General features: G+C 74.9%; 98 protein-coding genes, 1 tRNA gene and 1 pseudogene (2 of these 100 cut by a window edge). 62 read left to right on the plus strand and 38 right to left on the minus strand.

The window, feature by feature from the left end; all coding sequences use genetic code 11:
• Positions 1-767, plus strand: the final stretch of a protein-coding gene (locus tag JD79_RS16320) for a DEAD/DEAH box helicase (RefSeq protein ID WP_110007782.1). Its footprint begins 1,390 nt before the window's first position; the window shows 767 of its 2,157 coding nt (coding positions 1,391-2,157); its start codon lies off the left edge, out of view; its stop codon occupies positions 765-767.
• 29 nt (positions 768-796) lie between these two features.
• The gene (locus tag JD79_RS16325) at positions 797-1,840 is read left to right on the plus strand and encodes a heparan-alpha-glucosaminide N-acetyltransferase domain-containing protein (RefSeq protein ID WP_170149241.1); all 1,044 of its coding nucleotides are present in this window, start codon (positions 797-799) and stop codon (positions 1,838-1,840) included.
• A 7-nt stretch (positions 1,841-1,847) separates the two neighbouring features.
• Here JD79_RS16325 and JD79_RS16330 read toward each other — a convergent pair whose 3' ends face one another.
• Positions 1,848-2,744 (minus strand): polysaccharide deacetylase family protein, encoded by an 897-nt coding sequence (locus JD79_RS16330; protein ID WP_110006378.1) that lies wholly within the window; start codon positions 2,742-2,744, stop codon positions 1,848-1,850.
• A 214-nt stretch (positions 2,745-2,958) separates the two neighbouring features.
• Between JD79_RS16330 and JD79_RS16335 the strand changes: the two genes are divergently transcribed.
• The 7 genes and pseudogenes from JD79_RS16335 (at position 2,959) to JD79_RS16365 (ending at position 9,093) form a co-directional block, all read left to right on the plus strand.
• Positions 2,959-4,017: an ABC transporter substrate-binding protein gene (locus JD79_RS16335; RefSeq protein ID WP_110006379.1), complete on the plus strand. Its 1,059-nt coding sequence runs from the start codon at positions 2,959-2,961 to the stop codon at positions 4,015-4,017.
• Positions 4,018-4,046: 29 nt separating this feature from the next.
• Positions 4,047-4,880 (plus strand): ABC transporter ATP-binding protein, encoded by an 834-nt coding sequence (locus JD79_RS16340; RefSeq protein ID WP_110006380.1) that lies wholly within the window; start codon positions 4,047-4,049, stop codon positions 4,878-4,880.
• A 183-nt stretch (positions 4,881-5,063) separates the two neighbouring features.
• A pseudogene (locus JD79_RS24555) lies at positions 5,064-5,588 on the plus strand (ABC transporter permease); the annotation flags it as partial.
• A 76-nt stretch (positions 5,589-5,664) separates the two neighbouring features.
• Positions 5,665-6,516, plus strand: coding sequence for an ABC transporter permease (locus JD79_RS16350; protein ID WP_110006381.1), 852 nt, complete (start codon positions 5,665-5,667; stop codon positions 6,514-6,516).
• On the plus strand, positions 6,513-7,604 hold the full coding sequence (gene add, locus JD79_RS16355; RefSeq protein ID WP_245900158.1) for an adenosine deaminase: 1,092 nt from the start codon (positions 6,513-6,515) through the stop codon (positions 7,602-7,604). The genes JD79_RS16350 and add overlap by 4 nt, the downstream gene beginning before the upstream one ends.
• Positions 7,601-8,647 carry an isopenicillin N synthase family dioxygenase gene (locus tag JD79_RS16360; protein WP_110006382.1) on the plus strand — a complete coding sequence of 349 codons (1,047 nt, stop codon included), beginning with the start codon at positions 7,601-7,603 and terminating at the stop codon, positions 8,645-8,647. The genes add and JD79_RS16360 overlap by 4 nt, the downstream gene beginning before the upstream one ends.
• Positions 8,648-8,688: 41 nt before the next feature.
• On the plus strand, positions 8,689-9,093 hold the full coding sequence (locus JD79_RS16365; protein WP_110006383.1) for a hypothetical protein: 405 nt from the start codon (positions 8,689-8,691) through the stop codon (positions 9,091-9,093).
• Between the two features lie 17 nt (positions 9,094-9,110).
• Here JD79_RS16365 and JD79_RS16370 read toward each other — a convergent pair whose 3' ends face one another.
• Complete coding sequence (locus JD79_RS16370; RefSeq protein ID WP_110006384.1) at positions 9,111-10,091, minus strand: hypothetical protein; 981 nt, start codon at positions 10,089-10,091, stop codon at positions 9,111-9,113.
• A 219-nt stretch (positions 10,092-10,310) separates the two neighbouring features.
• On the opposite strand from JD79_RS16370, the gene JD79_RS16375 reads away from it, so the two are divergent.
• From JD79_RS16375 to JD79_RS16395, 5 genes are all read left to right on the plus strand, one after another.
• The gene (locus tag JD79_RS16375) at positions 10,311-10,550 is read left to right on the plus strand and encodes a hypothetical protein (protein ID WP_110006385.1); all 240 of its coding nucleotides are present in this window, start codon (positions 10,311-10,313) and stop codon (positions 10,548-10,550) included.
• Between the two features lie 199 nt (positions 10,551-10,749).
• The gene (glpX, locus tag JD79_RS16380; RefSeq protein WP_281270322.1) at positions 10,750-11,739 is read left to right on the plus strand and encodes a class II fructose-bisphosphatase; all 990 of its coding nucleotides are present in this window, start codon (positions 10,750-10,752) and stop codon (positions 11,737-11,739) included.
• Positions 11,740-11,779: 40 nt separating this feature from the next.
• Positions 11,780-13,492 carry a glycerol-3-phosphate dehydrogenase/oxidase gene (locus JD79_RS16385; RefSeq protein WP_110006386.1) on the plus strand — a complete coding sequence of 571 codons (1,713 nt, stop codon included), beginning with the start codon at positions 11,780-11,782 and terminating at the stop codon, positions 13,490-13,492.
• A gap of 26 nt (positions 13,493-13,518) precedes the next feature.
• Entirely contained in the window at positions 13,519-14,238 is a 720-nt protein-coding gene (locus JD79_RS22285) for a Crp/Fnr family transcriptional regulator (protein ID WP_170149242.1), read from the plus strand.
• Between the two features lie 15 nt (positions 14,239-14,253).
• On the plus strand, positions 14,254-15,678 hold the full coding sequence (locus tag JD79_RS16395) for an FAD-binding oxidoreductase (protein WP_110006387.1): 1,425 nt from the start codon (positions 14,254-14,256) through the stop codon (positions 15,676-15,678).
• Here JD79_RS16395 and JD79_RS16400 read toward each other — a convergent pair.
• Positions 15,653-16,114, minus strand: a complete 462-nt coding sequence (locus JD79_RS16400; protein ID WP_110006388.1) for a VOC family protein — start codon at positions 16,112-16,114, stop codon at positions 15,653-15,655. The genes JD79_RS16395 and JD79_RS16400 overlap by 26 nt on opposite strands.
• Before the next feature lie 217 nt (positions 16,115-16,331).
• Here JD79_RS16400 and JD79_RS16405 point away from each other — a divergent pair, with 217 nt between their 5' ends.
• Positions 16,332-17,330 (plus strand): ATP-binding cassette domain-containing protein, encoded by a 999-nt coding sequence (locus JD79_RS16405; protein ID WP_110006389.1) that lies wholly within the window; start codon positions 16,332-16,334, stop codon positions 17,328-17,330.
• Complete coding sequence (locus JD79_RS16410) at positions 17,327-18,163, plus strand: ABC transporter permease (protein ID WP_110006390.1); 837 nt, start codon at positions 17,327-17,329, stop codon at positions 18,161-18,163. Before JD79_RS16405 ends, JD79_RS16410 begins: the two co-directional genes overlap by 4 nt.
• A gap of 77 nt (positions 18,164-18,240) precedes the next feature.
• Here the strand turns inward: JD79_RS16410 and JD79_RS16415 are convergent, their stop codons facing one another.
• The gene (locus tag JD79_RS16415; RefSeq protein WP_110006391.1) at positions 18,241-18,741 is read right to left on the minus strand and encodes a single-stranded DNA-binding protein; all 501 of its coding nucleotides are present in this window, start codon (positions 18,739-18,741) and stop codon (positions 18,241-18,243) included.
• A 180-nt stretch (positions 18,742-18,921) separates the two neighbouring features.
• Here JD79_RS16415 and recD2 point away from each other — a divergent pair, with 180 nt between their 5' ends.
• The 7 genes from recD2 to ppsA all read left to right on the plus strand — a co-directional run bounded on the left by recD2 (position 18,922) and on the right by ppsA (position 29,875).
• Entirely contained in the window at positions 18,922-21,159 is a 2,238-nt protein-coding gene (gene recD2, locus JD79_RS16420; protein WP_110006392.1) for an SF1B family DNA helicase RecD2, read from the plus strand.
• 137 nt (positions 21,160-21,296) lie between these two features.
• Positions 21,297-22,778, plus strand: coding sequence for a hypothetical protein (locus tag JD79_RS16425; protein WP_110006393.1), 1,482 nt, complete (start codon positions 21,297-21,299; stop codon positions 22,776-22,778).
• A gap of 64 nt (positions 22,779-22,842) precedes the next feature.
• Positions 22,843-23,907 carry a PD-(D/E)XK nuclease family protein gene (locus tag JD79_RS16430; RefSeq protein WP_110006394.1) on the plus strand — a complete coding sequence of 355 codons (1,065 nt, stop codon included), beginning with the start codon at positions 22,843-22,845 and terminating at the stop codon, positions 23,905-23,907.
• Entirely contained in the window at positions 23,904-24,188 is a 285-nt protein-coding gene (locus JD79_RS16435) for a hypothetical protein (protein ID WP_110006395.1), read from the plus strand. The genes JD79_RS16430 and JD79_RS16435 overlap by 4 nt, the downstream gene beginning before the upstream one ends.
• Before the next feature lie 118 nt (positions 24,189-24,306).
• Positions 24,307-26,247, plus strand: a complete 1,941-nt coding sequence (locus JD79_RS16440) for an acyl-CoA dehydrogenase family protein (protein ID WP_110006396.1) — start codon at positions 24,307-24,309, stop codon at positions 26,245-26,247.
• Between the two features lie 296 nt (positions 26,248-26,543).
• Positions 26,544-27,446, plus strand: a complete 903-nt coding sequence (locus tag JD79_RS16445; RefSeq protein WP_110006397.1) for a pyruvate, water dikinase regulatory protein — start codon at positions 26,544-26,546, stop codon at positions 27,444-27,446.
• Positions 27,443-29,875, plus strand: a complete 2,433-nt coding sequence (ppsA, locus tag JD79_RS16450; protein ID WP_110006398.1) for a phosphoenolpyruvate synthase — start codon at positions 27,443-27,445, stop codon at positions 29,873-29,875. The genes JD79_RS16445 and ppsA overlap by 4 nt, the downstream gene beginning before the upstream one ends.
• Positions 29,876-29,893: 18 nt before the next feature.
• Here the strand turns inward: ppsA and JD79_RS16455 are convergent, their stop codons facing one another.
• From JD79_RS16455 to JD79_RS16475, 4 genes are all read right to left on the minus strand, one after another.
• A complete protein-coding gene (locus JD79_RS16455; RefSeq protein WP_245900159.1) occupies positions 29,894-30,835 on the minus strand; it encodes a transglycosylase domain-containing protein in 942 nt (313 codons plus the stop codon).
• Positions 30,836-31,076: 241 nt separating this feature from the next.
• Positions 31,077-31,673: a dihydrofolate reductase family protein gene (locus JD79_RS16465; RefSeq protein ID WP_110006399.1), complete on the minus strand. Its 597-nt coding sequence runs from the start codon at positions 31,671-31,673 to the stop codon at positions 31,077-31,079.
• 111 nt (positions 31,674-31,784) lie between these two features.
• Positions 31,785-33,143, minus strand: a complete 1,359-nt coding sequence (locus tag JD79_RS16470) for a circularly permuted type 2 ATP-grasp protein (RefSeq protein WP_146220470.1) — start codon at positions 33,141-33,143, stop codon at positions 31,785-31,787.
• The gene (locus JD79_RS16475; protein WP_146220471.1) at positions 33,140-34,027 is read right to left on the minus strand and encodes an ATP-grasp domain-containing protein; all 888 of its coding nucleotides are present in this window, start codon (positions 34,025-34,027) and stop codon (positions 33,140-33,142) included. Before JD79_RS16475 ends, JD79_RS16470 begins: the two co-directional genes overlap by 4 nt.
• Before the next feature lie 103 nt (positions 34,028-34,130).
• Between JD79_RS16475 and JD79_RS16480 the strand changes: the two genes are divergently transcribed.
• Both JD79_RS16480 and JD79_RS16485 read left to right on the plus strand, forming a co-directional pair.
• Positions 34,131-36,131, plus strand: a complete 2,001-nt coding sequence (locus JD79_RS16480; protein WP_146220472.1) for a glucuronyl esterase domain-containing protein — start codon at positions 34,131-34,133, stop codon at positions 36,129-36,131.
• Positions 36,128-37,273 carry an iron-containing alcohol dehydrogenase gene (locus JD79_RS16485; RefSeq protein ID WP_110006403.1) on the plus strand — a complete coding sequence of 382 codons (1,146 nt, stop codon included), beginning with the start codon at positions 36,128-36,130 and terminating at the stop codon, positions 37,271-37,273. The genes JD79_RS16480 and JD79_RS16485 overlap by 4 nt, the downstream gene beginning before the upstream one ends.
• A gap of 120 nt (positions 37,274-37,393) precedes the next feature.
• On the opposite strand, the gene JD79_RS16490 is transcribed toward JD79_RS16485, so the two are convergent.
• Positions 37,394-38,113 (minus strand): DUF2652 domain-containing protein, encoded by a 720-nt coding sequence (locus tag JD79_RS16490; protein ID WP_110006404.1) that lies wholly within the window; start codon positions 38,111-38,113, stop codon positions 37,394-37,396.
• A 65-nt stretch (positions 38,114-38,178) separates the two neighbouring features.
• A complete protein-coding gene (locus JD79_RS16495) occupies positions 38,179-39,285 on the minus strand; it encodes a PIG-L family deacetylase (RefSeq protein WP_170149243.1) in 1,107 nt (368 codons plus the stop codon).
• A gap of 237 nt (positions 39,286-39,522) precedes the next feature.
• On the opposite strand from JD79_RS16495, the gene JD79_RS16500 reads away from it, so the two are divergent.
• The 3 genes from JD79_RS16500 (at position 39,523) to JD79_RS16510 (ending at position 43,764) form a co-directional block, all read left to right on the plus strand.
• Positions 39,523-41,211 carry an MFS transporter gene (locus tag JD79_RS16500; RefSeq protein WP_110006406.1) on the plus strand — a complete coding sequence of 563 codons (1,689 nt, stop codon included), beginning with the start codon at positions 39,523-39,525 and terminating at the stop codon, positions 41,209-41,211.
• A 71-nt stretch (positions 41,212-41,282) separates the two neighbouring features.
• Positions 41,283-42,191 (plus strand): NAD-dependent epimerase/dehydratase family protein, encoded by a 909-nt coding sequence (locus JD79_RS16505; protein WP_110007787.1) that lies wholly within the window; start codon positions 41,283-41,285, stop codon positions 42,189-42,191.
• 130 nt (positions 42,192-42,321) lie between these two features.
• Entirely contained in the window at positions 42,322-43,764 is a 1,443-nt protein-coding gene (locus tag JD79_RS16510; protein ID WP_110006407.1) for an aldehyde dehydrogenase family protein, read from the plus strand.
• Positions 43,765-43,854: 90 nt separating this feature from the next.
• Here JD79_RS16510 and JD79_RS16515 read toward each other — a convergent pair whose 3' ends face one another.
• The 4 genes from JD79_RS16515 to JD79_RS16530 are packed head-to-tail and all read right to left on the minus strand — an operon-like array spanning position 43,855 to position 48,790.
• Positions 43,855-45,300 carry a gamma-aminobutyraldehyde dehydrogenase gene (locus JD79_RS16515; RefSeq protein WP_110006408.1) on the minus strand — a complete coding sequence of 482 codons (1,446 nt, stop codon included), beginning with the start codon at positions 45,298-45,300 and terminating at the stop codon, positions 43,855-43,857.
• A 40-nt stretch (positions 45,301-45,340) separates the two neighbouring features.
• Positions 45,341-45,739: a hypothetical protein gene (locus JD79_RS23140; RefSeq protein ID WP_211308015.1), complete on the minus strand. Its 399-nt coding sequence runs from the start codon at positions 45,737-45,739 to the stop codon at positions 45,341-45,343.
• The gene (locus JD79_RS16525) at positions 45,726-47,291 is read right to left on the minus strand and encodes an FAD-binding oxidoreductase (protein WP_110007788.1); all 1,566 of its coding nucleotides are present in this window, start codon (positions 47,289-47,291) and stop codon (positions 45,726-45,728) included. The genes JD79_RS23140 and JD79_RS16525 overlap by 14 nt, the downstream gene beginning before the upstream one ends.
• 8 nt (positions 47,292-47,299) lie before the next feature.
• Positions 47,300-48,790: a (Fe-S)-binding protein gene (locus JD79_RS16530; protein ID WP_211308016.1), complete on the minus strand. Its 1,491-nt coding sequence runs from the start codon at positions 48,788-48,790 to the stop codon at positions 47,300-47,302.
• Between the two features lie 128 nt (positions 48,791-48,918).
• On the opposite strand from JD79_RS16530, the gene JD79_RS16535 reads away from it, so the two are divergent.
• The 7 genes from JD79_RS16535 to JD79_RS16565 all read left to right on the plus strand — a co-directional run bounded on the left by JD79_RS16535 (position 48,919) and on the right by JD79_RS16565 (position 57,404).
• Complete coding sequence (locus tag JD79_RS16535; protein WP_211308017.1) at positions 48,919-49,701, plus strand: FadR/GntR family transcriptional regulator; 783 nt, start codon at positions 48,919-48,921, stop codon at positions 49,699-49,701.
• Positions 49,698-50,414, plus strand: a complete 717-nt coding sequence (locus tag JD79_RS16540; RefSeq protein ID WP_110006409.1) for a cache domain-containing protein — start codon at positions 49,698-49,700, stop codon at positions 50,412-50,414. The genes JD79_RS16535 and JD79_RS16540 overlap by 4 nt, the downstream gene beginning before the upstream one ends.
• Positions 50,415-50,557: 143 nt before the next feature.
• Positions 50,558-52,099: an APC family permease gene (locus JD79_RS16545; RefSeq protein WP_211308018.1), complete on the plus strand. Its 1,542-nt coding sequence runs from the start codon at positions 50,558-50,560 to the stop codon at positions 52,097-52,099.
• A complete protein-coding gene (locus tag JD79_RS16550) occupies positions 52,096-53,142 on the plus strand; it encodes an LLM class flavin-dependent oxidoreductase (RefSeq protein WP_110006410.1) in 1,047 nt (348 codons plus the stop codon). Before JD79_RS16545 ends, JD79_RS16550 begins: the two co-directional genes overlap by 4 nt.
• A 97-nt stretch (positions 53,143-53,239) precedes the next feature.
• Positions 53,240-54,493, plus strand: a complete 1,254-nt coding sequence (locus JD79_RS16555) for a PucR family transcriptional regulator (protein WP_110006411.1) — start codon at positions 53,240-53,242, stop codon at positions 54,491-54,493.
• 201 nt (positions 54,494-54,694) lie between these two features.
• Positions 54,695-55,093, plus strand: coding sequence for a N,N-dimethylformamidase alpha subunit family protein (locus JD79_RS16560; protein WP_110006412.1), 399 nt, complete (start codon positions 54,695-54,697; stop codon positions 55,091-55,093).
• Entirely contained in the window at positions 55,086-57,404 is a 2,319-nt protein-coding gene (locus JD79_RS16565; protein ID WP_110006413.1) for a N,N-dimethylformamidase beta subunit family domain-containing protein, read from the plus strand. Before JD79_RS16560 ends, JD79_RS16565 begins: the two co-directional genes overlap by 8 nt.
• A 40-nt stretch (positions 57,405-57,444) precedes the next feature.
• Here JD79_RS16565 and JD79_RS16570 read toward each other — a convergent pair whose 3' ends face one another.
• A complete protein-coding gene (locus tag JD79_RS16570; protein ID WP_211308019.1) occupies positions 57,445-58,947 on the minus strand; it encodes a helix-turn-helix domain-containing protein in 1,503 nt (500 codons plus the stop codon).
• Positions 58,948-59,095: 148 nt separating this feature from the next.
• Between JD79_RS16570 and gabT the strand changes: the two genes are divergently transcribed.
• Together gabT and JD79_RS16580 are read left to right on the plus strand one after the other, a co-directional pair.
• Positions 59,096-60,451 carry a 4-aminobutyrate--2-oxoglutarate transaminase gene (gene gabT / locus JD79_RS16575; protein WP_110006415.1) on the plus strand — a complete coding sequence of 452 codons (1,356 nt, stop codon included), beginning with the start codon at positions 59,096-59,098 and terminating at the stop codon, positions 60,449-60,451.
• 179 nt (positions 60,452-60,630) lie between these two features.
• Complete coding sequence (locus JD79_RS16580) at positions 60,631-61,122, plus strand: Lrp/AsnC family transcriptional regulator (protein ID WP_110006416.1); 492 nt, start codon at positions 60,631-60,633, stop codon at positions 61,120-61,122.
• A gap of 172 nt (positions 61,123-61,294) precedes the next feature.
• Here the strand turns inward: JD79_RS16580 and JD79_RS16590 are convergent, their stop codons facing one another.
• Genes JD79_RS16590 through speB form a run of 3 tightly spaced genes read right to left on the minus strand, consistent with a single transcriptional unit; the run spans position 61,295 to position 64,523 of the window.
• Complete coding sequence (locus JD79_RS16590; RefSeq protein WP_110006418.1) at positions 61,295-61,534, minus strand: hypothetical protein; 240 nt, start codon at positions 61,532-61,534, stop codon at positions 61,295-61,297.
• The gene (locus JD79_RS16595) at positions 61,534-63,486 is read right to left on the minus strand and encodes a primary-amine oxidase (RefSeq protein ID WP_110006419.1); all 1,953 of its coding nucleotides are present in this window, start codon (positions 63,484-63,486) and stop codon (positions 61,534-61,536) included. The genes JD79_RS16590 and JD79_RS16595 overlap by 1 nt, the downstream gene beginning before the upstream one ends.
• Positions 63,483-64,523, minus strand: coding sequence for an agmatinase (gene speB / locus JD79_RS16600; RefSeq protein ID WP_110006420.1), 1,041 nt, complete (start codon positions 64,521-64,523; stop codon positions 63,483-63,485). The genes JD79_RS16595 and speB overlap by 4 nt, the downstream gene beginning before the upstream one ends.
• A 438-nt stretch (positions 64,524-64,961) precedes the next feature.
• Between speB and JD79_RS16610 the strand changes: the two genes are divergently transcribed.
• Complete coding sequence (locus tag JD79_RS16610; protein ID WP_110006422.1) at positions 64,962-66,491, plus strand: APC family permease; 1,530 nt, start codon at positions 64,962-64,964, stop codon at positions 66,489-66,491.
• A gap of 71 nt (positions 66,492-66,562) precedes the next feature.
• Here JD79_RS16610 and JD79_RS16615 read toward each other — a convergent pair whose 3' ends face one another.
• Entirely contained in the window at positions 66,563-67,771 is a 1,209-nt protein-coding gene (locus tag JD79_RS16615; protein WP_110007792.1) for a saccharopine dehydrogenase family protein, read from the minus strand.
• Positions 67,772-67,880: 109 nt separating this feature from the next.
• Here JD79_RS16615 and JD79_RS16620 point away from each other — a divergent pair, with 109 nt between their 5' ends.
• A complete protein-coding gene (locus tag JD79_RS16620) occupies positions 67,881-69,389 on the plus strand; it encodes an APC family permease (RefSeq protein ID WP_110006423.1) in 1,509 nt (502 codons plus the stop codon).
• Positions 69,386-69,829, plus strand: coding sequence for a universal stress protein (locus JD79_RS16625; RefSeq protein ID WP_110006424.1), 444 nt, complete (start codon positions 69,386-69,388; stop codon positions 69,827-69,829). The genes JD79_RS16620 and JD79_RS16625 overlap by 4 nt, the downstream gene beginning before the upstream one ends.
• Here the strand turns inward: JD79_RS16625 and JD79_RS16630 are convergent.
• Positions 69,826-70,392 carry a TetR/AcrR family transcriptional regulator gene (locus JD79_RS16630; protein ID WP_170149244.1) on the minus strand — a complete coding sequence of 189 codons (567 nt, stop codon included), beginning with the start codon at positions 70,390-70,392 and terminating at the stop codon, positions 69,826-69,828. The genes JD79_RS16625 and JD79_RS16630 overlap by 4 nt on opposite strands.
• A 72-nt stretch (positions 70,393-70,464) precedes the next feature.
• Here JD79_RS16630 and JD79_RS16635 point away from each other — a divergent pair, with 72 nt between their 5' ends.
• Positions 70,465-72,126, plus strand: a complete 1,662-nt coding sequence (locus tag JD79_RS16635; RefSeq protein ID WP_110006426.1) for an MFS transporter — start codon at positions 70,465-70,467, stop codon at positions 72,124-72,126.
• Between the two features lie 157 nt (positions 72,127-72,283).
• Here JD79_RS16635 and JD79_RS23145 read toward each other — a convergent pair whose 3' ends face one another.
• Positions 72,284-73,174: a response regulator transcription factor gene (locus tag JD79_RS23145; protein WP_110006427.1), complete on the minus strand. Its 891-nt coding sequence runs from the start codon at positions 73,172-73,174 to the stop codon at positions 72,284-72,286.
• A gap of 603 nt (positions 73,175-73,777) precedes the next feature.
• Here JD79_RS23145 and JD79_RS16645 point away from each other — a divergent pair.
• The 3 genes from JD79_RS16645 to JD79_RS16655 all read left to right on the plus strand — a co-directional run bounded on the left by JD79_RS16645 (position 73,778) and on the right by JD79_RS16655 (position 76,102).
• Positions 73,778-74,608 (plus strand): AfsR/SARP family transcriptional regulator, encoded by an 831-nt coding sequence (locus JD79_RS16645; protein WP_110006428.1) that lies wholly within the window; start codon positions 73,778-73,780, stop codon positions 74,606-74,608.
• A gap of 274 nt (positions 74,609-74,882) precedes the next feature.
• Positions 74,883-75,116: a hypothetical protein gene (locus tag JD79_RS16650; protein WP_110006429.1), complete on the plus strand. Its 234-nt coding sequence runs from the start codon at positions 74,883-74,885 to the stop codon at positions 75,114-75,116.
• Between the two features lie 230 nt (positions 75,117-75,346).
• On the plus strand, positions 75,347-76,102 hold the full coding sequence (locus tag JD79_RS16655; RefSeq protein WP_110006430.1) for an AfsR/SARP family transcriptional regulator: 756 nt from the start codon (positions 75,347-75,349) through the stop codon (positions 76,100-76,102).
• A gap of 476 nt (positions 76,103-76,578) precedes the next feature.
• Here JD79_RS16655 and JD79_RS16665 read toward each other — a convergent pair whose 3' ends face one another.
• The 10 genes from JD79_RS16665 to JD79_RS16710 all read right to left on the minus strand — a co-directional run bounded on the left by JD79_RS16665 (position 76,579) and on the right by JD79_RS16710 (position 87,589).
• Complete coding sequence (locus JD79_RS16665; RefSeq protein WP_110006432.1) at positions 76,579-76,785, minus strand: hypothetical protein; 207 nt, start codon at positions 76,783-76,785, stop codon at positions 76,579-76,581.
• Between the two features lie 319 nt (positions 76,786-77,104).
• On the minus strand, positions 77,105-78,949 hold the full coding sequence (locus tag JD79_RS16670; RefSeq protein ID WP_110006433.1) for a peroxidase family protein: 1,845 nt from the start codon (positions 78,947-78,949) through the stop codon (positions 77,105-77,107).
• 46 nt (positions 78,950-78,995) lie between these two features.
• Positions 78,996-79,388: a hypothetical protein gene (locus tag JD79_RS16675; protein WP_110006434.1), complete on the minus strand. Its 393-nt coding sequence runs from the start codon at positions 79,386-79,388 to the stop codon at positions 78,996-78,998.
• Positions 79,385-80,749: a patatin-like phospholipase family protein gene (locus JD79_RS16680; RefSeq protein WP_146220474.1), complete on the minus strand. Its 1,365-nt coding sequence runs from the start codon at positions 80,747-80,749 to the stop codon at positions 79,385-79,387. The genes JD79_RS16675 and JD79_RS16680 overlap by 4 nt, the downstream gene beginning before the upstream one ends.
• Before the next feature lie 230 nt (positions 80,750-80,979).
• On the minus strand, positions 80,980-81,405 hold the full coding sequence (locus JD79_RS16685; protein WP_110006436.1) for a hypothetical protein: 426 nt from the start codon (positions 81,403-81,405) through the stop codon (positions 80,980-80,982).
• 54 nt (positions 81,406-81,459) lie between these two features.
• Entirely contained in the window at positions 81,460-82,917 is a 1,458-nt protein-coding gene (locus JD79_RS16690; RefSeq protein WP_211308020.1) for a Dyp-type peroxidase, read from the minus strand.
• Positions 82,918-83,000: 83 nt separating this feature from the next.
• The gene (locus tag JD79_RS16695) at positions 83,001-84,266 is read right to left on the minus strand and encodes a hypothetical protein (RefSeq protein WP_110006437.1); all 1,266 of its coding nucleotides are present in this window, start codon (positions 84,264-84,266) and stop codon (positions 83,001-83,003) included.
• Positions 84,267-84,278: 12 nt separating this feature from the next.
• On the minus strand, positions 84,279-85,547 hold the full coding sequence (locus JD79_RS16700) for a catalase family protein (RefSeq protein ID WP_211308021.1): 1,269 nt from the start codon (positions 85,545-85,547) through the stop codon (positions 84,279-84,281).
• A 45-nt stretch (positions 85,548-85,592) separates the two neighbouring features.
• Positions 85,593-86,129, minus strand: coding sequence for a hypothetical protein (locus JD79_RS16705; protein WP_245900160.1), 537 nt, complete (start codon positions 86,127-86,129; stop codon positions 85,593-85,595).
• Positions 86,130-86,458: 329 nt separating this feature from the next.
• Positions 86,459-87,589: a hypothetical protein gene (locus JD79_RS16710; protein WP_170149245.1), complete on the minus strand. Its 1,131-nt coding sequence runs from the start codon at positions 87,587-87,589 to the stop codon at positions 86,459-86,461.
• A gap of 726 nt (positions 87,590-88,315) precedes the next feature.
• On the opposite strand from JD79_RS16710, the gene JD79_RS16715 reads away from it, so the two are divergent.
• Positions 88,316-89,605 (plus strand): acyl-CoA dehydrogenase family protein, encoded by a 1,290-nt coding sequence (locus JD79_RS16715; protein WP_110006439.1) that lies wholly within the window; start codon positions 88,316-88,318, stop codon positions 89,603-89,605.
• Positions 89,606-89,784: 179 nt separating this feature from the next.
• Here the strand turns inward: JD79_RS16715 and JD79_RS16720 are convergent, their stop codons facing one another.
• The 3 genes from JD79_RS16720 to JD79_RS16730 all read right to left on the minus strand — a co-directional run bounded on the left by JD79_RS16720 (position 89,785) and on the right by JD79_RS16730 (position 93,196).
• On the minus strand, positions 89,785-90,609 hold the full coding sequence (locus JD79_RS16720) for an enoyl-CoA hydratase-related protein (protein WP_110006440.1): 825 nt from the start codon (positions 90,607-90,609) through the stop codon (positions 89,785-89,787).
• Positions 90,606-91,322 (minus strand): VOC family protein, encoded by a 717-nt coding sequence (locus JD79_RS16725; RefSeq protein WP_110006441.1) that lies wholly within the window; start codon positions 91,320-91,322, stop codon positions 90,606-90,608. Before JD79_RS16725 ends, JD79_RS16720 begins: the two co-directional genes overlap by 4 nt.
• A gap of 173 nt (positions 91,323-91,495) precedes the next feature.
• Positions 91,496-93,196 (minus strand): FAD-dependent monooxygenase, encoded by a 1,701-nt coding sequence (locus JD79_RS16730; protein ID WP_110006442.1) that lies wholly within the window; start codon positions 93,194-93,196, stop codon positions 91,496-91,498.
• Positions 93,197-93,435: 239 nt separating this feature from the next.
• On the opposite strand from JD79_RS16730, the gene JD79_RS16735 reads away from it, so the two are divergent.
• Positions 93,436-93,867, plus strand: coding sequence for a GNAT family N-acetyltransferase (locus JD79_RS16735; protein ID WP_110006443.1), 432 nt, complete (start codon positions 93,436-93,438; stop codon positions 93,865-93,867).
• Here the strand turns inward: JD79_RS16735 and JD79_RS16740 are convergent.
• Positions 93,828-97,145 carry an ATP-binding protein gene (locus tag JD79_RS16740; RefSeq protein WP_170149246.1) on the minus strand — a complete coding sequence of 1,106 codons (3,318 nt, stop codon included), beginning with the start codon at positions 97,143-97,145 and terminating at the stop codon, positions 93,828-93,830. The two genes, JD79_RS16735 and JD79_RS16740, sit on opposite strands and share 40 nt — an antisense overlap.
• 205 nt (positions 97,146-97,350) lie before the next feature.
• Between JD79_RS16740 and JD79_RS16745 the strand changes: the two genes are divergently transcribed.
• The 9 genes from JD79_RS16745 (at position 97,351) to JD79_RS16785 (ending at position 108,688) form a co-directional block, all read left to right on the plus strand.
• The gene (locus JD79_RS16745; RefSeq protein WP_110006445.1) at positions 97,351-97,809 is read left to right on the plus strand and encodes a hypothetical protein; all 459 of its coding nucleotides are present in this window, start codon (positions 97,351-97,353) and stop codon (positions 97,807-97,809) included.
• A gap of 9 nt (positions 97,810-97,818) precedes the next feature.
• Positions 97,819-98,376, plus strand: coding sequence for a hypothetical protein (locus tag JD79_RS16750; protein WP_110006446.1), 558 nt, complete (start codon positions 97,819-97,821; stop codon positions 98,374-98,376).
• Positions 98,377-98,528: 152 nt separating this feature from the next.
• Positions 98,529-99,023 carry an SRPBCC domain-containing protein gene (locus JD79_RS16755; RefSeq protein WP_245900161.1) on the plus strand — a complete coding sequence of 165 codons (495 nt, stop codon included), beginning with the start codon at positions 98,529-98,531 and terminating at the stop codon, positions 99,021-99,023.
• Positions 99,020-99,499, plus strand: coding sequence for a tryptophan-rich sensory protein (locus JD79_RS16760; RefSeq protein ID WP_110006448.1), 480 nt, complete (start codon positions 99,020-99,022; stop codon positions 99,497-99,499). The genes JD79_RS16755 and JD79_RS16760 overlap by 4 nt, the downstream gene beginning before the upstream one ends.
• A 289-nt stretch (positions 99,500-99,788) precedes the next feature.
• Positions 99,789-100,829: an alcohol dehydrogenase catalytic domain-containing protein gene (locus JD79_RS16765; RefSeq protein WP_110007794.1), complete on the plus strand. Its 1,041-nt coding sequence runs from the start codon at positions 99,789-99,791 to the stop codon at positions 100,827-100,829.
• Positions 100,830-101,499: 670 nt separating this feature from the next.
• A complete protein-coding gene (locus JD79_RS16770) occupies positions 101,500-104,928 on the plus strand; it encodes a CHAT domain-containing tetratricopeptide repeat protein (RefSeq protein ID WP_170149248.1) in 3,429 nt (1,142 codons plus the stop codon).
• A gap of 141 nt (positions 104,929-105,069) precedes the next feature.
• Entirely contained in the window at positions 105,070-105,411 is a 342-nt protein-coding gene (locus JD79_RS16775) for a CATRA system-associated protein (RefSeq protein WP_110006450.1), read from the plus strand.
• Between the two features lie 7 nt (positions 105,412-105,418).
• A complete protein-coding gene (locus JD79_RS16780) occupies positions 105,419-106,942 on the plus strand; it encodes a CATRA conflict system CASPASE/TPR repeat-associated protein (RefSeq protein WP_146220475.1) in 1,524 nt (507 codons plus the stop codon).
• Between the two features lie 990 nt (positions 106,943-107,932).
• Positions 107,933-108,688, plus strand: a complete 756-nt coding sequence (locus JD79_RS16785; protein WP_110006452.1) for a hypothetical protein — start codon at positions 107,933-107,935, stop codon at positions 108,686-108,688.
• A gap of 404 nt (positions 108,689-109,092) precedes the next feature.
• Here the strand turns inward: JD79_RS16785 and JD79_RS16790 are convergent.
• Positions 109,093-109,177, minus strand: a tRNA-Leu gene (locus JD79_RS16790).
• Between the two features lie 93 nt (positions 109,178-109,270).
• On the opposite strand from JD79_RS16790, the gene JD79_RS16795 reads away from it, so the two are divergent.
• The 3 genes from JD79_RS16795 (at position 109,271) to JD79_RS16805 (ending at position 112,438) form a co-directional block, all read left to right on the plus strand.
• Positions 109,271-110,590, plus strand: coding sequence for a M20/M25/M40 family metallo-hydrolase (locus tag JD79_RS16795; RefSeq protein ID WP_110006453.1), 1,320 nt, complete (start codon positions 109,271-109,273; stop codon positions 110,588-110,590).
• Between the two features lie 22 nt (positions 110,591-110,612).
• A complete protein-coding gene (locus tag JD79_RS16800) occupies positions 110,613-111,419 on the plus strand; it encodes an SDR family oxidoreductase (RefSeq protein WP_110006454.1) in 807 nt (268 codons plus the stop codon).
• A 65-nt stretch (positions 111,420-111,484) separates the two neighbouring features.
• On the plus strand, positions 111,485-112,438 hold the full coding sequence (locus tag JD79_RS16805) for an NADPH:quinone oxidoreductase family protein (RefSeq protein ID WP_110006455.1): 954 nt from the start codon (positions 111,485-111,487) through the stop codon (positions 112,436-112,438).
• On the opposite strand, the gene JD79_RS16810 is transcribed toward JD79_RS16805, so the two are convergent.
• The gene (locus tag JD79_RS16810) at positions 112,435-112,638 is read right to left on the minus strand and encodes a DUF5703 family protein (RefSeq protein ID WP_093578803.1); all 204 of its coding nucleotides are present in this window, start codon (positions 112,636-112,638) and stop codon (positions 112,435-112,437) included. The two genes, JD79_RS16805 and JD79_RS16810, sit on opposite strands and share 4 nt — an antisense overlap.
• Before the next feature lie 120 nt (positions 112,639-112,758).
• On the opposite strand from JD79_RS16810, the gene JD79_RS16815 reads away from it, so the two are divergent.
• From JD79_RS16815 to JD79_RS16825, 4 genes are all read left to right on the plus strand, one after another.
• Positions 112,759-113,019, plus strand: coding sequence for a hypothetical protein (locus tag JD79_RS16815; RefSeq protein ID WP_110006456.1), 261 nt, complete (start codon positions 112,759-112,761; stop codon positions 113,017-113,019).
• Positions 113,020-113,083: 64 nt separating this feature from the next.
• Positions 113,084-113,566, plus strand: coding sequence for a hypothetical protein (locus tag JD79_RS16820; RefSeq protein ID WP_110006457.1), 483 nt, complete (start codon positions 113,084-113,086; stop codon positions 113,564-113,566).
• Between the two features lie 543 nt (positions 113,567-114,109).
• Positions 114,110-114,241: a hypothetical protein gene (locus JD79_RS24310; protein ID WP_281270323.1), complete on the plus strand. Its 132-nt coding sequence runs from the start codon at positions 114,110-114,112 to the stop codon at positions 114,239-114,241.
• A gap of 59 nt (positions 114,242-114,300) precedes the next feature.
• Positions 114,301-115,071, plus strand: a complete 771-nt coding sequence (locus JD79_RS16825; protein WP_110006458.1) for a DUF2470 domain-containing protein — start codon at positions 114,301-114,303, stop codon at positions 115,069-115,071.
• Between the two features lie 51 nt (positions 115,072-115,122).
• Here JD79_RS16825 and JD79_RS16830 read toward each other — a convergent pair whose 3' ends face one another.
• Positions 115,123-115,343, minus strand: the 3' end of a protein-coding gene (locus JD79_RS16830) for an AAA family ATPase (protein WP_110006459.1). Its footprint extends 1,759 nt past the window's final position; 221 of the gene's 1,980 nt are visible here — the last part of the coding sequence; its start codon lies off the right edge, out of view; its stop codon occupies positions 115,123-115,125.

A 115,343-nucleotide genomic window follows, 5' to 3' on the forward strand; every position in this document is an offset into this window, starting at 1 on the left:
GGGCCGCCGAGCACGACCTCGCCCGCCGGATGGTGGCGCAGTACCGGCGCGCGCTGGCCAACCGCGGGTCCGGTCCCGACGAGGGCATCGACGCCGATCTCGTCCGCCGGGTGGCCCGGTCGGAGCAGAAGGAGGCCGCCACCGCGGCGTCCGGCGAGAACGTGTTCACGATGATGCGGCGCATCGGCCAGGCCAAGGCCGGGCTGGCCGCCGACTACGCCGCGCAGCTGGCCCGCAGCGCCGGCAAGGTCGTCTTCTTCGCCAAGCACGTCGACGTGATGGACGCCGCCGAGGACCTCTTCACCCGGCAGGGCGTCCGGTTCTCCTCGATCCGCGGCGACCAGACGTCACGCTCGCGGCAGGAGAACATCGACGCGTTCGTCAACGACCCCGGCGTCGCGGTCGCCGTCTGCTCGCTGACCGCGGCCGGCGTGGGGCTCAACCTGCAGGTCGCCTCGGACATCGTGCTCGCCGAGCTGTCCTGGACCGACGCCGAGCAGACCCAGGCCATCGACCGCAGCCACCGCATCGGCCAGACCGCGCCGGTCACCGCGTGGCGGATCATCGCCGCGCAGACCATCGACGCCCGGATCGCCGAGCTCATCGACAGCAAGGCGGGGCTGGCCGCCCGGGCACTCGACGGGTCCGACGAGGAGGTCGCGTCGTCGGCCGACGTGCAGCTCGAGGCGCTGGTCGCGCTGCTGACCGACGCGCTGGCCGACGACGCGCCCGCGGACCTGCCGAGCGCGGCGCAGACGGGCGCCTGACCCGCGCCATGCGGTCCTGGCGTGGGGGCGTGACCCGCCGTCCGGGCCCCCGCGGGGCCGCCGCGGCGTCCGCGCCGCCGGCACCGGCCCGGCCCCGGCTGCGGTCGGTCGACGTGCTGCGCGGCCTCGCCGTCGTCGGCATGCTGCTCGTCGACAACCGCGGCAACGGCGCGATCCCCGACCAGCTGGAGCACGTGCCGTGGAACGGGCTGCACGTCGCCGACGTCGTGTTCCCCGTGTTCCTGCTGGTCGTGGGCGTGTCGATGCCCTTCTCCCGGCGGGCGGACCGGCCGCGGGCGGCGCTGCGGCGGACGGTGCTGCTCGCCCTCCTCGGCTGGCTGGTCGTCACGGCGAAGTACCGGTCGCCGACCGCCGGGGCGGGCGTGCTCGGCCACGTCGCCGGGGCCTACCTGCTGTGCTGGCTGCTGCTGCGGCTGCCCCGCCGCGCCCAGGTGCCCACCGCTGCCGTGGTCCTGGTCCTGCTGGGTGTGGCCACCGTCGTCGGCGGCGCCGGACCCGACCGGTCCTGGGGGCACGCGCTCGACGCCGCACTCGGCGTGCGCTTCTCCGCCGAGGCGCCGCACGGCTTCCCGGGCAGCGCGGTCACGGTCTTCCTCGGCGTGCTCGCCGGGCGGGCGCTGCGGTCCGGCCCGGGGCGGGCCGCGCTCGGCCGGCTGACCGCGGGAGGTGCCGCGCTGCTGGCCACCGGACTGGCGCTCGCACCGCTGGTGCCGCTGAACAAGCGGCTGTGGTCGCCGTCGTTCGTGCTGGTCACCGGCGGGATCGCGCTCCTCGCGCTGGCGCTGCTGCACCTGGTCGTCGACGAGCGCGGGAGAGCCCGCCCGTTCCGGCCGTTCGAGGTGCTGGGGACCGAGGCGATCGTCGCGTTCGTGCTCTCCGAGGTCGTGTTCCGCGCCGTCCTGTCGCACACCGTCCAGCCGGCGGTCGACGGCTGGGTCACCTCGGTCGCCGGGGCGGCCGTCTCCGCCTGGCTCTACCCGCTGCTGTCGATCGGGGTGATCTGGGCGGTCTGCGCCGCGCTGCTGCGCCGCGGGGTGGTCGTCCGGGTCTGAGGGGCGCTCAGTTCCCGTCCGGCGACGGCGGCGTGCTGCCCCCGACCGGCTCGGGCACGCTGCGCTCGAGCAGCCGGTTGGCGCTGAGCAGGGTGATCCCGCGGTCGGCGATCTGCTGCAGTGCCGAGGGCAGTGCCCGCACCTCCAGCTCGCGCCGGTCGGCCAGCGCGACGGCGAAGGCCGCGTCGGGGTCGAACGTGCCCCGGCCGATGCCGTCGTGCAGGCCCAGGACGTCGCCCGCCTCGACCGTCTGCCCCATGTAGTCCTCGATCTCGCCCACCTCCTTCTTGTCCCCGGGCCCGCGGGTGACCGACCAGATGAAGGTGTCGTAGCCGAGCTCGGCGGCGATGCGCAGCGCGTAGCCGGTCAGCTCGCCGCGCGGCGGGCGGAAGCTGGTGAACGGCCGGCCGAGCAGGGCCTCGACCTCCTCCTTGCAGCGCACCAGCTCCTCGCGCGTCTCCCGCTGGGTCAGCGTCGTCAGGTCGCGGTGGTCCCAGGTGTGGTTGCCGATCTCGTGGCCGGCGGCGACCACGTCGCGCAGCACGTCGGGGTGGTGGACGCCGTTCCAGCCCATGACGTTGAACGTCGCGGTGAGTCCCGCCCGGTCCAGCGCGTCGAGGATGCGCGGGGTGTACTCCGGCGTCGGCCCGTCGTCGAAGGTGATCGCCGCGACCGGCTCGGTGACCGTGGTGTTCCACACCACCCGGTGGGTGCCGAGCCGGGCCACCCCCTCGCCCTCGTCCGCCGCGCCCCCGGCCTCCAGGAAGCGCTGCTCCGCCCGCGCGGTCGCCCGGCGCCGCGCCTCGTCGTCCCCACCCGCGACGAGCACGCCGCCGGCGGCGCCCGCCGCCACCCCGGCCGCACCCGCGCCGGCGCCCAGCAGGAACCCGCGTCTCGTCGTCATGGAGCCGTCCTAGACCCAGGGGCGGGGCGGGCGGAAGACCCGGCGGCGGTCCCGGGCTCCGGTGGCCGGCGTTCCGGGGACGCGCATTAACCGACCCGAAACGCCGGAGGGCTGAGCGTGAAACGACCCGCTCCTAGGTTTCCGCCGAGCCGCACGCCGGGACGGCGGACCCCACCGCGCTGGGCCGAGGGCGCAGCCGAGATACGGAGACCCGATGACCTTCCGCTTCCGCGCCGTGCGCGCCGGAGCCCTGCTGACCGCCGCCGCCCTGCTGACGACCGCGTGCGGGTCCGGCGACGACGAGTCCGCGGCCGCCTCCGGAGGGGACGCCGGCCTCGGCGACCTCACGCTGCAGCTGTCGTGGATCAAGAACGCCGAGTTCGCGGGCGAGTTCTTCGCCGACACCAACGGCCACTACACCGACGCCGGCTTCGCCTCGGTGACGATGGACCCCGGTCCGGGCGCCATCGAGACCCTCGTGGCCACCGAGGACGCCGACTTCGGCCTGAGCAACGCCGTCTCCACCGCGCAGGTCATCGCGGAGGAGGACGCGCCGCTGCGGATCGTCGGCACCAAGTTCCAGAAGAACCCCTTCACCATCCTGTCCCTCGCCGACGGCGGGGACATCGCGACGCCGCAGGATCTGGTCGGCAAGCGGATCGGCGTGCAGGCCGGCGGCAACGAGACCCTGTTCGACGCGCTGCTCGAGGTGAACGGCATCGACCCGGCCAGCGTGGAGAAGGTCCCGGTCGAGTACGACCCCGCGCCGCTCATCGACGGCGAGGTCGACGGCTTCCTGGCCTACCTGACCAACGAGTCGATCACCGTGCAGTCGCAGGGCCTCGCGGTCACCAACCTGCCCTTCGCCGACAACGGGCTGCCGTTCGTCGCCGAGTCGGTCATCACGACCGAGCGCATGATCGCCGAGGAGCCGGAGCGGGTGCAGGCCTTCCTGGAGGCCGAGATCCGCGGCTGGCAGGACGCGCTGGCCGACCCCGCCGAGGGCGCCCGGCTCGCCGTCGAGGAGTACGGCGCGGACCTGCAGCTCGACATGGCCAAGGAGCTCGAGCAGTCCGAGGTGCAGGCCGGGCTGATCGTCACGCCCGACGTCGAGGCCAACGGCCTGTTCACCATCTCCGACGAGCTGATCGAGCAGAACATGACCACGCTCGCCGCCGCCGGCATCGACATCCGGGCCGAGGACCTGTTCGACCTGTCCCTGCTCGAGCAGCTGCTCGAGGAGAAGCCCGAGCTCACCGAGCTCCCGTCCTGACCGGATCGACCCCGCCGGAGAGGCACGCCATGACCGACGTCGTCACGACGTCGCCGGGCGCCGGTGCCGGGGGAGCGACCTCCCTCGGCACCGGCGTGCGGATCGACTCCCTGACCAAGACCTACCGGGTCGGCCGCCGGACGGTGCGGGCCCTCGAGGACGCCACGCTGTGGACCGACGAGGGCAGCTTCCTGTCCCTGCTCGGCCCCTCGGGCTGCGGCAAGTCCACGATCCTGCGGATCCTCGCCGGCCTGGAGGAGCCGACGTCCGGCTCGGCGCTGGTCGAGGGCCGCACCCCGCTGCAGCTGCGCCGCGGCCACGAGCTCGGGATCGCCTTCCAGGACTCCGCGCTGCTGCCGTGGCGGTCGGTGCTGTCCAACGTCCGGCTGCCGTTCGAGGTGTCGGGGCGCAGGCCCGACGACGCGCTCGTGACCGAGATGATCAAGCTGGTCGGCCTGGAGGGGTTCGAGAAGGCCAAGCCGGCGCAGCTGTCGGGGGGCATGCGCCAGCGGGTCTCGATCGCGCGGGCGCTGGTGGTCCGGCCGTCGGTGCTCCTGCTCGACGAGCCCTTCGGGGCGCTGGACGACATGACGCGGCAGCGGCTGAACGTCGAGCTGCTGCGGATCTGGACCGAGAAGCCGGCGACGACGCTCATGGTCACCCACGGCATCGCCGAGGCGGTCTTCCTCTCCGACCGGGTCGCGGTGATGAGCGCGCGCCCGGGCCGGGTCCAGGAGGTCATCGAGGTCGACCTGCCGCGGCCGCGCACGCCGGACCTCATGCGCACGCCGGAGTTCCACGCCCTGCACGACCGGGCCTCGGAGCTGCTCTTCGACGGCGCGTCCGCCGCCCGGGAGGACTGAGTGCGCCTCTCCCGCGCGTCGGTCCGCTCGCTGCGCACCGGCGTCCTCGGCGTCGTCGTGCTCGTCGCCCTGTGGTGGGTCGCCGCCCGCACCGTGCTGTCCGGCGCCCGCATCCCGACGCCGGACGGCGTGCTCGCGACCGCGGTCGACGACGGCTGGGGCTTCTACGCGCTGCACTTCGGGATGACGCTGCAGGAGGCCGCGGTCGGCTTCGGCTACGGCACCGGGGCCGGCCTCGTCGTCGCCTCGCTCGTCCTGCTCGTGCCCGTGGCCGAGCGGGTGCTCCTGCAGGTCGCGGTCCTGAGCTACTGCGTGCCGCTGGTCGCCATCGCGCCGGTGCTGTTCATCGTCATCGGCAACCCCGACGAGGGGCAGCGGTCGGGCACCGCCACCGCGCTGGCCGCGCTGTCGGTCTTCTTCACCACCGTCGTCGGCACGGTGCTCGGCCTGCGCTCGGCCGACCGGGCGAGCCTCGACGTGGTGAGCGTGTTCGGTGGCGGGCGGGTCCGGCGGCTGCTCACGGTGCAGCTGGTGTCGGCCCTGCCCTCGATCCTCGCCGCCCTGCGGATCGGCGCGCCGGCGGCGTTCCTCGGCGCGATCCTCGGCGAGTACGTCGGGGGCGTGCAGCGGGGCGTCGCCCTGGTCCTCAAGATCGCCCAGCAGAACGTCGACGTCGAGCAGGCCTGGGCGGTCGGGATCGGCTGCGCCCTGGTGGCCGGCGTGTTCTACGCGCTGTTCGGCCTGGTCGGCCGGCTGGTCACGCCCTGGTCGCGGGGGCGTCGGCGTGACCGCGTTGCTGCCCGGCGCCGACGAGGCGACCGCCCCGGTCCCCGGCCGGACCGGCTCGCTGCTGTGGACCGCGCTGCGCCAGGTCGCCACCACGCTCCTGGTCGTCGGCATCGTGGTGCTGCTGTGGATCGCGGCGCTGCGCATCTGGGACGTCTCGCCCTACGTCGGCAAGACGCCGGCGGAGGTGTGGACGACGCTGTTCGCCGACGACGACTCCGCCGAGCTGCGCGCGGAGATCGGGGCGCTGCTGCAGCAGACCCTCACCGACGCCGCGGTGGGGTTCGCCGCCGGGATGCTGACGGCGATCGTGCTGGCGGCGCTCGTCGTCCGCTCGACGGTGTTCGAGGCCGCGGTGATGCCGGTCGCGCTGGTGCTGCAGACCGTGCCGCTCATCGCGCTGGCGCCGATCCTGATCCTGCTCGTCGGCCGCGGCTACGGCGTCGTCGCGATCATGAGCGCGATCGTCGTGCTCTTCCCGGCGCTGGTGAACACCGTGCAGGGCCTGCGCTCGGTCACGCCGCAGCTGCGCGACCTGGTGCTCGTCTACGGCGGGTCGCCGTCGACCGTGCTGCTGCGGGTCGGCTTCCCCTCCGCGCTGCCCGCGCTGTTCGCCTCGGTGCGCATCGCGGTGCCCGGGGCGCTCACCGGCGCGCTGCTGGCCGAGTGGCTCGCGACGGGCAAGGGGATCGGCTACGCCGTCGTCTCCGCCGCCGGCCGCTCGCAGAACGCGCGCGTCTGGGCGCTGGTCGTCGTCGTCAGCCTGACCGCGCTGGTGCTGTACCTGCTCGCCCAGCTGGTCGAGACCGCCGTGCTCAGCCGGTTCGGCCGGCCGGGGAGCGCCCGGTGAGCCTCGCGGCCGGCGTGCACTCCACGCCCGTGCCGGCCGACCCGGCGATCGACGCGATGGTCGCCGCCCTGCCCAAGGTCAGCCTGCACTGCCACCTGATCGGCAGCGTGGCGCCGCAGACCGTGGTCGACCTCGCCCGCAGGCACGGGGTGCCGCTCGGCCGGTCCGCCGAGGAGCTCTACGACCACGCGAGCTACGAGGACCTCGGCGAGTTCCTCCGCGTCCTCGACGTGGTCGGCTCGCTGGTCCGCGACGCCGACGACCTGCACCGCGTGACGTACGAGTCGCTGACCGCCGGCGGCGCCGCCCACGGCGTGCTGTACCGCGAGGTGCACCTGAGCCCGCCCGGCCACCCCGGCGTGCCCTACCCCCGGCTCCTGGAAGGCGTGCTCGCCGGTGCGCGCGACGCGGAGGCCGACACCGGGATCCGGGCCGGCTTCGTCGTCGGCATCTGCCGGGAGCGCAGCGGCGCGGCCGCCGTCGAGCTGGTCGAGCAGGTGGTCGAGCACCGGGTCGACGAGGTGCTCGGCATCGGTCTGGACTACGCCGAGGTCAACGGCCCGCCGGGCCGCTTCGTCGAGGCCTACCGGCTGGCCGCCCGCGCCGGGCTGCGGCGGACGGCGCACTCCGAGTCCGGCCCACCGCGGCACGTCGAGGTCCTCCTCGACGAGCTCGGCTGCAGCCGGGTCGACCACGGCTACCACGTGGTCGACGACGCGGCGATCACCGCCCGGTGCGTCGAGGAGCGGGTGCCCTTCACCTGCACCCCGGTCAGCTCCGACATCGGCCGCTACTCCGGCAGCGGCGACGGCACCCACCGCCGGATCGCGGAGATGGTCGACGCCGGGCTGTGCGTGACGATCGACAGCGACGACCCGCCGATGTTCGGCACCGACCCCACCCACGACCACCGCGTCCTCGCGCACGCACTCGGCTGGCGCCGCGACCGGCTGGCCGACCTCACCCGCAACGCCGTCGAGGCCTGCTGGCTCGACCGCACCGACAAGGCCGCCCTGCTCGCGCGGGTCGAGGCGATGGTGGCCGCCACCCCCGACGCACCACCGGCCCCCGAGGAGTCCCCCGCATGAGCACGCCGTTCTCCGTCCCCACCGTGGACATCGCGCCCTACGTCGGGACCGGCACCGCCGACGAGCGCGCGGCGACCGCCGCGGCCTTCGACGAGGCGGCCCGCACGGTGGGCTTCGTGCAGGTCGTCGGCCACGGCGTCCCGACCGCGGTCACCGACGCCTTCGCCGCCGCCCTCGACGAGTTCTTCCTCCTCCCGCTGGAGGTCAAGAAGCGCTACCGGACGCCGCCGGAGGTCAACCGTGGGTACGCCCCGCCCAAGACGGAGTCGCTGAGCCTCAGCCTCGGGCTGGCGCCGTCCAACCGGATGCACGACTTCTTCGAGGCGTTCAACGTGGGCGCCGCCGTCTCGGACTTCCCCGGGCTCGGCCTCCCCGAGGCCGACTACCCCGAGAACGTCTGGCCGGCCGAGGCGGCGTCGTTCCGCGCGGCGGTCTCGGCCTACTCCGCCGAGGCCTCGCGGGTGGCGCGCACGCTGACCACGGTGTTCGCCGACGCGCTCGGCCTGCCGGAGGGCTTCTTCGAGCGCTACACCGACCACAGCCTCGACGTGCTCCGGATGAACAACTACGCCCTCGAGCCCGGTGCCCTCGACCTCGACGGCGACCTCACCGGCATGGGGGAGCACACCGACTACGGCATCGTCACCGTGCTGTGGGCCGACCGGGTCGCCGGCCTGCAGGTGCTCGGCCGCGACGGCGGCTGGCACGACGTCCAGCCGGCCGACGGCGCGCTGCTGGTCAACCTCGGGGACCTCATGGCGCGGTGGACCAACGACCGGTGGATGTCGACCCTGCACCGGGTCAAGCCGCCGATCGTCGACGGCACCATCCGGCGCCGGCGCAGCGCGGCGTTCTTCCACGACGGCAACGTCGACGCCCTCGTCGAGACCCTGCCGACCTGCGGAGGCGACGGCTCGCCGTACCCGCCGATCACCGTCGGCGAGCACATCCGCGCCAAGCTCGCCGGCTCGCGGGCCGGCGTCGCCAACCCCGACGCCGACCGCGAGGCCGCCCGGGTGCTCGCGGCACAGAACCGGACCTGAGGAGCCCGTCCGAGGGGCAGGAGGCCCTACCGTCGCGCGGCATGGGTCAGCGGACGGCGCTCGTGGCGGTCACGTCGGTCCAGCTGGCCGCCCAGGTCGTCGGCCACGTCGTCGCGCTGCGGCGGCGCCGGCACTTCGACGTCCCCTTCCTCACGGGCAGCCCCGAGCACCTGGTCCGGGACTGGTTGTGGTTCGGCACGGCCTACAGCGCGCCGCCGTACCTGCTCGCGCTCGAGGTGTGGGCCCTCGGCCGGCTGCTGCGCGGGCCCGACGAGCGTGCGCGCCGGGTGCTGCGGTGGCTGGGCACCGGGCTGACGTCCGGCTACCTGAGCGAGCGGTGCAGCCGGGTCCGGGTGCGCCCGGGCGGTCTCGACCCGGTGGAGACGCCGGTCGTCGTGGCCGGGTGGGGTGGTGCCGCGGCGCTGGCGGTCCTGGCCGGCCGCTGAGCGTCGGCCGACGCTGCTCAGGGCACCCGCCAGGACCACGGCCGCCGGTCGAGGCGGTGGAGCAGGCCGCGGAGGGAGCGCCGGCCGCCGGCCGGGACGGCGACCGCGGCGGCCGGCCGGCCGACCTCGGCCCGGAGCGCGGACCGCCGCTCCTCGAGTGCCGCGACCTCGGCCAGGAGGGCCTCCCGGCGCGCCGCGGCGTCGCGGTCCAGGCGCTCGCGCGCCGCGGCCGCCGCGTCGTCGGCCCGCCGCCGCTCGTCCCGGCCGGTGCCGAGCACCCGGAGGACCTCGTCGCGGGCCTGCTGCCGGGCGAGGTCCGCCTCGTCCCGGGCCCGCCGGCGGATCCGGCCGGCGTCCTCGGCGGCCCGCAGCCCGGCGAGGCGGACCTCCTCGAGCCGCGCGTCGGCCTGGGTCCGGGCGCCGGCGAGGACCCCCTCCGCCTCGGCCGTCGTCGCGGCGGCGCGGGCGGCCGCGGCCGCGAGCAGGTGCCCGGCGCGGGCCTCGGCGTCGGCGAGGACCCGGTCGGCGCGGGCGACCGTCCGAGCCGCCTCCGACGCGGCGGCGGCGCGGTCGGCCTCCGCCTCGGCCCGCAGGCCCTCGGCCTCGTCGGCCGCCGCGGCGAGCACCGACCCGATCCGGGAGGACAGCCGCAGGGACGCAGCGCCTCCGCACGAGTGGGCGAGGAGCCGCCGGGCCTCCTCGAGGTCGGCGCGCGTCCGCAGGTGCCGCGTCAGGAGGTGCTCGCGCTCCCGGTCCGCGGTGGCGAGCTCGTCCTCGGCCCACCGGACGTAGGTGTCGACCTGGAAGCGGTCGTAGCCGGCCACGACCCGGCGGAACGCGGGTGCGGCCCCGAGGACGGTGGGCAGGTCGCCGGAGACGTTCGGGCGCCGGCGGTCGGCCTCCCGGTCGGGCTCCTGGCCGGCCTCCCGGGCGGCCTCCTGGGCGGCCTCCTGGTCGGCCTCGGCCTCGTGGTCGCTGTGCAGCTCGGTGGTCGTCATGCCTGCCTCCCTCCGCGGGACCCGTCCCGGGAGCGGGGACGCTAGGGCGGTCGGCGGGGGGTGCGGCCGGCTGCCGGAGCCGGATCACCGGGGAGGGCGCGCCGGCCCGCCTGATCGGGTCGGGGAGCCGGCGCCGCTCGCGGAGCGTGACGTCGCCCTGCGGGGTGAGACGTCGGGCCGGGGGGTCCCGGGACCCGCGGCGTGGCCCACCCTCGGGGCATGGCACCCGACCCCGCCCCCGCGCGTCCCGGCAGCATGACCGTCCCACCGTGGGCCGGCTGGGAGGACCTCCTGACCGGGCTGCTGCTCGTGCTCCTGGTCGTCGCGGTCGTGGCCGTCGTCGTCCTGTGGAGCGCGGCGGCGAGGGCGAGCGCGAGCGGCCGGGCGGAGTGGCAGGCGGAGCTCGAGGCGCGGTCGCGCAGCCGCCGGGCCCCGGAGGCGCCCGACGGAGTGCGCTGAGCGGTCGCTGCGAGGCCTGGAGGGCGTTGTGGTCCAGGTCACCCGACGTTACGGTCCAGGCGCGTCGTCCCCGCGGGGCAGGCGAGAGACCGAAGCGCTCCGGACTCCCGAGCAGAGGTGCTGGCCATGACCGCCGTACCCCGCACAGACCCCGCTCCGGACGGTCCGCGGCCGCGCCCCCCACGACGGGTGCGGCCGCGTGAGCGGGCCCGGCATGCCGCTCGACCCGGACCGCAACCTCGCCCTGGAGCTGGTCCGCGCCACGGAGGCGGCGGCCATCTCCTCGGCCCGCTTCGTCGGCCGCGGGGACAAGAACCGGGTCGACGCCGCGGCCGTCGACGCGATGCGGCCGGTGCTGGGCACCGTCGGCATGTCCGGGGTCGTCGTCATCGGCGAGGGGGAGAAGGACGAGGCGCCGATGCTCTTCAACGGGGAGCGGGTCGGCGACGGCTCGGGCCCGGAGGTCGACATCGCCGTCGACCCGGTGGACGGCACCACCGCCGCGGCCAAGGGGCTGCCCGACGCGGTGGCGGTCGTGGGCCTGTCCGAGCGGGGCACGATGTTCGACCCCGGGCCCTGCGTCTACATGTCCAAGCTCGTCGTCCCGGGTGCAGCCGCGGACGCCGTCGACCCCGAGGCCCCGATCGCCGACGTCCTCGCGGTGGTGGCCCGCGCGCTGGGCCGGCGGCAGGAGGACCTGACGGTCGCCGTCCTCGACCGCCCCCGGCACGAGGAGCTGGTCGCCGACATCCGCCGCGCCGGGGCGGCGGTCCGCTCCCTGCTCGACGGCGACGTCGCCGGCGCCATCGCCGTGGGGCAGCCGGACTCCGGCGTCGACCTGCTCGTCGGCGTGGGCGGCACCCCCGAGGGCGTCATCGCCGCCTGCGCGCTGCGGTGCAGCGACGGGGAGCTGTTCGGCCGGCTCCGCCCCCGGGACGACGCGGAGCGGGCCGCCGCGATCGACTTCGGGCACGACCTCGACCGCGTGCTCACCACCACCGACCTCGTGTCGGGCGACGACGTGTTCTTCGGCGCCACGGGCGTCACCACCGGCGCGCTGCTGCGCGGCGTCCGCTTCCAGCAGGACGCGGTGGTGACCCAGTCGCTGTCCATGCGCTCGAGGTCGGGAGCCATCCGGGTCATCGAGACCCGGCACGACCGCAGCCGCTCCAACCTCATCCGCCACTGACCAGGCGCCGCACCCGGCGCACCCGAGCAGAGGAGCGACCGTGTCCCTGTCCGAACGGCTCAGTCCCGGGAACCGCGCCGCCGCCCTCGAGCGGCTGGCGGAGGAGGAACTCGACGTCCTGGTCATCGGCGGCGGGGTCGTCGGTGCCGGCGCCGCGCTGGACGCGGTCACCCGGGGCCTGCGGGTGGGGCTGGTGGAGGCGCGCGACTACGCCGCCGGCACCTCCAGCCGGTCGAGCAAGCTCTTCCACGGCGGGCTGCGCTACCTCGAGCAGTTCGACTTCCACCTGGTCTTCGAGGCGCTGCGGGAACGCCGCCTGGTCCTCGGCACCCTGTGCCCGCACCTGGCCCGGCCGGTCCCGTTCATCTACCCGCTGCAGAAGCGCATCGACCGGGCCTACGTCGGGCTGGGCATCGGCGTCTACGACCTCATGGGCGCGGGGCGGGGGGTGCCCGGGCACCTGCGGCACCTGGGCCGCCGGGCGACGGCGGAGTCCTTCCCGTCGGGCAGGAGGTCGGCGATCCGGGGCGCCATCCGCTTCTACGAGGGCCAGGTCGACGACGCGCGGCACACGATGATGCTGGCCAGGACCGCGGCCGCGTACGGCGCGCTGTGCGTCACCAGCACGCGGGTCACCGAGTTCCTCCGGGAGGGCGACCGGATCGCCGGGGTCCGGGTGCGCGACCTCGAGGGCGGCGGCGAGTTCGCCATCCGCGCGCAGCAGGTGGTCAACGCCGCCGGGGTCTGGACCGACGAGATCCAGCAGATGGTCGGCGGGAGGGGGCAGTTCCAGGTCCGCGCGTCCAAGGGCGTGCACCTGGTGGTCCCGCGGAACCGGATCAACAGCGCCACCGGCGTGATCACCCGCACGGAGAAGAGCCTGCTGTTCGTCATCCCGTGGGGCAGCCACTGGATCATCGGGACGACCGACACCGACTGGCACCTCGACCTGGCGCACCCGGCCGCGAGCAGGGACGACATCGACTACCTGCTCGACCACGCCAACGGCCTCCTGCAGGACCCGCTCACCCGCGACGACGTCGTCGGCGTCTACGCGGGGCTGCGGCCGCTGCTGTCGGGGGAGTCCGAGGCGACCAGCAAGCTCTCCCGCGAGCACGCCGTCGCCAGTCCCGTGCGCGGCCTGACCGTCATCGCCGGCGGCAAGTACACGACCTACCGCGTGATGGCCAAGGACGCCGTCGACTCCGCCGTGCACGGCCTGGAGCGCACCGTGCCGCCGTCGATCACCGAGCGGATCCCGCTGCTGGGCGCGGAGGGGTACGCCGCCGCGCACAACGCGCGCCGGCTCACCGCCGAGCGCACCGGGCTCCCCCTCTCGAGGATCGAGCACCTGCTGGGGCGGTACGGGACCCTCAGCGGGGAGCTGTTCGACCTGATGGCCGAGCAGCCGGCGCTGCGCGAACCGCTGGCCGGCGCACCCGAGTACCTGCGGGCCGAGGCCCACTACGCGGTCAGCCACGAGGGCGCCCTGCACCTCGACGACGTCCTGACCCGCCGCACCCGGATCTCCATCGAGGTGCCCGACCGGGGGATCGCCGCGGCCGCCGAGGTCGCGGACGTCGTCGCGCCGCTGCTGGGCTGGGACGCCGCCCACGTCGAGCGGGAGGTGTCGCACTACCGGCTGCGGGTGGAGGCCGAGCGGGAGTCCCAGGAGCAGCCGGACGACCGCACCGCCGACGCCGCCCGCCTGGGCGCGCCCGACGTGCGGGTGGGCACGACCAGCATGGCCTGACCGGCTCCCGGGTCCCGGTGTCCGGCGTGGACGACGACGTCGCGGCTGCCCTCGCCGCGTCGAACCTCGCGCGGCTGCGCCCGCTCGCGCTGCAGCGGCTGCTCGCGGGGGCGTGCCGGGTGCGGGTGCCGGCCGGCTCGGTGACCCACCGGGAGGGCGAGACCGCCGAGTTCCTGGAGCTGACCGTCGACGGGCTCGTCCGGGTGTTCGTCACCGCGCCGGACGGCCGGGGCATGACCGTGCGCTACGCCCGGCGGGGCGCGCTCCTCGGCCTGGTGTCGCTGTACGCCGACGGCACCGGGATCCCCGCGGGCACGCAGGCCGTCGTCGACACGACGGTGCTGCGCCTGTCCCCGCAGGGAGTGCGGCGCGTGGCCGCCGAGGACGCCGACGTGGCCGACGCGTTCCTGCGCGAGCTCGCCGACCGGGTGCGCAGCTTCGTCCACGAGATCAGCGACAGCGCGTTCACCAGCGTCCGGCACCGGGTGGCCCGGCACCTGCTGGACCTGGCCTCGCAGGAGTCCCGCGCCGGCCCCGGCGCACGGCCGGCGCTCACCGTCCCGGTCAGCCAGCGCGAGCTGGCCGAGGCCGTGGGCAGCGTGCGCGAGGTGGTCGTGCGCGCGCTGCGCGACCTGCGGGAGTCGGGTGTGGTCAGCACCCACCGCGACCACATCGAGATCCTCGACCCGGTCCGGCTCAGCGGGGAGCTGGGTGGAACCTGGGTCGCTGACCGGCCCCGGCGCTGACCCGACACTGCCCGCATGACCAGGACGGTGGGCGCGGACGACGTCACGGCGCGCACGACCGCGGCGGACGGCCCGGCCGTCGCCGCGCTCCGCGCCTCCTTCGAGGGGCAGGTCCTCACCCCCGCGGACGACGGCTACGAGGAGCACCGCCGCGTCTGGAACGGCTCGATCGACCGGCGTCCGGCCGTCATCGCCCGCTGCGCCGGCGTCGACGACGTCCGCACCGCCGTCCGCTTCGGCCGCGACTCCGGGCTGACCGTCGCCGTCCGGGGCGGGGGCCACAGCTTCCCGGGGTTGTCGACCGTCGACGGTGGGCTGCTGGTCGACCTGCGGCCGATGGCCGGCGTGCGCGTCGACCCGGACGCCCGGGTGGCCGGTGTCCAGGCCGGGGCCCTGCTGGGCGAGGTGGACCGGGCCACGCAGGAGCACGGCCTGGTGGTGCCGTCCGGGATCGTGTCCCACACCGGGGTGGCCGGGCTGACCCTCGGGGGCGGGATCGGCTGGGTCATGCGCCGCTACGGCCTCACCGTCGACTCCCTGGAGTCCGCCGACGTGGTGACCGCCGACGGGGAGTTCGTCCGCGCCGCGGAGGACGAGAACGCCGAGCTGTTCTGGGGGCTGCGCGGCGGCGGCGGCAACTTCGGCGTGGTCACCGACTTCCGGTTCCGCCTGCACCCCCTGGGGCCGCAGGTGATGGCCGGCGCGACCTTCTGGTCCATGGACGACGCCGAGCAGGTGCTGCGCTCCTACCGGGACTGGATCGACGGGTGCCCGGACGAGCTGATGACGATCGTCGTCCAGCGGCTCGCGCCGGCGCTGCCCGCCGTCCCGCCGGAGCTGGTCGGGCGGCCGGTCATCGCGGTCGCGGCCTGCTACGCCGGCGACGTCGACGAGGGCGAGGCGGTGCTGCGGCCGATGCGGAGGACCGGGTCGCCGGTCCTCGACCTGTTCGCGCCCACGCCGTTCCTGGCGCACCAGCAGATGTTCGACCCGTCGTTCCGGCACGGCTGCTGGTACCACGTCCGCTCCTGCGACGTCGCCGCGCTCTCCGACGAGGTCATCGGCGTGGTGGTCGAGCATGGCCGGCGCATCACCTCGCCGATGAGCAGCATCGCGCTGTGGCAGATGGGCGGGGCGGTGGCCCGCGTCGCCGACGACGCGACGGCGTTCAGCGGCCGCTCCGCCGGGTTCACCTTCAACATCAACGGCAACACGCCCACCGCGGCCGGGTTCGAGGACCAGCGGCAGTGGGCCCGCGACTACTGGACGGCCCTGGCGCCGTTCCACACGGGCGTCTACGTCAACTTCCTGATGGAGGAGGGCGGCGCCCGCGTCCGGCAGGCGTACGGGGAGGAGAAGCTCCGGCGGCTCACCGCGCTCAAGCGCGCGTACGACCCGGGCAACCTGTTCCGGCTCAACCAGAACGTCCCCCCGGGCTGAGCGCCCCTCGCAGGGGAGCCCAGCCGGGGAGGTCGGCGGCGGTCATGCCGCCGGGGTGGCCGGGCGGCCACTGGACCAGCTCGATGCGGGTGCCGTCGGGGTCGGTGACCCACGCGGCCAGGAAGTCCGCCGAGCCGTCCGGGGACGTCGGCGGCTCGACGTCGACGCCCTGCCCGGCCAGCGCGGCGACGAGCGCGGACATCGACTCCACGGCGACGACGAGGTGGCTGAGGACGGTGCCGGGCCGGACCGCGGAGCCGGCGGGGTCGTGCACGAGCTCGAGGCTGACGAACGGGTCACCGGGCAGCCGGAGCATCGTCAGGTGCCCGATCCCCGTCCGGGGGACCTCGCCGGCCACCTCGTAGCCGAGCGCGGTGTGGAAGGCGAGCGACCGCTCGATGTCGGTCACGCGCAGGCCCACGTGCAGCGTCCTCATCGGTCCTCCCGGGAGTCGCGGGGTGGTGTCCCTGCCAGGGGACCGTCCCGGCGCCGGGGACTCATCGGGGGCTTGACCTCGAGTCGGCGTGAACCACGAGCCTGGGCCGTGACGGGGACCCGTCTCGCGCAGAACTCGCTCGCGTCCGATGAGTCCCCGGCGGAGAGTCCGTCACAACCCGCAGAGACGTCCTGCTGCGCTCGAGGTGAGGAAGCCGATGACCACACAGACACCACTCGCCATCGAGGCGAGCGGGCTCGGGAAGTCCTTCGGAACGACACGTGCCGTCGACGGGGTCGACCTCGCCGTCTCGGCGGGCACGATCTACGGGGTGCTCGGCCCCAACGGCGCGGGGAAGACGACCACGATCCGCATGCTCGCCACGCTGATCGCGCCCGACGCGGGCAGCGCCCGGGTGCTGGGCCACGACATCGTGACCGAGGCCGACACGGTGCGCGAGCTCGTCAGCCTGACCGGCCAGCTCGCCTCCGTCGACGAGGAGCTGACCGGCCGGGAGAACCTCGTGCTGCTCGGCCGCCTCCTCGGCTACTCCCGGGCCGGCGCCCGGGACCGTGCCGACGAGCTGCTGGACGCCTTCGACATCGCCGAGGCCACCGGCAGGCTGGTCAAGCACTACTCGGGCGGCATGCGCCGGCGGCTGGACATCGCGGCGAGCATCGTCGTCACCCCGCGGCTGATGTTCCTCGACGAGCCGACGACCGGGCTGGACCCCCGCTCGCGCAACCAGGTCTGGGAGATCGTCCGCGCGCTGGTGGCCGAGGGGACGACGATCCTGCTCTGCACCCAGTACCTCGAGGAGGCCGACCAGCTCGCCGACGGCCTCGCCGTGATCGACCGGGGCCGGGTCATCGCCGAGGGCACCCCCGGCAACCTCAAGGCGTCGGTCGGCACCGGCTCCCTGCAGGTCCGGCTGCTCGACCCCCGGCGCCGCGCCGAGGCCGCCGAGAAGCTCGAGCGCGCGGTGGGCCCGGTGGTGCTGGAGCCGGACCCGGCGGCGCTGTCGGCCGTCGGCGCGGACGCCGAGCGGGCGGCGATCGCCGTCGCCGAGCTCGCCACCGCGGGCATCCCGCTGGCGCACTTCTCGCTGCAGCAGCCGAGCCTCGACGAGGTCTTCCTCGCCCTCACCGGCCACGCGGCCGACGACGCCGACGACGCGTCCCGGCCCTCCGACACCCTGCAGGAGCACGCGTCATGACCGCCACGACCCGCACGACCGGCTCCGCCGACACCGCGGCGGTGCGCCGGGCCATCTCATCCACACCGCGCCCGCAACGCCCCGGCCGGCTCTCGGCCGCGCTGGTCTTCGGCTGGCGGGGCATGCTCAAGGTCAGGCACGTGCCCGAGCAGCTGCTCGACGTCACCGTCACGCCGGTGATGTTCCTGCTGCTGTTCACGTACCTGTTCGGTGGCGCGATCGCCGGGTCCACCAGCGCCTACCTCGACTACACGCTCCCCGGGCTGCTCGTCATGTCGGTGCTGTTCACGACCGTCTACTCGGGGATCTCGCTCAACACCGACCTGACCAAGGGCGTCGTCGACCGCTTCCGCTCGCTGCCGATCTGGCGGCCGGCGCCGCTGCTCGGCTCGCTGCTCGGCGACAGCGTCCGCTACGTGGTCGCCGGCACGGTGATCATCGTCGTCGGCGTGGCGCTGGGCTTCCGGCCCGAGGGCGGGTTCGCCGGGACGGTCGCGGCCCTGGCGCTGGTCGTCGTGTTCTCGTTCGGGCTGTCGTGGGTCTTCTCGGTCCTCGGGCTGCTGATGCGCTCCCCGAACGCGGTGATGAACGCCGGCTTCATGGCGATCTTCCCGCTGACCTTCCTGTCCAACGTCTTCGTCGACCCCGCCACGCTGCCCGGCCCGCTCGAGGCCTTCGTCGACGTCAACCCCATCTCGGTCCTCGCCACCGCCTCGCGGTCGCTCATGGCCGGGGAGCTCGACGGCGTGGCGGTCGTCGTCTCCCTCGCGGTGGCGGTGCTCCTGGCCGCGGTGTTCCTGCCGCTGACGACGCGGCTGTACCGCAGCCGCTGAGTCCCGGGCCGCGCCCACGACGGGAGGACCCCCACGGCCGACGGCCGTGGGGGTCCTGCGCTGCGCCCGGTGGGAGCTCAGAAGGGCGGGTCCTCGCTGCCGGCGCCGACCGGCACCGCCCAGGGGTCGGGTGAGTCACCCCGCCCGGCTCCGGTGCGGCCGTCGCCGGCGCCGTCCCCACCGCCGGAGCCCCCGCCGGGACCGTCCCCGGACCGGGAGGCCCGGGTGACCGTCGCCGTCGCGTACCGGAGGGACGGGCCGATCTCGTCGACCTCGAGCTCGATGACGGTCCGGTTCTCGCCCTCCTTGGTCTCGTAGGAGCGCTGCTTGAGGCGGCCCTGGGCCATCACCCGCGAGCCGCGGGTCAGCGACTCGGCGACGTTCTCCGCCGCCTGCCGCCACACGCTGCAGCGCAGGAAGAGCGGCTCGCCGTCCTTCCACTCCTGGGTCTGGCGGTCCAGCGTGCGTGGCGTGGACGCGATGGTGAAGTTGGCGACCGCCGCGCCCGAGGGCGTCCAGCGGAGCTCGGGGTCACTGGTCAGGTTGCCAATGACGGTGATGACTGTGTCGCCGGCCATGATCCGGTCCTCCGTGTCGTCGGTGCATCGCTCAGGTGAGCGTCTGGAGGCTAGGGGGACCGGCTGACAGTCCTGTGTTCCCCGCCACCGGGAGGCCGCGTCCCAGGGCGGGCGGGGCCGAACTGTCCCCGGTGCCTGTGAGCATCGGGAGTCGGACGGCGGCGAGCGGGAGGACGGCGGGTGGCGGAGGCGCGGACCGGGACGGTCCTGGAGGCGACGCTGGAGCGGATCACGTACGCCAACGCCCAGACCGGCTACACCGTCGCCCGGGTGGACACCGGGCGGGGCGGCGACCTGGTCACCGTGGTCGGCTCCCTCCTCGGCGTCCAGCCGGGGGAGACCCTGCGGCTGCAGGGGCGGTGGGCGGCGCACCCCCAGTACGGCCGGCAGTTCGTGGTCGAGGACCACACCACGGTGCTGCCCGCCACCGTCCAGGGCATCCGCCGCTACCTGGGGTCGGGGCTGGTCAAGGGGATCGGCCCGCGGCTGGCCGAGCGGATCGTCGACCACTTCGGCACCGACGCGCTGCGGGTGATCGAGGAGGAGCCGGCGCGGCTGGCCGAGGTCCCGAACCTGGGCCCGAAGCGGACGCGGCTGATCACCGAGGCCTGGGAGGAGCAGCGGGCCATCAAGGAGGTGATGGTCTTCCTGCAGGGGGTGGGCGTGTCCACCTCGCTGGCCGTGCGCATCTACAAGCAGTACGGCGGCGCCTCGATCGGCGTGGTCCGGACCGAGCCCTACCGGCTGGCCGCCGAGGTGTGGGGGATCGGGTTCCGCACCGCCGACACGATCGCGGCCGCGGTCGGGATCCCGCACGACAGCACCCAGCGGGTCGAGGCGGGCGTGCAGTTCGTGCTCTCCGAGGCGACCGGGCAGGGGCACTGCTTCCTGCCCGAGGCCGACCTGGTCGCCCGGTCGGTGGAGATCCTGCAGGTCCCCGCCGTCCTGGTCGGTCACTGCCTGGCCCTGCTCGTCGCCGACCAGGGCGTCATCCGCGACGAGCTCCCCCGGGCGGACGGGCAGCCTCCGACGGTCGCCTACTACCTCGTCCCGTTCCACCGGGCGGAGGTCTCCCTGGCCGCGGGGCTCCGGCGGCTGGCGACCGCCGGCGTCGACCGGATGCCCGCGTTCGCCACCGTCGACTGGGACGCCGCGCTGGGCTGGCTGCACCGGCGCACCGGCGTGGACCTGGCGCCCGGCCAGCAGGAGGCCGTGCGCCTGGCGCTCACCGAGCGGGTCGCCGTCCTCACCGGCGGGCCCGGCTGCGGCAAGAGCTTCACGGTCCGCTCGATCGTGACCCTCGCGGCGGCCAAGGGCGCGCGGATCGTGCTCGCGGCGCCGACCGGCCGGGCGGCGAGACGGCTGAGCGAGCTGACCGGCGTCGGGGCGGTCACGGTGCACCGGCTGCTGGAGCTGCGTCCCGGCGGGGACGCCGGCTTCGACCGGGACCGGCCGCTGGAGGCCGACCTGGTCGTCGTCGACGAGTCCTCGATGCTGGACCTGCTGCTGGCCAACAAGCTGGTGCGGGCCGTCCCGCCGGGCGCGCACCTGCTCCTGGTCGGCGACGTCGACCAGCTGCCGTCGGTCGGTGCCGGCGAGGTGCTGCGCGACCTGCTCGCCGAGGGCACCCCCGTCCCGCACGTGCGCCTGACCCAGGTCTTCCGGCAGGCCAGCCGGTCGGGGGTGGTGACCAACGCCCACCGCATCAACGCCGGCACCGTGCCCGAGGTCCGCGGCCTCGACGACTTCTTCCTCTTCGCCACCGACGACGCCGAGGAGGCCGCCCGGCTCACCGCGGACGTCGTGGTGCGCCGGATCCCGGCCCGGTTCGGCCTCGACCCCCGCCGGGACGTGCAGGTGCTGACCCCGGTCCACCGCGGGCCCGCCGGCGCCGCCGCGCTGAACGAGCTGCTGCAGGAGGCCCTCACCCCGGCCCAGCCCGACCGGCCCGAGAAGCGGTTCGGCGGCCGGGTGTTCCGCGTCGGGGACAAGGTCAGCCAGATCCGCAACGACTACGACAAGGGCCGCAACGGCGTCTTCAACGGGACCCAGGGCGTCGTCACCGCGATCGACACCGTCGAGCAGACCGTCACCGTCCGCACCGACGAGGACGAGTCGATCGTCTACGACTTCGGGGAGCTCGACGAGCTGGTGCACGCCTACGCGGTCACCGTCCACCGCTCCCAGGGCAGCGAGTACCCGTGCGTCGTCATCCCGCTGACCACCAGCGCCTGGGCGATGCTGCAGCGCAACCTGCTCTACACCGCGGTCACCCGCGCCAAGCGGCTGGTCGTGCTCGTGGGCTCGCCGCGGGCCCTCGGCCAGGCCGTGCGCGCCGCCGGCTCCGGACGCCGGCACACCGCCCTGGCCCACCGCCTCCGCGGCCGGGCGTCCGCTGCGGGGGCCGCCGCGGCCTGACCGGCGCGGTGGGCTGTTCGCCGGGAGCGAACGCCCGGAGCCGGCGAGGCCAGGTGTCAAGCCGACACGCCGTTTCTGTCGGTACCCATTCGTAGTGTCCGGGGTGACATCTTCCCCGTGTCACAAGGAGTTCCCCCATGACCGTCCCCGGTCTCAAGACCCGCAAGCCCACCGGCCGCGTCCCGTGGCCGTGCATCCTCCTCGAGGGCGAGGAGAAGGCAGGCAAGAGCTGGGCGCTGGCCCAGTTCAGCGCCTCGGACAAGATCGGCGCGCTGTACTGGATCGACCTCAACGAGGGCGCCGGCGACGAGTACGGCGCGATCCCGGGCGCCCGGTACCAGCTCATCGAGCACGACGGCTCCTACGCGGCGGTGCTCGCCGCCGTCCAGGCGGTCAAGGCCGAGGCCCGCCGCGCGGCCGACGCCGGCCAGCCGCCGGTGGTGCTGGCCATCGACACCGGCTCGGCGATCTGGGACGGCCTGAAGGACTGGGCCAGCGACCGCGCCGCGAGGTCCGCGCGCAACCGCGAGCTGCTCAAGCGCGACCCCAACGCCGAGGTGACGATCAGCCAGAACCTGTGGAACGACGCCGGCTCCCGCTGGCGCAAGCTGCAGACCGAGCTGCTCACCTTCCCCGGCATCGTGGTCGTCACCGCCCGCGGCAAGGAGGTCACCGAGGTCGACGCCAACGGCCGTCCGATCGAGGGGCAGAAGACCTGGTCGGTGCAGACCCACCGGGAGTTCCCCTACGCGGCGTCGGTCTGGATGCGGCTGCGTCGCGGGCGCCGGCCGCTGATCGTCGGTGCGCGCAGCGTGCACGTCGGCATCAAGCCCAACAGCGACCCGGCGCGGGAGGTCACCGACTCCGCGGCCACCGGCCGGCTGCTGGAGTGGCTGGTCTTCGACGCCCTCAAGTGCGACCCGGGCACCGCGCACGTGCGCGACCTCGTCTCCTTCCACGGCGGCGGGCTGCTCGAGCACGAGCGCACCGAGCAGGTGGCCGGCGACCGCCCCGCGGCCCGGGCGGGCGGACGCGGCGAGACCGACGTCGCCGACCTGGTCGCGCGGATCGGTGACGCCCGCGGCGACGACGAGCTGCGCGAGGTGTGGACGGAGGCCAACCGCACCGGCCTGCTGCAGGCCGAGGTGGCGACCCCCGGTGGCCCGTACACGGTCGCGGAGCTGATCCGGGCCCGGCACGAGCAGCTGCTCGAGGCGGCGGTGAAGGCCCACCCCGCCGGCCGGCGCCGGGTCGCGGCGGGCGACCCGTCGGCTCCGCAGACGCCCCCCGCGGTGGTCCAGGCCGCCCAGGCCGCCGCCGCGGCCGCGCAGGCCGCGATGGCGGCTCCCCGTCCGGAGGAGACCGGCGGGGAGGCTCCGCCGGCGAACCCGCTGCTGGAGCCCTCGGCGACCCCCGACGACCCGAAGGACCGCCGGTCCACCGCGGCCCGCCGGGGCGTGCTCGCCAGCCTCGAGGCGCTGGGCGTGACGGAGGAGCAGATCGCCGACCGCTTCGGCCGGCCGGTCGAGCACGTGGCGACCAAGCGGCTGACCGCCCTGGTGCGCGTGGTGATCGCCGCGCAGCGCAACGGCGCCGACGACCGCGCGGACGTCGCCTGACCCGTGTCGAGGGAGCGGGGCCGGTCCCCGGCCCCGCTCTCCCGCCCCGACCGAGGAAGACGCGATGACCGCCGTCCTGCCCGACCGTCCCAGCGCCGCCGAGCGGCGGGCCGCCCCGAGCCTGGCCGCGGCGGTCCGCGACCTCGACCGCCGCCGGTCCCGCTCCCGCCAGCGGATGATCGGCGCCTCCGAGCTCGGCGAGTGCCGCCGCCGCGCCGCCTACCGGATCGCCCGGCGCCGCCCGACGAACACCGCCACGGGCCTGCAGGCCTTCATCGGCACCGAGCTGCACCGCGGGGTGCTGCGGGCGCTGCGGCGCGAGTACGGCGGGCTGACCGAGGTCGGCCTCCGGGGCGAGCAGGTCAAGGGCCGGTGCGACTGGTACCACGCCCCGGTCGTGGAGGACCTCAAGACGACGTCGCGGTTCGGCTTCGAGCGGGTCCTCACCCGGGGGGTCCCCGTCCGGCACTGGTTCCAGGTGGCCGTCTACGGCTGGCTGCTGCGGACGGGGCAGACCGCCGACCGCAGGGTGCCGGCCGGCACCGGGCAGGAGGTCGACGGGCTGCGCCTGCGCTACCTGTCCCGCGACTCCGGCGAGGACGTCGTCTTCGAGGCCGACGCCGACCCGGCCCTGACCGCCGAGGCCCTCATGTGGCTCACCGACGTCTACGGCACCGTGGAGGACGAGGGCGTCGACGCCGTTCCCCGCGACGGCTTCGGCCCCGGCGTGGACGCCATGTGCGACTGGTGCCCGTTCCTCGACCTGTGCTGGGGCCCCCCGGTGGACGAGGAGACCGAGGGCGAGGTCTCCCGCCAGTCCCGGCTGACCGTGACCGACGAGGACTACGTGGCCGCCGTCCGCGACTACGACAGCTGGCGGGCGTTGGAGAACGAGGCCAGGCGCCACAAGGAGTACGCCCGGGAGCTGCTGCGCGGGCGGTCCGGGCCGGCGGGCGACCTGCACTGCGAGTGGTCCGGCGGCGGCCTGCGCACGCAGGTCGACAAGGACGCCGCGGTCGAGCGGCTCGCCGAGCTCGGCGAGGTCGTCCCCACCCGGAGGACCCGCACCCCCCGGACGATCCGCGTCACGCGCACCGGTGTCCGGCCGGATCCCGGGGAGTCCCCGTGACCACCGTCGCCACGTCCCGGCTGCCCGCGGGGGAGCCGGTCCTGACCACCGACGTCATCGGCACGGACTTCGGCCTGCCGCTCGTCCGGCCGAGCCGGACGACACGGGGGAGCCGGGTCCGGGTCGTGCGGTCGCGGTGCCGGGCCCACGGGGGCGTGGTCGTGTGGTTCACCGACGGCACCAAGACACCGCCCATCCACGGGCGCACGGCGTGGATCGTCGCCGGGCCCGGGCCGCAGGAGCCCACCGCCGGCGCGGCGGCCCCCACCCCGCCCGGCTGAGCCCCGCCCGGCTGGACCCCGCCCGGCTGGACTCCGCCCGGCTGGAATCCGCCCGGCTGGACTCCACGAGGGCGCCGGAGACCGTTGTCCGCAGCAGCGGTGGGGGCGATCCTGGTCCATGGCGTCGAACCCGTCGTACGAGCAGTCGAAGCAGGTCGCCGAGGCCAGTCGCGAGACGGAGTGGACCCAGCCGTCGTTCGGCAGGGAGCTCTTCCTCGGCCACTTCCGCCTGGACCTGATCCACCCCCAGCCGGAGCCCGATCCGGTCGCGGTCGAGAAGGGCGAGGCGTTCCTCGAACGCCTCCGCGTCTTCCTCGTGGACCACGTCGACCGCCGCCGGATCGAGCGCGAGGCCAGGATCCCCGACGAGGTCCTCGAGGGACTCAAGGCCATCGGCGCGCTCGGCATGAAGATCCCCGAGGAGTACGGGGGGCTCGGGCTCAGCCAGGTGTACTACAACCGGGCGCTGGCCCTGGCCGGCACGTGGCACTCGTCGATCTCCACGCTGCTGTCCGCCCACCAGTCGATCGGCCTGCCCGAGCCGCTGCGCCTGTTCGGCTCCGAGGAGCAGAAGCGCACGTGGCTGCCGCGGCTGGCCACGGACCACGTCTCGGCGTTCCTGCTCACCGAGCCGGACGTGGGCTCGGACCCCGCGCGCATGAGCACGACCGCGGTCCCGACCGAGGACGGCACGGGCTACCGGATCACCGGCACCAAGCTGTGGGGGACCAACGGCGTCATCGCCGACGTCGTCGTCGTGATGGCGGTCGTCCCCCGGTCGGAGGGCCACCGGGGCGGCATCACGGCGTTCATCTGCCCGTGCGACCGCCCGGGCGTCACGGTGGAGCACCGCAACGAGTTCATGGGGCTCCGGGGCATCGAGAACTCGGTGACCCGCTTCGACGGCGTCCTCGTCTCCCGGGACGACGTCATCGGCGGCGAGGGCAGGGGGCTGCGGATCGCGCTCACCACGCTCAACACCGGCCGCCTGTCACTGCCCGCCATCTGCGCGTCGACGGCCAAGTACTCCCTGAAGGTCGCGCGGGAGTGGTCGACCGAGCGCCGGCAGTGGGGCCGGCCCATCGGCGAGCACGACCCGATCGCGCAGAAGGTCGCCTGGCTGGCCGGCACCGCGTTCGGCCTGGAGGCGGTGCTCGACGTGTCGAGCCGGCTCGCCGACGACAAGCGCAACGACATCCGCATCGAGGCCGCGCTGGCCAAGCTCTACGCGTCGGAGCTCGGCTGGACCGCCGCCGACGAGATGGTCCAGGTCCGGGGCGGCCGCGCGTTCGAGACCGCCGAGTCGTTGGCCCGGCGGGGTGAGAAGCCGGTGCCGGCCGAGCAGGTGCTGCGCGACATGCGCATCAACCGGATCTTCGAGGGATCGACGGAGATCATGCACCTGCTGATCGCCCGCGAGGCCGTCGACCAGCACCTGGCGGTGGCGGGCGACGTGCTGCGGACCGACCTCGGCCTGGCCTCCCGGGCGAGGGCCGCGGCACGGGCCGGGGTGTTCTACGCCCGGTGGTTCCCGACGCTGACGACGGGCGCCGGCCAGCGCCCGGGCTCCTTCGCGGAGTTCGGCGACCTGGCCGGGCACCTGCGCTACGTCGAGCGCTCCGCGCGCAGGCTCGCCCGGGCCACCTTCTACGCGATGGGCCGCCACCGCGCCCGCCTCGAGCGGAAGGGCGCGCTGCTCGGCCGGATCGTCGACGTCGGCGCCGAGCTGTACGCGATGGCCTGCGCCTGCGTCCACGCCGACACCCTCGCCCGCGAGCACCCCGACCGCGGGCAGGAGGCCGTCGAGCTCGCCGACCTGTTCTGCCGCCAGGCCCGCCGTCGTGCCGACCGGCTGTTCTCCGAGCTGCGGGCCAACGACGACGAGGCCCAGTACCGGGTCGCCCAACGGGTGCTCTCCGGCCGCTACGCCTGGTTCGAGCACGACGTGCTGGACCCCGCCGGGGACGGCCCGATGATCCCGGCGCCCGCGGAGCCGGCCGCCGAACCGCTCGGGGACCCGCAGGCCGCGCCCCGGGTGGAGGCGACGGCCGCCCGGTAGGGCTCCTCCCGACCCGGGTCACGCGGCGGCTCGTCCCCACGCGGCGGCTCGTCCCCACGCGGCGGCTCGGAGCTCCGTCGCGGGGGTCCCCGTCGCCCGGAACGGGGACCTCCACGGCCCAGCCGACCTCGTCGCCTACCTCTGCCGCGCGGAATCCGGTTACATCACCGGTGCGACCCACGACGTCGACCGGGGCGCATCCGTCCACCGACCGCCCGCCGACAGGGAGCCCCGCGCTCGCCGGTGGCCGGGCGCCCGGCACCGGCGAGCGTGGACACGACAGAGGGGGAGCACACGTGCCGAGGTCTCCGTCGACCGATCCGTCCGCCGATCCCGAGCAGGTCTCCGGCGAGGACGCGGTCGTCCCGGTCTTCTTCCTGTCCGACAGCACGGGGATCAGCGCCGAGACGATGGGCAACGCGCTGCTCATCCAGTTCCCCGACGTGTCCTTCGAGCGCACGCTGATCCCGTTCATCTCGACGGTCGAGCAGGCCCGCGAGGTGGTGGCCCAGCTCGACGCGGCGATGGACGGCCCCGTGGCGCCCCTGGTGTTCACCACGGCGGCGGTCGACGCGGTCCGCGAGGAACTGCTGAAGACGAAGGCGCCGATCATCGACTTCTTCGGGATGCACATGGACCGGGTGGAGGAGCAGCTGGGGGCCCGCGGCCTGCGCGAGGCCCGCCGGCTGCACGGCGTCGGGGACGTGCGGCGCTACAACGACCGGATGGCCGCGATCGAGTTCGCCATCGAGCACGACGACGGCCTGGGCTCCCGCGGTCTGGACCGCGCCGACGTCGTCCTGCTGGCGCCCTCCCGGTGCGGGAAGACCCCCACGGCCATGTACCTGGCCCTGCAGCACGGCCTGTTCGTGGCCAACTACCCCCTGGTCGACGAGGACCTCGAGACCACCGACCTGCCGCGCCCCGTGCGCGACCTGCGCGACAAGTGCTTCGGGCTGACCACCACGGTGTCCCGGCTCAGCCGGGTGCGCCAGGAGCGCCGTCCCGACTCGCGCTACGCCTCCGAGGAGCAGTGCCGCTTCGAGCTGCGCCGCGCCACGGCGATGTACGAGGCTCACGACCTGCCCACGGTGGACACCTCGGCGGCCTCCGTCGAGGAGATCGCCACCGTGGTGATCCAGACCCTGGCCCGGCAACGGCGCCGCGACCTCCGTCGAGGAAGGACCTCCCGTCCATGAGCACCCACACCGCACCCGAGGGACGCGCGACGGAGGGCACCACCGACGGCGCCGACAACGTCCGCTGGTTCGCCGAGCTGGGCCTCGGCGACCTGGAGGTGGTCGGCGGCAAGAACGCCTCGCTCGGCGAGATGATCTCCAACCTGGCCGACGCGGGGGTCAGCGTCCCCGACGGCTTCGCCACGACGGCGGCGGCCTACCAGCGCTTCCTCGGTGACACCGGCCTGGCGCAGCGGATCGGCGATCGTCTCCGCACGCTGGACACCGACGACGTCCGGGCGCTGGCGGCGGCCGGCCGGGAGATCCGGCAGGCCGTCGTCGAGCAGCCCTTCCCGCCGGCGCTGGAGGCCGACATCCGGGCCGCCTACGACCGGCTCGCCGGCGACGACGCGGCGGCCTCCTTCGCGGTGCGCTCCAGCGCCACGGCCGAGGACCTGCCCGACGCCTCCTTCGCCGGGCAGCAGGAGACGTTCCTCAACGTGCGGGGCATCGACGCGGTGCTGCAGGCCGTCCGGGAGGTCTACGCCTCGCTCTACAACGACCGGGCGATCGCCTACCGGGTGCACCACGGGTTCGACCACGAGGCGGTGTCGCTGTCGGCCGGCGTGCAGCGGATGGTGCGCTCTGACGTCGGGGCGTCGGGGGTGCTGTTCACCATGGACACCGAGTCCGGCTTCCGCGACGCCGTCTTCGTGACGTCGGCCTACGGCCTGGGCGAGGGCGTCGTGCAGGGCGCGGTGAACCCCGACGAGTTCTACGTCTACAAGCCCGCGCTGCGGGCCGGGCGCCCGGCGATCCTCAAGCGCGGCGTCGGGGAGAAGGCCACCAAGATGGTCTACACCGACTCCACCGAGGTCGGCCGGACGACGGCGTTCGTCGACGTCGACCCCGCCGAGCGCCGGCGGCTGTCGCTCACCGACGACGAGGTCCTCGAACTGGCCCGCCAGGCGCTCAAGATCGAGGAGCACTACGGCCGGCCGATGGACATCGAGTGGGGCAAGGACGGGCTGACCGGGCAGCTGTTCGTGCTGCAGGCGCGCCCGGAGACGGTGCAGTCCCGCTCCGGCAGCAGCACCGAGCGCTACCGGCTGACCGGGTCCGGGACCGCGTTGGTCGAGGGGCGGGCGATCGGGCAGAAGATCGGCGCCGGCCCCGTCCGGGTGCTGTCCGACATCGAGCAGATGGACGCGTTCACCGCCGGCGACGTGCTCGTCGCGGACATGACCGACCCCGACTGGGAGCCGATCATGAAGCGGGCCTCGGCCATCGTCACCAACCGCGGCGGGCGGACCTGCCACGCGGCGATCATCGCCCGCGAGCTCGGCATCCCCGCCGTCGTCGGCACCGGGACCGCCACCCGGCTGCTGACCGACGGCGACCCCGTCACCGTCTCCTGCGCCGAGGGGGACACCGGCGTGGTCTACGCCGGGGAGGTGGGCTTCGAGGTGGAGGAGACCCGGCTCGACGCGATGCCGGACATCCCCACCAAGATCATGATGAACGTGGGCACGCCGGAGCAGGCCTTCGCCTTCTCCCGGCTGCCGCACTCCGGCGTCGGCCTGGCCCGGCTGGAGTTCGTCATCAACCGGCAGATCGGCATCCACCCGCGCGCGCTGCTCGACCTCGAGGAGCTCGACGCCCCGCTGCGGGGCCGGATCGAGGAGCGCATCGCGGCCTATCCCTCGGCCCGGGACTTCTTCGTGCAGCGGGTGGCCGAGGGCGTCTCGATGATCGCGGCGGCGTTCGCCCCGGAGCCGGTCATCGTGCGGATGAGCGACTTCAAGTCCAACGAGTACGCCAACCTCCTCGGCGGTGAGCTCTACGAGCCGCACGAGGAGAACCCGATGATCGGCTACCGCGGGGCCTCCCGGTACCTGTCGGCCGACTTCGCCGAGTGCTTCGCCATGGAGTGCGAGGCGCTGCGGTTCGTCCGCGACGAGATGGGCCTGACCAACGTCAAGATCATGATCCCGTTCGTACGGACCGTCGCGGAGATCGAGGGCGTGGTGCGCCTGCTGGGCGAGCACGGCCTGCGCCGCGGGGAGAACGACCTGTCCGTGGTGATGATGTGCGAGCTGCCCTCCAACGCGCTGCTGGCCGGCGACTTCCTCGAGCACGTGGACGGCTTCTCCATCGGCTCCAACGACATGACGCAGCTGACCCTGGGCCTCGACCGCGACTCGGCCCTGGTCGCCGGCGGCTTCGACGAGCGCGACCCGGCCGTGCTGGCCCTGCTGGAGATGGCGATCAGGGCGTGCCTGGAGCGCGGGAAGTACGTCGGCATCTGCGGCCAGGGCCCGAGCGACCACCCCGACCTCGCGGCGTGGCTCGTGGAGCAGGGCATCGGGTCGATGTCGCTGAACCCCGACACCGTGGTCGACACGTGGCTGCACCTGGCCCGCACGGCCCGCACGGCCCGCGCGGGCTGAGGCGGCCCGCGGCTGCGGCTACCGGGTGCCCTCCTCGGCGATGAGCTCGGCGACCTCGTCGGGCATCTGCGAGCAGTCGTCGTCGGACTCCGGCTGGTCCTGGGCGAGCCCCTCGACGCCGGCGTCCTCGACGGGGCCGAAGCCCTCCTCCGCGAGGTGCCGGGGCACCCGGTTCTGCGCGTTGACCACGTGTGACCGCGAGAGCCAGCCGAGGCCGTCGTCGACGTCGAAGTCCAGGCCGCCGCCGGGCGCCCGCTGGACGTGCCCCGGGGACGGCAGCAGCCCGACCAGCTGCACGGCCTGCTCCACGGGCAGGGTGGACGGCGGGGTGTCGAAGTAGTACCAGCTCGCCGCGCAGATGCCGTAGACCCGCGGGCCGAGCTGGGCGTAGTTGACGTAGAGCTCGAGCATGCGCCGGTCGTCGAGGACCAGTGCCAGCTCCGCCGACAGGCCGGCCTCGACCGCCTTGCGCCAGACGCTCATGGACTGGGTGAGGAAGAGGTTCTTGGCCACCTGCTGCGGGATGGTCGAGCCGGAGGGGTCGTCCTCCCCGCGGAGGTGGGCCTCGGCGCGCCCGGACAGCTCGTCCCAGGTGAAGGCGCCCGAGCGGTAGGGGAGCGGCTGGTCCTCGTGGGCGATGACGGCGGCGAGGAAGTTGCGCGAGACGTACTCGACCGGCACCGACCGCTGGATGGCGCCCTGGTCGTTGGCCAGCATGAACGCCGTCGTCGGCGGGTCGACCCAGCGCAGGGACAGCAGGACCAGCGCCTGCAGCACGAAGGCGGCCACGACGCCGCGGCCGATGCGACGGCGCAGCCGCCGGCGCCGCAGCCGCGTGGCGACGTCCGGGAGCGGGGCCTCGTCCCCGCGCCGGGCCCGACCCGGACGGCCGTGTCCCGGGGGAGCGGGGCGCCCGGCGCGGCGGGGGGCCACGGCGGAGGCGGAGGGGGTGCCGCCCACGGGTCCGCCGGCGGAGGTGCGGCCGGGGGGTCGCCGTACCCCGGGTGGCGGTCACCGCCTGCTCCCGGGCGGGGAGGCACCCGGTCGGTCCGCTGGCGCCGGGCCGGGGAGTCGTCGGCCGGGCGGCGGCGCGGTGGAAAGGGCATGCGGTGCCGTCCTCCTGGAACCCACGGACCCGGCCCAGGTTACCGGGGGGAGGCGCGCGGGCCGGTCACCCCACGACCGCGCCGGTCGCCCGGGGTCATCGGCGGACGGCGTAGCGGAGCAGGACGTTGTCGGATCCCTCGAACCGACGGGTCCCGAGGAGACGCAGGTCGGTCGGCCGGTCGAAGACCGGCGTGCCACCCGGCAGCGCCCGGGGCCCGACCATCAGGTGGATCTCGTCGACGAGCCCGTGGTCGAGCAGCCCGTTCCAGGTCGTCCGGCTGGCGAACACCAGGACGTCCCCGCGCCCGTGCTCCTTCTCGGCGGCGATCCGGGCGGCCGCGTCGGCGCGGGGGACCACGGTGGTCGTCCCGTGCCACGGGTTGTCGGCCGGGACGACGAACCCGTCGCTGACCACGACCTTCGGCAGCGCGTCGTACCGCCGGCCGATCGCGCGGTTGACGTCGTCGAGTGCCCGGTTGCCGGGGTCGTGCGGGGCGTCGGCGACGTGCGGCCAGTACGAGCTGAACCCCTCGAAGGAGCGGCGGCCGAGCAGCACCGTCCCGGCGGCGCGGATCCGCTCGAGGTTGTAGGCGTCGAAGGCGGCGTCCGTGTTGAGGGCCATGACGTCCCCGCCGGGTCCCTCGTAGGAGCCGTCGAGGGAGACGATGTTGCTGACGACCACGGTGCGCACGGGATCCTCCTCGCATCGGGGCCTCGGCCGGGCCCGCTGCCCTCGGGACGGAGCCGCCCGCGCGTCCTCGACATCCACCGCGCGCCGACGGCCGGATCGTCGCCGTCGGGCTCAGCCGACCACCCACGTGTCCTTGCCGCCACCGCCCTGGGAGGCGTTGACGACGAGGTCGCCCTCGGTCAGGGACACCCGGGTGAACCCGCCGGGGAGCACGATCGTCTCGTCGTCGACGCAGAAGGCGTACGGCCGGTAGTCCACGTGCCGCGGCACGAGCACGCCGTCGACGACGGTGGGATGGGTCGACAGCGCCACCGGCTCCTGGGCGATCCACTCCCCGGGGTCGGCCAGCACGGCGGCGCGGGCGCGCTCGAGCTGACCGGCGTCCGCGCGCGGGCCGATGAGCACCCCGTGGCCGCCCGAGCCGGACCGCGGCTTGAGCACCAGCTCGTCCAGCCGGTCGAGCGCCGCCCGGCACTGCTGCGGGTCGCCGAGGTCGTAGGCGGGCGCCGAGCGCAGCCGCGGTTCCTCGCCGAGGAAGAAGCGGACCAGGTCCTCGACGTAGGGGAAGGTGCGCTTGTCGTCGGCGACGCCGGTGCCGAAGGCGTTGACCACGGTCACCGTGCCGGCGCGGAGGGGACCCAGGAGCAGCTCGCCCAGCTCGTTGGGCCGGCCGTCGTCGTCGGTCAGCCGCTCCTCGCTGGTGCGCCGCCAGAGCAGGTCCACCCGGCGTCCGTCGGGCAGCACCACGTCGTCGCCCCGGGCGGCCAGCTGCGAGGGCAGCACGACCGGCGCGCCGACCATCTCCCCGAGCCGGTCGATCTCCCACGCCACCGCGCTGCGCGGCCCGTCCCCGAGCACGGCCACGACCGGGTCGGGGACGTCGCCGGCGGCGGCGAGCATCCGCCGCACCGCCGAGACGGCGGCCTCCCGCACCGGCGCGGGACCCGGCCGCACGCCCAGCCGCGGTGCCACCAGGTCCCGCGCGGCCAGGGCGTAGGCCAGCAGGGTCGGCGTCCGCACGTTGTCCTCCAGGACGACGAGCTCCCCGTCGGCGCCGCGGACGACGTCGGGCCCGGCCATGCCGATCCAGCGGCGCGGCGGTGGCAGGCCGGGGGTCAGGTAGCGGTTGGTGTCGAGCACCGCGGCCGGCACGACGCCGGCGCGGACCGCCTCCCGCGGGCCGTGCGCGTCGGCGACGAAGGCCTCCAGCGCCCGCAGCCGCTGGTCCAGGCCGGCCGCCAGCCGCTCCCACTCGGCACGGGGCAGCACCCGCGGGACCGGGTCGACGGTGAACGGGTGCGCCTCCGCCGCGGGCCCGTGCAGCAGGCCGAGACCCGCGGCCGCGCGGGCGACGTCCGCGGCCAGCGCGCCGGGGCCGTACGCGCGGACGGCGGCCAGCGCCGCGGCCGCGTGCTCCCGGTCGCCGCCGTCGGGCAGCAGGGCCTCGTCGAGGCCGTCCCCCGTGCTCACGCGGCGGCCGCCGCGCGCTCGGCCGCCGCGCGCTCCGCGGCGGCCAGGGCGGCGCGGGCCACCCATCGGCCCTGCTGGGGATCGGTGACGTCGAAGCCGAAGGGCGCGTTGGCCTCCAGCGCGAGCAGCCGGCCGTCGGGCCCGACCAGCACGTCGACGCCCATCAGCCCGCCCCCGAGGGCGGCGACCATCCGCTGCGCCAGCTGTGCCATCTCCGGCGGCGCCTCGTACACCCTCGGGTAGACCGTCCCGTGGGTGACCAGCGCGCCCTCCTCCCGGGACTTCTCGTAGACCAGGGAGGTGGCGGTGGGCGTGGCGAAGATGCGCGCGCACGCCGGCTCGGCGATCCACTCCTGCAGGAGTGCCGCGCCGCGGCGGTGGCCGCCGGCCGCCTCGTGGGCCCGCCACGCGGCGTCGACCGCGGCGGCCGCGTCGAGGTCGCCGACCAGCTCGATGTAGCGGGCGCCGTCGCCCAGCGCGGGCTTGAGCACCATCCGCCGTCCGGGCATCGGCCACTCCCGGACCCGGGCCAGGTCCCACGCCGCCGGTTGCGGCACGCCGGCCGCCGCCCACACCGCGTGGGTCACGAGCTTGTCGGCGGAGGCGACCAGCGAGGCGACGGGGTTGAGCAGGGGCACGCCGGCCGCCTCGAGCAGCGCGGCCAGGGCGAAGGTCGGCGCGTAGGCGACCACCTCCTCGACCAGCACGTGCGTGATCGCCAGGTCGTAGCGGCCCGCTGGGGGACCGCTGACCGGCCAGTCGGCCGGCACCCGGGCCAGCCGCTCGACCTCCGCGCCCTGCTCCTCCAGCGCCCGCACCCAGGCGGCCGCGTAGCCGGCGTCCTCGTACCAGTCCTCGTCGGTGATCACCAGCAGCACGCGCACGTCGTCACTGTGCACGCCCGCCGGGACCGCCGCACCACGCGGAACACGGACGCAACACGGGGAACACCCCGCGGGGCACCTGCCGGCCCTAGCGTGCGGGCGCATGACGCAGGCGGTGGCGGGCAGGCGGTCCCGGGACGGGCACACCGGGCGCTCGGCCGCGGCGCGGCGGCGGCGCTACACCGCCGAGCTGGCCGGGGTGCTGCCGCCGAGCGAGCCCTTCGAGGCGTGGCTCGCGGCCGGCGGTGACCTGGCGCCGGACTTCGCCCGGCTGCCGGCGCGCACCGGCCTGTGGTCGCCGGTGGAGGGGGTCACCGGAGCCGCCGGGTGGCCGGCCCGGCGCGCGGTGCTGCGGGCCCGATGGCGCCGGTGGCTGACCGGAGCGCCGCCTCCCGCCCTCCGCCGCACGCCCGCCCGGGGAGACCGGGTGCGGACGGCGGGGGGCGTGGAGGTCCGCGAGCTCGTCGTGGGCGGGGGGTGGTCGGTGCGGGCGCGGCTGCTGCTGCCCGTGCCGGCGGCCGGTGTGCGACGGGACGTGCCGGTCTACCTCCTGCAGTCCAGCCACGGGACGTGGGCGGAGGCGGCGCTGGCCCGCGGGTGGGGCGCCTGCCTGGTCTCGGCCGCGGACGGCGACGACGACACCGAGGCCGTCGAGCGGGCCTTCCCCTCGGCCGCGGCAGGCCGGCTGGCCTGGCGGGCGTGGGCGCTGTCGCGGGTCCTCGACGCCCTGCAGGACCAGCCCGGGGTGGACGCCCGCCGCGTGCTCGTCGGGGGGCACAGCCGCAACGGCAAGACCGCGCTGCTGGCCGCCGCCTTCGACGACCGCTTCGCCGGCGTCGTCTCCAGCTCCAGCGGCGTGCTCGGCGCCATCCCCGCCCGGCTGTGCACCGACCGCCACTTCGGCGAGGGCGTGGAGCTGCTCACCCGGCACTACCCCGGCTGGTACTCCCCGCGGCTGCGCTGGTTCGCCGGTCGCGAGCACCGGCTGCCCACCGACGCCCACGAGCTGCTCGCGCTGGCCGCGCCGCGGCCGGTCCTGGTCTCGGTGGCGGTCGAGGACCCCGTCGAGCGCGTCCCGGCCGCCCGTGCGGCGGTCGACGCCGCGCGGGACGCCTTCGCCCTGCTCGGCCGGAGCGACGCCCTCGAGCTGGTGCTGCGGCCGGGAGGGCACCGGGCCGACGAGTCCGCGGTGGCCGCCCAGCTGGACTGGGCGCAGTCGGTGCTCGGCGGCCCGCCCCGTCGTCCCGGCCGCCCCCCGGTTCCGCCGTCCCCCGTCCCGTGGCCGGCCGACCGGGTGCGCCCGGGTCCGCAGCCGGTGCGCGGCGCGCGGTTGCGCGCCGCCGTCCGCGCCGCCCTCGGGCCGGCCGGGCGGGCCGCCGGCGGCCCCGCGGGGGAGGGTGTGCGGACGCCGGACGGCGTGGCGGTCACCCTCCTCCGCCCGCCGGACGGGGGCAGCGGCCGTGGGCTGGTCCTCTGGCTCGGCCCGCCGTGCGCGGCCACCGGGTGGCGGGCCGGGTACGAGCAGGCCGAGCCGCTGCCGGCGGTGCTCGCCGCGGCCGGCTGGGCGGTCGCCTGCCACGACCCGGTGGGCAGCGGCTCGCGGCACGGCGAGCAGCCCGGGCCGGGCTCCTCCCCGCTGGCCCGGATGACCGCCGACGCGGCCGCCGTGGCAGCCGTCGCGGCGGCGGCCACCGGGCACGGCCGGGCCTGGGTCGCCGCCTACGGCACGGGGGCGTTGGTGGCGCTGCACCTGGCCGCCCTGGGCGACGTGCCGGTGGCCGGGGCGGTGCTCGCTGCCCCGAGCTGCGGCGAGCCGCTGCTGCGGGCCCGGCCCGGCTACACCCTCGCCGACCTGCTCGCCGCGACGGCGGACCGCCCGGCGGTCGTGCTGGACCCGGCCTGGGACCCCGAGGCGCCGGCCGGCGCGGTGGCCGCGGCCTGCCGGGCCGCCGGCGTGCCGCGGGTGCCGCTGGCCGACTGGCACCGCCTGTCGGGCACCACCCGCTCGGCGATGCGCGACTGGCTGGACGAGCACGGCCCCCGGACGACGCCGGCTGCGGCTGCGGCTGCGGCTCCGGCGCCCCGGCCCGGGCCCGCACGGTGAGCGGCTTCGACCTCGCCGTCCCGCGGCGGGTGCTCTTCGGCCCCGGGCGCGCGGACGATCTCGCGGACCTGCTGCCCGGTCTCGGGCGGCGGGTGCTGCTGTGCGCCGGCAGGGACCCCTCGCGTTCCCGGTCCCTCCTGGGGCGCATCGAGCCGGTCGCCGTCGTGTCGGTCCCGCACGAGCCGACGGTGGAGGGGGTGCGGGCGGCGACCCGGGAGGCGAGGGACGCCGGCGTCGACGTCGTCGTCGCGATCGGGGGCGGCAGCGTGCTGGACACCGGCAAGGCCGTCGCCGCCCTGCTGGGCAACGGCACCGACCCGCTGGACCACCTGGAGGTCGTCGGCCGCGGGATGCCCGTCGAGCGGCCGGCCCTGCCCTGCGTCGCGGTCCCCACGACGGCGGGCACCGGTGCGGAGGTGACGGCCAACGCGGTGCTCGCCTCCCCGGAGCACGGCGTCAAGGCGAGCATCCGCGGTCCGCACCTGCTGGCGGCGGTCGCGCTGGTCGATCCGCTGCTGACCCTGACCTGCCCGCCGGAGGTCACCGCCAGCAGCGGGCTGGACGCGCTCACCCAGTGCCTGGAGCCCTACGTCTCGCCGCAGGCCAACCCGGCGACCGACGCCGTCGCGGCGGCCGGGCTGCGGCGGGGTGCGCGGGCGCTGCGGACGGCCTACGAGCACGGCGAGGACCGCGCGGCCCGCGAGGAGATGGCGCTGTGCAGCCTGTTCGGCGGCATCGCGCTGGCCAACGCGAAGCTCGGGGCGGTCCACGGTCTCGCCGGCGTCGTCGGCGGCATGGTGGAGGCTCCGCACGGCGCGGTGTGCGCCGCGCTGCTGGCGCCGGTGGTCGAGGCGAACGTCCGGGCGCTGCGCGAGCGGGACCCGGCCTCGCCCGCGCTGCCCCGCTACGCCGAGGTCGCCCGGCTGCTGACCGGGCGGGAGGACGCCACCGTCGAGGACGCGGGAGCCTGGCTGCGGGGGACGGTGGCCGCGCTCGGCGTGCCGCCGCTGGGCGCGGTCGGGCTCCGGGCGGCGCAGCACGCCGAGGTCGCCGCCAAGGCCGCGCGCTCCAGCAGCATGCGGGGCAACCCGGTGCCGCTCACCGACGACGACCTCGTGGCGGTGCTCCGCGCGGCGTCGTGACCGCGGCCGCCCAGCCCGCACCCCGGAGCGGTCGGTGCCCGCAGTCCGCGGGTGTACGCCGACCCCACCGAGGACCCGTGGGAGCGGCAGGCGGAGCGCCCCGTCAGGACGACCGCGGCCTCATCCGACCGAGGAGAGCGTCCGGAGGTGCCGGCGGGAGAGGACGTGCGGCAGGCCGCGGCCGACCATGCCGAGCGTGCTGCCGAGGCGCCGGGGCCACGAGGGGTCCGGGATCGGCCCCAGCGGCGCGCCGATCTCCTCCACACCCAGGTGGAACGTCGGCACCCGTCCGATCCCCTCGAGGTCCTGGGCGGTCTCCCGCACGGGCAGCGCCGACGCGGCGGTGCCACCGGCGCGGAAGAGGTCGTCGGAGACCAGGAGGTACTCCGGGACGTCGACGGTGTTCTTGAGCAGGCGGTGGACGTGGATGACGTCCACGCCGACGAGCTTCTTCCGGCGCCGGATCGTCTGGGTCGCGACCTCCCCGACGTGGGCGACGAACTTCAGCGTCAGGTCGCTGGTCCGCGTGCAGCTGCCGCACGGACACATGTTGAGCTCGACGAACCGGCGCTCCACGTGGAAGGCGCGGTGCATGGCGACGACGGCACGGGTGACGGCCGACAGCGCCGCGGGTCCGTCGAGGTGCTCGGCGTCCCGCGAGAGGAACGCGGCGTCGCCCTCGATCTCGATCAGGTCGAAGTCGCGCGCGGCACCGACGACCTTGTCGAGCATGCGGCGCGTGGCGGCCTCCGCGTGCCCGAGGACGCTCCGGTGGAACTGCATGTACTGCGTGTAGCCGCCGATGTCGGCGATCAGGAGCAGCGCACGCCGTGTCGCCATGCCGGACCCTAGCGCCTGGCGGGCCGGCCGCAGGGTGCCCGCGCGCGCGACGTCGGGGAGGGCGCCTAGTCGTCGAGGAGGGAGGTCGCGAGCTCCGGCTCCGGCAGGACCCGGATGAAGTACTCGACGCCGAACATCTCCCGGAGGATCGAGTCGGGGAACATCTCCGGGTCGATCGGGTACTGCGAGCGGTGCGCGGCGGTGGCGCGGATCTTGTGGCCGACGAAGTCCGAGACGTCGATGCACGTGCTCACCCGCGCGTCGACCCGGTCCCCGGAGGGGAGCGACCTGGTCCGGGGGCGCTCCTGCTCCGCCGGTCCGCCGAGGGAGGCGGGGTCCGAGGCCCGGAACGCCAGGCTCGTGACGTCGTCGACGGCGACCACGTGCGCGTTGCGGGGCCGGCCGGTGGCGATGCCCTCCTCGCCGATGAACTCCCCGGGGCCCGACCGGTCGACCACCCGGACGCGACCGTCCCCGCCCTCCCGCCGGATCTCGACGGCACCGGACAGGAGGAAGTGCATCTCCGTCGCCGTCTCGCCCTGCTCGACGAGGTAGGAGCCGGCGGGGAACCACTCCACGGTGACGAAGTCGGCCGCGTACCCGAGCGCCGTCGTCTCGCGCGAGAAGACCGAGAGCGCGCGGACGAAGTCCCTCGTGCCCTGGAAGCGGGTCGTCAGCTCGACGACCCAGGTGGCCAGGCGGTCGCGCAGCAGCATGCCGCTGCGCGGCAGGTGGCAGTGGAAGAGCCGGACCGGCGTCGCCCGCCGCAGCTCCCGGCAGGCCGCGGTGACGGCTCCGCCGACGGCGACGTGGTCCGGGTGACCGGAGAACCCGTCGGGACCGAACGTGACCACCACGTCGGGGTCGAACTCCCCGAGCAGGTCCGACGCGAGGTCCACCAGGGCCCGGGCGTCGAGGTCGCAGAGGCCGCCGTCCGGGTGGTCCAGACACCTCGTCCGGGTCAGCCCGAGCTCCCTGCCGGCCGCGGCGAGCTCCCTCTCGCGGACCGCTCCGAGGGTGGCGCGGGTGGCCACGGCGGCGTCCCTGATCTGGCCGGCTCCGCCCCGGGTCAGCGAGACGACCCGGACGTCGGCGCCGGCGCCCGCGTACTTGGCGAACGTGCCGCCGGCGCAGATGGTCTCGTCGTCGGGGTGGGCGAAGATCCCCAGCACGCGCGGACGCTGCCGACCGGGGGCCCGGACCGAGGGGTCGTCCGCCATCGATCACCGTCGACTCTGCTGCTCGTGGACACGGCCGGGACCTGCGGACCGGCCGGCTGACGGGGGCGCACGGTACCGCTCCCGGTGGGCCGGGAGCCGGTGCGGAGCGCTGCGAGGTCGACGTCGGACGGCCGGCGTCCTGCTGCAGCACCCTCCTCGGGGTGCCTCCGCGCTGCTAGCGTCCGCGACGTGCCGGGTGCCTACCGCGAGGCGTGGGCATCGGTGACCCGGAACCGCGACCTCCGGCTCGCGCAGACGTCGTCGGTGTCGGCGTGGACGGGTGAGTTCCTGTTCCTCACGGCGATGACGGTCTACGCCTTCGACACCGACGGCGCGGTCGGCGTCGGGGTGGTCGGGTTCCTGCGGGTCCTGCCCGCGACGATCGCGCTCCCCTGGCTGGGCGCGCTGGCCGACCGGGTCTCGCGCCGCCGGCTGCTCGTGGGGACGTGCGCGCTCCGCGCGGTCACCGCGGGGGGAGCGGGGATCGCCGCCGCCGCCGGCCAGCCGCTGGTGGTGTACGCCCTGCTGACCGCCTCCACGGTCTGCCACGCCGCGTACCGGCCGGTGCTCGGCGCGTTGTTCCCCTCGCTGTGCACCACGCCGGAGGAACTGGCCGGGGTGAACGCGGTCCGCTCCATCCTCGACGGACTGGCGGCGCTGGTCGGCCCGCTGGCCGCGGCGGCGCTGCTCGCGGGGTCCAGCGCGGCGGTCGCGTTCGGCGCGGTGGCGCTCCTCGCCGGCGTCGCCGGGGTGCTCGCCGCCGGGCTGCGCCAGGAGCCGGGGCGACCGGCGACCGGCGCACCCGCCGGGCGGGCGCGGGTGGTCGCGGACGTCGTCGACGGGCTGCGCGAGCTGCGCCGGCGCCCCCGCGCGGCGGAGGTGATCGTCCTGGGTGGCGTGCAGTGCGTGGTCCGCGGCGCGCTGACGGTGCTGGCCGTGGTGGTCGCGGTGGACCTCACGGAGCTGGGCCGCCCGGGGGTCGGGCTGCTCTGGGCGGCGTTCGGGGTCGGCGGCCTCCTGGCGGCGCTGGCGTCGATCGGCGCCGCGGGCAGCGCCCGGCTGGGGACGTTGTTCGGGGCCGGGATCGCCCTGTGGGGGATCCCGCTCGTCGTCGTCGGGCTGGTCACGGGCGACTCCGTGGCGGTCGGCGCCTTCCTGGTCGTCGGCGCCGCCAACGCGCTGGTCGACGTCACCGGGTTCACGCTGCTGCAGCGGCTGGTCCCCGACCAGACGCTGGCGCGGGTGCTGGCCCTGACCGAGGCGGTGTTCGCCCTGGCGCTGGCGCTCGGCTCGCTGGCGATCCCGATCCTCGTCTCCGCCCTGGGGGGCAGCGGCGCGCTCGTCGTCGCGGGCGCCCTCCTGCCGGTGGCGGTCGCCGCGCGCTGGGCGGGCCTGCGGGCGATCGACGCGGACATCGGGGTGCGGACGGACCGGATCCGGCTGCTCCGGCGGGTCGGCGTGCTCCGGCTGCTGCCCGTGCCGGCCATCGAGGGCCTGGCGCAGCGCGTGCGCCGGTCCCGGATCGCGGCACAGGCCGACGTGTTCCGGGCCGGTGACCCCGGCGACGACTTCTACGTCGTCGAGTCCGGCAGCGTCGCCGTGATCACCGACGGACGCGAGATCCGCCGGCTCGGGCCCGGCGACGCGTTCGGCGAGATCGCGCTGCTGCGCTCCGTCCCGCGGACGGCGACCGTGCGCGCGCTCGAGGACACCGAGCTCGCCGCCCTCAGCGGCCCCGAGTTCGTCGCGGCGGTCACCGGGTTCACCGCCAGCTCCTCGACCGCCGAGCAGCTCGTCCGCGGCTACCTCACCGAGGACGGGCGGCGGCAGGCGGTCCGGCCACCGGCCGACCCCGACGCCGGCCCGGGTGCCTCCTAGCACCGAGCACGGGAACGCGGCGCGTGCTGCGCGGCGGGCACCGGCGGGCGGTGGCTGGCAGGGTGGACGGCATGGTCGCGTCCCCTCCCGTCGTCGTGGTGACCGGTGCGAACGGACTGGTGGGCGCCGCGGTGTGCCGGGCGCTGGTCGAGCGGTCGGCGCGGGTGCGCGCCGTCGTCCGCCGCGCCGGCAGCGCACCGGCACTCCACGGGGTCACCGAGCACGTCGGCGACTTCGCCGACGAGGACCTCGCCCGCGCGGTGACCCGGGGCGCCGACGCGGTGGTCACGACGGTCCACCCGATGGGCTCGTCCCGGGAGGTGCAGCACCGGGTGGGCGTCGAGGGCACACCGGTCCTCGCCCGGGCTGCCCGCGATGCCGGCGTCGCCCGGCTCGTGCACCTGTCCACGGCCGGGGTCTACGACCGCTCGGCCGGCGTCGGGGACGTCGCCGAGGACGGGGCCCTCCTGCCGGAGGGCAGTGGCGACTACCCCGACACCAAGAACGCCACCGACGCCGCGCTGGCGCAGGTCGGCGGGCTCACGACCGTGCTGGTCCGCCCGCCGGCCATCCTCGGCGCCGGCGACACGTCGGTGTGGAACACGCTGCGACCGCAGGAGGTCCGCGACGGGGAGCGCCGGGTGAACCCGGCGAAGAGCTGGCCCTGGGTGCACGTCGACGACCTGGCGGTCCTGGTCGCAGACGTCGCCACGGGTGCGGTCGCGACCGCCGACGACCCGGAGCGGGGCCCCGTACCCGGCAGCACGACCCCGGTGAACGTCGCGGGTGAGCCCGCGACGTGGCGGGACTACCTGGGCACGGTGACCGACGCGCTGGGCGTCGCGCCCGAGTGGACCGACGAGCCGGTCTGGACCGGGCAGCTGCGCACCGACCGCGCTCGGGGGTGGGGCTGGGCCCCGCGGGTGAGCCTCGCGCAGGCCTTGGACGAGCTGCGGCGGGGCCTGACGGCGGGTCGGTGACGGCCGGCGGGTGCCGGGCCGCGCGTGCCAGGCCGGCGTGCGCCGCGGCACCCGGTGGCCACAACGGCGCTCGCGGTCGGCACGTCGGGTCCGCGACGCTCGACGGCGACACCACGCCCGAGGAGGACGCATGTCCACACCGACCACTCCCTACTGGGTCGCCGGCCGGCCGCGCACGGGCACGGACCCCGTGGAGGTCCGCTCGCCCCACGACGGCGCGGTCGCGGGCCGGACGACGACGGCGAGCGCCGAGGACGTCGAGGCGGCGGTCGCCGCCGCCCACGGGGTCCGTGCCGAGTACGCCGCGACCCCCGCCCACGTGCGCAGCGCCGCGCTGGACCACGTGTCCCGGCGGCTGGCCGAGCGCAGCGAGGAGATCGCCGCGCTGATCACGGCCGAGTCGGGCAAGCCGCTGAAGTGGGCACGCCTCGAGGTGGCCCGCGCCGTCTCGACGTTCCGCTGGGGTGCGGAGGAGGCGCGGCGCTGGTCGGGCACCCTGCAGCGCCTGGACACCGACCCGGCGGCCACCGGCCGCATGGCGCTGGTGCGGCGGGCGCCGCGCGGTCCCGTGCTCGGCATCGCGCCGTTCAACTTCCCGCTGAACCTGGTCGCGCACAAGGTCGCCCCGGCCATCGCGGTCGGGGCACCCATCGTGCTCAAGCCCGCGCCGGCGACGCCGCTGTCGGCGCTGCTGCTGGGCGAGGTCCTCGCCGAGACCGAGCTGCCGGCGGGTGCCTGGTCGGTCCTGCCGGTGCCCGACGAGGTGGCCGCGCGGCTGGTGCGGGACCCGCGGCTGCCGGTCGTCTCCTTCACCGGCTCGGTGCCGGTCGGCTGGTCGATCCGGGAGTCCGCGCCGCGCAAGCACGTGACCCTGGAGCTGGGCGGCAACGCCGCCGTCGTCGTCGCCCCCGACCAGGACGACGACGCGCTGGCCTGGGCCGCCGGCCGCATCGCCACGTTCGCGATGTACCAGGCCGGCCAGTCCTGCATCTCGGTGCAGCGGGTGTTCGCCCACCGCGACGTCGCCGGCACGCTGACCGAGCGCGTCGTCGAGGCCGTGCAGAAGCTCGTCACCGGCGACCCGACCGACGAGGCGACCGACGTCGGACCGCTGATCGACGAGCAGGCCGCCCGCCGGGTGGAGGGCTGGGTCGACGAGGCGGTGGCGGCGGGCGCCCGCGTCCTGACCGGCGGCGCCCGCGACGGCGCCTCCTACGCGCCCACGGTCCTCACCGACGTCCCCGCCGACGCGAAGGTGTCCTGCGAGGAGGTCTTCGGCCCGGTCGTGGTGCTCGATCCGGTCGACTCCGTCGACGAGGCGTTCGCGCGGGTCAACGACAGCCGCTTCGGGCTGCAGGCCGGCGTCTTCACCCGCGACCTGCAGGTGGCCTTCCGCGCGGCGCAGGTGCTGGAGGTCGGGGGCGTGGTGGTCGGCGACGTCCCGAGCTTCCGGGCCGACCAGATGCCCTACGGCGGGGTCAAGGACTCCGGCACCGGGCGCGAGGGCGTGCACGCGGCCATGGAGGACCTCACCGAGGAGCGCGTGCTGGTCCTCACCGGCATCCCGGTCTGAGCCCCCCGGCCGCTCCTGACGACCTCGGGGCGGACGGGACGCAGCGAGGCCCCCGGTCCGATCGGACCGGGGGCCTCGTCGTGCCGTGGGTCAGCTCTCGATGTTGGCCATGACGTGCTTGACCCGGGTGTAGTCCTCGAGGCCGTAGAGCGACAGGTCCTTGCCGTAGCCGGAGTGCTTGAACCCGCCGTGCGGCATCTCGGCGACCAGCGGGATGTGCGTGTTGATCCACACGCAGCCGAAGTCCAGCCGCTTGCTCATCCGCATGGCCCGACCGAAGTCCTTCGTCCACACGCTGGAGGCCAGGCCGAGGTCGACCCCGTTGGCCCAGCGCACCGCCTCGTCCTCGTCGGTGAAGCGCTGCACCGAGATGACCGGGCCGAAGACCTCCCGCTGCACGATCTCGTCGTCCTGGTGCAGGCCCGCGACCACGGTCGGCTCCACGAAGAAGCCGCGGTCGCCCTGGCGGTGCCCGCCCGCGGTGACCTCGGCGTGGTCCGGCAGCCGGTCGAGGAAGCCGGTGACGTGCGCCAGCTGGTTGGCGTTGTTCACCGGCGGCACCAGGGCGTCGGCGTCCTCGGCGCCCTTGGCGTAGGTGGTCGCGGTGGCGCGGGCCTGCTCGGTGAGCGCGGCGACGAAGTCGTCGTGGATGCCCGGGCCGGCCAGCACGCGGGAGGCGGCGGTGCAGTCCTGCCCGGCGTTGAAGTAGCCGGCGGTGGCGATCGCCTCGGCCGCGGCCTCGAGGTCGGCGTCGTCGAAGACGACGACCGGTGCCTTGCCGCCGAGCTCGAGGTGGACCCGCTTGACGTCCTTCGCCGCGGCGCCGGCGACCTCCATGCCGGCCCGCACCGAGCCGGTGATGGCCACCAGCTGGGGCGTCGGGTGCTCCACGAGCGCGCGGCCGGTGTCCCGGTCGCCGCAGATCACGTTGAGGACGCCGGCGGGGAGCACCTCGGCGGCCAGCTCGGCCAGCCGCAGGGTGGTCACCGGGGTCGTGTCCGAGGGCTTGAGGACGACGGTGTTGCCGGCCGCCAGGGCGGGGGCGATCTTCCAGACCGCCATCATCATCGGGTAGTTCCACGGCGTGACCTGGCCGACGACGCCGATCGGCTCGCGGCGGATCCAGGAGGTGTGCCCGGCCATGTACTCGGCGGCCGCCTTGCCCTCGAGAGTGCGGGCCGCGCCGGCGAAGAAGCGGATCTGGTCGACCATCGGGGGGATCTCCTCCGAGGCGGTCAGGCCGATCGGCTTGCCGGTGTTGCGGCTCTCCAGCGCCACGAGCTCCTCGGCGTGCTCCTCCACCGCGTCGGCGAGCCGCAGCAGCGCCTGCTGCCGCTCCGACGGGGTGGTGTCCCGCCAGGTCTCGAACGCGTCGGCGGCCACGCGGTAGGCGCGGTCGACGTCCTCGGCGCCCGACACCGGCGCGGAGGCGAACACCTCTCCGGTGGAGGGGTCCACCAGGTCCATCCGGCGGCCGTCGGTGACGTCGACGTGCTCCCCGCCGACGACGTTGCGCAGCTCGAGCTTCTCGCTCACCGCAGGTCCCTCTCGCTCGACAGTGGTGCTGATCCGGTCGTCATCGTGCCCCGAGACCGTCGGTCGATCCAGTACCGGGGGCGGGTACGTGCGGATTCCGCACTGCTTCCCCCGTCTGGGCCTCCGCCTCGACCTCCGCCAGCAGCTCCGACCCGGTGACCACCGTGGAGGCGAAGTGCCGGTGCATCCAGGCGAGGTGGTCGTGCCGGCTGCGCATGATCCGCAGCGTGTCCCAGTTGGGGAACACCTGCTGGAGCACGTGCACCTGCATCAGGCGCGGGTCGACCTCGTAGACGTGCTCAAACGTCGTCTGCGCGACCTCGCTGGCCCGCTGCGCCGACGGCGGGGTGTGCTGCTCGGCGAAGCGGTACGGCGCCGTGGCGGCCGGCCCGGGGTCGGCGTCGGGGGCGACGCGGCCGTCGGTCTCAACGTCCCTCATCGGTCGTGTCCCTCCCGTAGGCGCGGTCGAGCAGGTACTTGCCGGGGTTCATGACGTTGTTCGGGTCCAGCGCGCGCTTGACCTCGAGCATCACGTCGAAGCCCTTGCCGAGCTCCTGCGGCAGGAGGTCCACCTCGCCCTCGCGGCAGGAGCCGTGGCACGCGCTCATCGAGCCGCCGTGGGCGATGGCGACCGCGGCGATCTCCCGCTTGGCCTGCACCCAGGCGTCCCAGGCGGCGTCGTCGAGCCGCTGCTCCCAGATGCCCACGTCGATCTCGGTGAGGTAGTCCACGCCGGTGCTGGCCGAGGTGTAGGCGAACATGCCCCAGTCGTCGAACACGTCGGTCTTGCGGCGCAGGTCGGCGAGGATCCCGTGCCACGCCCGGCTGACCGCCGGGACGTTCGAGAAGTTGACCGCGGCGTCCTCGCAGTGCCAGGACATCGGGATGACCTGGCCGTCCTTGGTCCGCCCGTGCAGCGGCGTCGCGTACCGGTCGTGGCGGGCGGCCCAGTCACCCTCGGAGATCTCGTCGCCGAGGTAGCGGGCGCCGTGCTCCTTCGCGATGCGGAACAGCCGCTTCCCGCCGGCCCGCACCTCGTCCTCGTAGCCGTACATGACGGCGCACACCAGAGCCCGGACGTCGGCCGGCTGGGGGATGTAGGCCTCGTCGTCGCGGCGCAGGTAGGCGACCTTGTGCTCGTCGAAGAGCACCGCGCCGGCGAAGGTGGCCACCCCGGCGCGGGCGAGCGCGCCGGTGCAGGCGTGCGCGGCCTCGTAGTCGTCGAACGCCCAGAACGGCGAGAGCTCGGCCTCGGGCTTGGGGAACAGCTTGAGCGTCGCCTTCGTGGCGATGCCGAGGGTGCCCTGGTGGCCCATGAACAGGTGCTTGAGCTGGTAGCCGCTGGAGGACTTGCTGATCTTCTGGCCGATGCCGTCGCCGACGTGCAGGACCTCGCCGGTGGGCAGCACGTGGTCGAAGCTCAGCACCAGGTCGCGGGTGTGGCCGTACCGGCTGCCGATCAGCGACCAGCCGCTGGTGCCGATCCGGCCGCCGACCAGCGAGCACGGGTAGGACGCCGGGTCGTCGGGGTAGAACAGCCCGTGCTGGGCCAGCCGCTCGTTCAGCTTGAGCATGCTGATGCCGGTCCCGACCGTCACGGTCCGGTTGACCAGGTCCAGCTCGTGGATCTGGTTCATCTTCTTGACGTCGACGACGATGCCGCGGCGCATCGGCACCGCGCCGTCGGTCAGGCCGGTGCCGCCGTCGCGGGGGACGACGGGCACGCGCAGCTCGTTGGCGACCTTGACCACCGCGGCCACCTGCTCGGTGGAGGTGGGCATGACGACCACGTCGGGGACCCGCTCGGACCAGCGGTGCACGGGGAAGGGCGCCGGCACCCGGGCCCGGTTGTAGCGGTCGGTCTTGGCCAGCAGGATCTGGTCGTCGCCCAGGATCGGCCGCAGCGCGGCGACCAGCTGGTTGAGGCGGTCCTCGCTGAGCGGCTCGCGGCTGAACGGCTCGGTGCCGATGGTGGGCGTGGGCTCGGTCATCGTCATGGTCAGTGCCCCCCGCACCCGCAGCCGCCGGAACCGTTGCCGCACCCGCCGCCGCAGCCCCCGCCGCCGCAGCCGCCGCGGCTGCTGCCGGAGGTCCGCCGCGCCCGGCCCGGGACGCCGGTGCGCTCCTGGGCGAGCCGGCGGTCGCCGACGTCGCCGCGGGAGCCGCCCACCGTGATGCCGAGCGACTGGGCGAACAGCTCGTGCAGGTCGACGACGTCGATGTCCTCCGCGTCACCGGCCTCCGACAGCGGCCGCTCCGACCACGGGCAGGCGCTGACGAGGGTGTCGACGTCGAGCTCGGCGGCCCGCTCGAGGCGCATCGCGCTGATCTTGGCGGTGAGCTCGGGCTTCTCGATGGGGAGGCCGCCACCGCCGCCGGAGCAGTAGGACCACTGGGTCACCCGGTCGACGTCCTCGAAGCGCAGGCCGGGGATGGCTCGCAGCAGCTCGCGCGGCTCGGCCCAGATGCCCTTGCGCTTGTTGAGACGACACGGGTCGTGGTACGTGATCGCCCGGTCCACCGGCACCGACGGGGTCAGCCGGCCCTCGCGGAGCAGCTGGGCCAGGACCTCGATGACGAGGACGACCTCGATGTCGAACTCCTCGCCGAAGTACTTCGGGTAGTCCTCGGTGAAGCTGATGTAGTCGTGCGGGTCGAGTACCAGCAGCCGCTTGGTGCCCGTGGCCCGCCAGTCGTCCAGGTTGTGCCGGGCGAACCGCTTGGCCTGGTCGGCGTAGCCCATCTCGGCAGCCGGGCCGCCACAGCACCACTGCTCGCCCATCAGGCCGAACTCGTACCCGGCCATCTGCAGCATCTGGGCGACCGCGCGCGGCACCGAGGTGCGGTAGAAGGCGGCCTCGCAGTCGACGAAGAGGACGGTCTCGCCGCCGATCGGGATGTCCAGGCCCTCGGCCCAGTCGCGCACCTTCTCCTGGCTCACCGGGGTCTCGCCCAGCACCGGCTCGTGGGTGCGCAGGTCGGTGCGCTCGTTCCAGATCTGCCAGCTCGGCTGGTGCACGCCGCTCTCGACCGCGAGCGACCGCACCGCCTTGACGACGTCGACCGTGCGGGTGCGGAACCGGTAGAAGTCACCGGTGAACAGCGTGTTCGGGCAGCGCAGCTCGCAGGCACCGCACTGGGTGCAGTTGACGTAGTCGGCGGCGATGTCCTCGATGCCGAGCTCGCCGCGCTCCATCGCGACCACGTTGGCGTGGAACGCGGTGGGCGTCCACGACTCGTTGCGCTCGACCTGGGTGACCGGGCACACCTCGCGGCAGAACTTGTGGCCCGAGGAGAAGCAGTTGTAGGAGGTGTTGCGCCACTGCTCGACGAACGCGGCCGTCTTCGGGTCCTGGTTCGGCGGGGGCACGGGCCCGGCGAGCGTCTCCGGGTAGTCGGCGAGCTCCGGGGGGTTCGACGGCGCCCCCGGGGTGAAGGGGTGGGAGAGGGCGTCGGCCCCCTGCGCCCGTTCGGGCTGGACCTGTGTCACGTCGTGCTCCTCGTCACAGGGCGGCTGGGGTCTGCGTCACGGTAACCACTAAAACCTATGGGATCAACGGTTAAGCCGGGGCTACGTCGGTGTCACACTCGTGGTCGTCCCGATCACAGGAGGCGAGCGTGCAACTGCTCAGCGGTGATGCGCGGCGCGCCGTCTTCGCCCCCCTCGACGACGGCGCCCTGCGCAGCGAGGCCGTGGTCCGCCGGGTCGGGAGCGCCATCGGGCTCGGCCTGCTGGGCGACGGCGAGCAGCTGCCGACCGAGGCCCACCTCGCCACCATGCTCAACGTCTCGACCGTGACCCTGCGCGAGGCGCTGGCCGAGCTGCGCAAGCTGGGGCTGGTGGAGACCCGCCGGGGCCGCGGCGGCGGCAGCTTCGTGCGCTCCCGGGACGACGTGCTCGCCGAGCTCGCCGACGCCCGCCTGGAGGAGCTCGGGACCGCGGACCTGCGGGAGCTCGGCGACGTGCACGGCGCGGTCGCGGCGGCCGCGGCGCGCCTGGCGGCGTCCCGGGCCTCCCGCACCGAGATCGCCCGCCTGCGGGACATCGTCGACCGGCTGGCGTCGGCGGAGACGGTGACGGGGCAGCGGCGGACGGACGGCCGGTACTACATCGAGCTGGCCGCCTGCGCCCAGTCGGTGCGGCTGACCATGCAGGAGATGGACCTGCACCTCGAACTGAGCCAGCTGCCGTGGCCGCCGGCGCACGCTCCCGGACTGCTCGACGTCATCGTGGCCGGCCACCGCGCCGTGGTGGACGCCATCGAGGACCGCGACGCCGCGCGGGCCCGGACACTGGCCGAGTCGCACGTCGAGACCCGGACGCTGTGGGCCATCGAGCTGCGGCTGCAGCGTCTCGAGGCGGCCACGGCGTCCGGCGGCGAGCAGCGGGCGGTCTCGTGAGCCCCGGGCGCGGCGACGAGGTCGCGCGTGTCGGCGCGGCCGTGTCCACCGTCGTCGAGCAGGTCTTCGCCACGGTCGCCCGGGTGCGGGACGCGGCGCTGCGCTCCCTCGAGCGCGAGGGGACGCCCTCCGCCGCGCTGCTGCCGGCCGGGACGCGGGAGCTGCTGCACGAGCCCGGGCAGCTCGCCGTCGGTCTCGGGCTGGTCGTGGCGCCGCGGCCGGAGGCGGGACTCCCGCTGCGGTTGGAGTGGTGGCAGGTCGACCCCGGCGACGGCTCCTCGCGCGCCCTGGAACCGGACCTGCGGCCGACCAGCCTGGGCTACTACGACTACACGGCCGCCGAGTGGTTCGACGTCCCGCGGCGGACCGGACGTCGGCACGTCGTCGGTCCCCACGTCGACGTCCACGGCACCGGCCGCTACCTGCTCACGCTGACCGAGCCGGTCGGAGCGGGGAGACGGTTCGCCGGCGTGGCCGGGGCCGACGTCCCGGTGCGCCGGTTCGAGACGCACCTGCTGCGCACCCTCGGGCCACTCCCGGCGCCGTTCGTGCTGGTCAACGACGAGCAGCGGGTGGTCCTCTCGACCGCGCCACGGTGCCTCGTCGGCAGCCTGCTGCCGCCGGACGCGGGCGCGCCGGGCGAGGGCGCCCGGATCCCGGGCGTGCCCTGGCGACTCCTGCTCGTGCACGGCGGGCGCCTGCCCGTCGGCTGAGGTCCGGCGCAACGTGCAGGCAACAGAAACACAACACGGGACGTCTTGTCCTGTGAACTCTGGCTCTATAGGTTTTCGCCGACCTCGTGGCCTGGGGCACACCGTGTCCGTCGGCAGGCCCGTTCCCGAGTCGAGGAGACCCCGTGACGCCACCCGGAGGCCGGGCCGCCGGCAGTGCCGACGACGCCCAGCTCGCCGCACTGGGCTACACCGGTGAGTTCGAGCGCAGCATGGGGCTGTGGGCCAACATGGCCCTGGGGTTCACGTACCTGTCCCCGCTGGTGGGCGTGTACTCGCTGTTCGCCTACAGCCTGTCGATCGGCGGCCCGCCGGCGATCTGGTGGATCGTCATCGTCGGCGTCGGCCAGTTCCTCGTCTCGCTGGTGTTCGGCGAGGTGGTGTCGCAGTATCCGCTGGCCGGCGGCATCTACCCGTGGACACGGCGGCTCTGGAACCGGCGCTACGCCTGGATCGTCTCGTGGGTCTACATCTGGGCGATCATCGTCACCGTCACGTCGGTGGCCGAGTTCGGCGGGGGCTTCGTCGCCGCGCTGTTCGGCATCGAGGCCACGCCCACGGTGGCCCTGCTGACCGCCGTGGCCCTGCTGGTCCTCGCCTTCGCCATCAACTACAGCGGCACCCGCACCCTGGCCCGCATCGCCAAGATCGGGCTGGCCGCGGAGCTGGTCGGGGTCATCGCCCTCGGCCTGTTCCTGCTCCTCTTCCGCCGTGAGCAGCCGTTCTCCGTCTTCTTCGACACCCTCGGCGCCGGAGGCGACGCGGCCTACGTCGGCACCTTCCTCGCCGCGGCCCTGTCGGGGCTGTTCCTCTTCTACGGCTTCGAGGCCTGCGGGGACGTCGCGGAGGAGGTCGCCGACCCGACCCGGCGCATCCCGCGGGCGATGATGCTGACGATCGTCGTCGGCGGCGTCTCCGGCCTGCTGTCCTACGCCGGCTACGTGCTGGCCGCCCCGGACGGTCAGCTGCAGGCGATCATGGCCGGCGAGGACGTCGACCCGATCCCGACGATCCTCGAGAGCGCGCTCGGCACGGTGGGGTCCAAGGTCTTCCTCGTCGTCACCGTCGTCGCGTTCGTCTCCTGCGTGCTCTCGCTGCAGGCGGCCGGCAGCCGGCTCCTCTACGCCTTCGCCCGCGACCGCATGCTGCCCGGCAGCGCCTGGCTGTCGAAGGTGTCCGCCAGGCACGCCGTCCCCACCAACGCGCTGCTGGTGGTCTGTGTCGTGCCGGTGCTCATCTGCCTCTTCGTGTTCTGGCGGCCCGACAGCCTGGCCCGCGTGACCGCGTTCGCCGTCCTCGGCATCTACATCGCCTTCCAGGCGGTCGTGCTGGCCGCGCTCCGGCAGCGGCTCAAGGGCTGGCGGCCCGCCGGCCTGTGGAACCTCGGCTCGGCCGGGCTCGTGGTCAACGTCCTCGCCCTGGCCTACGGCGTCTTCGCGATCGTCCTGCTGCTGCGGCCGGCGCCGGGCACCGAGACCTTCCTCGACCGCTGGATCGTCGCCATCGGCCTGGCGATCGTCGCGGGCACCGGGCTGCTCTACCTGTTCCTGGCCCGCCCGGACCGGCACTCTGCCCACGTCCCCGAGGGCGACGCCCGCGAGGTGGCCGCCCAGCTCCAGCAGATCCGGCGGGACGCCGCTGTCCCGGTGAGTGAGGAGATCCGATGAAGTTCAGCTACGCGATGCTGCCCGACTACTCCCTCGAGGAGTCGCTGCGGGCCATCGAGCTCGCCGACGAGCTCGGCTTCCACGCCGTGTACGCCGCCGACGAGACCTGGCACAAGGACCTCTGGCTGCTCTTCGCCGCCGCGGCCGCCCGCACCTCCCGGATCCGGATGGGGCCGAGCGTGTCGTCGGTGACCCTGCGGGAGCCCTCGCTGATCGCGCAGGCCGCGGCGACGCTGGACGAGCTGAGCGGCGGCCGGGCCGAGGTCGTGCTGTCCAGCGGGAACTTCGGGCTGCTCGCGCAGTACAAGCTCGACTGGAAGGAGATGAAGCCGCTCTCGCGCACCATCGAGGGCGTGCACGTCGTTCGGACGCTGCTCGACGAGGGCACGATCACCTTCGACGGCGAGTTCTTCCGCTACGACGGGCTGTTCACCTTCGCCCGGCCGGTGCAGGAGCGGGTGCCGGTGAAGATGGGCGCCATGCGGGGGCCGCGGTCGTTCGAGGCCGCGGCGCAGTACTCCGACGGGTGCCACCAGGCGCTCAGCTACAGCCGGCAGGCCTACGAGTACGCGGCCGAGCACTTCCGGGCCGGCGCCGAGAAGGCCGGCAAGGACTGGACGACGATGGACTTCGGCGCCTGGGTCGTCCTCGCCGTGGGCCGGGACTCGGCGGCGGCGAAGGAGGCGGCCCGCAGCATGGTGGGCATCTACGCCTCCTCCATGCCGGCCGAGCAGCTCGCCCGGCACGGCGTGGACCCCGACCAGCTCACGCCCATCGTCGAGGCGATCGCCGGCGGCGACCTCGCCCGCGGCATCGAGCTGACCACGCCGGAGCTGACCGACAAGCTGTCCTTCTCCGGCACGCCGGAGGAGGTGACGGCGAAGATCAAGGAGATCGAGCCCGCCGGCGTCAACCACGTCATCGCCGCGATCAACGACGCGTCGATCGTCAAGGCCTTCACCGGCCGGGAGCTGCCGGGGGTGGCGACGGTCGAGGAGCAGCTGCACCTGCTCCACGACGAGGTCATGCCCGCCTTCGCCTGATGGTGGCCGGACCCGTGCGCGGTCGCCCGCGCACGGGTCCTCCGCGGCCCGGGGCGGCGCGCACGAGGAGGGGACGCTGAGCGCCGAGCTCGGGACGGTGTGGGGCGCGTGGCCCCCGGCCGTCGAGGACTGGGCGGACGCGGTCGCCACGGTGGCCGCCCAGCTGCTGCTCGAGGTGCCCCGGCTGACCGAGGAGCTGGTGGCCGAGCTGCTCGCCCGCTTCGACGACGACCTCGTGCGCGACCGGCAGGAGACGGCGGCCCTCGAGGCCAGCGTCACCGACAACCTGCACACGATGTTCCGGATGCTGGCGCACCGGGTGCCCAGCGCCGGCCTGACCCTGCCGCCGAGTGCGCTGGCCTGGCCGCGCCGGCTGGCCCACGACGGGGTCTCGCCGCACGCGCTGCAGCCCATCTACTACGTCGGCCACCAGCTGATCTGGCGTCGCTGGGTCTTCCCCCGCCTGGCCGCGGCGGGGCTGCCCGCGGCGGAGCTGGCCCGCGCCGTCGAGCACGCCGAGAGCGAGCTCTTCGACTACCTCGACCGGGCCGCCCAGCGGGTGCTGGCCGAGTACGAGGACGAGCTGGCCGCCCCCGGCCCCGGCGGACCGCGCGCCCGCGAGCAGGCGGTGCTGGGCCTGCTCGCCGGGCAGGTGCCCACCGACCGCGAGGTCGCCGAGCTCGGTTACCCGGTGTCCTCCACCCACCAGGCGGTGGTCGTCTGGCGCGACTCGCGGGTGCCGCAGGGCGTCTCCGCGCTGCACCCGACCAGCGTGGCCGAGCGGCTCTGCCGGAGGCTGGGTCGCCGCTACCTGCTGCTGGACCGCGGGCCGAACGAGACCTGGGGCTGGGTGGAGGTCCAGGGCGAGGGCGCGTCCGCTCCCGGCCCGGTGCTCGGCCTCGGCGACGTCGGCGACGTGCACGTCGCCATCGGCCAGGCCGCGCACGGGGTGGCCGGCTTCCGGGTCACCCACGAGGACGCCGGGCGGGTGCAGGTCGCCGTGGCCCGGGCGCGGCGTCCCGCGCCGACGATCACGCACTACACCGAGATCGCCCTGGTGACCCTGCTCACCGCCGACCAGGCCGCGGCCGCCGACTACGTCCGCCGCCAGCTGGGCGGGCTGGCGGCCGACGGCGCAGAGACGGCGCGGCTGCGGCAGACCCTGCGGGTGTTCCTCGGCTCCGGCGGCAGCCACGCCCGGACGGCCGACGAGCTGGGCATCCACCGCAACACGGTCCGCTACCGGGTGCAGCGGGCCGGGCAGCTGCTGGGGCGGCCGGTGCAGCACGCCGGTTCCGAGCTGCACAACGCCCTGCTCATCACCGAGTGGCTGGCCCGTCCAGGAGCCTGAGCGGGCCGGTGTGGGCGCACCACGTGCGGTGTGCGCCGAGCACAAGCGTGCCGCACAGGTGGTGCAGCCGGGCCGATGTCGCGGAACCGCGGCGTCCCTAGCGTGTGTGGCATCCCCTCCTGCCGCCGCGGCGCGCGACCGGCGTCGTGTGCCCGGCCGCGTCGTCCCCGCGGACGGCGCCCCCAGAAACGGAGAGCAGCGATGCCCCTGTCCGATCCGACCGCGACGCGGGACAAGTCCGAGGACTGGCTGGCGGAGTTCCGCCGGCGGCGCGTCGAGGCCCTGCGGCCGCTGGTGACGCCGGAGCTGGTGGAGGCCCACCGGGCCAACCCGCGCGGCCCGCACAGCCACGAGCTGAACCTGGTCCTCAACTTCGTCCGCGGACCTGCCGAGCCCATGGACGGCAAGCCGTTCGTGCACCTGCGGGTTCCCTACACCGAGTACGGGCTGGCCCTCATGCAGGGCCGCGGCGAGCCGGTCGTGCACGTCGAGGGCGCCCCGTACGCCAGCGAGACGGAGGCGGTGCACGCGGCCTTCCTGCAGCGGCTGGCCGCGCACGGGCTCGACGGCGCGCTGCGCGAGGAGGACGGCGATGTCTGAGCTGTTCATCCGCGGCTACTGCGACCGCCCCAGCGTCGCGCCGGGCGAGGTCGTCCGCTTCTACGTCAGCACCGACGAGCCGGCTCCCTTCACGGCGCGGCTGGTGCGCATCGGCTCCGCCGAGCAGCCGGCGGGGGACGACGCCCGGACCCGCGTCTCCGACGGGGAGCACGAGGACCACGTGACGTTCACGCCGGTCGGCTCGGACGTCGACGGTGAGCACGCCGGGCGTCCGCAGCGGACGCAGATCGGCGGGCACGTCGTCGTCCCCGACGAGCGCGGTTCCCTCGCCGGCACCGAGGGCCTGACCGTGCACGCCTTCGTGTGGGCCACGACGCCGCAGAAGAGCCAGGGGGTGGTGAGCCGCTGGGACGACGCCTCGGGCAGCGGCTGGGCGCTCACGCTCGAGGACGGCTTCCCGACCCTCACGGTCGCCGACGGCGCGGGCGGGCGGGCCGTCGTCCGCAGCGACCGGCGGCTGTTCCCCGAGGTCTTCTACTCGCTGCTCGCCGGGTTCGACCCCGGCTCCGGTGAGCTCTTCCTGGAGCAGCGGGTCAGGCTCACCCGGACCAACAGCCGGCTGGGTCTCGTGGTGCCGCTGGACTCCGACGCCGACGCGACGGCCCGCGCCACGGTGACGGTCACCGAGCCCGCCGTCCCCGTGGTCCTCGCCGGCGTCACCGAGGAGGTCGCCGACGGGCGGACCTGGGTCACCCGGCTGTTCAACGGCAAGCTGGACTCCCCGAAGGTGCTGCGCGGCGCGGTGCCGCGCGAGCAGCGGGACGCGCTGCACACCGGCGACGTGCCCGGCGCCGCCGAGCTGTTGGCGCACTGGGACTTCACCCGGCAGACCACCCCCGACGGCGTGGCCACCGACGACGTGACGGACGTGTCCGGCTCGGGCCTCGACGGCCGCTGCGTCAACCAGCCGGACCGGGCGATGACCGGGTGGAACTGGGACGGGCACGAGGAGAACTACCTGCACTGCCCGGAGCAGTACGGGGCCGTCTGGTTCCACGACGACTCGCTCGACGACTGCTCCTGGACCGACCCGCTGGAGCTGCGGGTGCCCGACGACCTGCGCAGCGGTGCCTACGCGCTGCTGGTGACCTCGGGTGGGCGCGAGGACCAGATCCCCTTCTTCGTGCTGCCCCCGCGCGGGACGGCGACCGCCCGCATCGCCGTCCTGGTCCCGACGCTGAGCTACCTGGCCTACGCCAACAGCCAGGACATGCAGAACGCGCCGACCGCGCAGGCGATCATGGGCGTGTTCACCAGCATCGAGGACCGTGATCTCGAGCTGCACCGCGACCCGCGGTACGGGCTGTCGACGTACGACTACCACGCCGACGGCCGGGGCGTGCAGTACAGCTCGTGGCGCCGCCCGCTGCTGAGCATGCGGCCCCGGTACCGGCACGAGTTCGGCTCCCTGTGGCAGTTCCCGGCGGACATGCAGCTGCTCGGCTGGCTGGAGACCTCCGGGTTCGCGTACGACGTGATCACCGACCACGACCTGCACGCCGAGGGCGTGGAGCTGCTCCGCCGCTACAAGGTGGTGCTGACCGGCACGCACCCGGAGTACTACAGCGGGCCGATGATGGACGCCTGGGAGGACTACCTGGCCACCGGCGGCCGCGGCATGTACCTGGCCGGCAACGGCTTCATCTGGGTCACCTCGGTGCACCCCGACAAGCCCTGGATGATCGAGGTCCGCAAGGGCGAGACCGGCACGCAGGCGTGGCGTGCCCGGCCCGGGGAGTACCACCACGAGTTCAGCCCGGAGCGCGGCGGCATCTGGCGGATGCGCGGGCGGGCGCCGCAGAAGACGTGGGGCACCGGCATGAGCTCGCACGGGCTCGACGTCTCCACCGGCTACGTGCAGCTGCCCGACGCCCGTGACCCGCGGGTCGCCTGGATCCTGGACGGCATCGGCCCCGACGAGGTGATCGGCGACTTCGGGCTGGTGAACGGCGGAGCGGCGGGCCTGGAGATGGACATCTACGACCTGTCCCTGGGCACCCCGCCGCACGCGATGCTGCTGGGCAGCTCGCACGGGCACAGCGTCAACGCGGTGCTCGTGCCCGAGGAGCAGTTCTTCCCGCACGCGGGGATGAACGGCATCGAGCACCCCCGGATCCGCGCGGACCTCGTCTACTTCACGACGCCGGAGGGGGGCGCCGTCTTCAGCGCCTCCTCGATGACGTGGTGCGGCAGCCTCCCCGTGCGCAACGGCGACAACAACGTCTCCCGCATGACGGCCAACGTCCTGCGCCGGTTCGCCGCCGACGGGCCGGTGGAGGAGCTGGTCTGACCGGGCCGCCGGCGCCCGGGCACGCACCCGGCGCCGGCGGTCAGTCGCCGGTGGCGTTCAGGGCGACCCAGAGCTCGGCGCGGACGCCGGGGGAGTCGAGGTCGCGCCCGAGCAGCTCCTCGGCCCGCCGGATGCGCTTGCGCAGCGTGTGCCGGTGCACGCCCAGGCGGGCCGCGGCCGGCTCCCACTGGCCGTGCGCGGCCAGCCAGACCCGCAGCGACTCGACCAGGTCGCCGGGTCCGGCCCGGTCGGCGGTGACCAGCGGCGCGAGGGCTGCCTCGGCGAAGGCGCCGGTGGCCGCCGGGTCCAGCAGCGCGGTCAGGCCCTGCCCGGCGAGGTCGGCGAAGGCGGTCACCGCCCGGCCGGACGCGCGGCCGTGCGCCGCCGCCTGGCGGGCCTGCCGCACGCCGTCGGCCAGCCGCGCCCACGGCACCGGCGGCGCGGTGCCCACCACGGCGCCGGGCACCCGGCCGGGCAGGTCGGCGAGCCGGTCGACGAGCGGGCCGCCGGCCGACACGAGGACGACGAGGGCGTCGTCGACCTCCGCGGCGAGCACGGGCTCGCGGGCGGACGACGCCGCGTCGGCCGCGACGTCGACGGCGGCGGCCCGCTGCTCCGCGCTGCCCAGCACGGCCAGTGCGAGCACCGGCTCGGCCGGCAGCCGCTCGCCGAGCGCCTCGACCACCGGGACGGCCGCGGCGGTCTGCCCGGCCAGCAGCAGTCGCAGGATCGCCGCGCGCAGCGCCGCGGTGCCGCTGTCGAGCGCCCGGGACTGCTCCAGCCGCAGCGTCAGGAGCAGCGCGGCGGCGTTCACCACGTGCCGGTCGCCCGGCGAGAAGGGCTCCGGCCGCCCGACCGCGAGGAGACCGCGCACCCGGGAGCCGGTGCCCAGCGACTGCAGCAGCACCGTCTCGCCGGGCTGGGTGAGCGCGGCGCCGGCCGGCGGGCGGGCGGTGCGCAGCCGGTCGACGGCGCCGGCCAGGGCGCCCGCCCGCGACCGCGCACCGGCCGGGGCGGCCTCCAGCGGGGTCCCGGCGGCGTCGAGCAGCAGCGCCCAGCCGCCGAGGTGCCGGGCCAGCCGGTCGATGACGGTCCCCGGGGCGCCCGGCCCGACCGCGGCGCGGGTGAGCTCCCGCTGGACGGTCGAGGTCCGGGTCACCGCCGCGTACTCCTCGGCGGCGAGCGCGCTCGAGACCGTCCGCGACAGCGCGATGAACGGCGTCTGCCGGGGCACCTCGAGCACGGCCAGCCCGTGCTCGTCGGCCGCGGCCGGCAGGTCGGGCGGCACCTGCGCGTGGGTCAGCCCGGTGCCCAGGCCCAGCCCCACGACCCCGGCACCGGCCAGCCGGCGCACGTACTCCGCGGCCATCCCGGGGGTCAGCGCCAGGCCGGTGGTGAGCAGCAGTTCGCCGCCCTCCAGGAACGGCGTGGGGTCGGCCAGCTCGCTCACGTGCACCCAGGAGACCGCCCGGTCGACCGGCGCGCTGCGGGTGTGCAGGGTCAGCTCCAGCGACGCGGTCCCCAGCAGGGTCGCGACGGTCACCGGCACGGCGGGCCCCCTCGACGAAGTGGACACCCGGACGTCCTCGGAGTGCCGATCCGGACGGTACCGGGAGAGACGTGCGCCACCCACCCTGGGAGGCGAGGACCTCCCCGGACCGGGGGAGGCGGGCACCCGCGAGGAGACAGCGATGACCGACCTGCTGACCGACCACGGCACCGTCGTCCAGGAGCGGCGGCTGGTCACCGAGATCCCCGGCCCCCGCTCCCGCGAGCTCGGCGCCCGCCGGTCGGCCGCGGTGACCTCGGCCGTGGGCAGCGTCCTGCCGGTCTACGTCGAGCGCGCCGCCGGCGGCGTGGTCGTCGACGTCGACGGCAACTCCTTCATCGACCTGGGCTCGGGGATCGCCGTCACCAGCGTCGGCCACGCCGCGCCCGAGGTCGTCGCCGCCGTCCAGGCGCAGGTCGCCGCCTTCACCCACACCTGTTTCATGGTCGGGCCCTACGAGGGCTACGTCGCCGTCGCCGAGGAGCTCGACCGGCTGACCCCCGGCGACCACGAGAAGCGCTCGGCGCTGTTCACCTCCGGCGCCGAGGCCGTGGAGAACGCGGTCAAGGTGGCGCGGGTGGCCACCGGCCGCTCCGCCGTCGTCGTGTTCGACCACGCCTACCACGGCCGCACCAACCTCACGATGGCCCTGACCGCGAAGAACATGCCCTACAAGCACGGCTTCGGGCCCTTCGCCGGTGAGGTCTACCGGGTGCCGATGTCCTATCCGTTCCGGGACGAGGCCGGGATGACCGGCGCGCAGGCCGCCGCGCGGGTCCTCGACCTCGTCGAGACGCAGATCGGCGCGTCGAACGTCGCCGCCGTCCTCATCGAGCCGATCCAGGGCGAGGGCGGCTTCGTCGTCCCGGCGCCGGGCTTCCTGCCGGCCCTGGCCGAGTGGTGCACGCGCTCGGGCGCGGTGTTCATCGCCGACGAGGTGCAGACCGGCTTCTGCCGCACCGGGGACTGGTTCGCCGCCGAGCACGAGGGCGTCGTCCCGGACCTGGTCGCCACCGCCAAGGGCATCGCCGGCGGGCTGCCGCTCGCCGGGCTGACCGGTCGCGCCGAGCTCATGGACGCCGTGCACACCGGCGGGCTCGGTGGCACCTACGGCGGCAACCCGGTGGCCTGCGCCGCCGCGCTGGCCAGCATCCGCACCATGCGGGAGCTGGACCTCAACGCCGCCGCCCGCGCGATCGAGGCCACCATGCTGCCGCGGCTGCGCGCGCTGCAGGAGCGCAGTGGCGTGGTCGGTGACGTCCGCGGCCGCGGCGGCATGCTGGCCGTGGAGCTGGTGCGCCCGGGGACTCGCGAGCCCGACCCGGCCCTGACCACCGCGATCTCCAAGGCCTGCCACGCCGAGGGCGTCATCACCCTGACCGCCGGCACGCACGGCAACGTGCTGCGCTTCCTGCCCCCGCTGGTCATCGGGCAGGACCTGCTGGCCGAGGCGCTCGACGTCCTCGACGCCGCCTTCGACGCGCACGCGGGGGCGTGAGCGCGCCGGCCGCTGCCCGCCGGCGTCGTGCCGGTCACCGCGTGGCGGCGGCCGGGCGCGCCGGCCCGTCGGCGCCGCCGGGTGAGCCTCCCCGCGAGGAGAGCGCCGGGCTCCCGGGTGGTCGTTACCATCCGGGAGCCCGGGGTCACCGGGCCGACACGACCGAGGCGGGAGGCAGGGTGAGCACCCGTCGGCAGGTGGTCCTCGACGACGTCTCGCGGGCGATCATCGAGCAGCTGCAGGAGGACGGCCGCCGTCCCTACGCCCGCATCGCCGCGGCGGTGGGACTGTCGGAGGCCGCGGTGCGGCAGCGCGTGCAGCGGCTGCTCGACGCCGGGGTCATGCAGATCGTCGCGGTCACCGACCCCCTGCAGGTCGGCTTCTCCCGGCAGGCGATGGTGACCGTCCGGACCGAGGGTGACCCCCGCTCCGTCGGCGACGCGATCGCCGCCCTGCCCGAGGTCATCTACGTGGTGGTCACCGCGGGCCCGGCCGACCTCCTGGTGGAGGTGGTCGCCGAGGACGACGACCAGCTGCTGGGCACCGTGGCCCGGATCCGCGCCGTCGAGGGCGTCACGTCCACCGAGACCCACCTGTACCTGGGGCTGCGCAAGCAGACCTACGCCTGGGGGACCCGCCGTCCCGAGCTCCCGCCCGCCGCCGGCATCTGACCCGGCCGGCAGCGGACCGGCACGTCGGTCCCCACGGCCCAGCGCGTCAGGCCCAGCAGCACGCCGAGGCCGGCGAGGAGCAGCAGCACCCCCGGCGCCCAGGTCCCCGCGTCCGGAGCCGTCGGCCCGTCGTGCGCGTGCCCCGCAGGTGCCAGCAGGGCATGGGCGAGCATCAGCGCCGCCACCCCGACGTGCCCGCCCACGCCGCCGCCGACGGGCGGCGCCACAGGTGCACGGCGCAGCCCAGGCAGGCGGCCGCGAGCGCCAGGGAGACGGTGGCGCCTCCGCCGGGGACGGCCGGTCCGAGCAGCGGCAGGTGCAGCAGCGCGGACACCGTCGCCACCCCCGCCGCGGTGGCGGCCAGCAGCTGCGGCCCGCCGGAGCGGCCCGCAGCTGCCGGTCGCCCGTGCATCAGGAGCAGTGCCCCGATCCCGACGACGGCACGTCGAGGGCCGGGTTGCGGTCGAAGAACCCGACCGGCTTCAGCTCGAAGGAGAAGACGTCGACCGGCATGACCGGCCAGTCCTCCGGGCGCGGCACGTGGTGGATGCCGAAGACGTGCCAGAGCACCAGGTCGGTGTCGACCAGCGGGCGGTCGGCCTCCTGCCACTGCGGGAGCCCCTCGTCGCGGCGGCTCTGGTTGCAGAACTCGCCGGAGGGCCAGCGCTCCTCCTCGTCGAACCGGCTCACCCACACCGGGTGGTCGATGACCTGCGCCCGCTGCCGGAACGGCGCGCTCGGGTCGGCCAGGGACGGGATCGCCGAGTTCGGGTACAGCTTGTAGCCCGGCGCCGTCCCCAGCCGGTTCGGCTTCGTCCGGTTGACCACCGTGAACGAGCGCTGGCTGGCGAAGTCGACGTCCAGGCGCCCCTGCGCCTCGCTCTCCACCGGGTGGCTGCGGGTCACCACGGCCAGGCCGTACGGGTTGTCCTCCGTGACCGGCAGCGCCTCGCTCTCGGTGACGACGACGGTGTTCTCCGGGCCGTCGACCTCCATGTCCAGCCGCGCCACGACGAAGTGCTGGTGGATCGGCGCGTAGGTCTGCTCGTCGACGACGGTGCCGTAAGGCGGCGGGCTGCCCGCGAACGCGCTGGTCACCATGATCCCGGTGGCGCGGACCTCGCACTGGACGGTGCCGTCCTGGTAAAAGCGCCAGTAGGTCAGGTACTCGTAGTTGGCCACCGTGGCGTGGAAGGAGACGACCATCCGCCGCGACCGGCGGACCTCGGCGCCGGCCTGCTCGTCGACGTGCTTCCACAGCACGCCGTCGTCCTCCTCGTGCAGGCAGATCGCGTTCTCGATCGTGTACGGCTCGCCGCGGGTGTCGTGCAGGACGGCGTCGACGTAGGTGATGTCGCCGAGGCAGTCGCAGCCGAGCGTCAGCGAGGTGGTCATGAAGCCCAGGCCCCACTCGCCGATGTCGAAGGCGGTGCGCCGGTGGTGGTCGGGGCTCGGGTCGCGGTAGGGGACGACCATCTCGGCGAACGACATCCGGTGCGCCACGGGCCGCCCGTCGTACTCGAGCCGGTGGATCACCAGTCCCTCGCGGTGGTTGAAGCCGAGCCGCATCGTCCACTTCTGCCAGCGCAGCTCGTGTCCGTCGAGGTCGAAGGAGACGCCGTCGGGCTGGGTGATCTCCAGGGCCCGGACGTCGGTGCGCTGCCGCAGGCCCGGCACCAGCGAGGGCAGGTACTCGCCCATGACCGCGGGCTGCGCCGGGGGTGGGGTGTCCTCGACCTGCAGCAGCTCCATCGTGTTCAGGTCGACGACGAAGTGCAGGCCCGCGACCGGGTTGGCGTAGGGGTTGCCGTTCGGGACGGACCGCCGCCAGACGTCGGTCCAGCCCACCCGGCGGTCCTGCAGCCCCTGGGGGATCAGCGAGTGGCCGTAGGCCCACGTGTCGATGAGCACCAGGTCGAGGTCGGTGATGCCGCGCTCGGCCAGCGCCGCGACGACGTCGGGGTGCTTGATGAGCACCTCGTGCGCCTCGTGCCACTCGTCGAGGGTCATGTTCGCCTGCTGCCCCGGCACCGCCTCCCAGGAGAGGACGGCGTCGTCGGTGAGCGACACGACCGCCTTGTAGGGGACGCCCTCGTCCCGGCTCCAGGCGGTGACCCGGGCCTCGCGGCGGATCGGGTCGCCGGGGCGGAACGCGCGGACGACGTCCTTGGCCGGCTCGCGCAGCTCGACGGAGGCGAACCGCCACCGCTCGTCGACCCCCCGGTCGCGGCGCAGGACCGCGGCGGCGGCGCGGAACTCGTCGGCGGTCAGCGGGTCGAGCGGGTGCGGGGTCCCGGCGCCGGCCGGGCGGCCGGTGCTGCCGGAGCTCCCGGCGCTGTGGCAGGACGGCGCGTGCTCGGTCATGACGGGTCCTCCGGGGCGGTGTCGGGGCGGTGGGCGAGCAGGGGGAGGGACGGGTCCCAGCGGGTGCCGTCCCGGGCGTCCCGGCGGCGCCGGGCGATCGCCGACAGCGCCTCCAGGACCACCCGGTTGGCCAGCGCCGCGGTGATGTCGGCGTGGTCGTAGGGCGGGCTGACCTCGACGACGTCGACCCCGACGACCGGCAGCTCCAGGCAGGTGCGGCGCACCGAGTCCAGCAGCTGCCGGGCGGTCAGCCCGCCGGGCTCGGGGGTGCCGGTGCCGGGGGCGTGCCCGGGGTCGCAGACGTCGATGTCGACGGAGAGGAAGACGCCCTCGCACTCGTCGGTGGCGATGCCGAACGCCTCGGTCAGGCACTCCTCGAGCCCGCGGTGCACGATCTCGGTCATCTCGTAGGAGCGCATGCGCTGCGCGGCCATCCAGTCCAGCGTCTCCGGCGGCGGCCAGTAGCCGCGCAGGCCGATCTGCAGGAACCGGTCACCGCGCAGCGCGCCGGACTCGATGAGCCGGCGCATCGGCTGCCCGTGCCCCCACAGGGAGCCGAACTCGATGTCCCCGGTGTCGGCGTGCGCGTCGAAGTGGATCATCGAGACCCGGCCGTGGCCGAGGGCGTTGGCCACGCCCTTGGCGTCGGCGAAGGCGATCGAGTGGTCCCCGCCGAGGACGACGGGGACGGCGCCGGCGCGGGCCACCGTCTCGACCGCGGCCTCGAGTGCCGGCAGTGCGGTCTCGATGTCCCCGGAGTACATCTCGACGTCGCCGGCGTCGAGCACCCGCAGGTCGCGCAGCCCGTCGGTGCGCAGCGCGAGGCTGGGACGGGAGCCGTCGTGCGGGAGGTAGTCGGTCATCCGGATGGCCTGCGGGCCGAACCGGGTGCCCGGACGGTGGGAGGTCCCCCCGTCGAAGGGAGCGCCGAGGACGACGACGTCGGCACCCGCGTAGGACGCCGGGTCGTCGAGGTCGCAGCGGTCCACGCCGAGGTAGGTGATGTCGGGCCCGTACTGGGCGCCATAGCGCGTCATCGCGGCGGAGGTCCGATCAGTCGTGCGGTCCGGGCTGGCCGCAGGGTACGGCTCCATCGTGACGACCGGATCCGTGCTGTCAAGCCGCCCGTCCGACGGTTTCCCGTGCGATCGTCCTCGGGACGTTCGGCTTCCGTGGACGTCGCTGCGATCCGCGCGTGGACCCGTGCCTGGGGCCCCCGGCGGGCGCCCCGGCGGTCCGTGCCACGGCGACGGAAGGGGCGGCGGTGACGGCCGACACGCGCACGAAACAGTCGTCGGGCAGGGTCTGCGCACCGGGATCCGTCGACCCGGCCGTGCCGAACCGTCGTTCCGGCGGCGGCCGGGTGTACACGACGGACTCTTCCCCGGGCAGGACGGTCACCTGATCGTCTCGGATGTGACCCGGTGCACAGGCCGGGTCGTGCTGCGCCGCCCGGCGCGACGAGGAGGACGTGGATGAGCGTGGACGAGCGATCGGTGGGCGCCGGCGCCGACCTGAGGTCGAAGGGTCTGTCGAGCAACTCGGTGGGGCTGCTGGCCAGCGTGGTCCTCGGCATCTCGAGCATCGCGCCGGTGTACGCGCTGACCGCGACGCTCGGCCCGACGGTGACCGAGGTCGGCCTGCAGATGCCGGCCGTCTTCCTCGTGGGCTTCATCCCGATGCTGCTGGTGGCCTACGGCTACCGGGAGCTGAACCGGGTCGCGCCGGACTGCGGCACCTCGTTCACCTGGGCCACCAAGGCCTTCAACCCCTACGTCGGCTGGCTCTGCGGCTGGGGTGCGCTGCTGGCGACGGTCATCGTGCTGTCGAACCTGGCCGGGGTCGCCGTCTCCTTCTTCTACCTGCTGATCGGTGAGATCACGGGGTCGGAGTCGATCGGCGCCCTGGGCGACGACCGGCTCGTCAACGTGCTGACCTGCGTCGTCTTCGTCGCGCTGGCGACCTGGGTGACCTACCGCGGGGTGGAGGCCACCAAGCGGCTGCAGTACACGCTGGTCGGCTTCCAGATGGCGGTCCTGCTGCTGTTCGTCGTCCTCGCGCTGGTGAAGTCCGGCTCGGCGCCCGGCGGCATCCCCTTCGAGTTCTCCTGGCTGGACCCGACGGCGGTGGGCTCGTTCAGCGCCTTCACCGCGGGCCTGTCCCTCTCGCTGTTCATCTACTGGGGCTGGGACACCTGCCTGACGGTCAACGAGGAGACGACCGGCTCGGCGCGGACCCCGGGCCGCGCGGCGCTGGTGACGATCGCCGTCATCGTGCTCACCTACCTGGTCGCGGCCATCGCGGTGCAGGTGTACGCCGGCGTCGGCACCGAAGGCACGGGGCTGGGCAACCCGGACACCGGGGACAACGTCTTCGCCGCCCTCGCCGGCCCGGTCCTGGGCCCGGGCCTGGCGTTCCTGCTCTTCCTCGCGGTCGTCGCGAGCTCGGCGTCGTCGCTGCAGACCACCTTCCTCCCGCCGACGCGCACGCTGCTGGCCATGGCCACGTACGGGGCGCTGCCGCAGCGGCTGGCCGACGTGCACCCCCGCTACCGGGGCCCGTCGACGGCCACGCTGGTCGCCGGCGTCGCGACGGCGCTGTTCTACGTCGGGATGACGCTGATCAGCGAGAACGTGCTCATCGACACGATCTACGCGCTCGGCCTGATGATCTGCTTCTACTACGGCCTCACCGCCTACGCCTGCGTCTGGTACTTCCGCCACGAGCTGCGCCGCAGCGCCAAGGACCTGCTGGTCAAGGGCGTCATGCCGCTGCTCGGCGCGCTCATGCTGACCGCGGTGTTCGTCCAGACCGCGATCGACACCCTCGACCCGGCCTACGGCAGCGGCTCGTCGGTGTTCGGCCTGGGCAGCGTTTTCGTGATCGGCATCGGGCTGCTGCTGCTCGGCGCGGTGCTCATGCTCGCCTGGCGGGCCCGGCACCCGGAGTTCTTCCGGGGACAGACCCTGCGCCAGGACACGCCCTCGCTGGTGTTCGACGAGTAGGGGAGCCGCACCCCCGCGAGGGGACTCCCGGCGGCCGGCGCCGGCACCGGGGTCCCCGCGCGCGCGGGCGCTCAGCCGCCCTCGCGCAGGCCCCAGGGCGAGCCGTAGGAGGTCAGCAGGTCCAGGAACGGAACGGCGTCGAACGCCTCCGGGCCGAGCACCCCGGTGCCGCGCCACCGCCCGGTCGCGAGCAGCTCGAGGGCCACCACGGGGTTGACCGCCGTCTGCCAGACCACCGCCTGCGACCCGTACTCGGCCATCGACCAGGCGTTGTCGACCACGTGGTACAGGTACACCCGACGGGGCCGCCCGTCGGTGCCCGTGCCGCTCACCCACAGGCCCGCGCAGGTCCGCCCGGTCATCAGGTCGCCGAGGGAGCCGGGGTCCGGCAGGGCCGCGGCGACCAGGTCGCGCGGCGCGACCTCGACGTCGCCCACGCGCACGGGGGTGGTCGAGTCCAGGCCGGTCTCGTGCAGCACCCGCAGCACCTCGATGACGTGCGCGCCGAGGCCGTACTTGAACGTGACCCGGCGGGCGTCGACCCAGCGCGGCATGAGGAGCACCTCCTCGTGCTCCACGTTGACGCACTCCACCGGGCCGATGCCCTCGGGGAAGTCGAAGACCTCCGGCTCGCTGAAGGGCTCGGTGGTGTACCAGCCCCGGTCCCGCTCCCACACGACGGGCGGGTTGAGGCACTCCTCGATCGTCGTCCAGACGTTGAACGACGGCGCGAACGCGTGCCCCCGCACGGTCAGGTCGGCGCCGTCGCGGACGCCGAGCTCGTCGATGTCGCTGAACAGGTGGTCGGCGGCGTAGCGGGCGAACACGTCGGACAGGCCCGGCTCCACCCCCATGCCGACCAGCGCCAGCCGCCCCGCCGCCTCCCACTCGGCCGCCAGCGCGAACTGCTCGTCGCCCAGCTTCACCCCGGTCTCCTCGTACGGCCGCTCGGGGTGCGGGCGCGACAGCGACATCGCCATGTCCAGGTAGTCGACGCCGGCCGCCAGCGACGCGCGGAACAGCGGCATGACGAACCGGGGGTCGGTCGCGTTGAGGACGACGTCGCACCCGTGCACGCCGACCAGGGCCCGGACGCCGGCCTCGTCGGAGGCGTCGACCCGGGCGGCGAGCAGGCGCGCGTCGCCGGTCGCGGCGACGGCCTTCCCCGCCCGGGCCGGGTCGAAGTCGGCGACGACGAGGCGCTCGACGAAGTCGCGGCGCGCCGCGATGGCCGCCACCGCGGTGCCGACGCCGCCGGCGCCCACCAGCAGGATGCGCATGTCCACCTCCACGGGAGGCGGTCACCGTAGCGACGGGTTCCGCTGCCTGACCAGGTCGCAGAACCGGCAAACCCTTGTCCGGGGCCGCCGCAACTGCCATAACCGTCGCATGCAGCCGGACCCTCCCGAGGCCGTCGCCCGTCCCGCGGGCGAGGCGACCCTCCGCCCGGGCGCCATCGGGTTCCTCGACGCGCTCGTCATCGGCCTCGCCTCCACCTCGCCGGCCTACTCGCTGGCCGCGATCATCGGCGCGCTGGTGGCGCTCACCGGGGTCAGCGCTCCGGGCGTGCTGCTCGCCTCCTTCGTGCCGATGCTGCTCATCGCGTCGGCCTTCGCCGCGCTCAACCGGGTGGACCCCGACTGCGGGACGACGTTCTCCTGGGTCACCCGGGCGATGGGGCCGTGGGCCGGCTGGATCGGCGGCTGGGCGATCACGATGACCGGCGTCCTCATCATCGGGTCGCTCGCCAACGTCGGCGTCGTCTTCACGCTGCGGACGCTGGACCTGGACTCGCTGGCGGAGAACACCGCGGTCGTCCTCGTGCTGACCGTCGCGCTGATCCTGCTGATGACGTGGATCTGCGTGCTCGGGACCGAGCTGTCGGCGCGGCTGCAGAACGCGCTGATCCTCGCCCAGACCGTGGCCCTGCTGGTCTTCGCCGCCGTCGCCATCCACCGCGGGGTGAGCGGCGACAGCCCGCTGGGCGGGCTCGACCCGGACTGGAGCTGGCTGAACCCCTTCGGCGCCGGCGGCGCGGCACTCTCCGGCGGGCTGCTGCTCGGCGTCTTCGCCTACTGGGGCTGGGAGTCGGCGGTGAACCTGACCGAGGAGACCCGCGACTCCACCACCACGCCGGGCCGCGCCGCGATCGTCTCAACCGTCGTCCTGCTGGTCACCTACGTAGCCGTGGCGGTCGCCGTCCTGGCCTTCGCGGGCACCGACTTCCTCGCCGACAACGCCGACGAGGAGGAGGCGATCTTCGCCCTGCTGTCCACCGAGGTGATGGGCGGCTGGGACTGGGTGGTCCTCCTGTCGGTGGCCACCGCGGCGATCGCGTCGACGCAGACGACGATCCTCCCGGCGTCCCGGACGGGGCTGTCCATGGCCCGGCGGCACGCGCTGCCGCGCCGGTTCGGGCACGTCTCGCCGCGCCACCGCACCCCCGACGTCTCCACCTGGTGGGTCGGCGTCATCGCCAGCGTGTGGTTCGTCGCCGTCACCCTGCTCAGCGAGAACGCGCTGTTCGACTCCATCACCGCGCTCTCGCTGCTCATCGCCTTCTACTACGCGCTGACCGGCGTCGCCTGCGCCGTCTACCACCGCCGGCAGCTGACCCGGAGCCTGTCGGCGTTCGTCTTCATCGGCGTCGGGCCGCTGGTGGGGGCGGGGCTGCTCGTCTGGCTGCTCGTGCTGTCGATCCGCGACCTCGCCGACCCGGAGAACTCCTACACCGGCCAGGCCTGGCTGGGCGTCGGCCCGCCGCTGGTGATCGGCGTCGGGATCTTCCTCCTCGGCCTCGTCCTCATGGTCGTCTGGCGCACGCGGGACAGCCGCTACTGGCAGGAACGCCCCGGGATCGCCGGCGAGCGGATCGACGTCGACGAGGACCTGCGGTGAGCATCGTGCTGGGCTACGACGAGTCTCCGGGGTCGCGGGCGGCCCTGGCCATGGCGATCTCGCTGGCCGCGCGCTTCGGGGAGCCGCTCGTCCTGGTGTACGGCGTCGAGCCGCCCGGCGGCGTGGGGGAGGAGTTCCAGGCCCACCAGCGGGCGCTGGCCGACATGGGCCGCACCGCGGTGGCGCACGCGGTCGCGGAGGCGGAGCGCAGCGGCGTGCGCACGGTCGTGGAGGTGCTGTCGCAGAAGCCGGCCCAGGCGCTCATCGAGGCCGCGCACCGGCACGACGGGCGGGTCATCGTCGTCGGCACCCGGGGCGAGAGCCCGCTGCGCGGCGCCGTCCTGGGGTCGGTGTCGCACAAGCTGCTGCACCTCTCCGACCGCCCGGTGCTGTGCGTGCCGGTGGGGGACGACGTCGGCCGAGGCGCTCGGACCGGCTAGGCGAGCGGTCCCTCGCCGCGGGTGAGGGCGAGCAGGAGGCTGCGCGCGGTGGACAGCTCCTCCGGATCGGCCGGTCCCTCGAAGAGGTGGGCGACCGAGGCGCCGTCGCAGGCGCGCATCACCACGAGCACGCGCTGCGGGTCCAGGCCGTCCTCGACGAGGGTCTCGTTCCACCGGCGGTAGCGCTCCTGGGACCGGCGGGCCGCCTCGGGGAACGAGCCGAGGGTGGCCAGGAGCGTGGCCAGCTCCACGGCGTCCGCCCCCGCCTCGAGGTCGTCGAAGGTGGCGTGGACGTAGGCCCGCAGCCGCCGCCCGGGTTCGTCGTCCCCGGGGTCGACGCGGTCCTCGACCGAGCGGGTGAAGCGGTCGAACAGGTCGTCCGCCAGCGCCGTGAGCAGCTCGTCCTTGCTGCGGAAGTGGTGCATCAGGCCGCCCTTGGACACGCCCGCCTCGCGGGCGACCGCGTCCAGGCTCACCGCGGCGCCGTGGACGACGACCGAGCGTCCGGCGGCGTCCAGGAGCGCCCGCCGCGTGCGCGCGGCGTCCCGCACGGGTCCGGGCACGTGCACCTCCTCGACTGTGACCCGAGCCTAGGTCCGTGACTAACGGACCGTCTGGTCGGTACGCTCTCCCTCGTGTCCGCCCGCACGTCCGTCACCGGTCCGCCCGTCGCCCCCGCAGCCGGGGACCGGCCCGCCGGTCCGCGTGAGTGGGCTGCGCTCGCGGTGCTCGTCCTCGCCGTCGTGCTGCTGTCGGTCGACAGCACGGTGCTGACCCTCGCCGTCCCCGCGCTGACCGGGGACCTCTCGCCGACGGCCGGGCAGGTCCTGTGGATCGGTGACGTGTACGGCTTCCTGCTCGCCGGCCTGCTCGTGCTGATGGGCGGGCTCGCCGACCGCTTCGGCCGCAAGCGGGTGCTGCTCGTCGGGACCCTGGCCTTCGGCGTCGCCTCCGCCGTCGCGGGGATCGCCACGGACCCCGCCACGCTCATCGCGGCACGCGCCGCCCAGGGGATCGCGGCCGCGACCCTCATGCCCTCGACGCTGTCGCTGATCCGCAACCTGTTCCCGGTCGCGCGGCAGCGCACGCGGGCCATCGCGCTGTGGAGCGCCGGCGCCTCCGGTGGCGCCGTGCTCGGTCCGCTGGTCGGGGGCGTCCTGCTGCAGCACTTCTGGTGGGGCTCGGTGTTCCTCGTCAACCTGCCGGTCGTGGCCGTGCTCCTGGTCGGCGGCTGGTTCCTCCTGCCCGAGTCGCGCGACCCCCGGCCCGGGAGGCTCGACGTGCTTGGGGCGGCCCAGTCGGTGGTCGCCGTCCTGACCGTCGTCTTCGCGGTCAAGGAGGTCGCCGGGCACGGGCTCACCCCCGTCGCGGGCGCGACCGCGGTCCTCGGCGTGCTCGTGGCCGCGTCGTTCGTGCGGCGGCAGCGGCGGATCGCCTCCCCCCTGGTCGACGTGCGGCTGTTCGCCAACCGCGCCTTCGCCGGCGCGCTGGCCACCCAGCTGATCGCGCTGACCGCGCTCACGGGGCTGTTGTTCTTCTTCTCGCAGTACCTGCAGCTGGTCCGGGGCTCCACCCCGCTGCAGGCGGGCCTGCAGGAGCTGCCCCTCATGCTGGCCGCGCTCGGCGTGCTCGTGGTGGTGCCTCCGCTCGTGGCCGGGCTCGGGCTCGGGCGGGCCGTCGGCAGCGGCCTGTGGCTGTCGGCCCTCGGCATGCTGGCGCTGGCCGGTGCCGAGGGGATGCCGGGGTACGTCTGGCTCGTGCCCGCCCTGCTCGCCGTCGGTGCGGGGTTCGGGATCGCCTTCACGCTGAGCACCGATGCCGCCGTGGGGGCGGTCGAGCCGCACCGGGCCGGAACGGCCTCGGCGCTGTCCGAGACGTCCTACGAGCTCGGCGCCGCGCTCGGCATCGCGGTGCTCGGGTCGCTGCAGACGGTGCTGTACCGCGCCCACCTGCCGGAGGGGCTCGGGGGAGCGGTGCGCGAGTCGCTCGCCCGGGCGGACTCCGTGCTGGGGGACGGCGAGGTGCTCGCGACGGCGCGCGAGTCCTTCACCTGGGCCATGCAGGTGACGTCGATCGGCGCCGCCGTCATCCTCGCGGTCGCCGCCGCGACGGCGTGGCGCGTGATCCCCTCGCCGCGGACGGGCGGTCCGCCCGGAGGACGCGGGTCGGGGAGCGGGCGGGACCGTCAGCGCGGCGCCACGCGGAAGGCCGGCCAGCCGAGCGCCGCGTCGCACGCCGTGGAGGTGGACGCCTCCCACGCCGTGACCGTTCCCGGCCCGACGTCGCCGCGCGGCTGATCGACGAGGCCGCGCGCGCGACGGTCGCCTGGACCGGGGCGCCCGCCCGCCGGGCCCGCTCCGTCGTCCGTGGGGAGGACGGCGGAGCGGACCCGGGTGCGACCGGCGGCGCGTCCCCGGTGCGGTTCCCGGGGGAGTGGAGCCTGCTGCCGGGACGTCATCCCGCGGGGCGGCGGCGGACCCCGCTCCTGGACGCCGGCGCGGCGAGGTGGTGGTCCTCGCCGCGGGGGTGGGGGACCAGCGGCGCGGGATCCGTGGTCCCGCGGGGTCCGCCGGACCCGGGAGGCCGGGCCAGCAGGCCGGCGTCGCGGGCTCGCTGGACCGCCATCAGCCGGTCCCGCACGCCGAGCTTGCGGTACAGGTGCTCCAGGTGCTTCTGCACCGTCCGCGGGGAGGCCGTCAGGCGGTGGGCGATCGCCTGGGCGGTGAGACCCTCGCCGAGGAGGGTCAGGACGGCGAACTCCCGTTCGGTCAGGCCGGCCGCACGGACGCGGTCGCAACGCCATGCCGGGACGTCGAGCAGCACCCGGTGCTGGCGGACCAGCGCGGTCAACGCCGGCAGGACCAGGGTGGCCAGGCCGGCGTCGGCGTCGGTGAAGTCGTCGTCGGGACGACTGACCACGTACGCCTCCATCCCGTTCCCCACCCGCAGGGGCAGCGAGAGCTGGTGGGTGATCCCGAAGTGGCGGGCGAACGCCGACCACTCGGCGGTCATGGCGGCGGGTGCGACCTCGCGGGGGACCCGGCCCAGGACCTGGGCTGCGGAGCTGCCCGTCACGGAGTACCAGCGGATGAGCGGGTGGGTCGTGGCGTCGGGCAGGACGCCGAGCGACGGCACCCGCGGCAGGTAGCCCTCGGGCCAGCCGGCGACGACGTGGTCCACCCAGGCGCCGTCGACGGCGTGCAGCGAGCAACAGGCCGCGTCGAAGGACTCCTGGAGCAGTCCGGCCACCCGCGCGTGCGGGAAGTCCCGTGCGCCGGGCTGGCCCTGGAGGAGGTCGCCGACGAGTTCCAGCCACGCGGCGTGACACGTCGTGGCACGCGACACGCGACGGAGCGTATTCCGCCGGTGCCGTTGCGCTAGGGCCTTGTGTCACGCCCGGCTTCCGCCGCGTCGCGGGTCCAGGTGGGCATCACCGTCGGTGCTCAATACGCACAACTGCGTACGGTCCCGACGTCCTGCCGTCACTAGCGTTGCTCTCCCGCATCTGTCCTGCGTGCGTCCAGGGGGAGTCATGTCGTTCGGAGTCGTGCAGCCGCCGGTCAGATCCACCGGCCCCGGAGGACGCCAGCAGGTCGGGCAGGCGCGACCCAGCCGCGCCACCTGATCCCCCGGCCGGTCCGGACGGGACCGGGAGGTCCAGGCCTCCCGGACACGCGCGGGCTGCCCCCTCACCTGCGGGCGCCGGCTGCGCTGCCACGCCGTCGCCGCCGACCCGGCGGGACCTCCGGGACCCGTCGTCGACCGCCCTGTCGTCGACCGCCCCGACGCCGACCGCCCTGTCGTCGACCGCCCCGTCGTCGCGCCCTCCTCCACGGTCGGTCCCTGCCGTGGCCCTCCGCGCCGTCCTCGAGAGGCGGCCGCGCCGGGGCGCACGGCCCCGGCGCCGACTCCCCACCGTTCCCCGTCCTCGGAGGAAGGAGCCCTCCCGTGGACCGTTCAGAAGGTGCCCGCGTCACGTTGCTCGGCGGGTTCGAGCTCGACCTGCCCGGCCGCGGGCGCCGGCCGGTCGCCGACGACCTGCCCCACGCGGTGCAGCGCCTGGTGGCGCACGTGTGCCTGTCCAGCCGGCCGACCCGGAGCGCGACGGCCGGTCACCTGTGGCCCGACGTCCCCGAGGACCGCGCGCACGGGAGCCTGCGGTCGGCGCTGTGGCGACTCAACAAGGCGGCACCCGGCCTGATCGAGGTGTCGGGGGGCGCCCTCCACCTCGCGACGGACGTCCGCGTCGACGTCCGGGACCTCGGCGACTGGGTGCGGCGGGTGGTGGTGCCGTCCGGAGGAGCCGACGACGTCGCCCTGCCGGACACGGTCCTCCTCGGCGAGCTGCTCCCTGGCTGGTACGACGACTGGGTCCTGCTGGAACGCGAGCGGCTGCGTCAGCTGCGGATCGAGGCGCTGGAGGCGGTGGCGGCCCGGCTCGCCTCCGCCGGCCGGTACTGCGAGGCCCTGCTGGCGGCCCACGCCGCGGTCAGTGCCGAACCGCTGCGCGAGAGCGCCCACCGGGTGGTGATGAGGATCCACCTGGCCGAGGGGAACGTGGTCGAGGCGGTCCGGGCCTACGAGTCCTTCCGGACCATGCTGGAGGACGAGCTGGGTGTGCCTCCGACCCCGCAGATGACCCGGCTGGTCCAGCACGTCCCCTGGGTCCGCCGGGCGTTGCCCGCGCAGCGCCGCGAGGGGTCGGCGGGGCGCGACCCGGACCGGGGCGGTGCCGACCTCGGGGGTCGGGGGACGGGCGAGGCGACGCACGAGCGCTGACGACGCCGAGCCCGGCACGCCTCCCCACGGCGCCATCGGGCCCCCGGGTTCCGCGAGGCGCGGCCGCAGCCGCCGAGCGTCCGCAGGACCGCCGCCGCGGGACCGGGTCGCTCCCGTCGTGGCGCGACCGTCCGCCGCGTGTGGCCCCTGCGTCCTTTCGGGTGAGCGTCCTCACGACCCGTCACGGGGCGAGGCATGATCGGCGGGAGATCGCTGCTCCATGCGCCACGGTGACGAGACTCCTCGTGACGCTGCGTCACGACAGGGAGGGACGGTGACCGTGCGCCAGGACCGGAGCGCCTCGCTGCTCGTCAGGGTGTGGCTGGAGGGTGAGGACGACGTGTTCCGGGCACGCCTCACCAGCGTGCAGACGTCCCCCGGAGCTGCCGCGGGGCAGGAGGCGACCGTGGGGGTCGCCTCGTCACCGGGCGACGTGCTCGCACTGGTGCAGACGTGGTTGACCGGGTTCCTCGGGCCGGGCGCCGACCTGCCTCCGGACGCTCCGTAGGGCACGGGCCGGGCGACCGGTGCCGTCGGCCGCTCGCGGCGCAACCAGTGCACGCAGCGTGACGCTCCCGACGCTGACGGTGCAGCACCTCGAGGGGCCACGACGGGCGGCGAGCGGCCGCGCTGGACGTCGTTGACACCGTCCCGCCCGCGTCCAGACCATGGATCTCGGTGCTGACACTCCCGGCTGGCCGGTCGCACGGCCAGCAGGCGCCACGAGAGGGGCGACCCGTGGACCCTGCCCCGGCGGCCCGTGTGGCACTCCTCGACGGGTTCGCCCTGGAGTGCTCCCGCGGCGGCTCCGCCACCGCTGTGGACGACCTCCCGCGGGGCGTCCAGCGCCTGATCGCCCACCTGAGCCTGGGGGGACACCCCTGTCGTAGCGCGATCGCCGGGCAGTTGTGGCCCGACGTCCCCGAGGAGCACGCCCACGGGAGCCTGCGCTCTGCGCTGTGGCGGGTGCAGAAGGTGGTTCCCGGCCTGGTGGACGTGTCGGGCGGCGCGCTGGGGCTCGCCGAGGGCGTGCGTGTCGACGTGCGGGAGTTCACGGACTGGGCACGACGGACGCTGGACCCCGACACCGTCGTCGACGACGTGCTCCCCCCGGCCGTCGGGAGCCGTGCTGAACTGCTGCCCGGGTGGGACGACGACTGGGTCCTCCTCGCCCGGGAACGCCTGCGGCAGTTGAGGTTGCACGCCCTCGAAGCACTGGCGGACAAGCTCGCGGACGCCGGTCGTCACGGCGACGCGGTCCAGGCGGCGTACGCGGCCGTCGGGACCGAACCGCTGCGGGAGAGCGCCCACCGCGCCGTCGTCCGGGTCCACCTCGCCGAGGGCAACACGGCCGAGGCGGTGCGCGCCTACGAGGCCTTCCGCGACCTGCTCGCGCGCGAGCTCGGAGTGCCCCCGAGCCCGTTGATGGAGCGGTTGATCATGCCGCTGCGCATCGGCAGCCTGCCGGCACGGGCGCCCACCGCCGTCCGGTGACCCCGTCCGGGCCGTCGCCCCGGGGCGTCGTGACGACGCAGTGACGCCCGCCGGCGATCCTCGGTGCCTGACCCGGGGACGGTGACCACGTGGACGACGACCGGAGCGACGTGCTCGTCGTTCGCGTGTGGCTGGAGGAGGGGACCGGGGGTTTCCGTGCACGGTTGAGCACCCCCGGCCCGTGGTGGGGACCGGGGCACGACGCGGTGGTCACCGTGGCCGTGGCCTCCTCACCGGCCGCCGTGGCCGATGCCGTCCACGCGTGGCTGCGGTCCTTCCTCCGGTCCGCCACCGGCCCGAGGTGAGACGCGGCGAGCACCACCGCGAGCGACGCCCGTGGCACCGGATCGCCCTCGGCGTCCACGGGTCGGCATCGACGGCCCGGGCACTCGTGCGGTGCACGGGCGTCCTCTGCCGCCGCCCGGACACCGGCCCCGGCGCTCGTGGTGCTCGGACCGACCGCAGGTGGCCGGCCGTCACCAGTACATGACGGCAGTGCCTCCGGAGGCGGTCGACCAGGAGAGCCTGAGCCGGACGACGTAGGTCCTGCCCTCGAGGAGCTCGGCCTCGATCAGCGCGTTGCGGTCGCCGCCGCTGTCGCCGCCGCTGTCGCCGCCGCTGTCGTCGTCGCCCGCGAGGTACCGCGGCGAGCCGTCGACGACCTCGAACGAGACCAGCACCACGTCGCTGTCGCCGAACGAGCCGATCCGGTACTCGCGGCTCGCCGGCGGCCGCAGGGTGAGGTCGGCCTGTTGCGCCGACGCGGGCCGGAGCGCCCGGGACTCGAAGGGGACGAGTTCCGGTGGCCCCTCGTCCCGGCGACCTCGGCGCCCGCTGCTGCAGCCGGCCCTCGCGCTCCTCCAGGGCCGCGGAGGTGTCGGCGAGGGTCGGTTCCTCCGGTCGACGGCGTCCCGGGCGGCGGCGCGCTGCTCCTCGCCGGCCGGCCACCGCCCGCCGGCGTCGCGCAGCCCGGCGTCCCGCCGGGTCGTCCCGGCGCGCCCCTCAGGACCCCGCGCCGGAACGCTGCCACGGCGTGAACGCGTTCGGGGCGGAGCGCAGCGAGGGCCGCAGCTCCGGGTGGTGCCGGAGGATCACCGACGCCATCGAGTTGTCGGCCAGCCACCGCATCCCGGGCGCCGTGTACACCGCCGGGGTGAAGTCCCGCGTCAGGAACCGGTCGCTGTTGAGCCGGCGCGAGGCCATGACGATGAAGATCCGGAACGCGGTGTCACTGAACGCGAACCCCTCCGGCAGCCGCTCGGCGTACAGGCCCACCATGAGGTCGACCTTCTCGATGTCCCCGCCGTAGAGCCGCGACACCTGCCGTGCGAGGTCCGGGTCGCCGGTCAGCTCCTCGAAGGTCGCGGGCGCCCGCAGCCGCAGCAGGCGGCGGAACTCGCAGTACCGCGGGACGCCGAGCTCCCGGTGGCGCAGGACGTCGACGGCGGCGAGGTCCATGACCCGGCCGTCCGGCCGGACGAACTCCTGCAGGAACCTGGGGAAGTTGTGCAGGGTGACCAGACCCGGGTGCTCGGTGCCGAGGGAGTAGAGGAAGTCGGCCACCGGCACCCTCTCGAGGATCGGCAGGGACTCCGGGCCCGCGAGCTCCCGGAGGGTGTAGGGCTCCTCCCGGTACCGCCGGTCGTCCTCGTGCGACCTCAGGTCGAACAGGTCCGGCACGAGCGGGTGCATCCGGTAGACGGCCGTGAACTCCTCGGTCAGCGAGTACGGGACCCCGTAGTCCTGCGTCGGCGAGCCGGGGATGCCGCTGACCACCTCGCTGTCGCTGAGCCGGCCGAACACCCGGCTCAGGCGCTCGCCGGCCAGCCCCCACCAGTTGGCCCGCATCCCCACCACGGTGGCGGGGTGGCTGATGACGGCGGGTGTCCACTCGACGGTGTGGATCTTGGCGATGAGCGCGGCGACGACGAGCCGTGCGCGCTGGAAGACCTCCTCGTCACCCCAGTGCGGGAACTCGCCGGCGAGCATGTCGCAGACGGCGTTGTGCTCGCGGGTGAACAGGGTCTGCAGCGGGACCAGCCCGAGCCAGAACCCCGGCTCCTCGAGGGTGGCGTGGTTGCTCCTGGGCGTGGGCAGCATCCCGTTGGCCTCGACCCGCAGCCTGCCGCCCTCGAAGGTCCGGATCTCCTTCTGCTGCTCGGCCGTGGTGCCGTAGACCTGCGAGGCGTCCCACCAGTGGGTGCAGGTGTTGACCGACGTCCGCGGGGGCGAGGTGTCCGGACGGGTCGGGTCCTCGGGGGTGCGCATGATCGACATGGGCCGCTCCGGCCACGGGTCGTCGTCGGCCAGCTCGACCTGCCACGGGTCGTCGGACGGGCTCTTCCCGTGGCTGAACCAGTCACGGATCATCCACTGCAGCCAGGGGGCGACGAGTGCGTTGACCGAGGTGGCGGGGATCAGCTCGGTGCGGGTCATCAGCTGCCGGCTCACCTCGCGCGGGCTGGGCTCGAGGACCTCGGCCGGCGTCGGCCGGGACACGGCCGAGAGCGGGACGTTGCGCCCGAACCGCGCGCCGACCGTCCCCGCGGCGGGTGCCCGCAGGTCGTTGTAGCTGCCGTCGACGGTGCGCTCGGTCAGCACCCGCGGGTCGAACGGGGGGAGCGCCGGGGACCCCGTCGTGGGCAGCGTGGAGGTGTCGACCAGGTTGTGCCGCCGCAGGGAGTCCCGCAGCCCGGCGAGCACCGCGATGGCGAGGGGCAGGGACAGGCGGTCCCAGCCGCGGCTCCGGTCCAGGGCCGTGGCCACCGCGCGCTGGATCCGCCACGGCAGGCCCGGCCGGTAGCCGTTCGAGGTCGCGCCGGGGGTGGTGGACGTGGACTTCGTCATGGGGATCTCCTCGGGGAGCTCGATCTCTCGGGCGGCGCCGGCGCCGTCACCCGTCCAGCGGGCCCAGGTGGGCCGGCTCGCTCACGCGCTGCGGTGCGTTCCGCCCCGCCGGGGTGCCGGCCCGCGCCGCGCGCGCCAGGGAGCGGTCCCGGACGCGGTCGACGACGTCCTGCAGCCCGGTGACGCCCCCCGGCGGGTCCGGCTCACCCCCGTCACACCGCGACGTGCGGGTCACCGTCGACCTGGAGCTGCAGCCGGACCGTCGGGTGACCGCCGAGATCCCGCCGGCGGGCGGCTCCGGCCTGGACGGCACCGTGCCGAGGTCGACGTGCGCGGAGCCGAGGACCAGCCGGCCCACCTCGGGCGGGCCCGCGGTCACCTCCCGGACGTCGACGGAGCCGACGGGGAGGGCGGTGACGGGAGCGGTGGGGGCCTTCACACGACACCTCCGGGCCGGGACGGCGCACCGGCGGGTGCCGACCGCGGCTGGGGGACGGGGCGCGCGCCGCCCTCGCCGGTGTCGCCGGGCTCCTGGCCGGGCGCCGACACCGGCGCGGAACGGTCCTCCCGTGCAGTGGTCCGCCACGGCACGGGCGCCGCGCCCGCGAGGAGCGCGGAGGCCTGCTCCCGACCCAGCGTGACGGCCCGCGCGATGAACTCGCGGTCGAAGAGCAGGTAGCTGAGGACGTCCCCGCGGCGGGGGCCGTCGCCGCCGAGGACCTGGGCCAGGAGCGGGAGGTCGGGCTCGCGCAGCGTCCGGATCCTGCCCCGGAGGCCGGTGAAGCGCGCCCGGTACACCTCGGCGGCCAGGCGGCTGAGGGTGGCGCGCTCCGGCGGCCCGACGAACAGGTGCGGCACCACCGATCGCCGCCGTCCTGACGCCCCGCCCGCGCCGCCGGCGGCCACGAACTCGTTCACCCTGGTCAGGGTCCGCAGGTCCTCCACCATCCGGTCGCCGAACGCGGCGTCGAGGAGCATCACGAGGGCGTCGTCGACGTCGGGCCGCTCGTGGTGCGGCGCGCCGGCGTCGCCGGCGTAGCTGTCCGGGTGGGCCGCCACGACCACGAGGGCGTCGCAGCCGAGGTCGAGCGCGGGCTTGAGCGGGGCGTTCAGGCGGACCCCGCCGTCGAGGTACCAGCCGGCGCTCTCCGGCGGTCCGGTCACCTCGACCGCGGGGAAGACGACGGGGATGGCGGCCGAGGCCCGCACGTGCGCGCTGCCGATCGGCGCGGCGACGTAGTCGACCGCCCGGTCCTGGTCGTCCTCGGGCACGGACACGCCGGGAGGCAGGTCGGTGAACACGACCGTCCGACCGCTGCGGCCGGACGTGGTGGCGACGGCCAGCGCTCGGCACGCACCGGAGTCGATGTTCGCGCGCAGCCGGGGCCAGTCGACGACGGCGTCGGCGGTCCGGGCGAGGGGGGTCGTGTCCACGAGTCCGGTCAGCCGCACGCCGCGGACGCCCAGCTGCTGCGCCAGCCACGTGCCCGCGGCGCGCGGGGTCGAGGTCAGCAGGGGCGCGAACACGTCCCGCGGCCCGATCCCGTGCCACACGTCGAGCAGCGCGGCCGCCTGGTCCTCGGCCGGCAGGTGCGCGCCGGCCGCCAGCAGGGTGGCGTTGATCGCTCCGGCGCTGGTCCCGACGAACACCCGGGGGCGCACCCCGGCAGCGGCCAGGCGCGGGAGGACGACCGACAGGGCGCCGGCCTCGTAGGCGCCGCGTGCGCCGGCCCCCGCGATGACGACACCGACCCGCTCCGGGGCCGGGTCGTCACGCCGGCCGCGATCCGCTCGGTCCACGTCCCACCTCCACGTCGGACAGGGCCCGACCGGACCGGATGCCGCCCCGGGCGTCGTCCACGCGGAGCCGCCCCATCTCGAGGTCGCCCGGCGACACGGCACCGACGGACGGGCGGCCGACGTCGACCCGCGTGGTGACGGCGGCCGGCACCTGGGCTCGCACGTCTGCCTCCAGGGGGTCTCGGGCCGGGGGGGGGCGTCCGGCGGGCGCCCGCGGGGGTGCGCGGGGATCAGCCGGAGCGGAGCCGCAGCAGCGCACGGGTGCGGCGCGGCGGCGGCTCCGGCGGGCGCGACCGCAGGGTGACGACGGCGAGCACGAGGTTCACGGCGGAGATGGCGGTGGCCATCACCCCGGCGCGGCGCGGCAGGTCACCGAGCTGCCAGGCGAGGAACGCCGACACGGTGTCGCTGCCGTGGACGACCGGGGCCAGCCGCTCCGCGTGGGAACGGCGGCGGGTGTCCGGCGTGAGCAGCTCCGCGCCGAGGAGGACCGTCCGTATCCCGAACATCCGCAGCGGGTAGCGCATCCCGGGCTGCCTGGCCGGGTCGATGTCCAGCCGGCGGATGACGAGGCCCGGCGCGAGCAGGCCCGCCGTCCCCATCGTCAGGCGGACACCGGCGAGCAGCACGCGGGCGACGTCGCTTCGCTGGGTCATCAGGAGTCCTTCCCTGTGTCGCACGGAGGGGAGCCGCGGTGCCCCGGCCGGCGGTCAGCCGGACGGTTCCGGAGCGGGGCCCGGGGAGGCCGGACCCGAGGCGATGTGGTGGAGGGCCCGGATGCCGGGGAGGAAGAAGTAGCCGCCGCCACGGACCCGCACGGCGTGCGGCAGGTCGAGCAGCCGGTGCCGGACGGGATCGGCCGGGATGGGGAACACCCCGTGCCCTCCCGGCGGGTGGTGGCCGGCGATCGGGTCCGGGCTGTCCTGCAGCCCCGCGAAGGCGGGGTTGTCCAGCCACGTGTGCTGGACGAACTCGAACTGTCGACCGAGGTCGGCGTTGAGGCAGAGGAAGTGCAGTCCGCGCTCCCCGTCGGGCTCCGTCCCGGGGGCGGTGTCGCGGCTCACCGGCGGGGGGCCGTACTGCCGTCCGCGGCGGATCAGCCGGTGCCGGTCGTTGACCCGCACCGAGGCCGCCGAACCGGGACGGGGGTCGAGCGAGTCCCGCGGGTTGGCCCGCCGCACGTGGGCCGCGACCGGGCAACGGAGACCGGCGGCGTCACCGTCACGGTGGTATCGGAAGTCGTTGTCGACCGGCTCGTCCCCGAGCGGGTGGTCGGCGCTGACCGTCAGCGACGTGCCGTCGGGCCAGCGGCCGACCATCTTGGCCGCCACCTGCTCGGCCGGCAGGCCCGTCCGTTCCGCCCAGCGGTCGACGTGGTCCCAGAAGGCGGCCACGTCGACGGCGAGCGTGCGGACGACGAGGTAGCTGCCGTTGCGGCCGAGGTCGACCTCGTCGCGTCGCCCGGTACGGGGCGCGGGGGGCAGCACGCGGCCGGGATCGTCCGTGGCCGGGAGGAGCGGGCCGCGGGCGCGCCGGCCGTAGGCGTTCGGGTACCCGAGGAGGAACTCGCCGAGCGCGATGCCCCGCTCGCCGCGGCCGTGCAGGCCGGCGACCTCGGGCTGGGAGATCCCGTCGGCGAACCCGAGGTGGTCACGGGGGGACAGGGACGTCGTGGGCAGCTCGAGGACCTCCCGGACGCCGTCGGCCGGGTACCGGTGCCGGACGTCCTCGGCGTGCGCGGTCAGCTCCGCCGCGGACCGGGCGTAGAGCAGCAGGAGGACGTCGACCCGGGGGGTGTCCGGACCGCCCCACGCCCAGGTGGCGGGGGCCTGCTCGCCCACGTCCCCCAGGAAGGCGCTGCGTGTCGGGGTGGCCATCCCGCCGGCGAACTCGAGCGAGAAGCCGGCCAGCGCCTCCTGCCGCACGCCCAGCCGGGCCAGGCCCGGGTGGCTCACCGCGACGTTGAGCGCCCGGCTGCCCCGGGCGCCGGCCATGCTCGTCAGCTCGGGGAGGAGGTCGGCCAGCAGCGCCCGCCCGGCGGCGCCGTCGTCGACCTGCAGGCCGAGGAAGACCGCCTCCGGCAGGCGGCCGTAGCCGCTGCCCACGAGCCCCTGCACGTCGGCGCGGTCGAGGCTCCCGGACCTGCCGGTGATCGGAGGAGGAGCCACGGGGGCGGGCCTGGCCCCGGCGGGAGCGGGGCGGGTGCCGGGCGCCGGCGCCGGGTCACCGTCCCGGGTGCGCCGGCGGCCGGTCAGAGCAGCGCGAGCCATGCGCGGGCCTCCTCGTCGGACAGGGAGCGTCGGGCCAGCCCCGCACGGAGGGCGGCGTTCGAGCCGACGTTGAGCGCCGTGAGCCGCTCGTAGGCCGACCACCAGACGTGGTTGAGCGCCTGGTGGTTGCGCAGGTGGTCCTTGAACAGGTCCTCCTGCCGGGCGCCGCGCCACAGGAGCAGGACCGTCGGCGGGTAGCCGACCCCGTTGCTGAAGACGGCGTTCAGGCCCCAGGCGATCTTGTCGATGAAGTCGTCCATGTAGCTCTCGAGGCTGCCGTCGTACGTGCTCAGGAAGACCATCCGTTCCGGTGTGAGGTACACCCACCGGGCGAAGTGGATCGTCCTGACGCCGGCCAGGCTGCCCCGGTTGAGGACGTGACGGACGGCGTAGCCGATCGCGACGAGGACGCCGCGGGTGAGCAGCGCCCGGAAGGGCCCGGGCTTGAGGTGCCCGACGGCCGCGAAGGCGTTGTGGGCGACCTGGTCCTCGGCCGCCCGGAGGCGGTCGACCGCAGCGGGATCGGGCCTCGTCCGGTCGGGCTCGTCCCGGAGCTCGTGCAGGCGCAGCACGACGGCCGCGACGGGCAGCAGGAGGAGGAGGAGCGGCAGCAGGGGCAGCAGGAGCACGGGGACGGCGATCGCGTGGGCGAGCTCCCGCGCACGCCACGACCACGGCGGTCGGCGCGCGGGCACCGTGCCGAACCGCAGCCGCGGGTCGGTGAGCGCGTGCCGGCGCAGGACCGCGTGGACCTGCGCCGGAGCGAGGCCGGCGACGGCGTCCCGGTGGTCGTCGAGGTAGGTCTCCAGGCCGTCCCGGAGCCGCGCCTCGGCGACGACCTGGGACACGCCGCGCCCGGCGGTGTTGACGTAGAAGGCCGCCTCGGGGACGCGGTGCGCGCGGAGCCACGCCGCCCGGCCGGCCGGGTCCGAGCGTTCCGGGTAGCCGCTGCACAGGCCGAACGCACGGTCGAGACCGTTCCCCGAGACGTCGGCCAGCGCCCGGACGTGGTCGTCCGCGGAGCCGTCCGTGTCGGCGCTGTAGAGCAGGGCCGGGCCGACCTCGGCGCCGGACGGGCTCGTGTCCCCCTCGAGGAGCAGGATGCGCGCGAAGTGCAGGCCGGCCAGCCGGTCGAACGCGAGGGCTCCCCGGTCCGGGCCGGCCAGCTCGGTCAGGGCGGCGAGGGCACGGTCCCGGTGCTCCGGGGGGAGCGGGGCCAGCACCGTGACCGCGGACTGCTGCGGCATGCCGGTCCTCCCTCAGCCCTGGGTCGCCACGGGAACGGACGACGCGGCGGGCCGTCGGGGCGGCCGCGGAGCCCGGTCGCCGTCCGGGAACGTTTCGCTGCCGTCGGGTTCGACGTGCGGCACCGCGTTCATCGACTGGCGGAGCTCGGCGAGCTCCTCGTACATCCGGCGGCGCGCGCGGTTGGAGTTACCGAGGGGCCGGTGCTCCGGCAGGCTGTGCCAGGGGTTGTAGCGCAGGACGTCGGCGAAGGCGAGCTGCGCATCGCCGTCGAACCGCTGGGCCGGGAGCCGCAGCGTCGCCACGGGCACGTAGGGCGAGAGACGCTCGGGCCACTTCACCGTGGCGTCCTCGACGGGCATCCGGTGCGGGTCGGTCTGCACCTGCACCATGAAGTCCATCTCCCAGTCGCCGGTGGCCAGCGTCCGGACCATGGCATCGCGCAGGTAGTTCTCGCCGGGGTGGGCGGGGATCCTCGTCCGCGGCCGGGACCGGGGCGCGAGCGAGTACTGGACGGCCCGTCCCTCCCCGAGGAGGAAGGGCACGTTGCTGTAGTACCGGACCTCCAGCGGGTTGGCGTGCACCGGGCTGTAGAGCAGCTGCATCGCCAGGTGGAGCACGTGCCGCCCCGGGGGGTCGAGCAGGTAGCCCAGGGGCGCCTTGGCCCGCACCCACCGCTGCATCCTCGAGTTCTCGCGGACGTCCGGGGTCACGAAGCTCGGGGGGGAGACGAGGATCAGGTCCTGGGTCCGCTCCTCGTCGGGCATGAGCTTCGGGCCGGACACGCCCATGACCTTGATCGCCACCGAGCACTGGCCGAGGTCCTCCAGGTCGGGTGGCGCGAACGGCCCGGGCCCGGAGAAGCGGACCCAGGCCGGGTACGCCCGTGGCTCCCGGAACAGGCCGTGCCGCAGCTCCGCCGGCAGGTCCGGCCGCACGGTGAACTCCCCGCGGAGGACACCGAACGTCTTGGTGTTCCCGAACCGCTGGGCCCCACCGGGGAGCCAGTTCTCGCGGGTGAACGCGCTGGCCGCGTCGATGATCTCCTGGGTGTACCGCTCCTCGTCCTGCAGCGGCTTCTCCTCGGCGAGACCGAGTCGCTCGTCGTTGCGGCGCAGGACGTTCTGCAGAGCCTGGAGCAGTGAGAACAGTGGAGAGCGCAGCCACCGGTCGACCTGCGGGCGGTACAGGAACTCGATCCGGCGCTCCACGCGCCAGGACCAGAGGAACAGGTCGCTCAGCGGGCGCAGCACGAAGTACGCGAACGGACCTCCGGGGTTCACGGCGTGCCCCCGGCGTGCGGCCCGGCGGGCGACGGAGCGGCGGTGTCACCGTCGACCCGGGGAGGCCGGATGCCGCCCGCGGTCCCGCGCCCGCGAGGCCGGCCGGGGGCCCGGCTGGTGCTGGCGGAGGGTGAACCAGCCGGCGCGGCGCCTCCACAACCAGACGACCCCCAGGTACAGGCCGGGCGCCACGAGCCGGACCTCGTCGCGGACCATGCGCGCGACGACGGAGGTGGTCGAGTAGTCGATGAGGACGCACTCGCCGCCGTCGACCCAGGAGCGGTCGTGCGAGAGCAGGGCACGGATGGCCCTCGTCCGCAGCGGTCCGACCAGGTTCTGCAGCGACCGGCCCGGGGGTTCGGTCTCCTTGCCCTGCCAGACCAGCGCGTGGACCAGCCGGGCCAGCGGACCGCAGGCGCGGGTCCCCGGGAACAGGAGCCCCGTTCCGGCCAGGAGCCCCTCGGGGAGCTCGCCCGCGGGACTGGACCGGAACAGGAGGTCCAGCTCGCCGTTGGTCAGCCGCCGCAGGGCGGTCTCGTCGAGCTGGTCCTCCTGCTGGACCGGGGCGGATCGGAACGACACGGGAGCCTCCGGTGGGGGCGGGAGTGGTGTGCCGAGGCGCGGGCCGTGTGGAGCCGCCGGCCCGCAGGACCGCCGGGCCTGCCCCGTCGGGGGCGGCGATCGGGGACCCGTCGGTGCCCGTCGATGCGCGGACGAGGTGCACGGTCCCCCCAGGCCATCTCGCGTCGGGATCTGCGCGCGCCAGGATCCCGACCGGGCGTCACGCGAACGTCACCGCCGCGTGACGCCGTCGCGGATCCCCGTCGCGTCAGGCGGCCCCTCGCCGGTCCCCCCGGGGGGCCCGCGGGAGCCCTGCCCGGCAGGGTGGTGGTGCCGACACGATGCCGGCCTCACGACCCTCCGGAGGGCGTGTACGTCTTGTTCCCCACGGAGTCCAGGACCTGCTGAGCCTGCCGGTCGACCAGGCCGGTGAGCAGTTGTTGACTGGCGCCGAAGAGCACGGCCCACCCGATGATCTGCGGCGTCGTGTCCAGGGCCGTGAGCCCGGGCACGAAGCCGCCCCGCATGAGCAGGAGACCCAGGACCGCGCTCAGCGCTCCGGTCGGCAGCTTCAGCACCGCCAGGGCCACGGGAACGCCGAAGGGGGTGGCCGTTCCGCGGATGTGCCGGAGCGCTATCGACCCGGTGACGCCGGCGGCCACCATGCCGATGAACATGACCAGCGGTACGTCCAGGGAGCGCACGGTCTCGCCGATGACCACGTCGACGTCGCGTCCTCGCAGGAGGTCCTGTCCCGTCGGGCACACCAGTCGCGCGTTCTCCTCGGCCCCCGGCTGCGGCTGGAAGCACAGGGCCAGGGCTCGCGGGTCCACTGCGGCGACGAGCGCGACGGCCGAGGCCAGGGCCGTCAGCCCGGCCGCGGCGCCGTAGACGATCGTGCAGAAGCTGCGGACGCGCTGCTGTTCGCGCTCGGCTGCCGAGCTGGCCGCCCGCACTGCGGCGATCAGGTTCTCCCTGTGCACCTCGGCGAGGTCGTCCCGGGGATCCCGTGCCAACTTCTCGACCCGGAGCCGTCGAGGATCGTCGCGGGGGAGGTGCCGTCGGATGTGCGCGTGCAGGCTCGGGAGCTGACCCCGGACGAACTCCAGGGGCACGCGGCGCAGGAGGTCGGCCTCGGCCGCGTCCAGGTGCGCCGCTGCCCGGGCCACCCGGGCACCGCTCGGGCGGATCCGCTTCCCGTCACGGGCGGCGCACTGGGCCTCGGCGACGTGCCATCGGATGGCGGCGTCGAGTGCCTGGTCGGCCCCGACGCCGATGTGCTCACGCTTCTCCGGCGGGAGGCGGTTGAGCCAGTTCGCCAGCGTGAGGATCTCGGCGGCACGAGCAAGGGACTCCTCCTGCCAGGCGCGGGCCGTCACGCCGGGCAGCGGCTGCGGCGGGGACTCCCGGTTGCCCGAGGGGGCGTCGCCGGCTCCGTCGGCCGCCCCCACGGTCGGCGCGTCGGCGGGGTGAGCGCCCACCCGGCGTGCCGGCTCCGGGTGCTCCTCGTGCGCCGGCCCGGGTTCCTGATCGCCCCGCGCGTGCTCGGTGGATGGCTCCACGGGTGGGTCCCCCCGTCCCGGCACGCTCTCCGGGAGGCGCCGCTGTGCCCGCCGGCGCCGAGGGGTCGGTCCGCGCGACGCGACTCCCCGGTTCGCGGATGACGGTGTTCCAGTCGGTCCACGGGAGAGCGCACCGGACTCCCCGGATGCCGGCAGCAGGGGCGCTGGCCGGCAAACACCCTGCGCCGAGCATGGCGGGCCCGCGTCACCGATCCGTCACGACGGCGTCATCCGCTCCGTCCGCCACGTCCACCCTGCCCGGGGCTGCCCGTCGTCGCGTCGGCGGTCGGGACCGCCGGCGCCGCTGTGACGGCGGAGTCCGTCAGCGCACCTCGTGCCGGTGGCCGGAGCGCGTGTCGACGTCCGCTCGGGTCGGCGGTCGTCGGCGGGTCACGATCTCCGCCCGGAGATCGCGAGCGCGGCTGCGCGGGCTCCGCTGAGGGCGGGGTCCGGGCTCGGCACCACCGCGGCCGGCGGCCGCGCCGCGTGGCCGGGTCGCTAGGGTCTCGGAGCGAGACGACGGTCACGCCGTCGTCGTCCGGCGCCACCTGCGCAGCGAGGTCCGGGCGCCCGCGCGGGAGGACCGACCGGGAGTCGCCGACGGTGAGCAGCCGGCGGCCGCGAGCAGCCAGGGAGAGGGAGACCATGCAGTTCACCGAGCAGGGCGAGGCGGCCCTGGCCGAGGTCCGGCGGTTCATGGCGGACCACGTCTACCCGAACGAGCGGGAGTACCACGAGCAGCTCGAGCAGGTGGGGCCGGCCGGCTACCCGCCGATCATGGACAAGCTCAAGGCCGCGGCGCGGGAGCGGGGACTGTGGAACCTGTTCCTGCCGCACCTCGAGCCGGACCATCCCGGCACGAAGCTGTCGAACCTGGACTACGCGCCGATCTCCGAGGAGCTCGGCAAGGTCGGCTTCGCCTCCGAGGCGCTCAACTGCAACGCGCCCGACACCGGCAACATGGAGGTCCTCAACCTCTACGGATCGGCGCAGGTCAAGCAGCGGTGGCTGCTGCCGCTGCTCGAAGGCGAGATCCGGTCGGCGTTCTGCATGACCGAGCCCGACTCGGCGTCGTCGGACGCCACCAACATCAGCCTGCGCATCGAGCGCGACGGCGACGAGTACGTGCTCAACGGTCGCAAGTGGTTCAGCTCGGGCGCGCTGGGCGAGCGCTGCCGGGTCCTGATCGTCATGGGCAAGACGGATCCGCAGGCACCACGGCACACCCAGCAGTCGATGATCGTCGTGCCGAAGGACACGCCCGGTGTCTCGTTCGGCCGCAGCCCGACGGTGTTCGGCTACGCCGACCGCGGCGGGCACCCCGAGGTCGTGTTCGAGGACGTGCGCGTCCCGGCCGACAACCTGCTCGGGCAGGAGGGCGGCGGCTTCGCGATCTCCCAGGCGCGCCTGGGGCCCGGCCGGATCCACCACTGCATGCGCTCGCTCGGCGCTGCCGAGCGCGCCCTCGGCCTCATGGTGGAGCGGGCGCTGCAGCGGGAGACGTTCGGGACGTCCGTGGCGCACAAGGGCGTCGTGCAGGACTGGATCGCCGAGTCCCGCATCGAGATCGACATGGCCCGCCGCTACGTCCTGCACACCGCGCACCTCATGGACACCGTCGGCAACAAGGCCGCCGCGACCGAGATCTCCGGCATCAAGGTCGCCGTGCCGAACATCGTGCTGAAGGTCATCGACCGCGCGATCCAGGTCCACGGCGCGGCCGGCGTCACGCAGTACACGCCGCTGGCGGAGATGTACGCCCACCAGCGCACGCTGCGCATCGCCGACGGGCCCGACGAGGTGCACAAGATGACGATCGCCCGCCGCGAGATCATGAAGCACGACCCGGACTTCCGGATGTCGGGCAGCGGCACCGCCAAGCCCTGGACGGTGACCGACCAGCGGGACGACGCGCAGGTGTTCTCCCGGCCGTAGGACGAGTCGACGGGAGTGGGTCCTGGCGTCCCTGCCGACGGCGGCCGGCCGCCGTCGGCAGGGACGCCGGCTCACCGTGTGCGCGCCCGGGCCCGCAGCGAGGACGTCAGCAGCCAGCACGTCAGGGCCGCAGCGCGGGTCCACGCTGCGGCCCCGGGGGCGCGACCCGCCGCCGTCGCCTACCCGGGACCGGCCCCGCGCGCGCCGAAGACCGGGTCGCGCTTCTCGACGAAGGCGCGTGCGGCCTCCGCGTGGTCGTCCGTGGCGAACGTCGCGAGGTGGTGCGTCACCTCGACGTCCATGTACTCCTCGAGCGGGGTGGTCAGCGCCAGCGCGACGTTCTCCTTCATCGACGCCAGCGCCGTGCGCGGCCCGTTCGCCAGCCGCCGCGCCACCGCCATCGCCTCGCCCTCGAGCGCGTCCGGCGGCACCACCGCGTTCACCAGTCCCCATCGCAGGGCGTCGTCGGCCGACAGCCGCGGCGACAGGTACAGCAGCTCCCGGGCGCGCGCCGGACCCACCAGCCGCACCAGGAACCACGCGCTGCCGTAGTCGCCGGCGAGCGCGACGCGGGCGAACGCCGTGGTGAGCACGGCGGACGACGCCGCGTAGCGCAGGTCGCACGCCAACGCGAGCGACAGACCCGCCCCCGCGGCGGCACCGGGCAGCACCGCCACGGTCGGCTTGGGCATCCGCCACAGGCGCCCGCTGGTGGCGCGCTGGCTGGCGCGCTGCCGCCGCTCCGCCGACGCCCCGGGCGCACCGGGGGAGCGCTCGGCGAAGCCCTTGACGTCGCCGCCCGCGCAGAAGGCGCCACCCGCCCCGGTCAGCACCACGGCACCGACCGCGTCGTCCGCCTCCACCCGCGCGAGCGTCGTGGCGAGGGCGGTGAGCATCTGCTCGGACAGCGCGTTGCGGCGCTCCGGGCGGTTGAGCGTGAGCACGGCGACGCCGTCCTCGACGCGGGCGAGCAGGTGGTCGGTGCCGGTCTCGATCTCGGTCACGTCTCCTCCTCCAGCGGGACGACGTCGAAGCGCACTCCGCCGACGTCGGCCGCGCGACACAACGCGCCCGGCAGCGCCAGCCGCGCCGCGGTCACGGCGGCGACGTCGCCTCCACCGGCGACGAGGGAGAGGTGCTGGCGGCCGTCGTCGAGCGGCAGGCGGCCGTCGCGGCCGGCCGCCGGGACGTCCAGCAGCGCCGCCCAGCGCCGGGCCACCTCGTCCGGGTCGGGGACCGCGACGGTGACCTCGCGCAGCCCGCCGGCGCACGTCGGGCTCCTCCCGGTCCAGGCCGGACCCGCCCACCGCCACGACCCGGCCGGGTCGACGGCGTCGAGGGCGAGGAGCACGCCTCCGGTGTCCCGCGGGTGCAGGTGCACGTCGACGACGTCGGGCAGCGCGACGCGGTGCACCTCGCGCACGGCGAGTGCCGTGAGGCGGTCGGGCGCCGTGAGCGTCGGTGGTCCGTCGACCATGAGCATGTAGCCGCCGTCGCCACCGTGGCGCGTGAGCCACCGACCGGCCGCCGTGCCGGGCGCCGAGGGCGACACGACCTCGACGAAGTCGCAGCCCGCGGCGAGGACGGCGTTGGTCAGGCCGAACCGCCCGACGTCGGGGTCGTGGTGCGGCTCAGCGGCGGCGAGGAGCTCCCGCAGCGCCTGCTCGACCGGCGCGCACTCCTGCGCGGCGAGCACGAGCTGGCGCAGGCGGGGCACGCGCCCAGTCCAGCACGCGGGGGTACGGGCGACAACGGGCGGAGGCCGGGGCTCCCCGGGCGACCGGGGTCGCCGGCGCTGCCCGGCGCGGGCGGCGACGGCCGTCGACCCGGCCGTCGACCCGGACGACGGCCGGACGACCGGACGACGGCTCCGACGACGACACGCAGGGGTCACACGAGCGCGGACGGCCTGAACATCCAGCCGAGGTGATCGAGCACGGGTCGGGCGGTGGCGGGCTGGCTGCGGAAGGCGATGTACCCGTCGGGACGCACCAGGTACAGCGATTCCGCCGTGGCGGCGTAGCGGCGGTGCGCGTCCCGGTCCGGGTCGAGGAACACGGCCACGTCGTCGAGCCCGGTGGGCCTCCGGTCCCCGGGCACGACGACACACGTGCGGACGTCGTCGCCGAGTGCGGCCCGCACCCGCCGGGCGGTCTCGGCCATCCGCCGGTATCCGGCGTCGGTGGAGGCCGGACCGTCGAACAGCAGCAGGGTGGCGTGCGGGCCCCGGAAGAGGTCGAAGAGCCGCACCGGGGCGCCGCTCCCGCCGTCGCGCCCCTCGGCGTCCGGTGCGCGGTCACCGGCGCGCGGGCCGGATCGGAACCGGACCGAGTCGACCGGACCGGCCGCCTCACCGTCGCCCAGCAGACCCACGGCGGCCCGCTCGCGGGCCAGCGAGCCGTCCCGGTAGCCCACGTCGAGCTCGGCCACGCCGTCGAGGAGCCGGTTGAGGACGACCGGCAGCCGCAGGGCCGGCACGAGGACCCGCTCCCGGAGGACGGTCATGAGGGGATGCGGGGAGAAGAAGGCGCTGTGGCCGAGGTCGCTGCTCGTGAGGACCGCGCGGGCGACCGGCATCCGCTCCTCCTCGTACGTGTCGAGGAGGGGAGAGCCCGCACGGCCACGGAGGACCGCACCGAGCTTCCACCCGAGGCCGTACGCGTCCTGGATGCCGGTGTTCATGCCCTGGCCGCCCGCCGGGCTGTGCACGTGGGCGGCATCGCCGGCCAGGAACACCCGTCCCGCGCGGTAGCGGTCGACGATGGCGACCTTCGGGCTGAAGTCCGACAGCCACGTGGCGTCGCTCAACCGCGCGTGCCCGGGGTCCCGCTCGTCGAACAGGCGCTGGAACAGCTCCAGGGACGCCGCCTCGAGGTGGCCGGAGGCGTCGGGGCGGACGCTGGCCTGCACCTGCCAGGTCCCGCTCCCGTCGAGCGGGTCGGCGGCGAGGTACCCGCCGTCGTCGAACCAGGCGAACGACGAGCCGTCGTCCGGCAGGCCCTCGATCCGGACGTCGCCGAGGACGAAGTGCTCGTCGTGGCTCCCGCCGCGCATCGGGATGCCGGTCAGTGCCCGGACCCGGCTGCTCCCGCCGTCGCAGCCGACGACGAAGGCGGCCCGGACCAGCTCGACCGCGCCGGTGGAGCCGTCAGTGACGGTGGCGGTCACGCCGTCGTCGTCCTGGTCGAGGCCGGTCAGCTCCCGCCCGAGCTCGACGGCGCCGCCCAGCGCCGACAGCCGGTCCCTCAGCACCTGCTCGGTCCGCCACTGCGGCAGGACGACCAGGTTCGGATAGGGCACGCCGGGCTGGGGTGGCCGTGCGGGGAGGTCCAGGTCCAGGGCGAGCCGTCCGCCCGAGTACAGGCGCAGGCGGTGGTGGGTCCGGCCGGCGGCGAGGACGGCCCCGGCGATCCCCAGGTCGTCGAAGACCTCGAGGGTGCGCGGTTGGAGGCCCTTGCCCCGGGATCGCGTGTGGTGCGTCGGAGCCCGGTCGACGACCCGGCAGTCGACGCCGCGGCGGAGCAGGTCGCAGCCGAGCGTGAGCCCGGTCGGTCCGGCGCCGACGACGAGGACGTCCGTGCTGGTGCCCATGGTGGTCAGCCCTCCTGGAGCCGGGACGGGGAGCGGCCGCCGAGGAACTCGCGCCCCGGGCGCCCGCCGGTGACGTGCACGCCGGTCATCGCACGTCCCTCCGTCGGGGTCGGTCGTCGGGGGGAGCGTCACCGCCGGGCCTTGACGGCCGGTTGACCCGGCGCACGGGTGCGGCGTCAAGCCGGCGTCAAGGTGTCGCGGGCACCGTCGGTCCGAGACACCCCAGCCCTGGAGGGACGATGACCCCGCGCGGTTCACCGGCCGGCATCGTCTTCCGGCGGCTCGACGCCGACCCCGAGCGGCGACGGGCCGCACGGCTGCTGCCCGACTGTGGTCTGGACGACCACGACGCGCGCTGCGTCTGGTACGGGTTGTGCGACCTGACCGCGACGACGGCCAGCGGTCTCGTCGGGGTGGCGGTGGTCCGCCCCGTGGACGCCACGACGGCCCGGTTGTGCGGTCTCGCCGTGCGGGCAGCCCAGCGGGACACCCACCTCGGACGCCGGCTGGTCTCCGAGGTCGCCGATGCACTCCGGGCGTCGGGCGTCGAGGAGCTCACCGCCCCGCCGGCCCCCGACCAGGGGGTCGCCTCGTTGCTCGCCCGGACCGGCTTCGTCCCGTGGGAGCAGGGTCAGGGCCGCGGACCGGGGTGGTCACAGCTGCCGCTGTGACCACGGGGCACCACCGCTGCGCACGTCTCGAGGGCGCGCCGCAGCAACATGACGGACCCCTGCTCGCGAGCGACGGCTACTGCCCGCCGAAGAGCGTCGCGGGCCTGCTCGGGGCGCGGTGGTGTCAGCGCGACCAGGGAGAGCGCCCGCAGGCGGTGCAGCTCGGACTCGTAGGAGAGCTCACCGGTGCGCGCGACCCGGGCCAGCGCGTCGTCGAGCAGGCGCAGGGCCTCGAGCGGCTCGTGGTTGCACAGGTGCGCCTCGGCCAGCAGGCCGAGGCCCCACCCGACCAGGTGCTGGGTGCCGCCGGCCTCGGTCCGCGCCAGGTGGCCCCGGAGGGCGGGGATCGCGGTCGCCGGGTCGCCCTCGACGGCCTGCGCCCAGCTCAGCACCACGGCGGCGTACCCGGCCGGCCAGGGCAGGTTCCAGTGCTCCACCAGCTCCAGGGTCTCGGTGGCCCACGCGCGCGCCGCCGGGGGATCGCGGCGCATCGCGGAGACGAGGGCGGCTCCGGTGAGGGTGAGGGCCTGCGCGAAGGGGGTGCCGCGGCGGGAGTCCCTCACGGCCGCCGCCAGCAGCTCGATCCCCGTGTCCGGCTCGTCGAGGGACGTGAGCACCGCGGCCAGCTGCAGCTGCAGCACGATCCTCGGTGGCAGGTGCTCGCGGCCGTCCACCGGGGCCGCCACCTGCAGGCCCTGCTCGAGGTGGTCCCTGGCGGCGGCCAGCCGGCCCTGGGACCACAGGGTGCGACCCAGCGCCAGGTGGCTCACGACGAGGGCGGCGGGGTCGTTCCTGCTCCTGGCGATGTCCAGCATGACCTCGGCCAGGGCGGCGGCGGCCGAGTGGTCGGCCCGGGCGAAGGCCACCTCGTAGAGGCTGCGGCAGGCGGCGAGCAGCGCCGATCCGTCGCCCAGCTCCTCGGCCAGCTCACGGGCCCGGCTGAAGCAGGCCCACGCGTGCTCACAGCCGCTGCCGTGCAGCTGGACGAGCAGCGTGCCGAGACGCAGCTGGACGGCCAGCTCGGAGGCGCTGCGTCCGCTGGTCGGCGTCGCGGTGGCCAGCAGGTCCAGGCTGCGGCGCAGCTGCCGCTCGGCCTCCTCGTGGGCGAAGGTGTCCAGGCACAGCTCGGCCGCGGCGACCACGTGGGGGATCGCCTGCTCGGCGCCGACCACCGGTGCGGCCAGCCACCAGTGCTGGGCCAGCTGCAGCACGTGGTCCACGCCCTCGCCGCGGTGGTCGAGCAGGGCCTGCCCCACGCGGGCGTGCAACCGGGCACGGCGTGCGCGGCTGATCTCGCCGTAGATGGCCTCGCGGATCAGCGCGTGCGCGAAGCGGAAGCGGCCGACCACCGCCGGGTCCTCCGCGACGAGGCCGGCCGACACGGTCAGCTCCACGGCGGCGAGGGCGTCGTCGTCGTCCACCCCGGTCACGGCACGGACGACGTCCAGGTCGAACTCCTGACCGGTCACCGCGGCGACCAGCAGCACGGTGCGGGTCTGGTCGGGGAGCCGGCTCAGGCGCCGGCGGAGGACGTCGCGCACACCGGCGGGGACCTGCTGGGCGACCACCGACGCCGCCTCGCTGGTGGTCCGCTGCGGCCAGCCGCTGGTGCCGAGCAGGCGGAGGACCTCGATGACGAAGAACGGGTTGCCGCCGGTGCGGTCGCTGACCAGCCGCGCCAGCTCGTCGTCCGGGTCCGTGCCGACGTGGGACGCCATGACCCGCGCCACGTCGGCGACCTCCAGGCCGGTCAGCTCCAGCCGGTCCACCGGAGCGACCCGTGCCAGCTCGGCGAGCGTGTCGGCGAGTGGTTGCCCGCCGTCGAGGTCCCGGTCCCGGTACGTCACCAGCACCACGACGGGGGCGTCGGCCAGCGTCGTGGCCAGGTGGGCCAGCAGCCGGTGGGAGGCGACGTCGGCCCACTGCAGGTCGTCGAGGACCACCAGCAGTCGACGTCCGCGGGTCAGCCGCAGGAGGGTCGCGGTGGCCGCCTGGCACAGGCGGAAGCGGGACGCCTCCGGGTCGACCACCGGTGCGACGGCCCGCGGTCCGCCGTCCGCCAGTTCCGGCAGGATGCGGGCCAGCTCGGCGGTGTCGGTGACGGTGTGGGTGTCGGTGTGGGTGTCGGTGGCGGTGTCGGGCCCGGTCGCGGGTGGTCGGCCGGTCGCGTCGCCCAGCAGGTCGCGGAGCACCTGTGTCCACGGCCAGAACGGCGGGGCGCCGGCGTCCTGGTCGCTCCGGCCCCAGGCCACCGTGACGCCGGATGCGCGGGCGCGCCGTGCCGCCTCCTCGGCGAGTCGCGTCTTGCCGATCCCGGGTTCGCCCGCGACCAGGACAAGCCGTCCCCGACCGGACGCCGTCCCGGCCAGCGCCTCGTCGACCACCCGCAGCTGTGCGTCGCGCCCGACCGGCCCGTCGGGTACCGCGGGGGCCCGCCCGGGCACGACGGTGGCGTCGGGGGGAGCCGGTGCCGCGGCGGGTGCCGGTCCCGGCCCGTGGTCGGCGGCGACCGTCCAGTCCAGGTGCGGGGCCTGGCAGAGGACGTCCCGTTCGAGGTCCCGGAGCGCCTGGCCGGGGTCCAGGCCGAGCTCCTCGCGCAACTGGACACGGAACTGCTGGTAGCTCTGCAGGGCCTCGGCCTGCCGTCCGCAGCGGTAGAGGGCGGCCATGCGCAGACCCTGGAGGCGCTCCCGGAACGGGTGCTCGCCCGTCAGCCGCTCGAGCTCGGCGACGATCCGGGCGTGCCGGCCGGTGCGGAGGTCGGCGCTCAAGCGGTCCTCCAGCGCGGTCAGCCGGAGGTCCTCCAGGCGGGTCCGCTCGGCGTGCACGAACGGCGCGTCGGCGAAGTCGGCCAGGACCGGCCCACGCCACAGCCCGAGGGCCGCCTCCAGCGTCTCCGCGGCGCGCGGTGCCTCTCCTCGCTGCAGGAGGTCGTGTCCGGTCTGTGCGAGGGCCTCGAAGCGCGCGGCGTCGAGGTCACCCGGGCCCAGCACGATGCGGTACCCCGGCGCCTGGTTCACGACCACCGTCGCAGGGGTCCCGGGCGCGCACTGAGGTTCCAGCAGCCGGCGCAGGTGCGAGACGTAGGCCTGCACCGACGCGAGCGCCTGCGGGGGCGACTGGGGGCCCCACAGCTCCTCGACCAGCCGGTCGAGGGAGACGACCCTGCCCGCGTCGAGCAACAGGATCGCCAGGACGGCGCGTTGCTTCGGCCGCCCGAGGACCAGCGGCCGCTCACCGTCGAGGACCTGCAGCGGCCCGAGGATGTCGAACTGCACCGCCCACCCGCCTCTCCGGCCGCCAGGCTCGCCGTCGGGCCATCCTGCCCCGGAACGGCCGGATCTCCGCCCCCCGGCGTCGCGCCCGCGCAGGGACCCGTCAAGGAGACGCCCACGATCCGTCAAGGGCCGGGCCCGACGGTCTCCCCGGGACGCCGGTGACCCACCGGCCCCCGCCCGGATCCCCGCTCCTCCGGAGGCCCGCATGCGTCTCGCCGTCAAGGTCCTGCTGGGGTGGTTCACCCTCTTCGGACTGGGGATCGGCCTCTGGCAGGCCGTCTTCCCGGCCTCCTTCCACGCCGACTTCCCCGGGATGGGACACCACTGGGTCAGCCCGGACGGTCCCTACAACGAGCACCTGCTCCGCGACGTCGGCCTCGGCAACCTCGCCGTCGGCACCGTCGCGCTCGTCGCCCTGCTCACCGGGGTGGTCTGGGTCGCCCGCGCCGTCGGCCTGGCCGTGGTCGTGACGAACCTGCCGCACCAGCTCTACCACCAGGCGCACGTGTCGGTGCTCCCCACCGTCACCGACCAGGTCCTGCAGTCGATCTCGCTCGCCGCGGTCAGCCTGGCCGCCGTCGCGCTGGTGGTGACGGCCTTCCGGCTGCCCACCTCGGCGGCACCGCGGTCCGGTTCCCGCGCACCCGCACCGACGCACCGCTAGGAGACCGTCATGGACGTCGCGCAGCTCCTCGCCGACTTCGGCGACTGGGCCTTCGACCGCCACGCCAACCCGCTGAGCTGGTACGTCAGGCCGCTCTTCCTGATCCCGCTGGCCTGGTTCGCCCACCGGCGCAGCGGCTGGGGCATCGTCGGCACCCTCGTCGCCCTGGCCACCAGCATCTCCTGGTTCCCGGCGCCCGCGCAGCCGGATCCGCAGATCCTGGCGTTCCTCGACTTCGAGCGGGAGTGGATCACCGGGAGCTGGGACCTCCGGAAGTCCGCGCAGGCGACGCTCGCCCCGCTGGCGCTGGCCGCCTACTGCCTGGCCTTCTGGCGGCGGTCGGTGGTCTGGGGCCTGGTCCTCCTGAACGCCATGGCCGGCGGGAAGCTGCTGTGGGGCGTCGTCGTCGGCGACGGCACCGGATGGGCGATGACCGTGCCCGGGCTCGTCGGGCTGCTGATCTGCGACGCCGCCGTCCTCTGGGGGCTGCGGCGGTCCCGGGCACGCCGGTCGCGACCGGCGGGGGAACCGTCGGCTCCGCCCGTCCTGTCGTCGAGTTCCTCCTGACCGCCCGCCGTGCCCGGATCAGCTCGACCACGCCGGCAGCACCGTCGTCGTGACCTCCGCGGCGACACGGTCCACGCCCCCCGGTGTGCCGGCACCGACCGGCCGGCCTCCGTCGCATGCCGCACCACCCCTGCCCCTCGAAGGAGAAGGCCGTGACCAAGCGACTGTCCTCGTCCGTCGACATCGGAGCTACGCCCGAGCGGGTGTGGGAGGTGCTCACCGATCTCGCCGCGTACCCGGCGTGGAACCCGTTCATCGTCCGGGCAGAGGGAGCCGTCGGCCCGGGCCGCCGGCTCACGCTGAGGATGCAGCCGGTCGGCGGCCGGGCGATGACCCTGCGCCCCCGACTGGTCGAGGTCACCGCCGACCGCGTGCTGCGCTGGCGCGGCAGGCTGGTCCTGCCCGGGCTGATGGACGCCGAGCACACCTTCGTGCTCCAGCCGCAGGCCGCGGGCACCCGGCTCGTCCAGTCGGAGACCTTCCGGGGTGTCCTCGTCCCGTTCCTCGCCTCGTCGCTGGACCGCACCACCCTGCCCGCCTTCGTGGCGATGAACGAGGCGCTCAAGCGGCGGGCGGAGGACCCGGCGCGCACCGTCCCGCGTACGGGCGCGGTCGCCGACGGCGGCACGGGGACGGGCACGGCATGAGGCGGCGGTCCGTGCTCCTTGCGAGCGCCTGCACGGGCGGGGCCGCCGTCGCGGGGAACGCGTTCATCGGGAGGCCGGCGATGGCCTGGTTCCGGGGCCTTCCCGCCCCCCGGTGGCAGCTGCCGATGCCCGCCTTCCTGGGCGTGGGTGCGGCGTACTACGGCGTCGTCGGCTACGTGCTGGCACGGAGCATCGACCGTCGCGACGCCCGGAGCACCGCGTGGAGCCTGGCGGTGCTCGTCGGCAACGAGGCCTGGAACGGGATCTTCTTCGGCCGGCGGAGCACGCGTGCCGGCTTCGTCGGCCTGTGCGCGTTCCTGGTCCCGCTCGCGGCGCTGCAGCGATCGGTCGCGGGGGATGCACGCGCGCGCAACGCCCTGGCCCCCTACACGGCCCACGTCCTCCTCTACGACCTGCCGTGGACGTACCGGCTCTGGCGACTGGACCCGGCGAGGCCCTCCGGCACCAGCGCCTGACGGGCCGTCATCTCGTGTCCGAGGAGTGACTCGGGCACCGCGACGGGGGAGCGGTCCCACCAGCGGCCCGCTCGGTGGGGGAGGGGCGTGGTGTGACCGCCTGCAGCCGGCGCCCCCGCGACCGTCACCGGCACCCCGGCCCCTGCGGAGGGTTCCACGCCGCGGCTCCTCGGCGGCCGGGTACGCGCCGAGTCCCCGGGGACGCCGCCGATCCGTCGAAGGGCGGCGGGCACCGCCCGGCCCCGGTTCCCTCGCGGGTGGGGCGGCACCGGGCTGGCAGCATGTGGCGGTGCGCGCGGTGGTCGTCGACTCGGTCCGAGCTCTGCCCCGGGTCCGGGAGGTGCCCGAGCCCACCGCCCCGCCCGGCGGGGTGGTGCTGCGGGTGACGGCCACGGGCGTGTGTCGCAGCGACTGGCACGCCTGGGTGGGGCACGACGACGAGGTGGTGTTCCCGCACGTCCCCGGCCACGAGCTCGCCGGCGTGGTGGTCGAGGTCGGTGCCGGCGTCGCCGGCTGGCGGCCCGGCGACCGGGTGACCGTGCCGTTCGTCTGCGGCTGCGGGCGCTGCGAGTGGTGCCGGGCCGGGGAGGCCCAGGTCTGCCCGGACCAGCAGCAGCCCGGCTTCACCCACTGGGGGTCCTTCGCCGAGTACGTCGCCCTCTACGCGGCCGACACCAACCTGGTGCGCATCCCGGACGCGGTGGACGACACCGCCGCGGCCGCGCTGGGGTGCCGGTTCGCCACGGCGTACCGCGCCCTGGTCGGCCGCGCGCGGGTCGCCGCGGGGGAGTGGGTCACCGTCGTGGGTGCCGGAGGGGTGGGCTTGAGCGCGGTCGTGGTTGCCGGCTCCCTGGGGGCCCGGGTGGTGGCGGTGGACCGCAACCCCCAGGCCCTCGCCGTGGCCGCCGCGCTGGGTGCCGAGCACACGGTGCACGCCGACGGCCGCGACGTCCCGGCGGCCGTCGCGGACCTGACCGGCGGCGGCAGCTCCGTCGCGGTCGACGCGGTGGGCAGCGAGCAGACCTGCGCCGACTCGATCCTGAGCCTGCGCCGGCGGGGGCGGCACGTTCAGGTCGGGTTGCTGCCCCCGGTCGACGGACACCCGCGGGTCCCGATGGCGCGGGTGATCGGCTGGGAACTCGACCTGCTGGGCAGCCACGGGATGGCCGCGGCCGACTACCCGGAGATGATGGCGCTCGTCGAGCGCGGGGTGCTGCAGCCGCAACGGCTGGTCGAGCGCACCATCGGCCTCGAGGAGGCGGCCGCCCTGCTGCCCGTGTTCGACCGCGCGACGGTCGCCGGGATGACCGTGGTCGACCCCGCCCGCTGACGCGGGCCGGGAGCCCCGGGATCGACGACCGGGTGGCCGCACACCTCGCAGCACCGTGCCGGTTCGCAGGTCCGTCTTCGCAGACCCCGGCGTGGGCCAGCCAGCCCCCGTCATCGAGCAGCGCATGGATGAGCCCGGGGCTGGGGCGTCGTCATCACTCCCCGGCCGCCCGGGACGCCGAATGACGTTGCGGTGACGGCGGGGTGACGGCGCCCACGGACCATCCCGTGGCGAACAAGCCGGTCGCCGAGAACTGGAGACAGATGTGATTGGCCCCCGAGGGATGCCCGGACGTCCAGGAGCGGGGCCGGACGCCACCCAGTCGATCCCGGGCCCGCACGGATCGACCACGTCAGCGACCCGATCTGAGCCGCGGCAGGCGGCCTTGGCCGGCCATCGTCGGTGCGGCATCCCCGTGCGGTCGCTGACTACCGCCCTCCTCGGCGACACGCCGGGAGTGGCTCCGGTGCGCATCTCTCCCACGACTCACTCCGATTGCTGCGAAGCGACAGGTGCACTGGCGGTGCTGGCTGCGTGAGAGTCATCCGAGTCGCTCCGCCGGCGCCGGACGTCGAGCGCGGAAACAAGACGCTGGCGCGTCCCTCGGTGGCCGATGACGGCGGCTGGATCAGGGCCGCGAGGCGGCGGCCGTGGTCCAGAGGGGGAACCGATGCAGGAACAGAACCCACTGCGGGAAGTGCTTCTCGCTTCGATCAAGGACCGTCTACGTCGATTCCTGGATCACGGGGACGAGGAAGCCGTGCTGTCGAACGAGGCCCTTGCGGAAGCGGCCCTCGCGCTGCACCTGGTTCCTGATCTGCTCGACGATCCAGCGGTCCTGTACGCCCTGGGGATGCTGCGCTGGTTGCGGTACCAGGTGGGGAGAAGCCCGGATGAGGATCGCGAGGAGCTCGCTGCGGCACTGCTGCTACTCCTCCCTGTCTACAGTGGGTCGCCCGATGCGATCCCCGATCCGCTCCGCCACTACCTGGACCGGCACCCACCTGGCGGTGCATTCGACCCGGACGTGATGGCCAAGCGGGCTGCCCCGTTCCTGCGCTCAGCGTCCATACGGGAAGCGCTGGACAGTCGTGACGACGGCGCGTTGTCAGCGGCCATCGAGATCCTGCGGGACGCCGTTGCGGCCACTCCCTCGGAGGACCCTGACCGCAACCGCCTACTCGGTCCACTGGCCAGCGTCCTGCAGGCCCATTACGAGGCGAGCGGTGATCTCAGCGAGTTGGACGAGGCCGTCGAGACGGGGGAGGCGGCAGTCGCCGCCGCGCCCGTCGACTCGGCCGAACGCGCTGGGGCGTTGATCAACCTCGGGGTGGCTCTGCTCTGGAGCTATGAGCACCGGGGCGATCTGGACGACCTCGAGCGGGCGATTCGGACAGGCAGGCAGGCCGTCGCGGTCACCCGTGGCGACTCGACCCTCCAGATCCAGGCCCGGTCGAACCTGGGAGGGGCCCTCCTACGGCGGTTCGAGCGCCGCGGTGATCCCGCCGATCTCGACGAGGCGATCGAGGCCCACGAGGCCGCGGTCGAAGCCTCCGACGACCATCCCCGTCGTGCCGGGTTCCTGTCGAACCTCGGGGTGGTCCTGCGTCTGCGCTACGAGTACCGGGGCGAACTGGATGACCTGAATCGCGCGGTGGACGCGACCGAGGCCGCGGTCACCGAGGCGCCTGCGGGTCATCCGGATCGCCCGGGCAGTCTGATGCACCTGGGCGCTGCCCTGTGGACCCGGTATCTCCACCTGGGCCATGTGACGGATCTCGACCGGGCCATCGAGGCCGGGGAAGCGGCACAGGCTGCGTTCCCCGCCGGCGTACCGGACGGGACTCGTAGCCTGACCAATCTGGCAACACTCCTGCACACCCGGTACATGCGTCTCGGCCGCTTGGAGGACCTGAACCGGGCCATCGAGGCCGGAGAAGCCGCACTGGCCGCTGTCGCCGACGACGTTCCGGACCGGGGCACCGTCCTGTCCAATCTCGGAGGCTCGCTGTCTGCGCGACATGACCGGTTGGGGCAACTCGCCGATCTGGAGCGGGCGATCGCGGTGGGAGAGGCGGCACTGACGGTCATCCCTGCGGACTCACCGAGTCGTGCCGGGACGCTGACCAACCTCGGACTGGCCCTCCACCGTCGATTCGGGCGACTGGGACACCACGCCGATCTGGACCGGGCGATCCAGCTCAGCGAGGCCGCGGTCGCGGCGACACCGTCCCAGTTCCCCGATCGAGCGCTGTACCTGTGCAACCTCGGAGCAGACCTGCTGACCCGGTTCCAGCACACCGGGGCATCGGAGGACCGGCATCGAGCCGCGGCAGCCCTGCGGGAGGCGGCGACGTCCCGCACGGCGCCTGCGAGCACCCGGGCCAACGCCGGCAACCTGTGGGGGCAGGCGGCAGTGGCTGGGGAGGACTGGGCGGAGGCGGTGGAGGGCTACTCGGCGGCCATCGACTTGTTGTCCCAGGTCGCGACTCGGGATCTCGAGCGTCCGGATCAGGAGTTCCGGCTCGGCCCGCTGGCCGGGCTGGCGTCGCGGGCGGCGGCCTGCTGTCTCCAGGCCGGGCAGGTGGACCGGGCGGTGGAGCGGCTCGAGCAGGGGCGCGGAGTATTGCTGGGGCACGCCTTGGACACGCGCACGGACCTCAGCACCCTGGAACGAGAACATCCGGAGCTGGCGGCCGAGTTCATCCGACTACGCCGCGAGTTCGATGGTCCTGCAGGCTCACCTCTCGAGTTCCCGGCCGACGGCCCTCCCGTCCTGGGCTTCTCGGGCGCCGACTTCGACCTGCCTGCGGCCGGACGGGAGATCGATCGGCGCCTCGCGCTGGCCGAGCAGTTCGAGCGCCTCACCGCCGACATCCGGTCCCACGCGGGGTTCGAGCGCTTTCTGCTGCCACCCCCGGTGGGTGAGCTCCTGCAGGCCGCGGACCAGGGGCCGCTGGTGCTGGTCAACGTCGACGAGATCCGATCCGATGCCCTGCTGCTGACGACGTCGGGAGTGCAGGTGGTGCCACTCCCGGCGCTGACCCCCGGGCTCGTTCGCGACCAGGTGGTCGCCCTGCTCGACGCGCTCGACACGGCGCAGGAGAGTGCAGCGCCATCGGGCGAGCGTGACCGAGCCGAGGCGCAGCTGCTCGGCATCCTGGGGTGGCTGTGGGACACGATCGCCGGCCCGGTGCTGGAGGCCCTCGACATCACCCGCGCACCGGACGAACGGGCCGGGGAAGGGTGGCCACGACTGTGGTGGTGCCCGTCGGGGCTGCTGTCGTTGCTACCGCTGCACGCCGCCGGACGTCACGCCACCCGGTTCGACCGTTCCCCGACCACGGTGCTGGACCGTGCGCTGTCCGCCTACACGCCGACCGTGCGGGCGCTCATGCACGCTCGCCGCCGTCATGCTGCTCGGCTGACCGGCTCGCCTTCCACCGACGGGGGCCAGCTGCTCGTGGTGACCATGCCGCACACCCCAGGCGAGCGGGACTTGCCCGGGACCGTGGAGGAGGCCGTGGTCTTGCGAGAGCTGTTCCGGGACCGGGTCCTCCTCCTGCACGGTGAGCTGCATCCCGAGGACGCCGCGCGCCTGGAGGACTTCGTTCTCGATCCCGCCGAGGTGGGTGCGACGTACGAGCGAACTGCTGCGGCGTTGCCCACCTGCCGCTGGGTCCACTTCGCCTGCCACGCCACCAGCGACGCGACCAACCCCTCGGCCAGTCGGCTGCTGCTCGCCGACCACCGGACGCGGCCGCTGACCGTGCTGGAACTGACCCGGCTGCGCCTGGAGGACGCCGAGCTGGCGTTCCTCTCTGCCTGCGCCACCGCCCGCACCAGCCTCCGGTTGGCCGATGAGGCCATCCAGCTCGCCGCCGCCTGTCAGGTGGCCGGCTATCGGCGTGTCATCGCCACCCTGTGGCCGATCGCCGATCGACCCGCCGTCCGCATCGCCGCGGACGTCTATCAGGGCCTCGCCGACCACGGTGCCGACCGGGCCGCCCTCGCCCTGCACCAGGTCGTCCGCCGCCGTCGCGACCTCGACCCCACCCGATCCTCCAGATGGGCGGCTCACGTGTACAGCGGGGCCTGATGATGGTGAGCGTCCTCATCGCTTCTGGCGGTCCCGCCTCCGCGGTACTCGCAGCCGGGGCTGGAAGCCCTGCGGCCGGTATCGCGGGGCGTCAGCTCGCAGCTCGGCGGATCCGCTCCACTCGGCCCGGGGGTGAACCCGATGAATGACGAGGTCCTCGACGAGACGGTGGATGCCCTGCGGCACGTCCTGCTGCGAGTCCAGTTGTCGAGCAGCGGTTGGTCAGACATCGAAGAACTGCTGCCGAGGTTCACGGATGCGGTCGCGGCCGATGACGGCCAGGAGCTCTCCGGGGCGGTGGCCTCCCTGGATCTGCTCGCCTCCCGGCGGATGACGAGTGCGGAGACGCCGCCGTCGGAGGAGGTGTTGGGGCCCGCGTCCGCGCCGGTACGGGAGCGGATCAACGAGTTGATACACACACTGGAGAGCCTGCGGCGGGGTAGGGGGGCGGGCTCCGATGGGGCGCAGCGGGCTCCAGGCTGAGGCCCTGGTGGTGCACCTGTTCGTCGCGGGGGACGGGGAGGAGCAGGACGCCGATCACGAGTTCGTGCTGAATGTGTGGCAGGCCTGCGCGGACCCGCCGTTGGGGATGACCGAGCCTCTACGAGTGCCCGACTTGCCGGTGGAGCCGTCGGCGGAGCAATTGGCTGAGCGCGGTCTCGGCTCCCGGCTGCTCGCCGGTCGCCAGGCGCCACTCCCGGACGAGCAAGGGGCACCGCACGTGCAGCAGGCCCTGCTGCGCCGGGAACACGACTCCCTGTGCATCTCGGTGGTGCGGGAGCCGCCGCCGGCCTCGCGCAAGGGCTGGTGCGAGCTCGACGACGAGTGGTCGGAGGTCGTGAGACACATCCCGTCCCCGCCGGGCCTGCTGGGATCGGCGCGGCTGTTCGTGGCGCAGGTCCGCGCCCGCCGGCCACCACGCCCGACCCCGGCCGTGACCAGGGCGGTACAGGCTCGCTGGGCTGCGCCGACGAGCACGGGGCAGCCGTTCACACGAGGAGTCACCGTGCCGCCGGGATTTGCGGTGTGGGAGGACTTCCCGCCGACCGACGACCGGATCGAGCGGCGGATCGTGGTGGTGGGCGCCAGGGGTGAGGATGCGGCGCTGAGCGCCTGGACGTGGGTCGGCCCCGAACGGACGCTCCCCCCTCTGGGGCGGTATCTGTTGCATGCAGCCAAGGTCCGCTATCAGTGGCGGATCTGGGATGCCGAGCAGGGATTCCGACAGTTGCGGCGCCAAGCCGATGCAACGGTCCAGCGTCTCCTGCCCTTGATCGGCCCCGCGACCGTCGACGGACAGCGGCAGGAGCCCAGCCAGGCGCAGCTGGTGCGGGCCTCCCACGAACTCGACACGTTGCAGGCCGACGAGTTGAGCCTGGTGCAGACAGTGACGCGGCTCCGAGAGATGCGCCGCACCGTCGACATCGCAGCCGCCAACCAGGCGGCGGCCATCGGACAGGTGCAGCTCGACGGGCCGTTCGCCAGTGACCGGTCGCTGTCCGGGTGGTTCGGCCAACAACTGGAGGACGACGCGGCCTACCTCGAAGCAGCCCGGGAGCGCGCCTCTCAGGTCACGACCCTGGCCGACCAGTTGGTGGGGCGAGGTCAACAGCGTCGGCAGGAACGCTTCAACTTGGGACTCACCGGAATCGTCGGTGCCATCCTGATGAGCCTGGCGGCGATCCAGTCGCTGAACTACGAAGTACCCGTATCGGGGCCGGTGAAGCCTGCCCTGATCACCACACTCGGTCTGCTCACGATGCTGGTCTCCATGGTGGTGTTGCGTTTCGCGGTGCCTGATCGGCGTTGGCCCGTCGTACTGGTCTGGATGACCTGCGGGGCAACGGCAGCCGCGGCGACCTGGATCGGGATGGCGGCCATCGCTGGAGGCGCGAGCTCTCCTGCAAGAACCTGGCTCTGGGCCGGGCTGAGCTTCCTCGCCGGCACGTCGCTTGCCTGGGCCGTCACCAGCTTACGGCGCGGATGTGCTGATTCCGCCCAGGCGCCTACGTGACTACGGCTGCCGCCGGCGGACTGAGGCTCTGCCGGATGACCTCGATCACCGGCCCCTCCAGGCTGGGCATCTTCCCGGCCCAGCCTCCACCCGGCGGCCGGGAACCAGGCTGATCGTTTCCGCGTGGGGCGATCAACCTCCGACCGACAAGCCATCCTCGACGCCCGACGCTGACCGACGTCGGTCGATGACCGGACGGGCGCTGACCTGAGTTTCGTCGTCGACCATCGTCGCCCGACGACCGCAAGATCAGCTCCTGGATCATGCTCGCCGTGACCGCTGTCGACGTCCCTGAGCGACCGTGCGACGACACCCGGTGGGGGCGCGGCCGGTGCCGGGCCGGCCGGTCAGGGGCTACCCCCGTCGCGTGATGGGGGAGGGAGTCGTGTCGTCGGCGGACGGCGGGATCCCATCTGGCTGGTGCCCGTGCAGTCGCGTGACCAGGACGGCGACCTGGGTGCGGCGGGCATCGGGCGAGAGACCGCCGACCGCTTCGCCGCGCTCCTCGACGGCTGACCGGACCGCGGAGTGTCGAACTGGTATCACGAGGGCCCGCCGACCCCGGACACGGAAGCGCCCCGGTCCCTGACCTGCAGGAATCCCGGGGCGATCTCGTGTCCGGGGGGGGGCGACCTGTCACATACGCACACGACTCGACGGCTGGCGAAGAGCCGTCATCTGGTGTCCGAGGGGGACTCCGTATCTCCGCACACGGCTATGGACGTGCTGCCGGGCCTCCCTTTGACCCGGGTGACGTGCGGGGATCAGAGGTCGGGGCCGGCGCAACCGGGCGCGCTGGCGGTACGCGTTCCGGTGACGTGCCGTCTGTCGGCCGAGGCGCCAACCGGACAGCGAGGCAGCGGTCCGTGCCATTCCTCCTGTGGCCCCAGCGGAGACCCAGGGGATCTCGTCGACGGCGCGGTTCTCAGGCCTGTGCCGGGCTGGCCGGCGCCGACAGCGAGGGGTCCGATGGTGGCAGCATCCGGCGACATGGACGCCCCTGCGCCGCACCGCTTCGTCGCCCGTGTCATCGAGGAGTCCGAGAACAAGATCCACGATGACGGCGTCGCCCGGCGGTTCGGCTTCTCCGGCGCGCTGGTGCCCGGGGTGGAGCTCTTCGCCCGCACGACCACGCCCCTGGTGGCGGCTTGGGGAGAGGAGTGGCTGTCCGGCGGGCGGGTCGACCTGCGCTTCCGTCGGCCGGTCTACGACGGCGAGGAGGTGCTGGTCGACGTGACCGGTGGCCGGCTGACCGTCACCGGCGCGGACGGTGAGGTGCGCTGCCTGGGCTCGACCGGTCGCACGGGGGACCGCCCCGACCTCGCCGACTTCGCGGAGGTGTCCGCTGCCGGCGAGCCGGTGATCGACCCGGTCGCCGGGCCGTTCGGCAGCGTCCACGAGGCCGGCACCGTCGAGGAGAACGAGTGGTATCTCGATGCGATCGGCGAGCCGTTGCCGCTGTACCGGGAGAGGTCGTGGGCGCATCCCGGTCTGTTGCTGCGCCTGGTCAACGAGCTGCTCGTGCACAACGTCGCCCTCGGACCGTGGATCCACACCTCGAGCGACTGCACCTTTCTCGGCATCGCCCGGCTGCCTGCGCAGATGACCGTGCACGGACGGGTCACCGACGTGGGCCGGCGCGGCCGGCACGAGGAGGTCCGCTACGACGCCCTGGTCCTGGCCGACGCCGAGCCCGTGCTGCACGTCCACCACACCGCGCTCTACCGGCTCTCCACCACGGCCTGACGCCGGCCGGCGGTCAGCCGTCGGACCCCGGAAGACGACTGGCGTGCTCCTGGCGGACGACCGGGCGGCAGGAGGGGCCCGCGGCCCGCCGACGTCCTGCACTGCCGGCGCTCCCGCGTGACCAGCCAGGTGCTGCGGCTGCCACCGGAGGAAGGCCCGCAGGGTCACCGCGCCGTGTCCACCGTGTGGCGTCGGTGGCCAGCGGGCAGCCGGAGATCGCCGTCGCGTCCGGTGAGGACGGCGGCGCCCGACATGGCGACCAGGAGGCCGGCGACGAGCACCGGTGTCGCCCGTGTGTGGCGCGACAGGGTGCGGCCGCGCGAAGGCGGTGCGGCAGCCCGCCAGGTCCCCGAGACGTGAAGCGCCCCGGGTCCCTGACCTGCAGAGACACCGGGGCGGTGCTGTGTCCGAGGGGGGACTTGAACCCCCACGCCCGATAAAGGGCACTAGCACCTCAAGCTAGCGCGTCTGCCATTCCGCCACCCGGACGAGTGCGACACCACGATAGCAAGTCGCGATCGCCGTCCGGTGCAGGCCCTGACCAGGAGTCGCGGTGCTGCCGTCCCGCCCTACGCTCGCCGGGTGGAGAACCCAGGTCCCGTCCAGGCCCAGGCCGAGGTCGCCGAGCTGCTCAGCGAGCTGATCCGGATCGACACGACGAACACCGGCGACACCGCCACCAGCGCCGGGGAGCGGGCCGCCGCCGAGTGGGTGGCCGGCAAGCTCGACGAGGTCGGCATCGGGTCGCAGGTCCTCGAGTCCGAGCGCGGGCGGGCCAGCCTGGTCGCCCGCATCCCCGGCGCCGACCCCGGCCGCCCGGCGCTGCTGGTCCACGGGCACCTCGACGTCGTCCCGGCCGACCCCGCCGAGTGGAGCGTGCACCCCTTCTCCGGCGAGGAGCGCGACGGCTACGTCTGGGGCCGCGGCGCCGTCGACATGAAGGACATGGACGCCATGGTCCTGGCGCTGGTGCGCGAGTGGGCCCGCACCGGCGTGCAGCCCCCGCGCGACGTCGTGCTCGCCTACGTCGCCGACGAGGAGGCCGGTGGCAAGCTCGGCGCCCGCTGGCTGGTCGACGAGCACCCCGACCTGTTCGAGGGGTGCTCGGAGGCGATCAGCGAGGTCGGCGGGTTCAGCATCACCGTCCGCGACGACCTGCGCCTCTACCTCGTCCAGACGGCGGAGAAGGGCCTGGCCTGGATGCGCCTGACGGCCGGGGGCAGGCCCGGTCACGGCTCGTTCGTCCACGACGACAACGCCGTCACCCGGCTGTGCCAGGCCGTCGCGCGGCTGGGCTCGACCCGCCTGCCCACCGTCCTCACCCCGCCGATGCGGCAGTTCCTCGCCGCCGTCGAGGAGGCCTACGGCATCGAGATCGACCCCGACGAGCCCGAGGAGGCGCTCGCCCGCCTCGGCAGCATCAGCCGGATGATCGGCGCGGCCCTGCGCAACACCGCCAACCCCACGATGCTGCAGGCCGGCTACAAGACCAACGTCATCCCCGGCACCGCCAGCGCCACCGTCGACGGCCGCTTCCTGCACGGGCAGGCCGAGGAGTTCGAGCGGCAGCTGGCGAACCTGGTCGGCGAGGGCGTCCAGCGCGAGTGGATCGTCCACGACCAGGCCGTGGAGACGACGTTCGACGGCCCCCTGGTCGACTCGATGGTCGCCGCGCTGAGGAGCGAGGACGACGGCGCCCGCCCGGTGCCGTTCACCATGAGCGGCGGCACCGACGCCAAGAGCTTCGAGCGCCTCGGCATCCGCTGCTTCGGCTTCTCGCCGCTGCGGCTGCCCGCCGACCTGGACTTCGCCTCGCTGTTCCACGGCATCGACGAGCGGGTGCCGGTGGAGTCGCTGCGCTTCGGCGTCCGGGTGCTCGACCGGTTCCTCCGGGCGGCGTGACCGCCCGTGGTGTGATGCGGGGGTGACCTCTCCCACACCTCCCGGCCCCGGTTCCGTCGCGCTGATCACCGGAGGGACCGGCGGCTTCGGCCGCGCCCTCACGCAGAAGCTGCGCGAGCGGGACGTCACCGTCGTCGCCGCCGACCTCGACAGCGAGCGCAACCGGTCGGTCGCCGACGAGCTCGGCGCTCACTTCGTCGCCCTCGACGTCACCGACCGCGCCGCGAACGAGGCCGTCGTCGCGCAGGTGGAGGCCGAGCACGGCCGGCTCGACGCCGCCTACCTCAACGCCGGCATCTCCGCGGCCAAGAGCGACGACGCCCTCGACCTCGACGAGTTCATGCGCGTGGTCGACGTCGACCTGTTCGGCGTCGTCTACGGCGTCGCGGCGGCCCGACCCGCGATCGCGCGGGCCGGCGGAGGAGCGATCGTGGTGACCGCGTCGCTGGCCGGCCTGTCGCCCATGCCGTCGGACCCCGGGTACAGCGTGGCCAAGGGCGGTGCGATCGCCTTCGTCCGGTCGATGGCCCCGCGCCTGACCCGCGAGGGCATCACGATCTCGGCCATCTGCCCCGGCTTCGCCGACACCGCGATCATCGACCGCATCCGGCACGAGTTCGAGGCGGCGGACTTCCCGGTGATCCCGGCCGCCGAGGTCGCCGACGCGATGGTGATGGCCTGGGAGTCGGGGGAGCCCGGCGCGGCCTACGTCATCCAGCCCGGCGTCGGCACGGTGCCCTACAGGTTCAAGGGCGTGCCCAGCGCGAAGACGGCCACCGGCGAGACCGCCGTCGTCCCCGAGGCGCTGCGCCCGCCCTCGATGCGGTGAGACGGATGGTCTGAGGCCAGGGCCCCGGTGACGCCGGTCACCGGGGCTCTGGCAGGGTCGGGCCCATGCGCGCATGGCGGGTCCACGAGCTCGGTGACCCCTCGGAGGTCATGAGGTTCGAGGACGTCGAGGAGCCGGTCCCGGCCGAGGGGCAGATCAAGGTCCGGGTGCGGGCCGCCGCGCTGAACTTCCCCGACGTGCTCATGGCGCAGGGGAGGTACCAGGAGCGCCCGCCGCTGCCCTTCACGCCGGGCGTCGAGCTGTGCGGGGAGACCGAGGACGGCCGCCGGGTCATCGGCGGGCCGGCCGGCGGGCCCGGCGCCTTCGCCGAGTACGCGCTGATGAACGCCCGCGACGCCTGGCCGGTGCCCGACTCGCTGTCCGACGAGAAGGCCGCCGCCCTCTACCTGACCTACCAGACCGGCCACGTCGGCCTGCACCGCCGCGCGCACCTGCAGGCAGGCGAGTGGCTGCTCGTGCACGCCGGTGCCGGCGGCGTCGGGTCGGCGGCGATCCAGCTCGGCAAGGCCGCCGGCGCGAAGGTCGTCGCCACGGCCGGCGGCGCGCACAAGACCGAGGTCTGCCGCGAGCTCGGCGCCGACCACGCCATCGACTACACGGCCGAGGACTTCGTGCCGGTCGTCAAGGAGCTCACCGGCGGCGAGGGGGCCGACGTCGTCTACGACCCGGTGGGCGGTGACGTCTTCGACAGGTCGCGGAGGTGCATCGCCTTCGAGGGCCGGCTCGTCGTGGTCGGCTTCACCAGCGGGCGCATCCCCGAGGCGCCGGCCAACCACGCCCTGGTCAAGAACTACAGCGTCGTCGGCCTGCACTGGGGGCTGTACAAGAAGAAGGACCCGGCCGTGATCGGCCAGACCCACGACGAGCTCGTCCGGCTGGTCACCGCCGGGCAGATCGACCCGCTGGTCGGTCAGGTGCTGCCGCTGGACCAGGCGCCGCGGGCGCTGGCCGCGCTCGCCGACCGCGGCACGGTCGGCAAGGTCGTGCTCGTTCCCTAGGTGACCGGCATCGGGAGGTAGGACAGCCGGGCGCGACGGCGGAGGATGGCCTTGCGGGTGCCGTCGGCGTGCAGCTGGAGACGCGCGAGCTCCCAGCCGCCGACGTCGACCTGCAGGCTCAGCATGGTGGCCGCTGCGGTCCGGGACGTGCCCGGCGGGATCCGCAGCGGCGCGTACTCGTAGTCGTCGGCCGTGCTCACCCCAGCGATGTTGCCACGCCGACACCTGCCGGTCACCCGCCCGCCGTCCGCGGGGCTGCCACCCCGGAGCGCGGACGGCAGGATGGGCCCGGACCCGCCAGCCCCACCCGAGGAGACGACGTGACCGATCCCGGTTCCGCCAGCGACGCCGACCGCGCCGAGCAGGAGGCCCTCCTCGAGCCCGCGGCGCCCGCGGTCGCGGGGGAGGCCGGCCCGATCACCGACGGCGCGGACGAGGCCGACGCGCTCGAGCAGCAGCTGGCCACCGCACCGGGGTCGGCCGGCCCGCTGCGCCCGATCGGCGACGTCGACGCCAACGAGGCCGACGTCCTCGAGCAGGAGGCCGACGTCCCCTACGACGAGGACGACCGCACCTCCTGACGCCGCGGCACCCGATCGGGGGAGCGCCTCGCGCTGAGGATGCGCGGCACCGACGATCCCCGGCGTGACCGCCGCCGTCGTCTCGATCGTCCTGCTGCTCGTCGGGCTGCCCCTGCTGGCGTTCTGGCTGGGCGGGCGGCGGTTCTGGTCCCGGCTGCGGCCGGGGCGGGGCCCGGACCCCTGGGGCGACCTGGTCCGGACGCACGGCCTCAGCGCCGCGGAGGCCGCCGCGGTCGACGCCGCGGTCGCGCGCGGGCAGCGGCTGGACGACGAGCGGCTGCGGCGGGCCGCGGTCGCGCACGCGCGGCAGGCGCTGTCCGGTCTGCGGTGGCAGGAGGCGACCCGGGGCCAGCGGGTGCTGCTGGTCCTGGTGGCGCTCTGGCTCCTCCTGCAGGTGGTGGGCGTCGTCGTCCAGCTCGCCGCGGGGGAGCCCGGGGACGTCTCCTGGGGCGTCGTCGCGGTCCTGGCCGTGGCCGTCGTCGCGACCGTGGTCTTCCGGCGCCGGCTGCAGCGGGCCGTCGAGGTCAACACCGGGCCGCCCGCCTGACCTGTCGGTGGGGGCCGGTAGACCGCCGGCACGACGGTCGTGGTGACCACGCCCACCGGGAACGTGACGCGGCGACGCCCGGGCGCACGAGCACCTGCGCCCGCTGCCGGCCGCCTGGCCGGCGCGCGTCCCCCGTCCGGGGTGGCCGTGTCCGTCCGCGGGCCGGCGCCGGGCATGCTCGGCGGGTGCCCCTGGTGCTCGTGCTGCTGCTCCTGCTCGCCCTCGCGCTGCCGCTGCTGTCCTGGGCGATGGCCGGCCGCCGGTTCTGGGCGGACCTCCGCGGGCCCGGCACGCGCGACCTGCGCGCGGAGGTCGTCGCGCGGCACGGGCTCACCGGCGGCGAGGCCGACACCGTGCAGACGGCGGTGACCCGCGGCCGCCCGGTGGGGGAGCCGCGGCTGCGCCCGGCGGCCGCGGACTGGGCCGGCACCACCCTGGCCGTGCTCGACGAGCAGCGCGCGCGGCACGCCGGGCGCGACCGCGCCGCCGCCGCCGTCCTGGGGCCTGGCCGGGCTCTGCCTGCTGGTCGCGCTGGTCCTGGCCGTGGTGCTCGACGCCGGCGTCCTGTCCTACGTGCTCGTCGTGCTCGCCGGCGGGGCGATCGCCAACCTGGCGCTGCTCCCGCTCCTGGTACGGCGCAACCTGCGGCGGGCGGTCCCGGCCAACGGGGGGTGACGCTTCCCCCGGGAGATCAGCTCAGGTTAGGCTAACCTGAGTCGTCCCGAGGGGGAGCCTTGACCACCTGCCCCGGTCCGCCGGCGCCGCCCGTCGCCGGCGCCCCCGAGCGCGCCCGGACCGCCGCCACCCGCACCGCCGCCGCGCTGTGCGTGGCCGGCCGGGAGCCGAGCCGCCCGCTGGCGCACGCCACCACCGCCGCCGGGCAGGTGCTCGTGCTCGTCCCCGCCGACGGCGAGGTGGCCGGCGTCCTCGGCACCGCCCCCGACCGGGACGTGTCGGCCCTGCTGATGGTCAGCGACCGCGCGCCGGTGCCGCTGCGCGACCCGGTGCGGGCCACCCTGTGGCTGTCCGGCTGGCTCACGCCGGTGCCCGAGGCCGACCGGCGCGCCGCCGCCGTCGCCTTCGCCGAGGTCCGGCCCGAGGGCGCCCTGCTCGACGTCGGCACGAGCGCGCTGCTGCTGCGGCTGGACCTCGCCGAGGTGGTGCTGCGCGAGGGCGGCGCCTGCGCGGAGGTGGCCCCGGCCGACTTCGCCGCAGCCCGCCCCGACCCGGTCGCCGCCGTCGAGGAGCGGATGCTGCAGCACCTCGACCGCGACCACCCCGACGTCCTCGCCGTCCTCCGCAGCCGCGTGCCGACCGCGCCGGGGGAGACCGTGCGGCCGCTCGGCGTCGACCGGTTCGGCTACCGGCTGCGCGTCGAGCGGCCGGGCGGGCACCGCGACGTCCGGGTGCCCTTCGCGCGCCCGCTCACCTGCCCCGGCCAGCTCCGCGCCGCCACGTCGCAGCTCCTGTGCGCCCTGCGCGCCGGCCTGGCCCGCCGCGACTGAGGAGGGACCCGTTGCTCCCGCGTTCGCGGCGGGCTCCCGGGGAGCGGCCGGTCAGGTGTCCAGGCCCTCGCGGAGGAGCTGCGCCAGCCGGGTGCGCCGCGGGCGGACGTCGACCTCCCGCACCGCCCGGGCCAGCGCGGCGCCGGAGGCGTGCACGATCGACAGGTGCTGCTGCGCCCGCGTGAGCGCGGTGTAGACCAGCGGCCGCGACAGCATCCCGCCGGCCTCCGGCGGCAGCACCACGACGACGCCCGGCCACTCCGAGCCCTGCG

The organism is Geodermatophilus normandii (assembly GCF_003182485.1).
Lineage (GTDB): Bacteria > Actinomycetota > Actinomycetes > Mycobacteriales > Geodermatophilaceae > Geodermatophilus > Geodermatophilus normandii.

What these genes read in the sequence shown, in the direction of transcription:
- JD79_RS16430 (WP_110006394.1), top strand. Translation starts at nt 22,843, where the DNA reads ATGACCGCCGTCCTGCCCGACCGTCCCAGCGCCGCCGAGCGGCGGGCC.
- JD79_RS16595 (WP_110006419.1), bottom strand. Translation starts at nt 63,486, where the DNA reads ATGACCGAGCACGCGCCGTCCTGCCACAGCGCCGGGAGCTCCGGCAGC.
- JD79_RS16400 (WP_110006388.1), bottom strand. Translation starts at nt 16,114, where the DNA reads ATGAGGACGCTGCACGTGGGCCTGCGCGTGACCGACATCGAGCGGTCG.
- JD79_RS16490 (WP_110006404.1), bottom strand. Translation starts at nt 38,113, where the DNA reads ATGGCGACACGGCGTGCGCTGCTCCTGATCGCCGACATCGGCGGCTAC.
- JD79_RS16550 (WP_110006410.1), top strand. Translation starts at nt 52,096, where the DNA reads ATGAAGTTCAGCTACGCGATGCTGCCCGACTACTCCCTCGAGGAGTCG.
- JD79_RS16480 (WP_146220472.1), top strand. Translation starts at nt 34,131, where the DNA reads ATGACGCAGGCGGTGGCGGGCAGGCGGTCCCGGGACGGGCACACCGGG.
- JD79_RS16365 (WP_110006383.1), top strand. Translation starts at nt 8,689, where the DNA reads ATGGGTCAGCGGACGGCGCTCGTGGCGGTCACGTCGGTCCAGCTGGCC.
- JD79_RS16610 (WP_110006422.1), top strand. Translation starts at nt 64,962, where the DNA reads ATGAGCGTGGACGAGCGATCGGTGGGCGCCGGCGCCGACCTGAGGTCG.
- JD79_RS16415 (WP_110006391.1), bottom strand. Translation starts at nt 18,741, where the DNA reads ATGGCCGGCGACACAGTCATCACCGTCATTGGCAACCTGACCAGTGAC.
- JD79_RS16785 (WP_110006452.1), top strand. Translation starts at nt 107,933, where the DNA reads ATGGACGCCCCTGCGCCGCACCGCTTCGTCGCCCGTGTCATCGAGGAG.
- JD79_RS16560 (WP_110006412.1), top strand. Translation starts at nt 54,695, where the DNA reads ATGCCCCTGTCCGATCCGACCGCGACGCGGGACAAGTCCGAGGACTGG.
- ppsA (WP_110006398.1), top strand. Translation starts at nt 27,443, where the DNA reads ATGAGCACCCACACCGCACCCGAGGGACGCGCGACGGAGGGCACCACC.
- JD79_RS16425 (WP_110006393.1), top strand. Translation starts at nt 21,297, where the DNA reads ATGACCGTCCCCGGTCTCAAGACCCGCAAGCCCACCGGCCGCGTCCCG.
- JD79_RS16330 (WP_110006378.1), bottom strand. Translation starts at nt 2,744, where the DNA reads ATGACGACGAGACGCGGGTTCCTGCTGGGCGCCGGCGCGGGTGCGGCC.
- JD79_RS16620 (WP_110006423.1), top strand. Translation starts at nt 67,881, where the DNA reads ATGCAGCCGGACCCTCCCGAGGCCGTCGCCCGTCCCGCGGGCGAGGCG.
- JD79_RS16340 (WP_110006380.1), top strand. Translation starts at nt 4,047, where the DNA reads ATGACCGACGTCGTCACGACGTCGCCGGGCGCCGGTGCCGGGGGAGCG.
- JD79_RS16770 (WP_170149248.1), top strand. Translation starts at nt 101,500, where the DNA reads ATGCAGGAACAGAACCCACTGCGGGAAGTGCTTCTCGCTTCGATCAAG.
- JD79_RS23140 (WP_211308015.1), bottom strand. Translation starts at nt 45,739, where the DNA reads ATGAGGGACGTTGAGACCGACGGCCGCGTCGCCCCCGACGCCGACCCC.
- speB (WP_110006420.1), bottom strand. Translation starts at nt 64,523, where the DNA reads ATGACGCGCTATGGCGCCCAGTACGGGCCCGACATCACCTACCTCGGC.
- JD79_RS16360 (WP_110006382.1), top strand. Translation starts at nt 7,601, where the DNA reads ATGAGCACGCCGTTCTCCGTCCCCACCGTGGACATCGCGCCCTACGTC.
- JD79_RS16745 (WP_110006445.1), top strand. Translation starts at nt 97,351, where the DNA reads ATGCGTCTCGCCGTCAAGGTCCTGCTGGGGTGGTTCACCCTCTTCGGA.
- JD79_RS16735 (WP_110006443.1), top strand. Translation starts at nt 93,436, where the DNA reads ATGACCCCGCGCGGTTCACCGGCCGGCATCGTCTTCCGGCGGCTCGAC.
- JD79_RS16805 (WP_110006455.1), top strand. Translation starts at nt 111,485, where the DNA reads ATGCGCGCATGGCGGGTCCACGAGCTCGGTGACCCCTCGGAGGTCATG.
- JD79_RS16775 (WP_110006450.1), top strand. Translation starts at nt 105,070, where the DNA reads ATGAATGACGAGGTCCTCGACGAGACGGTGGATGCCCTGCGGCACGTC.
- JD79_RS16510 (WP_110006407.1), top strand. Translation starts at nt 42,322, where the DNA reads ATGTCCACACCGACCACTCCCTACTGGGTCGCCGGCCGGCCGCGCACG.
- JD79_RS16750 (WP_110006446.1), top strand. Translation starts at nt 97,819, where the DNA reads ATGGACGTCGCGCAGCTCCTCGCCGACTTCGGCGACTGGGCCTTCGAC.
- JD79_RS16505 (WP_110007787.1), top strand. Translation starts at nt 41,283, where the DNA reads ATGGTCGCGTCCCCTCCCGTCGTCGTGGTGACCGGTGCGAACGGACTG.
- JD79_RS16760 (WP_110006448.1), top strand. Translation starts at nt 99,020, where the DNA reads ATGAGGCGGCGGTCCGTGCTCCTTGCGAGCGCCTGCACGGGCGGGGCC.
- JD79_RS16370 (WP_110006384.1), bottom strand. Translation starts at nt 10,091, where the DNA reads ATGACGACCACCGAGCTGCACAGCGACCACGAGGCCGAGGCCGACCAG.
- JD79_RS16670 (WP_110006433.1), bottom strand. Translation starts at nt 78,949, where the DNA reads ATGACGAAGTCCACGTCCACCACCCCCGGCGCGACCTCGAACGGCTAC.
- JD79_RS16525 (WP_110007788.1), bottom strand. Translation starts at nt 47,291, where the DNA reads ATGACCGAGCCCACGCCCACCATCGGCACCGAGCCGTTCAGCCGCGAG.
- JD79_RS16405 (WP_110006389.1), top strand. Translation starts at nt 16,332, where the DNA reads ATGACCACACAGACACCACTCGCCATCGAGGCGAGCGGGCTCGGGAAG.
- JD79_RS16565 (WP_110006413.1), top strand. Translation starts at nt 55,086, where the DNA reads ATGTCTGAGCTGTTCATCCGCGGCTACTGCGACCGCCCCAGCGTCGCG.
- JD79_RS16335 (WP_110006379.1), top strand. Translation starts at nt 2,959, where the DNA reads ATGACCTTCCGCTTCCGCGCCGTGCGCGCCGGAGCCCTGCTGACCGCC.
- JD79_RS16715 (WP_110006439.1), top strand. Translation starts at nt 88,316, where the DNA reads ATGCAGTTCACCGAGCAGGGCGAGGCGGCCCTGGCCGAGGTCCGGCGG.
- JD79_RS16730 (WP_110006442.1), bottom strand. Translation starts at nt 93,196, where the DNA reads ATGGGCACCAGCACGGACGTCCTCGTCGTCGGCGCCGGACCGACCGGG.
- JD79_RS16590 (WP_110006418.1), bottom strand. Translation starts at nt 61,534, where the DNA reads ATGCACGGGCGACCGGCAGCTGCGGGCCGCTCCGGCGGGCCGCAGCTG.
- JD79_RS16695 (WP_110006437.1), bottom strand. Translation starts at nt 84,266, where the DNA reads ATGCCGCAGCAGTCCGCGGTCACGGTGCTGGCCCCGCTCCCCCCGGAG.
- JD79_RS16685 (WP_110006436.1), bottom strand. Translation starts at nt 81,405, where the DNA reads ATGACCCAGCGAAGCGACGTCGCCCGCGTGCTGCTCGCCGGTGTCCGC.
- JD79_RS16395 (WP_110006387.1), top strand. Translation starts at nt 14,254, where the DNA reads ATGACCAGGACGGTGGGCGCGGACGACGTCACGGCGCGCACGACCGCG.
- JD79_RS16615 (WP_110007792.1), bottom strand. Translation starts at nt 67,771, where the DNA reads ATGCGCATCCTGCTGGTGGGCGCCGGCGGCGTCGGCACCGCGGTGGCG.
- JD79_RS16410 (WP_110006390.1), top strand. Translation starts at nt 17,327, where the DNA reads ATGACCGCCACGACCCGCACGACCGGCTCCGCCGACACCGCGGCGGTG.
- JD79_RS16440 (WP_110006396.1), top strand. Translation starts at nt 24,307, where the DNA reads ATGGCGTCGAACCCGTCGTACGAGCAGTCGAAGCAGGTCGCCGAGGCC.
- JD79_RS16375 (WP_110006385.1), top strand. Translation starts at nt 10,311, where the DNA reads ATGGCACCCGACCCCGCCCCCGCGCGTCCCGGCAGCATGACCGTCCCA.
- gabT (WP_110006415.1), top strand. Translation starts at nt 59,096, where the DNA reads ATGACCGACCTGCTGACCGACCACGGCACCGTCGTCCAGGAGCGGCGG.